Source organism: Ruegeria sp. YTSC106, from assembly GCF_059609765.1.
The window spans coordinates 112,324-223,174 of record NZ_JBXWMI010000003.1; the positions used below are offsets into that span (position 1 = coordinate 112,324).

Annotated in this window: 117 protein-coding genes (2 of these 117 running past the window's edge); 69 read left to right on the forward strand and 48 right to left on the reverse strand. The window is 57.8% G+C overall.

Going from position 1 to position 110,851, the window contains the following annotated elements:
* Positions 1-318, reverse strand: partial view of a hypothetical protein gene (locus AC2FEB_RS04935; RefSeq protein WP_496883887.1) — the 5' portion only. The gene continues 21 nt to the left of window position 1, outside the view; the window shows 318 of its 339 coding nt (coding positions 1-318); it begins with the start codon at positions 316-318; the stop codon falls past the left edge of the window.
* A complete protein-coding gene (locus AC2FEB_RS04940) occupies positions 315-1,343 on the reverse strand; it encodes a tyrosine-type recombinase/integrase (protein ID WP_496883888.1) in 1,029 nt (342 codons plus the stop codon). The genes AC2FEB_RS04935 and AC2FEB_RS04940 overlap by 4 nt, the downstream gene beginning before the upstream one ends.
* Positions 1,344-1,443: 100 nt before the next feature.
* Here AC2FEB_RS04940 and dusA point away from each other — a divergent pair, with 100 nt between their 5' ends.
* From dusA to AC2FEB_RS04960, 4 genes are all read left to right on the forward strand, one after another.
* The gene (gene dusA / locus AC2FEB_RS04945) at positions 1,444-2,442 is read left to right on the forward strand and encodes a tRNA dihydrouridine(20/20a) synthase DusA (RefSeq protein WP_496883889.1); all 999 of its coding nucleotides are present in this window, start codon (positions 1,444-1,446) and stop codon (positions 2,440-2,442) included.
* A gap of 15 nt (positions 2,443-2,457) precedes the next feature.
* Positions 2,458-3,282, forward strand: a complete 825-nt coding sequence (locus AC2FEB_RS04950) for a sulfite exporter TauE/SafE family protein (protein WP_299894303.1) — start codon at positions 2,458-2,460, stop codon at positions 3,280-3,282.
* Positions 3,283-3,507: 225 nt separating this feature from the next.
* Complete coding sequence (locus AC2FEB_RS04955) at positions 3,508-4,062, forward strand: hypothetical protein (RefSeq protein ID WP_496883890.1); 555 nt, start codon at positions 3,508-3,510, stop codon at positions 4,060-4,062.
* A gap of 36 nt (positions 4,063-4,098) precedes the next feature.
* Complete coding sequence (locus AC2FEB_RS04960; RefSeq protein WP_117868547.1) at positions 4,099-4,827, forward strand: SpoIIAA family protein; 729 nt, start codon at positions 4,099-4,101, stop codon at positions 4,825-4,827.
* 640 nt (positions 4,828-5,467) lie between these two features.
* On the opposite strand, the gene AC2FEB_RS04965 is transcribed toward AC2FEB_RS04960, so the two are convergent.
* Genes AC2FEB_RS04965 through ccmI form a run of 3 tightly spaced genes read right to left on the reverse strand, consistent with a single transcriptional unit; the run spans position 5,468 to position 7,400 of the window.
* A complete protein-coding gene (locus AC2FEB_RS04965) occupies positions 5,468-5,701 on the reverse strand; it encodes a DUF1289 domain-containing protein (protein ID WP_117868549.1) in 234 nt (77 codons plus the stop codon).
* A gap of 17 nt (positions 5,702-5,718) precedes the next feature.
* Entirely contained in the window at positions 5,719-6,183 is a 465-nt protein-coding gene (ruvX, locus tag AC2FEB_RS04970; protein ID WP_117868550.1) for a Holliday junction resolvase RuvX, read from the reverse strand.
* The gene (gene ccmI, locus AC2FEB_RS04975; protein WP_496883891.1) at positions 6,180-7,400 is read right to left on the reverse strand and encodes a c-type cytochrome biogenesis protein CcmI; all 1,221 of its coding nucleotides are present in this window, start codon (positions 7,398-7,400) and stop codon (positions 6,180-6,182) included. Before ccmI ends, ruvX begins: the two co-directional genes overlap by 4 nt.
* Before the next feature lie 176 nt (positions 7,401-7,576).
* Between ccmI and AC2FEB_RS04980 the strand changes: the two genes are divergently transcribed.
* From AC2FEB_RS04980 to AC2FEB_RS04995, 4 genes are all read left to right on the forward strand, one after another.
* Complete coding sequence (locus tag AC2FEB_RS04980; RefSeq protein ID WP_496883892.1) at positions 7,577-8,821, forward strand: sarcosine oxidase subunit beta family protein; 1,245 nt, start codon at positions 7,577-7,579, stop codon at positions 8,819-8,821.
* A gap of 75 nt (positions 8,822-8,896) precedes the next feature.
* On the forward strand, positions 8,897-9,226 hold the full coding sequence (locus AC2FEB_RS04985) for a sarcosine oxidase subunit delta (RefSeq protein WP_117868552.1): 330 nt from the start codon (positions 8,897-8,899) through the stop codon (positions 9,224-9,226).
* Positions 9,227-9,293: 67 nt separating this feature from the next.
* On the forward strand, positions 9,294-12,308 hold the full coding sequence (locus AC2FEB_RS04990; RefSeq protein WP_496671497.1) for a sarcosine oxidase subunit alpha family protein: 3,015 nt from the start codon (positions 9,294-9,296) through the stop codon (positions 12,306-12,308).
* Complete coding sequence (locus tag AC2FEB_RS04995) at positions 12,301-12,867, forward strand: sarcosine oxidase subunit gamma (RefSeq protein WP_496671494.1); 567 nt, start codon at positions 12,301-12,303, stop codon at positions 12,865-12,867. Before AC2FEB_RS04990 ends, AC2FEB_RS04995 begins: the two co-directional genes overlap by 8 nt.
* 39 nt (positions 12,868-12,906) lie before the next feature.
* Here AC2FEB_RS04995 and AC2FEB_RS05000 read toward each other — a convergent pair whose 3' ends face one another.
* Both AC2FEB_RS05000 and AC2FEB_RS05005 read right to left on the reverse strand, forming a co-directional pair.
* Positions 12,907-13,338: a hypothetical protein gene (locus tag AC2FEB_RS05000; RefSeq protein ID WP_496671491.1), complete on the reverse strand. Its 432-nt coding sequence runs from the start codon at positions 13,336-13,338 to the stop codon at positions 12,907-12,909.
* A 63-nt stretch (positions 13,339-13,401) separates the two neighbouring features.
* Entirely contained in the window at positions 13,402-14,163 is a 762-nt protein-coding gene (locus tag AC2FEB_RS05005) for an FkbM family methyltransferase (RefSeq protein ID WP_496671488.1), read from the reverse strand.
* A gap of 100 nt (positions 14,164-14,263) precedes the next feature.
* Here AC2FEB_RS05005 and AC2FEB_RS05010 point away from each other — a divergent pair, with 100 nt between their 5' ends.
* The 3 genes from AC2FEB_RS05010 (at position 14,264) to AC2FEB_RS05020 (ending at position 16,427) form a co-directional block, all read left to right on the forward strand.
* Entirely contained in the window at positions 14,264-14,863 is a 600-nt protein-coding gene (locus AC2FEB_RS05010) for a superoxide dismutase (RefSeq protein WP_113789565.1), read from the forward strand.
* 4 nt (positions 14,864-14,867) lie between these two features.
* Positions 14,868-15,746, forward strand: coding sequence for a metallophosphoesterase (locus AC2FEB_RS05015; RefSeq protein WP_496671485.1), 879 nt, complete (start codon positions 14,868-14,870; stop codon positions 15,744-15,746).
* Between the two features lie 219 nt (positions 15,747-15,965).
* A complete protein-coding gene (locus tag AC2FEB_RS05020) occupies positions 15,966-16,427 on the forward strand; it encodes a baeRF12 domain-containing protein (RefSeq protein WP_496671483.1) in 462 nt (153 codons plus the stop codon).
* Positions 16,428-16,470: 43 nt separating this feature from the next.
* Here the strand turns inward: AC2FEB_RS05020 and AC2FEB_RS05025 are convergent, their stop codons facing one another.
* Complete coding sequence (locus AC2FEB_RS05025; RefSeq protein ID WP_117868559.1) at positions 16,471-17,022, reverse strand: LOG family protein; 552 nt, start codon at positions 17,020-17,022, stop codon at positions 16,471-16,473.
* 127 nt (positions 17,023-17,149) lie between these two features.
* On the opposite strand from AC2FEB_RS05025, the gene AC2FEB_RS05030 reads away from it, so the two are divergent.
* The 3 genes from AC2FEB_RS05030 to AC2FEB_RS05040 all read left to right on the forward strand — a co-directional run bounded on the left by AC2FEB_RS05030 (position 17,150) and on the right by AC2FEB_RS05040 (position 20,864).
* On the forward strand, positions 17,150-18,529 hold the full coding sequence (locus tag AC2FEB_RS05030) for a LysM peptidoglycan-binding domain-containing protein (RefSeq protein ID WP_496671479.1): 1,380 nt from the start codon (positions 17,150-17,152) through the stop codon (positions 18,527-18,529).
* A gap of 74 nt (positions 18,530-18,603) precedes the next feature.
* Positions 18,604-20,409, forward strand: a complete 1,806-nt coding sequence (locus AC2FEB_RS05035) for an ABCB family ABC transporter ATP-binding protein/permease (protein ID WP_496671648.1) — start codon at positions 18,604-18,606, stop codon at positions 20,407-20,409.
* A gap of 68 nt (positions 20,410-20,477) precedes the next feature.
* Positions 20,478-20,864, forward strand: a complete 387-nt coding sequence (locus tag AC2FEB_RS05040; protein ID WP_496671477.1) for a DUF2147 domain-containing protein — start codon at positions 20,478-20,480, stop codon at positions 20,862-20,864.
* 44 nt (positions 20,865-20,908) lie between these two features.
* On the opposite strand, the gene AC2FEB_RS05045 is transcribed toward AC2FEB_RS05040, so the two are convergent.
* Positions 20,909-24,697, reverse strand: coding sequence for an efflux RND transporter permease subunit (locus tag AC2FEB_RS05045; RefSeq protein ID WP_496671474.1), 3,789 nt, complete (start codon positions 24,695-24,697; stop codon positions 20,909-20,911).
* A complete protein-coding gene (locus AC2FEB_RS05050; protein ID WP_496671471.1) occupies positions 24,694-25,920 on the reverse strand; it encodes an efflux RND transporter periplasmic adaptor subunit in 1,227 nt (408 codons plus the stop codon). Before AC2FEB_RS05050 ends, AC2FEB_RS05045 begins: the two co-directional genes overlap by 4 nt.
* Positions 25,921-26,146: 226 nt before the next feature.
* Between AC2FEB_RS05050 and AC2FEB_RS05055 the strand changes: the two genes are divergently transcribed.
* The 3 genes from AC2FEB_RS05055 to der are packed head-to-tail and all read left to right on the forward strand — an operon-like array spanning position 26,147 to position 29,700.
* Entirely contained in the window at positions 26,147-26,818 is a 672-nt protein-coding gene (locus AC2FEB_RS05055) for a hypothetical protein (protein WP_299894231.1), read from the forward strand.
* A 46-nt stretch (positions 26,819-26,864) separates the two neighbouring features.
* Entirely contained in the window at positions 26,865-28,187 is a 1,323-nt protein-coding gene (locus tag AC2FEB_RS05060; protein ID WP_117868566.1) for a PQQ-like beta-propeller repeat protein, read from the forward strand.
* 49 nt (positions 28,188-28,236) lie between these two features.
* Positions 28,237-29,700: a ribosome biogenesis GTPase Der gene (gene der, locus AC2FEB_RS05065; RefSeq protein WP_496883893.1), complete on the forward strand. Its 1,464-nt coding sequence runs from the start codon at positions 28,237-28,239 to the stop codon at positions 29,698-29,700.
* A gap of 24 nt (positions 29,701-29,724) precedes the next feature.
* Here der and AC2FEB_RS05070 read toward each other — a convergent pair whose 3' ends face one another.
* The 3 genes from AC2FEB_RS05070 to AC2FEB_RS05080 are packed head-to-tail and all read right to left on the reverse strand — an operon-like array spanning position 29,725 to position 31,008.
* Positions 29,725-30,195: a hypothetical protein gene (locus AC2FEB_RS05070; protein WP_496671465.1), complete on the reverse strand. Its 471-nt coding sequence runs from the start codon at positions 30,193-30,195 to the stop codon at positions 29,725-29,727.
* Entirely contained in the window at positions 30,188-30,619 is a 432-nt protein-coding gene (locus tag AC2FEB_RS05075) for a hypothetical protein (protein ID WP_496671462.1), read from the reverse strand. Before AC2FEB_RS05075 ends, AC2FEB_RS05070 begins: the two co-directional genes overlap by 8 nt.
* The gene (locus AC2FEB_RS05080) at positions 30,616-31,008 is read right to left on the reverse strand and encodes a hypothetical protein (protein WP_496671460.1); all 393 of its coding nucleotides are present in this window, start codon (positions 31,006-31,008) and stop codon (positions 30,616-30,618) included. Before AC2FEB_RS05080 ends, AC2FEB_RS05075 begins: the two co-directional genes overlap by 4 nt.
* Positions 31,009-31,456: 448 nt before the next feature.
* On the opposite strand from AC2FEB_RS05080, the gene AC2FEB_RS05085 reads away from it, so the two are divergent.
* On the forward strand, positions 31,457-32,440 hold the full coding sequence (locus tag AC2FEB_RS05085) for a fatty acid desaturase (protein ID WP_496671457.1): 984 nt from the start codon (positions 31,457-31,459) through the stop codon (positions 32,438-32,440).
* Positions 32,441-32,533: 93 nt separating this feature from the next.
* Entirely contained in the window at positions 32,534-33,154 is a 621-nt protein-coding gene (locus AC2FEB_RS05090) for a helix-hairpin-helix domain-containing protein (RefSeq protein WP_299894152.1), read from the forward strand.
* Between the two features lie 57 nt (positions 33,155-33,211).
* Here the strand turns inward: AC2FEB_RS05090 and serS are convergent, their stop codons facing one another.
* Positions 33,212-34,504: a serine--tRNA ligase gene (gene serS, locus AC2FEB_RS05095; RefSeq protein WP_496883894.1), complete on the reverse strand. Its 1,293-nt coding sequence runs from the start codon at positions 34,502-34,504 to the stop codon at positions 33,212-33,214.
* Positions 34,505-34,576: 72 nt separating this feature from the next.
* Positions 34,577-36,241: a mechanosensitive ion channel family protein gene (locus AC2FEB_RS05100; RefSeq protein WP_496671451.1), complete on the reverse strand. Its 1,665-nt coding sequence runs from the start codon at positions 36,239-36,241 to the stop codon at positions 34,577-34,579.
* 201 nt (positions 36,242-36,442) lie between these two features.
* Here AC2FEB_RS05100 and yajC point away from each other — a divergent pair, with 201 nt between their 5' ends.
* The 10 genes from yajC (at position 36,443) to AC2FEB_RS05150 (ending at position 43,439) form a co-directional block, all read left to right on the forward strand.
* Entirely contained in the window at positions 36,443-36,730 is a 288-nt protein-coding gene (gene yajC, locus AC2FEB_RS05105) for a preprotein translocase subunit YajC (protein ID WP_117868574.1), read from the forward strand.
* A 33-nt stretch (positions 36,731-36,763) separates the two neighbouring features.
* Positions 36,764-38,425 (forward strand): protein translocase subunit SecD, encoded by a 1,662-nt coding sequence (secD, locus tag AC2FEB_RS05110; protein ID WP_496671447.1) that lies wholly within the window; start codon positions 36,764-36,766, stop codon positions 38,423-38,425.
* A 1-nt stretch (position 38,426) separates the two neighbouring features.
* Positions 38,427-39,395 carry a protein translocase subunit SecF gene (gene secF, locus AC2FEB_RS05115; RefSeq protein ID WP_117868576.1) on the forward strand — a complete coding sequence of 323 codons (969 nt, stop codon included), beginning with the start codon at positions 38,427-38,429 and terminating at the stop codon, positions 39,393-39,395.
* The gene (locus AC2FEB_RS05120; RefSeq protein ID WP_299894140.1) at positions 39,388-40,140 is read left to right on the forward strand and encodes a sulfite exporter TauE/SafE family protein; all 753 of its coding nucleotides are present in this window, start codon (positions 39,388-39,390) and stop codon (positions 40,138-40,140) included. Before secF ends, AC2FEB_RS05120 begins: the two co-directional genes overlap by 8 nt.
* 12 nt (positions 40,141-40,152) lie before the next feature.
* Positions 40,153-40,506 (forward strand): Mth938-like domain-containing protein, encoded by a 354-nt coding sequence (locus tag AC2FEB_RS05125; protein WP_496671444.1) that lies wholly within the window; start codon positions 40,153-40,155, stop codon positions 40,504-40,506.
* 143 nt (positions 40,507-40,649) lie between these two features.
* Positions 40,650-41,264, forward strand: a complete 615-nt coding sequence (gene ccmA, locus AC2FEB_RS05130) for a heme ABC exporter ATP-binding protein CcmA (protein ID WP_496671441.1) — start codon at positions 40,650-40,652, stop codon at positions 41,262-41,264.
* Complete coding sequence (ccmB, locus tag AC2FEB_RS05135) at positions 41,261-41,917, forward strand: heme exporter protein CcmB (protein WP_117868580.1); 657 nt, start codon at positions 41,261-41,263, stop codon at positions 41,915-41,917. Before ccmA ends, ccmB begins: the two co-directional genes overlap by 4 nt.
* A gap of 61 nt (positions 41,918-41,978) precedes the next feature.
* Positions 41,979-42,752 carry a heme ABC transporter permease gene (locus AC2FEB_RS05140; RefSeq protein WP_117868581.1) on the forward strand — a complete coding sequence of 258 codons (774 nt, stop codon included), beginning with the start codon at positions 41,979-41,981 and terminating at the stop codon, positions 42,750-42,752.
* A complete protein-coding gene (ccmD, locus tag AC2FEB_RS05145; RefSeq protein ID WP_205511904.1) occupies positions 42,749-42,907 on the forward strand; it encodes a heme exporter protein CcmD in 159 nt (52 codons plus the stop codon). The genes AC2FEB_RS05140 and ccmD overlap by 4 nt, the downstream gene beginning before the upstream one ends.
* Positions 42,900-43,439 carry a DsbE family thiol:disulfide interchange protein gene (locus AC2FEB_RS05150; RefSeq protein WP_117868582.1) on the forward strand — a complete coding sequence of 180 codons (540 nt, stop codon included), beginning with the start codon at positions 42,900-42,902 and terminating at the stop codon, positions 43,437-43,439. Before ccmD ends, AC2FEB_RS05150 begins: the two co-directional genes overlap by 8 nt.
* A gap of 30 nt (positions 43,440-43,469) precedes the next feature.
* Here the strand turns inward: AC2FEB_RS05150 and AC2FEB_RS05155 are convergent, their stop codons facing one another.
* From AC2FEB_RS05155 to acnA, 3 genes are all read right to left on the reverse strand, one after another.
* Positions 43,470-44,171 (reverse strand): SDR family NAD(P)-dependent oxidoreductase, encoded by a 702-nt coding sequence (locus tag AC2FEB_RS05155; RefSeq protein ID WP_496671433.1) that lies wholly within the window; start codon positions 44,169-44,171, stop codon positions 43,470-43,472.
* A gap of 139 nt (positions 44,172-44,310) precedes the next feature.
* Complete coding sequence (locus tag AC2FEB_RS05160) at positions 44,311-45,813, reverse strand: BCCT family transporter (protein WP_496671430.1); 1,503 nt, start codon at positions 45,811-45,813, stop codon at positions 44,311-44,313.
* 118 nt (positions 45,814-45,931) lie between these two features.
* Positions 45,932-48,622 (reverse strand): aconitate hydratase AcnA, encoded by a 2,691-nt coding sequence (gene acnA, locus AC2FEB_RS05165; protein ID WP_496671427.1) that lies wholly within the window; start codon positions 48,620-48,622, stop codon positions 45,932-45,934.
* A gap of 225 nt (positions 48,623-48,847) precedes the next feature.
* Between acnA and AC2FEB_RS05170 the strand changes: the two genes are divergently transcribed.
* On the forward strand, positions 48,848-49,549 hold the full coding sequence (locus tag AC2FEB_RS05170; protein WP_496671424.1) for a DUF1223 domain-containing protein: 702 nt from the start codon (positions 48,848-48,850) through the stop codon (positions 49,547-49,549).
* Here AC2FEB_RS05170 and AC2FEB_RS05175 read toward each other — a convergent pair whose 3' ends face one another.
* The 4 genes from AC2FEB_RS05175 to purB all read right to left on the reverse strand — a co-directional run bounded on the left by AC2FEB_RS05175 (position 49,550) and on the right by purB (position 54,000).
* Positions 49,550-50,473, reverse strand: a complete 924-nt coding sequence (locus tag AC2FEB_RS05175; protein ID WP_496671421.1) for a lysophospholipid acyltransferase family protein — start codon at positions 50,471-50,473, stop codon at positions 49,550-49,552.
* Positions 50,474-50,610: 137 nt separating this feature from the next.
* On the reverse strand, positions 50,611-51,684 hold the full coding sequence (locus tag AC2FEB_RS05180; RefSeq protein WP_496671645.1) for a flagellar motor switch protein FliG: 1,074 nt from the start codon (positions 51,682-51,684) through the stop codon (positions 50,611-50,613).
* A 95-nt stretch (positions 51,685-51,779) separates the two neighbouring features.
* Positions 51,780-52,322, reverse strand: coding sequence for a tetratricopeptide repeat protein (locus AC2FEB_RS05185; RefSeq protein WP_496671418.1), 543 nt, complete (start codon positions 52,320-52,322; stop codon positions 51,780-51,782).
* 373 nt (positions 52,323-52,695) lie between these two features.
* Entirely contained in the window at positions 52,696-54,000 is a 1,305-nt protein-coding gene (gene purB, locus AC2FEB_RS05190; RefSeq protein WP_496671415.1) for an adenylosuccinate lyase, read from the reverse strand.
* 88 nt (positions 54,001-54,088) lie between these two features.
* Here purB and AC2FEB_RS05195 point away from each other — a divergent pair, with 88 nt between their 5' ends.
* The 3 genes from AC2FEB_RS05195 to AC2FEB_RS05205 all read left to right on the forward strand — a co-directional run bounded on the left by AC2FEB_RS05195 (position 54,089) and on the right by AC2FEB_RS05205 (position 55,490).
* Positions 54,089-54,421: a hypothetical protein gene (locus AC2FEB_RS05195; protein WP_117868591.1), complete on the forward strand. Its 333-nt coding sequence runs from the start codon at positions 54,089-54,091 to the stop codon at positions 54,419-54,421.
* Between the two features lie 173 nt (positions 54,422-54,594).
* Positions 54,595-55,155, forward strand: a complete 561-nt coding sequence (locus AC2FEB_RS05200) for a hypothetical protein (protein ID WP_496671413.1) — start codon at positions 54,595-54,597, stop codon at positions 55,153-55,155.
* 11 nt (positions 55,156-55,166) lie between these two features.
* Positions 55,167-55,490: a hypothetical protein gene (locus AC2FEB_RS05205; RefSeq protein WP_496883895.1), complete on the forward strand. Its 324-nt coding sequence runs from the start codon at positions 55,167-55,169 to the stop codon at positions 55,488-55,490.
* Positions 55,491-55,524: 34 nt separating this feature from the next.
* Here AC2FEB_RS05205 and AC2FEB_RS05210 read toward each other — a convergent pair whose 3' ends face one another.
* Positions 55,525-56,739, reverse strand: coding sequence for a bifunctional alpha/beta hydrolase/OsmC family protein (locus AC2FEB_RS05210; protein WP_496671408.1), 1,215 nt, complete (start codon positions 56,737-56,739; stop codon positions 55,525-55,527).
* Positions 56,740-57,015: 276 nt separating this feature from the next.
* Here AC2FEB_RS05210 and AC2FEB_RS05215 point away from each other — a divergent pair, with 276 nt between their 5' ends.
* Positions 57,016-57,210 carry a hypothetical protein gene (locus tag AC2FEB_RS05215; RefSeq protein ID WP_496671405.1) on the forward strand — a complete coding sequence of 65 codons (195 nt, stop codon included), beginning with the start codon at positions 57,016-57,018 and terminating at the stop codon, positions 57,208-57,210.
* Positions 57,211-57,220: 10 nt separating this feature from the next.
* Here AC2FEB_RS05215 and dddP read toward each other — a convergent pair whose 3' ends face one another.
* A complete protein-coding gene (gene dddP, locus AC2FEB_RS05220; protein WP_496671403.1) occupies positions 57,221-58,564 on the reverse strand; it encodes a dimethylsulfonioproprionate lyase DddP in 1,344 nt (447 codons plus the stop codon).
* Between the two features lie 123 nt (positions 58,565-58,687).
* On the opposite strand from dddP, the gene AC2FEB_RS05225 reads away from it, so the two are divergent.
* Positions 58,688-59,431: a heme-dependent oxidative N-demethylase family protein gene (locus AC2FEB_RS05225; protein WP_496671400.1), complete on the forward strand. Its 744-nt coding sequence runs from the start codon at positions 58,688-58,690 to the stop codon at positions 59,429-59,431.
* A gap of 36 nt (positions 59,432-59,467) precedes the next feature.
* Here the strand turns inward: AC2FEB_RS05225 and AC2FEB_RS05230 are convergent, their stop codons facing one another.
* From AC2FEB_RS05230 to AC2FEB_RS05250, 5 genes are all read right to left on the reverse strand, one after another.
* Positions 59,468-60,379, reverse strand: coding sequence for a hypothetical protein (locus AC2FEB_RS05230; protein ID WP_496671397.1), 912 nt, complete (start codon positions 60,377-60,379; stop codon positions 59,468-59,470).
* Positions 60,380-60,576: 197 nt separating this feature from the next.
* Positions 60,577-61,365 carry a lytic murein transglycosylase gene (locus AC2FEB_RS05235; RefSeq protein WP_117868598.1) on the reverse strand — a complete coding sequence of 263 codons (789 nt, stop codon included), beginning with the start codon at positions 61,363-61,365 and terminating at the stop codon, positions 60,577-60,579.
* 66 nt (positions 61,366-61,431) lie between these two features.
* Positions 61,432-62,079: an MSMEG_1061 family FMN-dependent PPOX-type flavoprotein gene (locus tag AC2FEB_RS05240; protein WP_496671394.1), complete on the reverse strand. Its 648-nt coding sequence runs from the start codon at positions 62,077-62,079 to the stop codon at positions 61,432-61,434.
* 126 nt (positions 62,080-62,205) lie between these two features.
* A complete protein-coding gene (gene glnA / locus AC2FEB_RS05245; protein WP_117868600.1) occupies positions 62,206-63,612 on the reverse strand; it encodes a type I glutamate--ammonia ligase in 1,407 nt (468 codons plus the stop codon).
* A 41-nt stretch (positions 63,613-63,653) separates the two neighbouring features.
* Complete coding sequence (locus AC2FEB_RS05250) at positions 63,654-63,992, reverse strand: P-II family nitrogen regulator (RefSeq protein WP_117868601.1); 339 nt, start codon at positions 63,990-63,992, stop codon at positions 63,654-63,656.
* A 171-nt stretch (positions 63,993-64,163) separates the two neighbouring features.
* Between AC2FEB_RS05250 and AC2FEB_RS05255 the strand changes: the two genes are divergently transcribed.
* The 3 genes from AC2FEB_RS05255 (at position 64,164) to tig (ending at position 68,714) form a co-directional block, all read left to right on the forward strand.
* The gene (locus AC2FEB_RS05255; protein ID WP_496671390.1) at positions 64,164-65,765 is read left to right on the forward strand and encodes an NAD(P)H-hydrate dehydratase; all 1,602 of its coding nucleotides are present in this window, start codon (positions 64,164-64,166) and stop codon (positions 65,763-65,765) included.
* A 308-nt stretch (positions 65,766-66,073) separates the two neighbouring features.
* A complete protein-coding gene (locus AC2FEB_RS05260; RefSeq protein ID WP_496671387.1) occupies positions 66,074-67,198 on the forward strand; it encodes a porin in 1,125 nt (374 codons plus the stop codon).
* 184 nt (positions 67,199-67,382) lie between these two features.
* Entirely contained in the window at positions 67,383-68,714 is a 1,332-nt protein-coding gene (gene tig, locus AC2FEB_RS05265) for a trigger factor (RefSeq protein WP_496671385.1), read from the forward strand.
* A gap of 101 nt (positions 68,715-68,815) precedes the next feature.
* Here tig and AC2FEB_RS05270 read toward each other — a convergent pair whose 3' ends face one another.
* From AC2FEB_RS05270 to rpsF, 6 genes are all read right to left on the reverse strand, one after another.
* Complete coding sequence (locus tag AC2FEB_RS05270; protein WP_117868604.1) at positions 68,816-69,670, reverse strand: acyl-homoserine-lactone synthase; 855 nt, start codon at positions 69,668-69,670, stop codon at positions 68,816-68,818.
* A 107-nt stretch (positions 69,671-69,777) separates the two neighbouring features.
* On the reverse strand, positions 69,778-70,479 hold the full coding sequence (locus AC2FEB_RS05275) for an autoinducer binding domain-containing protein (protein WP_117868605.1): 702 nt from the start codon (positions 70,477-70,479) through the stop codon (positions 69,778-69,780).
* A gap of 236 nt (positions 70,480-70,715) precedes the next feature.
* Positions 70,716-71,201, reverse strand: a complete 486-nt coding sequence (locus tag AC2FEB_RS05280) for a transglycosylase SLT domain-containing protein (protein ID WP_496671380.1) — start codon at positions 71,199-71,201, stop codon at positions 70,716-70,718.
* Between the two features lie 155 nt (positions 71,202-71,356).
* Positions 71,357-71,977: a 50S ribosomal protein L9 gene (gene rplI / locus AC2FEB_RS05285; RefSeq protein WP_117868607.1), complete on the reverse strand. Its 621-nt coding sequence runs from the start codon at positions 71,975-71,977 to the stop codon at positions 71,357-71,359.
* Between the two features lie 12 nt (positions 71,978-71,989).
* Entirely contained in the window at positions 71,990-72,217 is a 228-nt protein-coding gene (gene rpsR, locus AC2FEB_RS05290) for a 30S ribosomal protein S18 (protein ID WP_005608650.1), read from the reverse strand.
* Between the two features lie 28 nt (positions 72,218-72,245).
* Complete coding sequence (rpsF, locus tag AC2FEB_RS05295; protein ID WP_117868608.1) at positions 72,246-72,599, reverse strand: 30S ribosomal protein S6; 354 nt, start codon at positions 72,597-72,599, stop codon at positions 72,246-72,248.
* 284 nt (positions 72,600-72,883) lie between these two features.
* Between rpsF and AC2FEB_RS05300 the strand changes: the two genes are divergently transcribed.
* Together AC2FEB_RS05300 and AC2FEB_RS05305 are read left to right on the forward strand one after the other, a co-directional pair.
* A complete protein-coding gene (locus AC2FEB_RS05300; protein WP_117868609.1) occupies positions 72,884-73,402 on the forward strand; it encodes a hypothetical protein in 519 nt (172 codons plus the stop codon).
* 125 nt (positions 73,403-73,527) lie between these two features.
* Positions 73,528-74,100, forward strand: a complete 573-nt coding sequence (locus AC2FEB_RS05305) for a YceI family protein (protein ID WP_496671375.1) — start codon at positions 73,528-73,530, stop codon at positions 74,098-74,100.
* 59 nt (positions 74,101-74,159) lie between these two features.
* Here AC2FEB_RS05305 and AC2FEB_RS05310 read toward each other — a convergent pair whose 3' ends face one another.
* Positions 74,160-75,386 carry a cytochrome b/b6 domain-containing protein gene (locus AC2FEB_RS05310; protein WP_496671372.1) on the reverse strand — a complete coding sequence of 409 codons (1,227 nt, stop codon included), beginning with the start codon at positions 75,384-75,386 and terminating at the stop codon, positions 74,160-74,162.
* Positions 75,387-75,560: 174 nt separating this feature from the next.
* On the opposite strand from AC2FEB_RS05310, the gene fabD reads away from it, so the two are divergent.
* From fabD to mltG, 7 genes are all read left to right on the forward strand, one after another.
* A complete protein-coding gene (gene fabD, locus AC2FEB_RS05315; protein WP_496671370.1) occupies positions 75,561-76,499 on the forward strand; it encodes an ACP S-malonyltransferase in 939 nt (312 codons plus the stop codon).
* A gap of 42 nt (positions 76,500-76,541) precedes the next feature.
* The gene (gene fabG, locus AC2FEB_RS05320; protein ID WP_117868612.1) at positions 76,542-77,279 is read left to right on the forward strand and encodes a 3-oxoacyl-[acyl-carrier-protein] reductase; all 738 of its coding nucleotides are present in this window, start codon (positions 76,542-76,544) and stop codon (positions 77,277-77,279) included.
* Between the two features lie 206 nt (positions 77,280-77,485).
* Positions 77,486-77,719: an acyl carrier protein gene (locus tag AC2FEB_RS05325; protein WP_008756330.1), complete on the forward strand. Its 234-nt coding sequence runs from the start codon at positions 77,486-77,488 to the stop codon at positions 77,717-77,719.
* A gap of 138 nt (positions 77,720-77,857) precedes the next feature.
* Positions 77,858-78,397, forward strand: a complete 540-nt coding sequence (locus AC2FEB_RS05330) for a GNAT family N-acetyltransferase (protein WP_117868613.1) — start codon at positions 77,858-77,860, stop codon at positions 78,395-78,397.
* Positions 78,398-78,520: 123 nt separating this feature from the next.
* A complete protein-coding gene (locus AC2FEB_RS05335) occupies positions 78,521-79,264 on the forward strand; it encodes a 1-(5-phosphoribosyl)-5-[(5-phosphoribosylamino)methylideneamino]imidazole-4-carboxamide isomerase (RefSeq protein WP_496671365.1) in 744 nt (247 codons plus the stop codon).
* A gap of 182 nt (positions 79,265-79,446) precedes the next feature.
* The gene (gene fabF, locus AC2FEB_RS05340; protein WP_117868615.1) at positions 79,447-80,712 is read left to right on the forward strand and encodes a beta-ketoacyl-ACP synthase II; all 1,266 of its coding nucleotides are present in this window, start codon (positions 79,447-79,449) and stop codon (positions 80,710-80,712) included.
* Positions 80,713-81,870: an endolytic transglycosylase MltG gene (mltG, locus tag AC2FEB_RS05345; protein WP_496671359.1), complete on the forward strand. Its 1,158-nt coding sequence runs from the start codon at positions 80,713-80,715 to the stop codon at positions 81,868-81,870.
* Between the two features lie 85 nt (positions 81,871-81,955).
* Here the strand turns inward: mltG and AC2FEB_RS05350 are convergent, their stop codons facing one another.
* Positions 81,956-83,221, reverse strand: a complete 1,266-nt coding sequence (locus AC2FEB_RS05350; protein WP_496671356.1) for a DEAD/DEAH box helicase — start codon at positions 83,219-83,221, stop codon at positions 81,956-81,958.
* A gap of 325 nt (positions 83,222-83,546) precedes the next feature.
* Complete coding sequence (locus AC2FEB_RS05355) at positions 83,547-84,083, reverse strand: winged helix-turn-helix transcriptional regulator (protein ID WP_496671353.1); 537 nt, start codon at positions 84,081-84,083, stop codon at positions 83,547-83,549.
* Between the two features lie 39 nt (positions 84,084-84,122).
* On the opposite strand from AC2FEB_RS05355, the gene AC2FEB_RS05360 reads away from it, so the two are divergent.
* From AC2FEB_RS05360 to AC2FEB_RS05450, 19 genes are all read left to right on the forward strand, one after another.
* Entirely contained in the window at positions 84,123-84,500 is a 378-nt protein-coding gene (locus AC2FEB_RS05360) for a VOC family protein (RefSeq protein WP_117868619.1), read from the forward strand.
* Positions 84,501-85,021: 521 nt separating this feature from the next.
* On the forward strand, positions 85,022-86,323 hold the full coding sequence (locus tag AC2FEB_RS05365; protein WP_496883917.1) for a DNA-packaging protein: 1,302 nt from the start codon (positions 85,022-85,024) through the stop codon (positions 86,321-86,323).
* A 137-nt stretch (positions 86,324-86,460) separates the two neighbouring features.
* Positions 86,461-86,880 carry a DUF3592 domain-containing protein gene (locus tag AC2FEB_RS05370; protein ID WP_496883896.1) on the forward strand — a complete coding sequence of 140 codons (420 nt, stop codon included), beginning with the start codon at positions 86,461-86,463 and terminating at the stop codon, positions 86,878-86,880.
* A 348-nt stretch (positions 86,881-87,228) separates the two neighbouring features.
* Positions 87,229-88,392 (forward strand): phage portal protein, encoded by a 1,164-nt coding sequence (locus tag AC2FEB_RS05375; protein ID WP_496883897.1) that lies wholly within the window; start codon positions 87,229-87,231, stop codon positions 88,390-88,392.
* A complete protein-coding gene (locus AC2FEB_RS05380) occupies positions 88,385-88,603 on the forward strand; it encodes a GTA head formation protein, RCAP_rcc01685 family (RefSeq protein ID WP_074734039.1) in 219 nt (72 codons plus the stop codon). Before AC2FEB_RS05375 ends, AC2FEB_RS05380 begins: the two co-directional genes overlap by 8 nt.
* A gap of 26 nt (positions 88,604-88,629) precedes the next feature.
* The gene (locus AC2FEB_RS05385) at positions 88,630-89,175 is read left to right on the forward strand and encodes an HK97 family phage prohead protease (RefSeq protein ID WP_496883898.1); all 546 of its coding nucleotides are present in this window, start codon (positions 88,630-88,632) and stop codon (positions 89,173-89,175) included.
* Positions 89,176-89,209: 34 nt separating this feature from the next.
* A complete protein-coding gene (locus AC2FEB_RS05390) occupies positions 89,210-90,388 on the forward strand; it encodes a phage major capsid protein (protein ID WP_496883899.1) in 1,179 nt (392 codons plus the stop codon).
* A gap of 170 nt (positions 90,389-90,558) precedes the next feature.
* Entirely contained in the window at positions 90,559-91,158 is a 600-nt protein-coding gene (locus AC2FEB_RS05395; RefSeq protein WP_496671343.1) for a head-tail connector protein, read from the forward strand.
* Positions 91,155-91,493, forward strand: a complete 339-nt coding sequence (locus AC2FEB_RS05400; RefSeq protein ID WP_496671341.1) for a phage head closure protein — start codon at positions 91,155-91,157, stop codon at positions 91,491-91,493. The genes AC2FEB_RS05395 and AC2FEB_RS05400 overlap by 4 nt, the downstream gene beginning before the upstream one ends.
* The gene (locus AC2FEB_RS05405; RefSeq protein WP_496671338.1) at positions 91,490-91,903 is read left to right on the forward strand and encodes a DUF3168 domain-containing protein; all 414 of its coding nucleotides are present in this window, start codon (positions 91,490-91,492) and stop codon (positions 91,901-91,903) included. Before AC2FEB_RS05400 ends, AC2FEB_RS05405 begins: the two co-directional genes overlap by 4 nt.
* 20 nt (positions 91,904-91,923) lie before the next feature.
* Positions 91,924-92,337 carry a phage major tail protein, TP901-1 family gene (locus AC2FEB_RS05410; RefSeq protein WP_496883900.1) on the forward strand — a complete coding sequence of 138 codons (414 nt, stop codon included), beginning with the start codon at positions 91,924-91,926 and terminating at the stop codon, positions 92,335-92,337.
* 4 nt (positions 92,338-92,341) lie between these two features.
* The gene (locus tag AC2FEB_RS05415) at positions 92,342-92,662 is read left to right on the forward strand and encodes a gene transfer agent family protein (protein ID WP_117868627.1); all 321 of its coding nucleotides are present in this window, start codon (positions 92,342-92,344) and stop codon (positions 92,660-92,662) included.
* On the forward strand, positions 92,659-92,868 hold the full coding sequence (locus AC2FEB_RS05420; RefSeq protein ID WP_117868628.1) for a rcc01693 family protein: 210 nt from the start codon (positions 92,659-92,661) through the stop codon (positions 92,866-92,868). Before AC2FEB_RS05415 ends, AC2FEB_RS05420 begins: the two co-directional genes overlap by 4 nt.
* Positions 92,855-93,517 carry an RcGTA-type gene transfer agent tail tape measure protein gene (locus AC2FEB_RS05425; protein WP_496671333.1) on the forward strand — a complete coding sequence of 221 codons (663 nt, stop codon included), beginning with the start codon at positions 92,855-92,857 and terminating at the stop codon, positions 93,515-93,517. The genes AC2FEB_RS05420 and AC2FEB_RS05425 overlap by 14 nt, the downstream gene beginning before the upstream one ends.
* 15 nt (positions 93,518-93,532) lie before the next feature.
* Complete coding sequence (locus AC2FEB_RS05430) at positions 93,533-94,165, forward strand: phage distal tail protein, Rcc01695 family (RefSeq protein WP_496671330.1); 633 nt, start codon at positions 93,533-93,535, stop codon at positions 94,163-94,165.
* Positions 94,165-95,052, forward strand: a complete 888-nt coding sequence (locus AC2FEB_RS05435) for a phage/gene transfer agent baseplate hub protein (protein WP_496671327.1) — start codon at positions 94,165-94,167, stop codon at positions 95,050-95,052. Before AC2FEB_RS05430 ends, AC2FEB_RS05435 begins: the two co-directional genes overlap by 1 nt.
* The gene (locus AC2FEB_RS05440; protein ID WP_117868632.1) at positions 95,049-95,495 is read left to right on the forward strand and encodes an NlpC/P60 family protein; all 447 of its coding nucleotides are present in this window, start codon (positions 95,049-95,051) and stop codon (positions 95,493-95,495) included. Before AC2FEB_RS05435 ends, AC2FEB_RS05440 begins: the two co-directional genes overlap by 4 nt.
* The gene (locus AC2FEB_RS05445) at positions 95,495-99,610 is read left to right on the forward strand and encodes a baseplate multidomain protein megatron (protein ID WP_496883901.1); all 4,116 of its coding nucleotides are present in this window, start codon (positions 95,495-95,497) and stop codon (positions 99,608-99,610) included. Before AC2FEB_RS05440 ends, AC2FEB_RS05445 begins: the two co-directional genes overlap by 1 nt.
* Positions 99,610-99,906, forward strand: coding sequence for a DUF7742 family protein (locus tag AC2FEB_RS05450; protein WP_496671321.1), 297 nt, complete (start codon positions 99,610-99,612; stop codon positions 99,904-99,906). Before AC2FEB_RS05445 ends, AC2FEB_RS05450 begins: the two co-directional genes overlap by 1 nt.
* Here AC2FEB_RS05450 and AC2FEB_RS05455 read toward each other — a convergent pair.
* The gene (locus AC2FEB_RS05455) at positions 99,887-100,225 is read right to left on the reverse strand and encodes a TraR/DksA family transcriptional regulator (RefSeq protein WP_117872685.1); all 339 of its coding nucleotides are present in this window, start codon (positions 100,223-100,225) and stop codon (positions 99,887-99,889) included. The two genes, AC2FEB_RS05450 and AC2FEB_RS05455, sit on opposite strands and share 20 nt — an antisense overlap.
* An 83-nt stretch (positions 100,226-100,308) precedes the next feature.
* Here AC2FEB_RS05455 and cysE point away from each other — a divergent pair, with 83 nt between their 5' ends.
* Positions 100,309-101,118 carry a serine O-acetyltransferase gene (cysE, locus tag AC2FEB_RS05460; protein WP_117868634.1) on the forward strand — a complete coding sequence of 270 codons (810 nt, stop codon included), beginning with the start codon at positions 100,309-100,311 and terminating at the stop codon, positions 101,116-101,118.
* 401 nt (positions 101,119-101,519) lie between these two features.
* On the opposite strand, the gene AC2FEB_RS05465 is transcribed toward cysE, so the two are convergent.
* The 6 genes from AC2FEB_RS05465 to AC2FEB_RS05490 all read right to left on the reverse strand — a co-directional run bounded on the left by AC2FEB_RS05465 (position 101,520) and on the right by AC2FEB_RS05490 (position 107,429).
* A complete protein-coding gene (locus AC2FEB_RS05465; protein WP_496671316.1) occupies positions 101,520-102,821 on the reverse strand; it encodes a pyruvate dehydrogenase complex dihydrolipoamide acetyltransferase in 1,302 nt (433 codons plus the stop codon).
* A gap of 14 nt (positions 102,822-102,835) precedes the next feature.
* Positions 102,836-104,209 carry a pyruvate dehydrogenase complex E1 component subunit beta gene (locus AC2FEB_RS05470; protein WP_496883902.1) on the reverse strand — a complete coding sequence of 458 codons (1,374 nt, stop codon included), beginning with the start codon at positions 104,207-104,209 and terminating at the stop codon, positions 102,836-102,838.
* 15 nt (positions 104,210-104,224) lie between these two features.
* Positions 104,225-105,214 (reverse strand): pyruvate dehydrogenase (acetyl-transferring) E1 component subunit alpha, encoded by a 990-nt coding sequence (pdhA, locus tag AC2FEB_RS05475; protein ID WP_117868638.1) that lies wholly within the window; start codon positions 105,212-105,214, stop codon positions 104,225-104,227.
* Positions 105,215-105,383: 169 nt separating this feature from the next.
* Entirely contained in the window at positions 105,384-105,683 is a 300-nt protein-coding gene (locus AC2FEB_RS05480; protein WP_162896755.1) for an FtsB family cell division protein, read from the reverse strand.
* A gap of 139 nt (positions 105,684-105,822) precedes the next feature.
* Complete coding sequence (locus AC2FEB_RS05485; protein ID WP_496671312.1) at positions 105,823-106,167, reverse strand: lysozyme inhibitor LprI family protein; 345 nt, start codon at positions 106,165-106,167, stop codon at positions 105,823-105,825.
* A 71-nt stretch (positions 106,168-106,238) separates the two neighbouring features.
* Positions 106,239-107,429, reverse strand: a complete 1,191-nt coding sequence (locus AC2FEB_RS05490) for a phosphoglycerate kinase (protein WP_496671309.1) — start codon at positions 107,427-107,429, stop codon at positions 106,239-106,241.
* Positions 107,430-107,562: 133 nt separating this feature from the next.
* Here AC2FEB_RS05490 and AC2FEB_RS05495 point away from each other — a divergent pair, with 133 nt between their 5' ends.
* Both AC2FEB_RS05495 and AC2FEB_RS05500 read left to right on the forward strand, forming a co-directional pair.
* The gene (locus AC2FEB_RS05495) at positions 107,563-108,069 is read left to right on the forward strand and encodes a peptidylprolyl isomerase (RefSeq protein WP_496671306.1); all 507 of its coding nucleotides are present in this window, start codon (positions 107,563-107,565) and stop codon (positions 108,067-108,069) included.
* A complete protein-coding gene (locus tag AC2FEB_RS05500) occupies positions 108,062-108,610 on the forward strand; it encodes a peptidylprolyl isomerase (RefSeq protein ID WP_109311395.1) in 549 nt (182 codons plus the stop codon). The genes AC2FEB_RS05495 and AC2FEB_RS05500 overlap by 8 nt, the downstream gene beginning before the upstream one ends.
* 63 nt (positions 108,611-108,673) lie before the next feature.
* Here the strand turns inward: AC2FEB_RS05500 and aqpZ are convergent, their stop codons facing one another.
* From aqpZ to AC2FEB_RS05515, 3 genes are all read right to left on the reverse strand, one after another.
* Entirely contained in the window at positions 108,674-109,363 is a 690-nt protein-coding gene (gene aqpZ, locus AC2FEB_RS05505) for an aquaporin Z (RefSeq protein WP_117868642.1), read from the reverse strand.
* Between the two features lie 113 nt (positions 109,364-109,476).
* The gene (locus tag AC2FEB_RS05510) at positions 109,477-110,286 is read right to left on the reverse strand and encodes a M90 family metallopeptidase (protein WP_299893969.1); all 810 of its coding nucleotides are present in this window, start codon (positions 110,284-110,286) and stop codon (positions 109,477-109,479) included.
* Positions 110,287-110,408: 122 nt separating this feature from the next.
* A protein-coding gene (locus tag AC2FEB_RS05515; protein ID WP_117868644.1) for a bactofilin family protein crosses the window boundary here: on the reverse strand, positions 110,409-110,851 show its 3' portion. 58 nt of this gene lie beyond the right edge of the window; only the last 443 of its 501 coding nucleotides appear in the window; its start codon lies beyond the right edge, outside the window; its stop codon occupies positions 110,409-110,411.

Genomic DNA, 110,851 nt, shown 5'->3' on the forward strand with positions numbered 1-110,851 from the left:
GCAGGTTGCTCCAGACATCAGGAGGGGGGTTGATACCTCGTACAGTGACACCAGAATGACGCGCTGAGGTTCCAGAATAAAAACCCAAGTAAAGCCATCCAAGTCTTCTGGTTCGACAAGGCAGGTAACTAGATTTTTTGGGCGGTCAGATGGAAAATTTCGATTTTCGCAGTTACCATTGTATGTTGTTCCACCGGGCATCGTGACCAAGGCTTTGTTGCCTCTAGCGAAAAGACTAAAAGAGTTTCCCTCGCACGTAATATCTGCCGAAGCGGTTCCCGCTATTAAAGTTGCAATGGCAATCGCAGTGAATCTCATCGTTGTAATCCTTCCAATGCCGAATGAACATCAGCCGCGCCAAGCTGGACGTAGCGTTTCAGATGCCGCCAATCACGATGGCCCGATACGACCGCCACCAGTTCAATGGGCAGGCCCAGCCGAAACAGTTCGGTGATCGCCAAATGTCGCAGATCGTGAAAGTGCAGGTCATCGATACCACAGGACCGCACGGCCCGTCGCCACGCGGTCCCAGCCGACTTGCCGTCATAGGGGAACAGACGGCCTTCAGCGCGTCCGTCCGCAGCCGCACGGGCGATTTGGTAAGCCTCACCCACCAGCGGCACAATCTGGTCATTGCGGGCTTTGCGTCGCGGGTCTTTCCGTTCGCGGATCAGGACGGACTTTTCGTTCCAATTTATGTCCTCAATTCGGATGCGGGTAATCTCGCCCAGGCGCATCGCGCTGCTGGCCGCAAACCGAATTAGGGTCGGCATCGGGATTTGCATTCGGGGGTTGGCTTCGAACCACGCCATGATGGCATCCAGTTCGGCTTGCGTTGGGATGCGTTCACGCTCTCGGCTGCGTGTGTCCACACGGGCCGCTGTCAGGGCGGTGCGGGCGTCTTTGGCCAGATCGGGGTCAACGTCCAGCTTGCGCACGTGTCGCGCCCATTTCAGCACACTGGACAGGGCCGAAAGATCACCCGCGATGGTCACACCCGTGATGCCTTCGGCCAACCGCTGGTCCACATATCCTTGCACGGTGATGGCGGATAGATTTCGCAAGCTGGTACTGCCGATCCGACTTGCGATCCGTTCCAGATTAAAGCGGTTCGTGCGGCCCGTGTTGACCTGTTCTAGATACGCCATGACCACCATGGCCAGCGTCATGTCGGCGGGTGCTTTTATCGTCCCGTCGGCCCGCCCGCCTTCGATGGCGCGTTCGATGTCCACGGCCCAGCCGACTGCATCCGACTTGCGCGTGAAGGTCCGTCCCTTGCTGATGCCTTTCTTGCGGACCTGTGCCCGCCATTTACCGCTGGGTAGCTTAGTGATAGTAGCCATATCTGGTGCAAATCCTGTGCAAATTCTCTGCACGGTTCATACAGGAAATAAGCAATCGTGTGCAATATGTGTGCAAATATGGGCCAAATCGGGTGATTGAGTGACAGCTAAAGACTTGAATTATAACGCTAAATTATCCGTAGCACCCATGATGGATTGGACAGATCGCCACTGTCGTTATTTTCATCGGCTGCTCAGCGCGGAAACGTTGCTGTATACCGAGATGGTGACGGCACCGGCGCTCGTGCGTGGCGGGGCGGTGCATCTGTTGGACCATTCTCCTGAAGAACACCCGGTTGCTTTGCAACTCGGCGGCTCTGACCCGGAAGAATTGGCGCAGGCCGCGCGTTTGGGGGCTGAGGCCGGGTATGATGAGATCAATCTGAACTGCGGCTGTCCGTCGGATCGGGTGCAATCCGGCACTTTCGGCGCTGTCTTGATGAAAAACCCAGGCCGCGTTGCCGACTGTGTGGCTGCCATGCGCGAAGCGGTGAACGTGGATGTCACTGTTAAATGCCGCATCGGCGTGGATGACCAGGAGCCGGAAGAGGTATTGCCTGCGTTTCTTGAACAAATCCGTGCGGCAGGTTGCCAAAGGGTAACAATCCATGCCCGCAAGGCGTGGTTGCAAGGGCTGAGCCCCAAGGAAAACCGGGATATCCCGCCCTTGGACTATGACCTTGTGCATCGGATGAAGGATGAGTTTTCGGATCTTCACATATCGATCAATGGCGGCATCAACACGCTGGACGAGGCAGCCGCACATCTGGAAGCCGGTCTGGATGGGGTGATGATCGGCCGAGCCGCGTACCATCAGCCGGGCGATGTCCTGTCGGATGCTGACCTACGCATCTTTGGTACCGGAACAACGCGTGATCCGTTCGCGATCGTTCAACACATGGTGCCTTATGTGGAACGGCATCTTGCGGGCGGCGGGCGTTTGCACCAGATCACGCGTCATATGTTGGGCCTTTTCGCAGGTCGTCCCGGAGCCCGCGCATGGCGGCGCGCCTTGTCGGAAGGGGCTGTGCGGGATGGGGCCGGACCCGAAGTGATGCTGCGGGCGCTGGATCATGTGGTGCCCATGGCAGAAGTTTAAGCGGCAGGGGGAACGATGCCCGAGACGATGTTGCTGGCCCAGATGCTGGGCCTTTTGCTTGTGATCGGAGCGCTGGCCGGCGTACTTGCCGGATTGCTGGGGGTTGGCGGTGGAATTGTTTTGGTGCCCGCCTTTTTCTATGCGTTTCAAACTCTGGGATATGGCGGTCCGCAGTTGATGCAACTGTGTCTGGCCACATCGCTGGCAACGATAATCGTGACATCGGTCCGATCCGTTCTTGCGCACAATAAGAAGGGTGCGGTGGATTGGGATATCCTGCGCGGTTGGGGGCCGGGTATCGTCGTCGGGGCGATCATCGGGGTTCTGGTTGCTTCGGCTCTGCGCACCGAGGCCTTGCAGGCGCTGTTCGGCATACTGGGAATGGTGATCGGAGCTTACCTTGGGCTGGGACGTTCGGACTGGCGGCTAGGGGATGTCATGCCCGGCGGAATAACGCGGGCCATTCTGTCTCCCGCGGTCGGGTTTCTTTCCGTTCTGATGGGGATAGGCGGTGGTAGTTTTGGTGTGCCGCTGATGAGTCTTTACAACACGCCGATCCACCGTGCCGTGGCAACCGCGGCCGGATTTGGTGTGATCATTGCCGTGCCCTCGGTCATCGGGTTTTTGTTCCTGGATATTGCACCGGAACATCGGCCACCGCTGACCATTGGGGCGGTCAATCTTGTGGCTTTCGGTATTGTCGTGGCAATGACGATGATCACCGCGCCTTGGGGGGTGAAGCTGGCCCATGCGATGGACCCGAAACCTTTGAAGCGCGTATTCGCTGTGTTCCTTACACTGGTGGCGCTCAATATGCTTCGCAAGGCAATAGGTTTGTGACCGACTTCCGCGTCAAGGGCTGGGTGAAATTTCCATATGATCGGGTGCTTGCAGCTTGGGTGGGTCATGCGCTGCCCGCCGCACGGGCCTCGATAACGGATCCGTCCCATGCTGACTGGCTTGACTGCGAAGGGACGTGGTTCATTGGTGTCGACGCGTTGCCCAATGACGCGCAGGGCAGGGTAGGCCGATCGGGGCCTCTGGCCGGAACCGCCATGTCATTCATTGGAAGAGCGTTTTGGGGAATTGCCGCTTCACAAGGGGCAAGTCTCGGTCATGTATCCGGGATATCCACGTCCGCGTCGGGGGGAAAACGAGGCCGCCGCGCGGTATCGCAAAAACCGGGACGCGGCCCATGTGGACGGCCTGCGCCCGATGGGGCCGGATCGTCGCCGCCGCGTGGATGAGCCGCATGCCTGGATTTTGGGTATACCGCTGACCAAGGCCAGCCGGAATGCGTCGCCCATGGTGTTGTGGGAAGGCAGCCATCATATCCTGGGTGCGGCGTTCAGGCGCGCTCTTGCGGGGAAGCCACAAGAGCGCCTGCATGAAGTCGATATTACGGATATCTACCAATCCGCCCGTCGCGAGGTGTTCGAAACCTGTCCGCGAATCGAATTGCCAGCCAAACCGGGCGAGGCTTACGTGCTGCACCGCCACTGTCTGCACGGGGTTGCCTCTTGGGCAGACACGGCAAACGCAGGGCCGGATGGACGGATGATCGCCTATTTCCGCCCGGAATGTGCCGGGGGTGTAGCCGAATGGATCGAATCCCCTTAACCTCCTGTCATTGTTTGGCTTTGGAGGTTTTGACCGATGATTACGGTCCATACGAATTCTGATGGTGCTTTGATAGAAGTCGAGTTGTCGGGGCAAGTCACCAGCGCCGACTACGCGGATGTCTTGGTTCCTGCGATTGAAGCAGCGCTGACCGAACACGACTCGGTTCGGCTTTTGGCCATCGTGCAGCCGGAGTTCAAGGGGTATGATTTGGGTGCGGCATGGTCTGACACCAAGCTGGGGCTCAGTCACTGGCGGGGGTTCGACCGGATTGCGGTTGTTGCCGATCAGGGCTGGGTGCAAACCAGCATCCGACTGGCGGCCCCGATCCTGCCGTGTCCCGTTCAGGTATTCGAATTGGCCGAGCTTGAGGCCGCGCGCCGCTGGATGCGCGAGTCGCTGGGATCCATTCACGTGACGGATCTGGAGGGCCCATGCGTGCAGATCAGCCTTTTGGGAAAGCTGGACCCGGAGGAATACAAGCAGGCAGAGCGCGACCTGAACGCTTTGTTGCATGATCGATCCGGGTTTCGCTTGTTGATTGACCTAAGGGAATTTGATGGCTGGCAGGGGTTGTCGGCTCTTGCAGCGCATTTTCGTCTGGCCAGCCGACATATCGGGCAACTGGACCGCGCAGCCATCGTTGGGGACAAAAGCTGGCAGCACATGGCGCAACGCGTAGCCAGTCATGTGTTGGGCACACGGACTCAGTTCTTTCCGTCCGAGGATATCGAAAATGCCAAAACCTGGTTGGCCGCCGGATAAGGAACTTCGATATACCCTCACGTGTTTTGACTGATTCAACTGCCAGCAGGCGGCCCCTGTGTTGTGTCCGCAGGTCAGGGCAAAGCGCCGTTGAGCGCGAGGAGACCAAATCTGATTGGCTTTTTCCGCCGTTCCACGCTTTCCACAGGTCTTGACACCGTTCCGGACAAAAGTTGTGACGTAAGGGAACTGGTGGGTTTTTTCGTGGAATATCTGACGTTAACGTCAAACCAGACCAAAAACCGTGTGTTTTACCCCTAATACTGACCGGAAGTGCCCTTACCTACGCCGTGTCGCTGCGGGCCTCCACTCACGTTGAACAGATGCGTTCATGAGCTGGCCCCTCTTGGAGCTCGACCTCGGCCCGCGGCGGCACAGTTATTGGAAGCGGGAAGTTTGCGATGACATTTAAGTTGTTGATGGAAAGATTTACTGCACGAAAGACGCCTTCATTCGAGGTGGTCAAGACCTGCAAGAAACATGTCCAACGTGCACGAGAAGAATCCGAGACTGCAAAAACGAGTAGATCCGAAATTGTAGCTCTGTTCGAGACAGAGCTGCGCGGGCAAGACACGAACAGGCCGGCCCACGACAAATCCAATGACCACAGGGATACGTCCCCAAAGCAGACTGGCTGACTTCAGGAGCCGTTTATGCGCGCTGCACGCCCGCCACGGCGTTTGCTGAGGCGCGGCTTTCTGGTTGGCAGGTTTTCCATGATTTCGGCGCGTTCGCTGCTGTCCATCTTGGACCAGCGGGTGATTTCATCAATCGTGCGATAACAGCCGGTACAGATACGTTCCGTGGGGTGAACGACACAGATCTGGACACAAGGGCTTTCGACCTCATTCCTTTTCCAAACCATATTCGTCATCACTGGTCTCCGACCCGTTACAAAAAGCGCAGCCTGTCCAGCGCCCCTTGCAAGATATAGCCGGCTGCAACGTGATCAATAACCTGTCCGCGACGTTTTCGTGTCGTATCCGCCTCAAGCAGTGCTTTTTCTGCCGCAACTGTGCTGAGCCGTTCGTCCCAAAATCCGATGGGCAAATCGGTCAGGCGGGACAAATTGCGGGCAAATGCCCGCGTTGACTGGCATCTTGGCCCTTCGCTGCCATCCATGTTCTTGGGCAACCCCAGCAAGATGCCTCCGATCTCGCGATCGGTCACAATTTCGATCAGGCGGGCGGAATCGAGCGTGAATTTCTTGCGCCGTACCGTTTCCAGCGGGCTGGCAACGCCGCGCATCCGGTCGGACACCGCGACGCCGATTGTCTTTTCCCCAAGGTCCAGCCCCATCAGGGCACTCATAGGTTGCAGCGCTGCTGCAAATTCTTCGATAGCGTCATGGATCATTGAGCGATCCCGGCTTGAAGGGCCGCCGCATCGATGATCTGCAACGCCTCTGAGTTGCCGGCAAACACTTCCATGGCCTCATCCCGTATATCGATGGCACGCTGGCCCTGGCCTAGAACGCCCAAGGCGGCGATCAGACGGGCCCATTCCTCGGGGGACCCGCCTTCTGTCGCCAGACGATCAGACAACTGGTCCACCATACCCTGAATCATCTGCTGCCGTTCTTCGGGGCTCAGCTCTGCGGCGGCGGCCATGTCTTCCTGACTGGGGCCGGGTGCCGTGCTCAGATCCGGCGCATTGAATACACCGGCCCGAAATGCCAGTTCGTCGATCTGAGCCCGTATCGCTCCGGCCCATGGTGCACCTGCAGGGGCATCCTGCAACGTTTCAACCCACATACGATAGGCGAGGTCCGGCCGCCCGATCTGGGCCAGCATTTGCCCCCAATAATAGCGTGCCGGGCCGTGACGAGGGTCACGGTTCAGCGCTTCGATCAGGGCCTGTTCCGCTTCGGGTGAGACGTAACCACCCGCCGCCAGAATCATCATTTCAGCCAAATCCGCGTAAGTGTCGGCCGTGGCAGTGTCACCGGACAGTTCGATCACCCTTTGCTGCGCGGTGTACCCATCCTTGAAGTTGCCTGCATTCGTCTCGTGCTGCGCCAGCAGCATCTGACCCTGCAAATCGTCTGGCCGGTTCGCTACCGTTTCACGCAACTGCTTCAGCAGGTTCGCATAGCTTTCGTCCAGCTGCGCAGGTTGGGGCGGGGTCGCCAGCTCTTCCGCGGCGCTTTGGGATGGCCGGTTGGCGCGCACTTCTTTGGCCAATTCAAGCCGTGCGTTCAGAGGCATATCGGGTAATCCGACGGCCCCGGTGCGATGATACATCGCCAATGCGCCACCGATCAGAAGCAGCGAGATTGCCAAGATCGACAACGCTGAAACGGTACGAGAAGGTCCGGCGCCGGCGCCCTCTTTTTTCATCTGGTCGTCTGCGGCCAGAATACGGCGGGAAATTTCCGTGCGGACCCGTTCAGCGTCGGCCTCGCCAATGACCCCGCGCGCCAGATCCCGGTCCACACCGGCCAACTGTTCGCGATAAACCCGCAGATCGTAAGCCGCAGCGGGTTCATCCCCACGGCGTTTGCGCAGCAGAGTAAAGCTGAGAAAAGCTGCGATCAGCAGCGCGACAAGAAAAATCAGAACCCAGAACGTCATGGTCCCTCCGAGGATGCTGCCCTGACTTAGACCTGTGAGGCGTCCGACAAAAGGGACAAATGGCCGCGAATGAGCGACATGTCGCAATAGTGCTATATTGCGGCGTTGCACGGCAGGGCTAAAATGCACTCACACGGCATATCTGCGCCCAATCACCGAACCGGATGGATTCGCACATGAAACACTATTCAGCCTTTGCTGTGGCGCGGGAAGCTCTGCGCTATCACACCGGATGGGAGCGCGCCTGGCGCTCACCCGAACCCAAGAAGCGTTATGACGTCATCATCGTTGGTGCTGGCGGTCATGGTCTGGCGACCGCGTATTACCTTGGTAAGAACTACGGTATTCAGAATGTCGCGGTTATCGAAAAAGGCTGGCTGGGCGGTGGCAACACCGGCCGCAACACGACGATCATCCGCTCGAACTACCTGCAGGACCCGTCTGCCGCAATCTACGAGAAAGCGCGCAGCCTCTACGAGGACCTGAGCCAGGAGCTGAACTACAACATCATGTTCAGCCCGCGCGGTGTCATCATGTTGGCGCAGACCCAGCACGAGATCCGCGGCTATCAGCGAACGGCCCATGCCAACGCCCTGCAAGGCGTAAAGACTGAATGGATCGGTCCCGAACGCGTCAAGCAACTGGTGCCTATCATCAACCTGGAGGGCCCCCGGTATCCTGTTCTGGGCGGCCTTTGGCAGGAACGCGGGGGCACTGCGCGCCATGATGCGGTGGCGTGGGGCTATGCGCGTGCCTGTTCGGCGATGGGTATGGATATCATCCAGCAATGCGAAGTCACCGGTATACGCTCGGATAAAGGTCGCGTCGTCGGGGTCGACACCACCAAGGGTGCCATCGATTGTGACAAGCTGGGCATCGTCGTCGCGGGCCATTCGGGTCAGTTGGCCGAGATGGCGGGCTTCCGTCTGCCGCTGGAAGCCGTTGCGTTGCAGGCGCTGGTATCGGAGCCCATCAAACCCTGCATGGATGTGGTTGTGATGGCCAACACCGTGCACGGCTACATGTCTCAGTCCGACAAGGGCGAGATGGTGATCGGCGGGGGAACCGACGGGTTCAACAACTTCACGCAGCGCGGGTCTTTCCATCATATTGAGGAAACGGTGCGGGCGCTTGTCGAAACCTTCCCAATGATTTCGCGCCTGAAGATGCTGCGTCAGTGGGGCGGGATCGTGGACATGACCGGTGACCGCTCGCCCATCCTGTCGAAAACGTCTTTGCAGGGCTGCTATATCAATGGCGGCTGGGGCACCGGTGGCTTCAAGGCGATTCCGGGCTCGGGCTGGGGGATGGCGCAGTTGATGGCCACGGGACATTCACCGCTGACCGAAGCCTTCTCGCTGGACCGCTTCAAAGAGGGCCGCTTCATTGACGAAAGCGTCGCCGCCGGGGTGGCACACTAAGGGGGGTCCCCAAGGTGCCAGAAAACAGAATTCAGGTCGGCCCCCGCGCCGACCGACCGCCAAAAGGATGACAACATGCTAATCCTGAATTGCCCCTATTGCGGCGTAGACGCCGAAGAAACCGAACTGGCCGCTGGTGGTGAGGCGCATCTGAAGCGTTTCGGCCCGGGCTCGTCCGAAGACGAGTTCCACGACTACCTGTTCATGCGTGAAAACCCGAAGGGTGTTCACTTTGAACGCTGGCGGCACGCCAATGGCTGCGGCAAGTGGTTCCACGCCGCTCGCTGCACGCAGACACTCGAAGTGTTCGGCACCTATTCCGCGCAGGTCACCGAGCCGCCGCAAGACATCAAGGATGCCATCACCGCTAAACGGCCCGGCTGGACGTGGAGAGAGTTCTCCTGATGCTTCATCTTTTCAAAAATACTCCCGCCGGAGGCTTTGACGCCTCCACATGCGAAAGGTCAGCGACATGAGCACCCGTCTCGCAAAACAAGGCCGGCTGATTGACCGGTCGAAGAAAGTTACATTTACCTTTAACGGCACTTCTATGCAGGGCTACGAAGGCGATACGCTCGCCTCAGCGCTGCTGGCCAACGATCAGATGATGATGGGCCGGTCGTTCAAGTACCACCGCCCCCGCGGAGTTGTCGCCAGCGGCGCGGAAGAGCCGAACGCCCTTGTCGGTCTGGGACAGGGCAACCGGTTCGAGCCGAACCAGCGCGCCACGACGACCGAGTTGTTCAACGGCTTGACCGCAATTTCACAGAACCATTGGCCAAGCCTTGAACATGATATCGGCGCGGTTAACACGGCGTTTGCCAGGTTCCTGCCGGCCGGATTCTACTACAAGACCTTCATCCACCCCAAGCCCTTCTGGAAACACGTCTACGAACCTTTCATCCGGCAGTCGGCGGGATTGGGCAAGGCGCCCGACAAGGACAACCGGGATGCCGACACTTATGAGCACTTCTACGCCTTTACAGATATTTTGGTGATTGGTGGTGGTGTGGCTGGTTTGCAGGCGGCCAAGGCGGCGGCACAATCCGGTGCGAAGGTTCTGCTGATCGAGCAGACCGCGCATTGGGGCGGTCGCGCTCCGGTTGACGGAGGCACCGTCAATGGTGAGCCTGTGGATAAGTTCGTGGAACAATTGGTTTCCGAACTCGAAACAATGGACAACGTTATTATGCGCACACGTTGCATGGGAGCGGGTGTTTACGATCATGGTTATGTGTTGGGATACGAACGTCTGACGGACCACACGCCGGGTGTGCAGGGCCCGCGCCACCGCTTGTGGCGTATTCGTGCCAAGCAAATTGTGACGGCAACAGGTGCAATTGAAAGACCAATGTCCTTTGCTGGCAACGATGTTCCGGGTGTGATGCTGGCTTCGGCCATGCGCGATTATGTCGTGAACTGGGGGGTGACTCCGGGGGATCGTGTCATCGTCGCCACCAACAATGATGACGCTTACCGCACCGCGATTATCTTGAAACAGGCAGGTGTGGATGTTTTGCGTATTGTTGACGCACGGGCAACGGCTGGACCTTTGGCGGAAGAAGCCCGCCAGTTGGGTATCCGCGTCGATCCGGGCAAGGCCATTGCCAAAGTCAAAGGCGGCAAGCGCGTCAAAAAGGTTGCCATCTGCAATCAGGAAGGTGTCGGCGGCGCGCGTGAAGAGGTTGAGGCGGATGCGGTCGCCATGTCTGGTGGCTGGTCTCCGGTCGTGCACATGTGGTCCCATTGCGGAGGCAAGCTGATCTGGGACGACGCGAACGCGCATTTCCGGCCAGATCCTGAGCGTCCACCGCTGGGGGCCGACGGTAAGGGGTTCGTTGTTGCTGCTGGCGCGTCCAACGGTCCTCTGGCGTTGCAAGATGTACTGACAGACGCCCATGTCGCCGGTAAGGCCGCTGCCAAGGCGGCTGGCTTCAAACCCAAGAACACCAAGGCGCCCGCAGGTGAGACAACCGTCGAAGCGCCGATGGAAGCAGTTTGGCTCATGCCGGCAAATGCAGAAGTTCAATTGCGCATGAAGTCCTGGCTGGACTTCCAGAACGACGTCAAAGTTTCAGACGTCCAACTGGCTGCGCGCGAAGGGTATGAAAGCGTCGAACACACCAAGCGCTACACCACGCTGGGTATGGCAACTGATCAGGGTAAATTGAGCAACATCAACGGATTGGCAATCCTTGCTGATGCGCTGGAATCCGAAATCCCCAAGGTTGGCACAACGACCTTCCGCCCGCCCTATACGCCTATCTCGATGGGTGCGATCGGCGGTGAGGCACGGGGTGAGGTCTTTCAGCCAATCCGTCAGACACCGATGCACAACTGGCACGACAGGAACGGCGCCGACTGGGAGCCGGTTGGCCATTGGCGCCGTGCCTATGCCTATGTCCGCCCCGGTGAGTCTGTGCACGACGCGGTCAATCGCGAGGTCAAGAACACCCGCGAAAACCTCGGCCTGCTGGATGCCTCGACGTTGGGCAAACTGATCGTCAAAGGCCCGGATGCCGGCAAGTTCCTGGACATGATGTACACCAACATGATGTCCACGCTGAAAGTCGGCAAGTGTCGCTATGGTCTTATGTGTTCGGAAAACGGCTTTCTGATTGACGACGGCGTTGTCGCCCGAATCGACGAGGACTCATGGCTGTGCCACACGACTACCGGCGGAGCCGAGCGCATCCATGGTCATATGGAAGAATGGCTTCAGACGGAATGGTGGGACTGGAAAGTCTATGTTGCCAACGTGACCGAGCAATACGCGCAGGTCGCCGTGGTTGGCCCCAACGCCCGCAAGGTGCTGGAGAAGCTGGGCGGCATGGATGTCAGCAAAGAGGCGCTGCCCTTCATGGAATGGCGCGATGGCAAGATCGGAGACTTCGTTTGCCGGGCCTACCGCATTTCGTTCTCGGGCGAGTTGTCGTACGAAATCGCCGTGCCCGCAAGTCATGGTCAGGCGTTCTGGGATGCCCTGATGGAGGCAGGTAAAGAATTCGGCGTCATGCCGTACGGAACCGAATGCCTGCACATCCTGCGGGCCGAGAAGGGCTTTATCATGATCGGCGACGAGACCGACGGCACCGTGATCCCGCAGGATCTGGGGCTGCACTGGGCGCTTTCGAAAAAGAAAGAGGACTATCTGGGCAAACGCGCCCATTCCCGCAGCCACATGGCGGATCCCGAGCGTTGGAAACTGGTCGGTCTCGAGACTGTGGATGGATCGGTTCTGCCGGATGGTGCTTACGCGGTGGGCGAGGGCGTCAATGCCAACGGTCAGCGCAATATGATCGGCCGCGTGACGTCGACATATTACTCGGCCAACCTCGACAAGGGTATCGCCATGGGGCTGATCAAACACGGTCCCGACCGCATGGGCGAGATCGTCGAGTTCCCGGGCACCGACGGCAAATCCTACAAAGCCAAGATCGTGGACCCGATCTTCTATGACAAGGACGGGGAGAAGCAGAATGTCTGAACCCATCAGCGCATTGAACCACGCAAGCTATTCCGGCATCGCCAAGATCGAGGAATGCGGTCTTCAGGGTATGATCACGCTGCGCGGCGACTTGTCCGACAAGGTGCTGGCCAAGGCTGTCAAGGATGCAACCGGCCAGAAAGTGCCCGGTCAGCGCGAGGCGCTGGTCAAGGGCGATACCGGCGTGGCTTGGATGTCGACGGACGAGTTGCTGGTGCTGGTGCCATACGCAGAGGTCGACGCCAAACTGGCCGACATGGTTAGTGCCCTGAGTGGCACCCACGCTTTGGCGGTCAACGTCTCGGATGCCCGCGCCGTCTTCTGTATCTCTGGTGCCAGCGCCCGCGAAGTTCTGGGTAAGGTTGCACCTGTCGATCTGTCGGCGGATGCTTTCCAGCCTGGCCAAATCCGCCGCTCACGTCTGGCGCAAGTGGCAGGTGCTTTCTGGATGGACGATGAACAGACCTTCCGGGTGGTCTGCTTCCGCTCGGCTGCGGATTACGTCTTCAAACTGCTCAAGGTTGCGGCGCAACCTGGCAGTGAGGTCGGGATCTACTGAAAGAAAAGAAGAATGCCCCGGTTCTACCGGGGCATTTTCTCATTTTACGGTGGAGCAGGTCCCGACCCCAAAGGGCTTGTTCGCAAAATTTCCCTGAACAAATGCCATGCGAATGGCGACTGTGTTGTCGGATGGTTTCAGGTTCGCTTGATATCGAACGCGGGCATTGCCACCGGCGACCATTTTTTGATCGAGGTTCCAGATAACACGATACCCCTTGGCACCGCGGTCTTTGAATTTTGCTTTGGCCCAATCTTGGTACGACGTTGCGGCCATCGCCGAAGCTGTGGCGGGGTCAATCCGGAAAGCATACTCTGGCGCAATCCAGCCATGGGCGTCTTGCTTGGTCATCTTGCAATGATAGGTAACTGTTTCTGCCGTAGCGGTTTGTGCAAGCACTGCGGCGGTGACAATCAGGAAAAGTCTTTTCATTTTATCCGGTTGGCTGTGATTTTTGATGTACACACTCAAAGTGATACATCTCAGAGATGCAAGCAGGACTTCGCGTAAGCGAAGAAAAAGTCGCCTGACGTTCTACCCATGCATGAGAATGGTGTGAAAACGGTTCAGGCCGTCTTTGGTCAGCAAGTCCGAAACCTTGAGAGGGTGCGCTTTGTCGTCCGACAGCCCCGTGTAAAACCCCAGTTCATCCATCAAAGCGCTGACACGTTCGTGCCTCTCGTTTTCCGGCAGCAATGGTGCGTGAAGCGACAGAAGCAGGGCAGGCCGCCGTTCCCTCAGCCACGCGGACAGAGTGGGTGCAACAATAAATTCCGCCCCTTCGATGTCCATTTTGACCAGCGAAACCCGTGACAGGTCGTTTGTCTTTTCGAATTGATCCCAGGCGATCGTCAGCGCATCCGATCCATGTGCGCCGTCGTGCAGAAGTGAGCTGGTGGAATCTCCGGGCTCACCGCGCACAGAGGCCATGCGTGCCACCCCAAACCGATCTGACAGGGCGACTCCGAATGCCGAGACGTTCTGAACGTCATTCAGTTCAAGGTTCCATGCCAGGTGCCGGAACGCGGTCGGGTCAGGCTCAAAACACCAGACATGCCGTGCCCTGCGTGCACCGTACAACACCGTCGGGCCAATCCACGCTCCGATATCCAGATAGTCGCTTTGCGGGGACAGGAACCGGTCAAGCACTGCAAATGTTTTAGGTTCCCAAGCGCCCGCAGTGGCTTTGCGCCAGAATTTCGAATGATACGGGTCCAGACGAAAGGGCTCGCCGTTCAGATTGCCCGCATAATATCCGCGGGCGCGATAGAACATCTTGCGCACCTGTGTCAGCATCGCCTGCCTCCGGGTTTTCTTGTCTCGCCCCTTGACCTGCGGCGGTAGCCAAAGCATTTAACCTTGGGAACCGCAACTTACATTTAAACAGGGGGCCGACATGGCTTTTGAACTTCCTGATCTTCCTTATGCACATGACGCGCTGGCAGCCAAGGGTATGTCCGCGGAAACGTTGGAATATCACCACGACCTGCACCACAAGGCCTATGTCGACAACGGCAACAAGCTGATCGCCGGCACCGAATGGGACGGCAAGTCGCTGGAAGAGATCATCGTTGGCACCTACGACGCGAACGCTGTTGCACAGAACGGCATCTTCAACAACATCAGCCAGCTGTGGAACCACAACCAGTTCTGGGAAATGATGGGGCCCGGCGGCAACGCAATGCCCGGTGAGCTGGAAAAAGCTCTGACAGAAAGCTTTGGTTCGGTTGACGAATTCAAATCGCAGTTCAGCGCCGCTGGTGCTGGTCAGTTCGGTTCGGGATGGGCGTGGCTGGTCAAGAATGCAGATGGCTCGCTGGCAGTAACCAAAACCGAGAACGGTGTTAACCCGCTTTGTTTTGGTCAGACCGCGCTGCTGGGTTGCGATGTTTGGGAGCACAGCTATTACATCGATTTCCGCAACAAGCGCCCGGCTTACCTGTCGAACTTCCTCGACAATCTGGTGAACTGGGAAAACGTCGCATCACGGATGTAATGAATTGAACCGACGCCGGTTCATAAAGGGCCTGCTGGCGGTGACGCTGGCAGGCCTTGTTACGGCCGCCTACGGGTTCGTCATTGAACCCGCAGTGCGGTTGCGCGTGCGCAAATGGCGCATTCAGCGGGACGACTGGACGGCGCCGCCGCTCAGAATCGCCGTACTGTCCGATTTGCATGTCGGCGAACCCTATGTCGGCCTGAACCGCGTAAAGCAGGTGGTCCGCCGAACCAATGCGCTGGCTCCGGACGTGATCCTTCTGCTGGGTGATTTCTTTGCAAGCCACAAAGCTGTCTCGGACGCGGTGAAGATGCAGGACCTGGCACCCGTGCTTGCCGGGCTTGAGGCGAAGAATGGTGTCTTTGCCGTGCTGGGCAATCACGACTGGTGGGATGACAGGACGGCACAGCTGCGCGGATCCGGGCCCAATCGCTACGCCGAAATCCTGGAACAGAATGGCATTTCGGTGTTGTCCAATACTGCCATTAAGCTCGAAACTCCGGGCATCTGGCTGGCCGGGCTTGAGGATCAGCTTGCGATCTGGCGCAAAGGCAAACCACAGGGATTGGACGATCTGCCAGGTACTTTGGAGCAGATCACCGATGACGCTCCGGTTGTGATGATGGCGCATGAGCCCGATGTTTTCCCCACTGTGCCCGAGCGGGTGGCCTTGACCCTTTCGGGGCACACACATGGTGGCCAGGTGCGCCTGTTCGGCTGGTCGCCCGTTGTGCCGTCGAAATTCGGCAACCGGTATGCCTATGGCCATATACGCGAAGATGGGCGTGATCTGGTCGTGTCGGGCGGTATCGGATGTTCACTCCTGCCGGTTCGTCTGGGCGTGACGCCCGAAATCACCGTTGTCGAGATGTCCGCCTAAAGGGTTGATGACCGGACGGTGAAAACCCGCCGATACGCGCCCTTTTTTCATGACGGTATCTTGTTTGCTGCTCTCCAAAGCACATCTTTGTAAGGCGGAGGGAGAGAACCGCATATCACTTCAATCAATGATCGGGCTGCGCACTGTGCGTGCGCCAACGAACCCGCATGTCCGGCAGGTCGAGGGATACCCAGAACACAACCTAATCAGGAGATCGCAATGGTCGCACTTACACAGGGAACTTGGGTTATTGTTGCAGATGGAGAGAAAGCGCTGGTGATGGAGAATATCACCGATGCCGACGATCCCAACCTTGTCGTCGTTGCTGTCGAAGAACAAGACGGTCCGACCGGGAAACCGGCCGACCGCGCAGGTCGTCGCAACGACGGCGGACCAAATCAGAAATCGGCAGTTGAAGAACCCACGTGGAAGGCACACGCAAAATCTCTGTTTGTGCAGGATCTGGCGAATCTGTTGAATCGCAAGGGGCTGAAAGGGGCCTATGACCGGCTGGTTCTGGTGGCCAGCCCTCAGGTTCTGGGTCTGTTGCGGCGTCGGTTGCACAGCGAAGTGCTTGGAAAGGTCGTGGCAGAGGTCAACAAGACCATTACCAATCATCCTTTGCACAAAGTCGAGCAAGTGGTGCGCCACAGTCTGCAACCCAAGGCCAGACTGGCCTGATCAATACGGCGGGCGGTTCAACCGCCCGCACGGTTTTCCATCGTCAGGTCAGTTTGTCCCGCAAGGCGACCATGGCTGTATCGGCGTCTTCAACCCAGGTGATGAAATTCGCCAGAGACGCGTCGGCAAAGCCTTGCCCGATCACCTGGTCCAACAATGTGTGCAACGCGTCCCAATACCCATTCACATTGACCACGACGATGGGTTTGTCATGCAGTCCAAGCTGGCGCCAGGTTAGCGCCTCGAACAGCTCGTCCAGCGACCCCGGACCGCCGGGCAGAACAACGACGGCATCAGCGTTCATGATCATGACCTTCTTGCGCTCGTGCATTGTCTCGGTGATCACGAAATGGGTCAGATCCGTTTTTCCGACCTCACGTTTGGCCAGGTGCACTGGAATGACGCCGAAGGTTTCACCTCCGGCATTCTGTGCGGCACGGGCCACTTCACCCATCAAACCGACATCTCCGGCTCCGTAGACCAGCCGCCAGCCTTCCTGCGCCAGTAGGCTGCCAAACTGTCGGGCAGTTTCAGAATAAGCCTTCTTGGCTCCATTGCGTGACCCGCAATACACACAGATTGATTTCTGAGACATTAAAGGGGGGCTCCGGGGTTGTGTCAGGGGTTTTGACCCGTGATAGCGGGATTGATAGGTTGGCTCAACTGTCCGCCGGAAAGCTTTTCAACGCAAAGCTTTTGCCAGGCGGAGTGAAAGGAAAATAATGGACGCCAAATCGGGAAACGGAAGCTCGGGCAATTTCATCTGGGGGGTGATTGCGGGTCTTGTTGCGATATTGGGCGCGGGTGGATTGTATCTGTCCGGCGTCTTCACCAAAGCGCCCGAGCCGAGCGCCCCGCAGGAAACCGCATCCGCCGTAGCCCCGGAACCTGAAGAGCAGGAGGCGCAGGTTTCGGAACCGGAAGCGGCTGAACAGGCGGCTCCCGCTGACAAAGAGCCCACGACCGAGCCTGCCGAGGACACAAGTGAAGCTGCCGAAGCCGTCTCTGACGCGGATACTGCCGCTGCAACGTCGGAAGATACCGTGCCCGAGCCAGCGGCCCCTCCGGTGCTGGATCAGATATTTGTTGAAGCGGATGGCACGGCGCTGTTGTCCGGCGATGCAGAGCCCGGAAGCCGGATCGAGGTGCTGCTGAACGGAGAACCCCTGCACACATTTACCGTAGACAGCAGCGGTCAGTTTGCCGAATTTGTTTCGATCCCTTTCAGCGACGCGGCTCAGGGGCTGGTTCTGCAAAGCTCGGATGGGTCGCGGACGACGCAATCCGACGACTACCTGATTGCGGCCTTGCCACAACCGGTCGAAGAGGCACCCGTTACTGAAGAAGCTCCTGCATCGGATCAGGGCGCGCCTGCAGATGCCGCGGAAACCATTAACGCGGTTGTCGATGTTGAAGCTGAGACTGAGTCTGACACCAAGGTTCAAACAGCAGAACCTGAACCGGCTGATCCCGAAACCAAGGTGCCGGAAGCCGAGGAAACGCAAACCGCCGACTTGCCGGCAAAGGCACCCGAACCGGATCAGCAGATTGCGGTGCTGCGGTCGAGCGAAGAAGGTGTTGAACTGGTACAGCCTCCTGTGGTGCGGGATACGCCCCCCGATCAGATCGCACTGGATACAATCGGATATTCTGATACCGGAAATGTCCAGTTGACTGGACGTGTGCAGGACGGCGCAGCCGTTCGACTTTATCTGAACAATCGTCTGATCGCCGATCTCGACCCGCAAGAGGATGGATCCTGGCGCAGCGATCTGGAGGGAATTGATCCGGGTGTCTACACCCTGCGCGTGGATGCGGTGAATACGGAAGGGACGGTGCTCAGCCGGGTTGAAACTCCGTTCAAGCGGGAACCGGCCGAGGTGCTGGATGCCGCAATAGCAGCCAACCAGACCAATGCGCAGGGGGGGGCACCGGTAATCCGTTCCGTCACGGTTCAACAGGGTGACACGCTGTGGGCCATCTCGCGCGACCGGTTTGGCGACGGCGTCCTGTATGTGCGGCTGTTCGAGGCCAATCGCGATCTGATCCGTGATCCGGATCTGATTTATCCGGGGCAGATCTTCACTATACCTGAACAATAATCGCCTCTGGCCCAAAAGGGCCGGGGGCAAATCTCTGACCGCAGATAAGGTACGTGATGAGACGAACACCTGCTATGACCTCGGACGATATGGTGCGGAGTGACGAGCGAAGCTCGGGCTGGCGCACGATCCGCAAAGTGACCCCCTATCTTTGGCCGCAGGATGAGCCATGGGTAAAGCGCCGCGTGGTGATTGCCATGGTCATGCTGGTGCTGGCCAAGCTGATCGCGGTCTACACGCCGATCCTCTACAAGGGTGCGGTTGATGCGTTGGCAGGTGAGGGTGTGCCACCGGTGGCGCTGGGCGCAGTCGGACTGACGGTCGCTTACGGCGTGGCCCGGATGTTGACTGTGGGATTCCAACAGCTGCGAGACGCAGCCTTTGCCCCTGTGGGGCAAAGGGCCTTGCGGGCGCTGGCGCTCGAGACCTTTCAGCATATTCACAACCTCTCGATGCGTTACCACGTGTCCCGCCGTACCGGAGGTCTGAGCCGCATCATCGAACGGGGCGTCAAGGGGGTCGAGTTCCTGTTGCGCTTTCTGCTGTTCTCGATCGGGCCACTGATCCTGGAGCTGCTGCTGGTTGCGATCATCCTGATGTGGCTGTTCGATGTCTGGTATCTGGTGGTCGTCGCCGTCACCATTGGTCTGTATATCTGGTTCACCTTTGCCGTGACAGAATGGCGGGTGAAGCTTCGGCGCGAGATGAACGATCAGGACACCGAAGCCAATCAGCGTGCTATCGACAGCTTGCTGAATTTCGAAACCGTCAAGTATTTCAACGCCGAAGCCCGCGAAGCTAAACGGTATGATGTGTCAATGAAAGCTTATGCCGAGGCGGCACTGAAAACGGCTTACTCACTGGCGTTTCTGAACTTTGGCCAGTCTTTCCTGATCACCTGTGGTCTGATCGGAGTGATGGTTCTAGCTGCCGTCGGTGTTCAGAGCGGAAACCTGACCGTAGGCGATTTTGTCATGGTCAACGCCTACATGATCCAGATCACCGTACCCCTGAATTTTCTGGGGACGGTCTATCGGGAAATCCGGCAATCGTTGGTCGATATGGGGCAGATGTTTGATCTGCTCGAACAGCCTGCCGAAGTTACCGACAAGCCCTGTGCGCCCAATCTGAAGGTAAATGGCGGCGAAGTCACGCTGGACGATGTGCATTTCGGCTACGATCCGGAGAGGGAGATCCTCAAGGGTGTTTCATTGACCGTCCCGGCGGGTCAGACCGTAGCCATCGTGGGGGCAACGGGGTCGGGCAAGTCCACCATCGGGCGGCTGTTGTTTCGGTTCTACGATGTGACCAAAGGGGCGTTGAAGATCGACGGGCAGGATGTGCGGGATGTGACACAGACCAGCTTGCACGCGGCCATCGGAGTCGTGCCGCAGGACACGGTATTGTTCAACGACAGCATCCGGTACAACATTGCCTATGGCCGCGATGGAGCCACCCCGGAAGAGGTCGAGGACGCAGCCCGAGCCGCACAGATCCACGACTTCATCACCTCGCTGCCCGGCGGCTATGACACTATGGTGGGTGAGCGGGGGCTCAAACTCTCCGGCGGTGAAAAACAACGTGTGGGCATCGCGCGGACCTTGCTCAAGAACCCGCCGATCCTGTTGCTGGACGAGGCGACCTCGGCCCTGGACACCGATACCGAGCAGGACATCAAGGATGCACTGGCGCGCGCAGGAGAGGGGCGTACGGTTATCACCATCGCCCATCGCCTCAGCACCATTGCCGAAGCTGATCGGATCGTGGTTCTGGAAGCCGGCGAGATCATCGAACAGGGCACGCATGACGAGTTGCTGGCGCAGTCCGGGCGGTATGCGCAACTGTGGAACCGGCAGCAATCAGATGGGGAAGCAGCCTGAGGACCCAAACATTGTGAGAACGTGGTAGGATGCAACGAACTAGGAGGGCGCCTGCCATGATGAACCGAATGAAATCACGACTGTCGGCTATTGCGATTACGACCTGTCTGCCAGTCGTTTTGGCCGCCGATCCCATCGTGGGTGTCTGGAAGACTGAGCCTGACCGCAAAAACCTGATCTCGCACATCAAAATCACGGCATGTGGGGATAAGTTCTGTGGTCAGATTCTTTCGGCCTATGACGCGTCTGGCAAGGAAGTCCAGACGCCGAATATTGGCAAAAAACTGTTCTGGGATGTGACCGGTGAAAGCGGTGGAAAATACGGCGGGGGCGAGTTCTGGGTCCCGTTGATCGACGTGGATGCCGTGCCACAAATGACGTTGCAAGGGGACAAGTTGTCGGTCAAAGGATGCGAACACGAGATTTGCGCGCATCAGACATGGTCTCGATTGTGATGACGACCAATGAAAAAGGACCGGTTATACCGGTCCTTCTCGTCTTATTCAGCGGCTTTCAGCGGCGGGCCAGAAGGGTGATCAGACTGATCTGATCGTCTGCCCTGTTCTGGTCTTGCGGAATGCGACTCGTCCTCCCAGACAATTTCGGTGGCTTGTATCTGACGGGCAGAACGTCCGATCGCCATATCCTGCGCGATCTGGCTGGAGCGACCGGCAGTCACACGGGCCAGAACGCGGCTGAGCCAGATAGCATAGGTTGTCACCCAGACCCGCAGTGCCAGAAGAGATGGGGTTACGATTAGCGTCAGGACAGTTGCGATGCCCAGACCAAACACCACTGCCGTTGCCAGCTGTTTCCACCACAGGGCGGTGGGGCTGTCGATCGAATAGCCGCCATTGATGAAGTCCAGCGACAAGCCGAACATCATCGGCGTCAGACCGGCCATCGTTGTCAATGTGGTCAGCAAAACCGGACGGATACGCGATTCCGCGGTGCGGATGATCGCCTCGATCCGGGGCATATAGCTGCTGTATTCCTGATAAGTATCGATCAGAACGATATTGTTGTTCACCACGATACCAGCCAACGCCACGATGCCGGTTCCGGTCATGATGATCGAGAAGGGCTGTTCCATCACGATCATGCCGATCAAAACCCCGGTGGTCGACAGAATGACCGCCAGCAGAACCAGAACCGAGTTGTAGAACGAGTTGAACTGCGCCAGCAGGATCACGAACATCAGCCCCAGGGCACCCATGAACGCGTTCACAAGGAAAGCACCGGATTCTTCCTGCTCTTCCTGATCACCGGTCCATTCCCAGCTGATCGCGCTGGCGAACGGGCCGGTGTCCAGCCATTCCGTAAGAACCGCAATACGTTCGTTCGGGTTTATCAGCGAGAACTGAGCGTCACCGTCTTCAATTGCGCTGCGCAGCTGATCGACGCTTTCTGCGCCGGTCAGTTGCACCAATTCGTACGACTTTCCGCCCGCAGCGTTCAACACAGTGCCAGTAGCTGTGTAGCCTTCCGCCACTTCACGCATGACGGCCAGCCTTACGGGGTGCCCATCGGGGCCTTCGATCACGACCTTGCTCAGCCCCGGTTCGACATCCGCTTTGACGTCATAGTATCGCTGCTGGTCGACGCGGTTGATCTCGGCCAGTTTGGCCACGGGCTTACGCGTCACGAAGTTGGACAAAGGCACCAAACCGTCCGGCGTGCGGACCTTGAGTGCATCCAGCGTCGACAGAACGCGGTCTTCTTCCGGCAAACGAACGCGAATTTCGATTTCTTCATCATTGCTGTCCGGGCGCATTTCGCCCAGAAGGATGCCGCGCGTGACCAACTGAACCATGGCACCAACAGTAGCCACATCAGCACCGAACCGACCGGCCTTGGCGACGTCCACGTCGATCTGCCAGTCGATACCGGGCAGGGGCAGGGTGTCTTCGGTCTTGATCAGGCCCGGCGTGGTGTCGAAGACCTCGCGGGCGGTGATCGCTGCCGCGGTCAGGTCTTCCCATCCGTCACCCTTGATGCGCAGATGCACAGGCTTGGCCGAAGCAGGGCCCTGCTCCAAGGGCAAAATCTCAACGATGATGCCGGGTATCGTCGCAAGTTGGGCATTCAGCTCATCAATTACGAAATCGCCATCATATTCGGGGGCAACGAAGTGCCGCTCGAACAAGCCCCATAGGGCGGATTCCGAGATGTTGGGTCGATCCTCCCACGGGATGATTTCGAACTGAACCCGGCCCACTGTGTCGGCCGGAGCCTGAGCGCCACCGTTATTCTGGTTCAGGCCGCCTTCGCCCGCAAAGGCAAAGACATTTATGACCGCGGGATGAGATCCGATGATCTCTTCGGCCTGAAGAACCATCGCGTCTTTTTCCGCCAAGGACAGGTTCCCGCGAGCACGAACATATGCGGTGGCCTGTTCAGGTTCGCTTTCCACGAAGAATTCAACACCTCGGGATTCCTGGGGGAACCAGACGAATGTCACGAAATACACCGCAGAGAAAACAACCAACAGAGAGACAATAGGCATGATCGGGTTGCCGACCAGAAACCGGATCACATGGCCAAACGCAGTGTGTTCGTCCGCAGTGTGAACATGGTCATCTTCGGCGCGTTCAATTTTCGCCGCGCTCAGGGTTACGGACCCGGCAAACGCCCCGAACAGGAACAACAGTGCGCCGGCGATCGAGCCACCGGGCAGCAGGTAGTTTGGGTTAAGGACCTGCATCGCGCCGAGAAAGATCATGTACAGCGACGGCGGCACCATCAACACCCGTACCCACCATGGCGTGCGGGCCCGCAACCAGACTGAGGACCGGTCGAAGATGCGGCTTAGCCGACCGGAAACACCGCCCATGACAGGCAGATAGATCAGCGCCACAATCAGTGAAGCCGACAGAACGAAGATCAGCGTCACCGGCAGCATTCCCATGAACTCGCCAGGAATACCGGGCCAAAACAACATGGGCAGGAACGCACACAGCGTCGTCGCGGTCGAGGACACGATGGGCCAGAACATGCGCTGGGCGGCCTCGACATAGGCATGCATCGGGCCGACGCCTTCCTTGATGCGTTTGTCGGCGTATTCCACAACCACGATGGCGCCATCCACCAGCATCCCCACAGCGAGGATGAGGCCGAACATCACGATGTTGGAAATGCTTACGCCCATGACGGCGAGAAACGCAAAACACAGCAGGAACGAGGTCGGGATCGCAAATCCGACCAGCAGGGCGGCCCGCGTGCCCAGCGAGGCAAGAACCACGATCATCACCAGCGCGATTGCAGTCAGAACCGAGCCTTCAAGCTGGCTGACCATCGAGCCGACGATGCGGCTCTGGTCGTTCGATGTACCCAGGTCAACCGCCGCCTGAAGCTCGGGCGGCCATTTGGTCTTTGCGTTAGCTATAGTCTCTTTCACCTGCGCGACGGTGTCGATCAGGTTATATCCCTTGCGTTTGACCACCTGCAGCGCAACGGTCGATTCACCGTTGAAACGGGCCGTGCCTTCACGGTCTTCAAAGGTGTAATTGATCTGCGCCAACTCACCCAATGTAACGACCCGGTCACCATTGACCTTGATCGGCAGGCCATAAACATCCTGTGCGGTTTTGAAAGACGACGGAATCTTGACCGAGAATGTGCCCTGTGCGGTTTCAACCTCACCGGCCGCGATCAACTGGTTGTTGTTCCGCACCACGTTGATCAGTTCGTCCGCTGTCACGTTGTACGCCTCAAGCCGCAGCGGGTCGATCACAACCTCGAGCATCTCGTCGCGATTGCCTGCGATGCCGGCTTCGAGAACGGAGTCCAGAGCCTCAAGATCGTCCTGCAGATCCTTGGCGACACGGGCCATCGTGCGTTCGGGAACGGAACCGGTCAGGTTCACGATGACGATCGGGAATTCGGAAAAGTTGATCTCAGTCAGGGAATATTGTTCTGCGCCTTCGGGGAAGTCCGCCTGAGCTGTGTTCATCGCGTCACGCACGTCCGCCATGATCGCGGTTTTATCCCAACCGAAGTCAAATTCCAGCGCGACCCCTGCATAGTTTTCGGCAGCGGTCGAGGTCATTTCCTTGAGCCCGTCGAGATCCGCCAGTTCGGTCTCCATCGGCTTGATCAGCAGGTTTTCAGAATCCTCCGCGGAAATTCCGGGAAACTGCACTGATACAAACAGGGCAGGGATTTCGATATCCGGCTCGCCTTCTTTTGGAAGCGAGACATAGGCAAATCCGCCTATAACGAGCGAGATGGCGATAAATGCCAATACCATTCGGGCCCGATCAGCAGCCCATGCGACAACGCCTGTCATTGGGATGCTTCCCGATAGGTCGGCGCAACGGTTACACCGCGTGTCACGAATTCCTGACCGACAACAATAATATCCGTCGTTTCGGGAAGGCCGTCGATCCACACGCCCTCTGCCGTGTCACGCAGAATGCGCACGGGCATGAAATCGACGACATTGCCGGCACCGACCGTACGGACGCCCAATTGACCTTCGTTGCTCAGGGTCAGTGCGGATTGAGGCAGCAGGTGCGCCTTGGTGCCCTCTGCCGCGATGCGAATGGTCGCGGTCTGACCGTCGCGAATGGTCAGATCCGGGTTCGGAACCGTGATTTCAACTTCGAAGGTGCGTGTTGTCTCATCCGCCGAGCGGCTAAGAAAGGTGACGCGGCCGCCAAGCTGCCGACCGGTGACCAGTGTTGCCGACGCCTCGGACCCCACCTGAACACGGTTGACCTCGGTTTCTGGAACATACCCGACCAGTTTGATCGGATCGAGCTGAATAACAGTCGCGCACAGGGACCCGGGCTGCATCAGGCTGCCCAATTCGGCGGTGTCGCTTTCCAGCAGACCCTTGAATGGGGCTTTGATGGTCAGGCGGCCAACCTCTCGCTGCGCGGCTTCGACAGCCGCTGCGGCGGCTTCGATTCCGGCCCGTGTGGCCTCCAGTCCGGCTTCTGCCGATTTAACACCTGCCTTGGCCGTGCTCATCGCAGCCTCGCTGGAAATCCGGCGGGTTTCCGAAGCAAACCCGGTTTCCGCAAGCTTGCGCGAAGCGGTCAGGTTGATTTCGGCCTCGGCCACAAGGGCGTGCGCCTCTAGCAAACGGGCTTCAGCCTCGGGGATGCGGCTTTCAGCTTCCAGTTTGCCAGCCAGGGCTTCGGCCAGTTGTGCCGGGCGCGTGCCGGGGTCGAGTTCACATAGGACATCCCCTGCCTCTACAAACGTGCCTTTGCGCTTGGGCTCCGAGATGACCGTGGACGTGGTTTCAGACAGAACTTCTACCTGCCGGTTCGCCTTCGTTTGTCCACGCAGCAGGACCGCGCTGTCAATTTCGCGCGCCTGCGAACGCAGGGCGACTACGCCAACGGCAGTAAAATCGGTATCGTCGGTTTCAATGGCTTCTGTCTGCGCCGCTTCTTCTGTGTCTCCTCGTCCGGCGAAGGCGAACAAAGAGTCACGCTCAAAAACAAGATAATAAAGCGCAACAATAACCAGAAGGGCGTTGATGAAAGAAATCAAACGCATACAGTATTTCTCCTAGAATTCGGTGCCAACAATAGCGGGCCTGTCTCGCTATGAAATGGGGCGTCGGCCGTGTAATTTCTACACTAAACTGAATAGTTCGGTTTAGTTTTTTTCGCAAGAGTGAAGCCAAGCCGTGAAAATGTGCAAAATCGGGCCCTTGGCTTGGCGTTGGTGCCGGGGTATGACATGGCGCACTTATGCAAGACACACAGCCCAGGGGGCAGGAATGAGCGACACCGACAGTTTCATTGATGAGGTCACGGAAGAAGTGCGCCGCGACCGGATGTATCTGCTGCTGCGCCGCTGGGGCTGGGTTGGTGTGGCGGCCGTCGTGCTGATTGTTGGCGGAGCGGCGTTCAACGAGTACCGAAAGTCCCGCGACATGGCGCAGGCGCAGGATCTGGGTGACTCGATTCTGGCCGCATTGTCGGAAAACGATTCAGATGCTCGGGCGGCCGGGTTGCGGGATATCGAGGCAAAGTCGCCGGGCGGGGATGCAGTATTGAAGATGCTGCTGTCTGCGTCGCAGGTAGAGGCCGGATCGCGCGACGAGGCGGTCAACAGCCTGAACGCGGTTGCCATGCAGGGGGACCTGCCCGAGATTTATCGCGCGATCGCAAGCTTCAAGGCGCTGTTATTGCAAAGCGACACCCTGCCTGCTGCCGACCGTCGGCAACAGTTTGAGGCGCTGGCTGCGCCCGGTGCGCCCTTGCGTCTGCTGGCCGAAGAGCAACTGGCCCTGATTGACGTGTCCGAGGGCAATGTCGATGCAGCACTGGACCGCTTGCAAGCGCTGCGTCAGGACGCCGAGGTTGGTATCGATCTGCAACAGCGTGCGGCCCAGCTGATAGTCGCTTTGGGCGGCGAACCCGAGCCACTTGTGGCGCAACGGGGCTGACCAGGCGGGACAGAAAAGACTTAATGACAGGCGAGTTCGGAACACCATGGTAACAAGACATTTTTTCCGCGCGGGATTGCCGGTTGCGGCACTGGCTTTGACCGCATTGACCGCCTGTGAACCTCCCGAAGCGATTTTGCCCGGAGAACGTGAAGACATCCGTCCGGCATCTGATCTGGAAACGGTGGAAAAGAGCGGCTCTCAGCCCATTAACCTGCCGTCTCAAAAGGCGAACGCCAGCTGGCCGCAAAGCCCGGGGACGGCTGCTTACCGAACCACGAATGCGGCCCTGCGTGCCACGCCGCAGCGGATCTGGTCCGCTTCCATCGGGCAGGGCGACTCGCGCAAGCAACGGATCACCGCCGAACCAGTGGTTGCGGGAGGGTTGATCTATACGCTGGATGCGGGGGCGACCGTGTCAGCGGTTACACCGCAGGGCCAGTTGGCCTGGGATACCGACCTGATTCCGCCAAGCGACGGCGATGCAGACGCCACAGGGGGGGGCATGGCCTATTCGGACGGTGTTCTCTATGTATCGTCCGGGTTTGGGCGACTGACCGCACTGGACGCAAAAACGGGGGCAGTGCGCTGGCAGAAGCGACTGGATGCAACCGGGAGCGGCGCTCCGATGGTCAATAACGGGCTGTTGTACCTGGTAGCGGGTGACGAAACCGGTTGGACCATCAATGCCAAGGATGGCAAAATTGCCTGGCAAATCGAAGGCACGCCCAGCGTCGGTAACGTTCTGGGCGCACCGGCACCGGTGATCGCTTCGGACCTGGCAGTGTTTGCATTTGGGTCCGGTGATGTTGCAGCCACCTTCCGCCGTGGCGGAATCCGTCGCTGGAATGCTTCGGTCGCAGGAGGACGGCGGGGACGGGCAGCCGCGCAAATCGTCGACGTGACCGGCAGTCCGATGGTTGTCGGAGACACAATTTTTATCGGCAACCATTCTGGCCGGACCGTAGCCTTTGACGCTGCCACGGGTGAACGCCGCTGGACCGCTGATGAGGGCGCGGTTGACACTGTCTGGCCCGCAGGCAACAGCATTTTCCTAATCAGTGATCGCAGTCAGCTGGTGCGCTTGAACGCGGCGGATGGCTCGGTCGTGTGGGCGCAGGATCTGCCAAGCTTTGTCAAGGACAAGCGAGGCCGACGCGGACCGATCTTTGCACATTACGGTCCGATCCTGGCCGGAGGCCGTATTGTGATTGCGTCCAATGACGGGTATCTGCGCTTCTTCAATCCGGTTAACGGAGCACTGGTTCACCAGGTCGAAGTCCCCGGAGGCGCAACAACGGCGCCGGTTGTCGCCGGGCAAACGCTGTATGTCGTTTCCTCCAAGGGTGATCTACACGCTTTCCGTTGACGGTAAGATGCGCTAAAGGGCGCATCTTGAGTCTTGAAAGTTGAGTATCATGTCGCTGACCCTCGCCATCGTGGGGCGCCCGAATGTGGGCAAATCCACCCTGTTCAACCGCCTTGTGGGCAAACGTCTGGCCCTGGTCGACGACCAGCCCGGCGTGACGCGTGATCTGCGCGAAGGCGAAGGGCGTCTGGGTGATCTGCGCTTTACCGTGATTGATACGGCGGGTCTCGAGGATGCGACTGATGACAGTCTTCAGGGTCGGATGCGCCGCTTGACGGAACGTGCTGTGGACATGGCTGACGTCTGCCTGTTCATGATCGACGCGCGCGTGGGTGTGACACCTACGGATGAGATGTTCGCGGAAATCCTGCGCAAACGGTCCAAGCACGTGATCCTTGCGGCCAACAAGGCCGAAGGCAATGCCGCGGATGCGGGTGTTCTGGAAGCTTACAATCTGGGTCTGGGTGAACCTGTCCGCTTGTCAGGCGAACACGGTGAGGGGATGACAGATCTGTATGCACAGCTGATGCCTCTGGCTGATGCAGCAGAAGAAAAAGAGGTCGAGGAAGCCCCGCAAACGGACATTGAGCTGGACGAAGACGGTAAGGGCGATACGCCGCTGATCACCTTTGCCAAGCCCTTGCAGGTTGCGGTGGTGGGGCGCCCGAACGCGGGCAAATCCACCTTGATCAACAAGATCATTGGCGAAGACCGTCTGTTGACGGGACCAGAGGCTGGGATCACGCGAGACGCAATCAGTTTGCGAATCGACTGGGCCGACCCGGACGGCGAAAGCACTCCGATGCGGATCTTTGACACCGCAGGGATGCGCAAGAAAGCAAAAGTACAGGAAAAGCTTGAAAAGCTTTCAGTGTCAGACGGTCTGCGCGCGGTAAAATTTGCCGAGGTCGTCGTTGTGTTGCTGGATGCCGCGATCCCATTTGAACAACAAGACCTGCGTATTGCCGATCTGGCCGAACGCGAAGGCCGGGCTGTTGTTGTCGCCGTGAACAAGTGGGATATCGAAGACAACAAGCAGGAAAAGCTGCGCGAGTTGAAAGAGTCGTTCGATCGTCTGCTGCCACAGCTGCGCGGTGCGCCGCTGATCACGGTATCTGCCAAGACGGGTCGGGGACTGGAGCGTTTACGCGCCGCGATTCTGCGCGCCCATGACGTCTGGAATCGCCGGGTGCCGACCGCTGCACTGAACCGCTGGCTGACGGCCATGCTGGAGCAACATCCGCCGCCAGCCCCACAGGGCCGACGGATCAAACTGCGCTATATGACTCAGGTCAAGACCCGACCGCCAGGGTTTGTGGTGATGTGTTCGCATCCCGACAAGATGCCTGAAAGCTATACCCGCTATCTGGTCAATGGTCTGCGTCAGGATTTCGACATGCCGGGCACTCCGATCCGCCTGACGCTGCGCGGGCAGGGGGACAAAAACCCATATAAAGGGCGGCGCAAGAAAAACGCGGGTGCGCTGGCCAAGCATCTCAAGGGGCGCGGGTAAGCTGCGCCACTTGGCTTTTGCTCTCTATGGTTGGTTCGAAACATCTTGGTTCACGAAAGCCCGGCTTGCTTCAACAGCTTCTGCAAGACCGTCCGGTGTGCCGCTGGGTTGGTCAATCGTGGAAGCCAAAGCTGTTGCCGCCGCCCCGGTCGTGAATACCGATGAGATTCGCGTGCTTCCACCAAATAGTCCTTTGCTCGCATCAGCATTATTATAGGTAAGGTCAAAGTTTGAAATCAGGTTCACAGCCTCATCTGTGGGTCGGCCGCTGGTGTTTCGGGCTTTTGGAGGTACCAGCGTCGTGACACGGCGCTGCACGCCCGCATTGACCTCAACAGGAAGTGCTTTGGCAGGATCTGAGCGCAAAGCAATATTCACGCCACTACGCTCGCCATAAACCACTGCGCGGTCTTGAACTTCTGTGCAACCCGCAAGGACTAAACCGCCGAAGCCAAGGCCGAAGAAGACAGTTTTCAGTTTGGATATCTTATTCATTACCATTGTCTCCGTTTGGAGGTTTGCCGTTTTTCTTCTTTTCGCCGCAGGACAAAACCTTTGCAGCACTTTCTTGTTTTCCTTGAGTGCCTAGCGCTCTCGCCAATTTCTCAGCGGCTTCACCAGTTGAAATGACGTCAGAATAGCTAGTCAGAAATATGCTGCTGGTTGTCATGCTGGTGCAGCCGAAGACCGACATGGCTTCGCGCTTGGTTCGCGGGTTGCCGTCGGCGTCCGTCCCACCGGGTTCGATCACTGGTACAAGTGCGGCGAAATCGCGGTCGAAGCCGATCACAACCTGGCCTTGCTGCCGATTGGCGCTGACTGCGGCATTGACGCCAACGACCGTATCATGTGCGACGTAAAGCTGGTCGCCGCAGGCGCACAGGCCGCATAACCCTAATAATGGTAATAGTCCTTTCACGTTCGCGTCTCCTTCTCACATGATGTTTCATCAAGTTGGTCAACTCTGGTCGAGGACAGGTCATCAAAATCCAGATGCAGACTTCGTGCGATCTCGGCGTCTTTCGGGATATCCAGCAAAACAGCGGCCTGATGGCGACCAAGGGTCAGACCGCTCCATCTTCGGCCAAAGGAAATCTCCAGCCCTGTCGTGTCTGTCACCGATGCCGCAAGAGTTTGGTTGTTGATCAGCGCCTGACGGCCTGTCAGCTTTGTCGGTTCATCTTCGCAGATTCCGGCAAACACCAGAATCTCGTGATAGATGCCGAAACTGAAGATTGCGGTGCCTTGCACTGTGGCGACATGTAGTCCGCGACCGCGCAACTCGTGTACAACTGCATTGTCAGTCATGATAGCCGCTGAGGATGAGGTGCCGAAAGCCTTATACGAGCACCCCGCAAGCGAGACGCAAATCAATGGCGCAAATCGCAATATAATTCTCGAAATAGTCAATCAATGGACCTTAAAAAACTGGTTCATATTCTGATTGGAAGTTTCCCTAGCGTCAACTCTGTGGGTTATGCGAATGATGCTGAAGCACTTCGAGACACGGTAAGACTGTGTTTCACAGGCGCGTCCTTCTCATGAGTGATCGCGTATTTTCTGTGTCGGTGATCCTCATGCAAGCGCGTAACTGCGCCAATTTTCAGCATTTTAGCTCTGGGGGCGTGACAGCCCGTGTTCTGCGCGTTAGCATTCAGGTGTGTGCATCTGTCTGCACATGCATGGATTGTACGCGGTCAAGCCGCACCTAGATTTTGAACAGACAATAACAGGGCCATCGTGGGGAGCCGACTGGATGGATCTGAGGGAATACACAAGACACTACGCAGTTCAGGACAACAGATTGGCTGCACTGAGCTATTTTGGCACGTTTGTGGCGTATTTCGCATCGCTGGCTTTGGCGATCGTATTCGTGGATCGCTGGTACATCATGATCCCGGCCGGGGTTGTCTTCGCTTTTTCGGCAGTACGCCTTTATGTGCTGCAACATGATTGCGGGCACCACTCCCTGTTTGAAACGCGAATGCAAAACGAATGGGCGGGGCATGGTCTGTCCCCCTTCACCTTTGCGCCGTTCGAGGTGATGAAGCAGAACCACAATCTGCACCATGCGGGCATCGGCAACCTTGAGCATCGCGAGACCGGCGAAATTCACACCATGACGTTGCGAGAATGGAATAACGCGGACTGGAAAACACGTTTGTTTTACAGGCTGTATCGCAACCCTTTCATTCTGGTTCCGGTCGGTGCCTTGTTCACATACTTCATTCGCTACCGCTGGCCCAAGAATACTGTGCGCTTCGGTGTCAAAGGTGTTTTGCTGCACAATGCTTCGATCATTGTGTTTTTGGGCCTGTTATATCTGATCGCGGGCATGACCGGTATTTGGGTCTGGTTGGTGTTTTCGTTTCTGGGCGGAATGCTGGGTGTGTTCCTTGTGTATCTGCAACACAACTTTGAAGACACCTATTGGGATCGCCGTCCTGACCTGAACCCGCAGACTGCGGCGCTACATGGGTCTTCCGCGCTGGATTTCGGTTGGTGGTTCGATACCGCCGTAGCCTGCATCACGCTACATGACATCCACCACTTCAATGCACGTATCCCCTCGTATCGGTTGCGGGCCTGCCACTATAACCTGCCGCCTGAATTCACCCCTCGTCGGATCAAATTCCCCGAGGCAGTAGCGGCTTTGAACCTCAAGCTTTGGGATGAGGATGGGAAACGCCTCGTGCCATTCCCGAAAAATGACCATACCGCTGGGCTGGCGCATAGCTGAGCCATCGGATCTGAGAAGGCAAGCGCTGAACTTGCGGATATGCATATCCAGTGTATATGCGATGAGGCAGGGCGATGGAGAAAGGACCCTTGGATGACTGTAGTGACCGACGTTAAAGGTGTGGGAGAGGCGCTGAAAAAAGCCCTTGCTGCCAATGGCTTTAAGACCGCAGAAGCGATAGCGAAGGCGTCACCCGCAGATCTGGTCAAGGTTCCTCGGGTCGGTGAGAGCCGAGCCGCCGTATTGATCGAAGCCGCAAAAGCGGCAATAGCCGCAACGCCCCCTGCGGGGAAGACTGGGGCGCGCAAGGCACCGGCACGAAAGCCGGCGGCCCAGAAGCCAACAGCTGCAAAACCAGCCGCCCGGAAGCCGGCGACACGAAAAGCCGCCCCGCGCAAGACAGTGGCTGCTGTAGCGGCCGAAAAACGGGCTGAAGAAGCTGCACGCAAGGCGGCAGAAGAACAAGCGGCGGCTGAAAAAGCCGCAGCCGCAGCCAAGAAAAAGGCCAAGGCCAAGGCGAAAGCTGAAAAAGCCTCAAAGAAACGCAAAGAAATGGAAGCAGTGTTTTCCAAGGCCAAGGATAAGGTGAAGGCAAAGTCCAAGAAGGACAAAAAATCGAAGAAGGACGGCAAGAAAAAAGACGCCAAGAAGGGCGAGAAAAAAAGTGACAAGAAGAAAAATCGCAAGAAGGGAAAGAAAAAGGCGAAGAAATAAATTCCTTCGCCCCCTCGTGCATAGTGGACCGGCGCCTGGTGGTGCCGGTTGCGTTTTTCAGGCCAGTGTGCCGTCCAGTTGCAGGGTCAGTTTGCCGCCCAGATAGGGGCTTAGGACTTCGGGCAGGGTCACGGTACCGTCCGCGTTCTGGCCGTTTTCCAGAACAGCGATCAGGCAACGCCCAACGGCCAAACCCGAACCGTTCAGCGTATGGACGTATTCCGGCTTGCCGCCACCTTCGGGACGGAACCTTGCGTTCATGCGGCGGGCCTGGAAGTCACCACAGGTCGAGACCGAGCTGATCTCGCGATAGGTGTCCTGGCCGGGCAGCCATGCCTCGATATCAAAGGTGCGGCGCGCGCCAAAGCCCATGTCACCGGTACACAAGATGACGGTGCGGTAGGGGATGCCCAGCTTTTCCAGAATGCCCTCGGCGCAGCGCAGCATGCGCTTTTGTTCTTCGTCCGATTTATCCGGATGCGTGATCGAAACCATCTCGACCTTTTCGAACTGGTGCTGCCGCAGTATCCCGCGGGTGTCTTTGCCCGCGGATCCGGCCTCGGACCGGAAGCACAGGGAATGCGCGGTGTATCGGCGGGGCAGATAACTTTCCTCGATCAAAGTGTCGTTGACGATATTGGTCAGCGACACTTCGGAGGTCGGGATCAGCCACCAGCCTTCGCGGGTCTGATAGCTGTCTTCGCCAAATTTCGGCAATTGGCCGGTGCCCTGCATCATCTCGGACAGAACCAGAACCGGGCCGTTCACTTCGGTTAGCCCGTTTTCGGTGATATGGGTATCCAGCATGAACTGCGCCAAAGCGCGATGAATCCGGGCGACACCACCGGACAGCAGCACAAATCGCGAGCCGGATAGTTTGGCTGCGGTTTCGAAATCCATGCCTTTTTGAACGGCTTCGATTTCGAAGTGTTCTTTGGGTGCGAAATCCAGTTCGCGCGGCGTACCCCAGCGGCTGACCTCGACATTGTCGTTTTCATCCGTGCCATCCGGCACGTCTTTGGCGGGCAGGTTTGCAATTCGGATCAACTGATCTGTCAGCAGGGCGTCCAGATCCTTGGCTTCGGTCTGCATACGTGCGATCTCGGCTTTTTTCTCGGCGACAAGCGCGCGCAGACGCTGGAACTCGGCCTCGTCTCCGCGACCTTTGGCAGCGCCGACTTCCTTGGACGCTTTGTTCTGTTCGGCTTGCGCCGTTTCGGCGGCCAGAATCTTGGCGCGGCGACTTTCGTCCAGCCTTAGCAAATCTGACGACACCGGCGCGTCCCCACGGCGCGCTAAAGCGGCGTCGAAAGCGGCAGGGTTTTCGCGAATGGCGCGGATGTCGTGCATGTCTCAGATCCTTGAATGCGTGAATCACTGAAACCGCTTATGCACCATCTGTCGGGCGGGGTGTAGCACCGGTTACGACTTATCAGCCTCTTCGTGGATTTCATGCGCCAGATGTCCGTCCCATTCTTCTGCCGGGATTTTTGGTTCCGGTGGATCTGCCATGTAAGACGGCGTCATGATCTGCACTTTGTTCTCGTTGAATACGGCGACAATGTTTCGATGCAGGTCCGAGCGAATTTTCGGAATGCTGCTGCCGCGGGTGGTATAGCCGTTGATCTGATAGTTGATGGCGTAGTCGGCCAGCGCTGTCCACAGCACGAAAGGTTCAGGCTTGGCCTTGATCCCCTTAGTGCGGTTGGCCGCCTCGATCAGCATTGCTTCGACCTTTTCGGGCGGCTCCTCGTATCCGATGCCAACCGTTGTGTGCAGCAGCAAACCACTGCCATCTGTTTTCTTCGAGAAATTCACGACGTCCGAATTCATCAATTGGGCGTTCGGGATCGAAATCAACTCGTTCTTGATGGATTTCAGATGCGTTTCCATGAGTTTAATCTGAACCACGTCGCCGATATGCTTACCGATCTGAATGCGGTCGCCTATTGAAGTGGAACGGCGATAGATCACAAACAGCCCCGCCAACATGTTGGATACGACCGAGTTTGCACCCAGCGACAGCATGGCGCCGACCAGAATTGTCAGACCCTGGAAGGCGGCTGAGTCTGAGCCTGGGATGTAGGGAACGGCAAAGACCAGCGCGATCAGAATGACGACAACCCGCGCGATGTTGAACGTCGGATTGACCCAGTGCTTTTCAAAATCGTCCATTTCGAACGAACCGGCTTCGACCGCGTCGAAAAATACGCGCATGCCCTTGATGATGTACAACGTGATCCATGCGATCAGGCTCAGCATAATCAGGTTCGGGATATAGCTGAGTATACCCTTGAATATCAGCAATACGGGCTCTGTCAGATATGTCAGCAGCAGTTGCGCGAAATACCGTGTTTCAGCAAAGGCCAGAAGGACGAAGGACAGGTAGTAGTAGAAGCCAAGAAAGAAGATAACCAACAGGACAAAGTTAAGCCCGTATCGGATCAGGGCGGCTATCGCTTCGGCCTGAACGCTTTTGGCTGTCGCTGTTTCAACATCCTGCAGATAACGCTTTACCAGCTTCAGAGTGCGCCGCCTGATCCGACGGTGCAGCCATAGGATAACAAGCACGAAGACGACAAAGCCAATGGTCCATCCCGCAGCTTCAATTGCACCGGATACCCGCGCCTGCTCTGTACGGTTGGAACGGTAGGCAAGGATGGCCTCTTCGATGGCCTGACCGTGGAGAAAACCGAGGACGTCCAGCTCCATCTGGTCCAGTTCGGCATCTGCAACGGTCACGATGGATACGATCTCACCGTCGGCGCGAATGCGTATGCCCAGATCGGTCTCTTCGAAGGTGATGTCGACTGTGGGGCTTTCCGAGGCTTCGGCCACCTCAACAATCTTGTTCTGAACGCTTTCGGCCCGTTCCGGCGCGGGCAGGGCGCTGGAGCCGCGCAAGAAGAACAACATGTCGCCGTCGACGATGACGGGTGCTTTGAAACCTTCGGTTTCTTCCGCATTGGGCTCGGTGATTTCAGCAGGTGTTTCCTGGGCCTTTAGCGGCACTGCCAGGCACAAGAACAAAGTCAGCAGGGAAAGCAAAAGCGTCAACGATTGGAAAGGCTTGTAACGAGTTTTCATTGTCCCCCCTGACGCCTGACTATAGCAAAATTGAGATATCTGCATAGGACATATCTGCAACGTTCAAACGGTTCTTTAGGCACCTTTGTCAGGTTGCGGCCGGTCACATGACCACCTTTGCTTGCAAACACGCATTTCAAAGCATAGGTTCCGGCCAAATTTGCGGAACGGTGCCGCAAGATCTGAACAAAGGAATATCCCATGGAAGGTGGCGCAATCGCCCAGTTTCTCCCGCTGATCCTGATCTTTGCGATCATGTATTTCCTGCTGATCCGTCCGCAGCAGAAGAAAATGAAAGAACATCAGGCCATGGTCGACGCCGTGCGTCGCGGGGATCAAGTTGTCACCCAGGGCGGGCTGATCGGCAAAGTGTCGAAGGTCAAGGAAGGCGACAACGAGATCGAAGTCGAGATCGCCGAAGGTGTTAAGGTGCGTGTGGTCAAGTCGACCATTGCTCAGGTTCTGAACAAAACCGAACCCGCGAAGTAAACTCGACTTACAATTCCTTGAAAAGGCAGGGTAATGCTGCAAATTGATACCTGGAAGCGGGTTCTGATCTTGCTAGTCTGCGTGACTGGCCTGCTCATGGCCCTGCCAAACGCGTTTTACTCGCGGGTAGAACAATCGAACGACGCCAAGGCCGCAATTGAACTGGGCGTGGATACGCCTGAGATGCAGGCCGAAGCCGGGCAATGGCCGAACTGGTTGCCCTCATCACTGGTCAATCTGGGTCTCGACCTGCGGGGCGGTGCACATCTGTTGGCCGAAGTTCAAGTGCAGGACGTCTACGAGACCCGGATGGAGGCGATGTGGCCGGAAATCCGTGACGCCTTGCGCGATGAGCGTTCAACCGTTGGAACAATCCGACGTCAGGACTCGGGCCCCGATGAGATTCGCGTGCGCATCAGCCAACCCGAGGGCATGTCGCGGGCATTGGAGGTCGTGCGCGGTCTTGCCCGTCAGGTGCAGACGCTGACCGGCGTCGGGGCCACGGATATCGAAGCACATGCCGATGGTGACACCCTTGTGGTTAAATTGTCCGAAGCAGAAAAGCTGGCCTCAGACGATCGCACAGTGCGTCAGTCGTTGGAAATCATCCGCCGCCGGATCGACGAAGTGGGCACCCGAGAGCCCACCATTCAGCGTCAGGGTGCTGATCGTATCCTGATTCAGGTGCCCGGCATCGGCAGCGCGGGCGAGTTGAAAGAGATCATCGGCACCACGGCGCAACTGACCTTTAACCCGGTTGCCGGACGCGGCACCGACCCGGATGCCGTTGCAAGCATCGGTGAGGAAATCGTGCCGTCGATTGACGAAAGCGGCGTTTACTACACCATTGAGTCCGCGCCGGTTGTTACCGGCGAGGAACTGGTCGATGCGCAGCCTGCGTTCGACCAAAACGGTCGCCCTGCGGTCAGCTTCCGGTTCAACACGTCTGGTGCGCGCAAATTCGGGGATTACACCCGCGACAATATCGGAGCCCCCTTTGCCATCGTTCTGGACGATGAGGTGATATCGGCCCCCGTGATCCAAAGCCATATTCCGGGCGGTTCGGGCATCATCACCGGCAACTTTACAGTTGAGGAAAGCACCAATTTGGCCGTCCTGCTACGAGCGGGCGCACTGCCTGCAGGTTTGGAATTCCTCGAAGAACGTACCATCGGACCCGAGTTGGGGCAGGACAGTATCGACGCGGGCAAAGTCGCCACCATCGTGGCCTTTGTCGCGGTGCTGGTATTCATGGCGCTCAGCTATGGTCTGTTCGGGATCTTCGCCAACATCGCGCTGATCATCAACGTGGGCCTGTTGTTCGGTCTGCTGTCCATGATCGGAGCAACCCTGACCCTGCCGGGTATCGCGGGGATCGTGTTGACAGTCGGTATGGCGGTGGACGCCAACGTGCTGATCTTCGAACGTATTCGCGAGGAACTGAAATCCGCCAAAGGTCCGGCCCGTGCCATTGAACTAGGCTATGAAAAGGCGTTGTCGGCCATTCTGGACGCGAACGTGACGACGTTCATCACTGCTGTGATCCTGTTTGCAATGGGCAGTGGCCCGGTGCGCGGCTTCGCAATTACTCTGGGCCTTGGCATTCTGACCTCGGTCTTCACCGCGATCTTCGTGACGCGCCTGATGGTCGTCATGTGGTTCGAACGCCGTCGTCCGAAAATGATCGAGGTTTGAAATGAGACTGAAACTCGTACCCCAGAACACCTCGTTCGATTTCTTCAACCGCTGGAAGGTCTGGCTGGGCATCTCGGCCTTGATGATGATCGTGGCGTTCACGTCCTTCATGCTTCAGGGGCTGAACTTCGGCATCGATTTCCGGGGTGGCACCACAATTCGGACGCAAAGTGCGGTTGAGATCGACGTGGGCACCTATCGTGACGCCATCGCTCCTCTGGAACTGGGCGATGTGACCATTACCGAGATTTTCGATCCGACTTTTGCGGATGACGAAAACGTTGCGATGATCCGCATTCAGGCGCAAGAAGATGCCGAGGCTGTCGAAGCTGCGACCATCACCGCCGTGGAAGAAGCGCTACAGCTGGTTGTTCCCGACATTCAGTTCGTGTCAGTGGAATCCGTCGGCCCCAAAGTCTCCGGTGAGCTGATCCAAACTGCCGTTATCGCGGTGGTGTTGGCGATCGGCGCGGTGCTTGTCTATATCTGGCTCCGGTTCGAATGGCAGTTCGCACTGGGCGCTGTGGCGGCACTGGTTCATGATGTGATCCTGACCATCGGTATATTCTCGGAACTGCAAATCCGCTTTGATCTGGCTATTATCGCGGCCCTTCTGACCATCGTCGGTTATTCGCTGAACGATACCGTGGTCGTCTTCGACCGGGTGCGAGAGAACCTGCGGAAATACAAAAAGAAAGACCTCAAAGAGGTGCTGAACATTTCGATCAACGAGACCCTCAGCCGGACCGTCATGACCTCGGTCACCACGTTGCTGGCGTTGATCTCACTTTATGTTCTGGGCGGCGATGTGATCCGCGGCTTCGTTTTCGCGATGATCTGGGGCGTGATAGTGGGCACCTATTCATCGGTCTTCGTGGCCTCGACCATCCTACTGTGGCTGGGGGTCAAGCGCGACTGGTCCAAGCCGTCGAACACGGCGGGCAACCAGTTTGCAAATATCGATGCCTGAGGCGTTGCAACAGGCCCTGTCCCTGCCGGGGCTGGGTTGGTTGGTACTTACCATCGGAGCCGCGGGACTTGTCCGCGGCTTCACTGGTTTTGGCACCGCGATGATCTTTGTGCCGGTGGCCACTCAATTTCTGCCGATTGCTGATGTCGTCTTTCTGATGGCGGCGACCGGGATCGTATCGACCTTTGCGTTGGCGCCGCAGGCGTGGCGCGAATGCGACAAGACCGAAATCAGCACGATGGGCATTGCGGCGGCTGTGACCGTACCACTGGGCCTATGGATCATGGCGCAGGTCGATACCGTCGTGTTGCGTTGGATCGCCTGCGGCATCACTGGTGTGACCCTGTTGGCGATCGTCACCGGCTGGCGCTGGCAGGGGCAACTGAGGGCAGGCGGACGACTGGCTATTGGCGGAAGCGCGGGCGTGGTCGGCGGCATGACGGGTCTGACCGGACCGGTTGTCATTGTATTCTACCTTGCGAGTTCTTCGGATGTACGCAAGATCCGCGCCAACACGATCATTTTTCTGGCGTTGCTGGATGTGGCCATCGTCTTCAGTATCCTGATCGGAGGTGCTGCGGATCTGTCGATCCTGTGGATTGTCCTGCTGCTGGGCTTGCCCTATCTGACCACAACACTGATCGGCAAGGCTCTGTTCGATCCGAAACTCGAACGGATCTATCGCGCTGCGGCTTACTCAGTCATTCTGATAGCAGTGGTGTCCGGTTTGCCGATCCTGGATTGAAGGAGGGAAGAAATGCGCCTGAACCAGGTTACCTTTACAGATGCCAAACCAGTTGATGGTTACGGCCCGGGGTTCTTCCGCATTGGCGGTGATGTGTTTGAAGGCGCAGTTCTGACGGGCCCTGCAGGACCTGCAAACTGGGGTGGGTATGCAGACGCGAAACCACTTCTGGAATTGGCTGACGAGATTGACGTCCTGTTGATTGGTACAGGCAAAGACATGGCCCACATTCCCCAATCTTTGCGCACCCGGCTGGAGAGTGCCGGAGTCGGCGTCGAAGTCATGAATTCTCCGGCTGCGTGCCGCACCTACAATGTCTTGCTCTCTGAAGGTCGCCGAATAGCGCTTGCTCTGATCCCGGTCTGACGGGATCCTTCATCGGGCTGAAAATATCCCGGGGTGTATGAGGGGCTGGCCCCTCACTCGATCCTCTCTCAACAGGGCTCTCACAACCGAACTGCGGCAAATCCCACCTTTTGCCTCTGATGACATTCCGATAAGCGGGTGTCATGAGTCTGATTATAACTGACCTGTCGATCACCCGTGGTGGCATTCCCGTCCTGGAGCATCTCAGCTTTCAGCTGCCTCCGGGCAAAGCCCTGATTCTGCGCGGCCCGAACGGGATCGGCAAAACGACCCTTCTGCGCACATTGGCCGGGTTGCAGCCGCCGCTGGACGGTGAGATCCATGGGGCAGATGACCAGATCGCATATGCGTCCCATTCAGACGGGCTGAAACCGACGCTGACAGTGACTGAAAACCTGACGTTCTGGGCTGCTGTCTTTGGCACTAACGGTATTCAAACCGCGTTGGATGCTTTCCAGCTGAATGAGTTGGCGGACCGTCACGCAGGAAACCTGTCGGCAGGTCAGAAACGGCGGCTGGGACTGGCACGAATGCTGGTCACCGGGCGGCCGATCTGGATGCTGGACGAGCCGACCGTATCGCTGGACAAAAACGCAGTGCAAATGTTCGCCGATGCGGTCCGCGCACATCTGGAGCAGGGCGGGTCGGCATTGATCGCCACCCATATCGACCTTGGTCTGGATGGCGAGGTTCTGGACGTCGGCCCGAACAAGGCCAAACCCAAACCCATTGACGATTTCGACGGAGGCTTCCTGTGATCGCCCTTTTGCTGCGCGACCTGAAACTGGCCTTCCGTGCGGGCGGTGGGTTTGGGTTGGGTCTGGCCTTTTTCCTGATCGTGACCGTAATGGTGCCGTTTGCAGTGGGGCCACAATCCTCGCTGCTGTCCACCATTTCGCCCGGTGTGCTCTGGCTGGGGGCGTTGCTGGCGTGTCTGTTGTCTCTTGACCGTCTTCTGGCGCTGGACTGGGAGGACGGATCGCTGGACCTGCTGGCCACGGCACCGCTGCCACTGGAATCTGTTGTGACCATCAAGGCGCTGGCCCACTGGCTGACCACAGGCCTGCCTTTGGTTCTGGCCGCGCCCTTTCTGGGTGTCTTGCTTAACCTGCCTGTGCCGGGCTTCTTCTGGCTTGTCACCTCGCTGCTGATCGGAACCCCGGCCATGAGCGTGATCGGCACATTCGGCGCAGCCCTGACCGTCGGCCTCAAGCGCGGCGGTTTGCTGTTGTCACTGTTGGTCTTGCCGCTCTACGTCCCCACCCTGATTTTCGGGGCCGAGGTCGCCCGGCGTGGGGCTACAGGGATGGACGTGCAGACGCCGTTGTTGATGTTGGCAGGGATCACGGCTGCGACGATCGCATTGTTGCCTTTTGCCAGCGCTGCTGTGTTACGTATCAATCTGCGGTGAACCGTCCTAGCTTTGACTGATGTCAATTGAGAAAACCTCCAACTCGGACTAGATAGGGCCCATGACAATCGCAGCCAAAGCCAACGCCCTCTGGGAATACGCCAACCCGCGCAAGTTTCTTGCGACCAGTGAACGTGTCCTGCCGTTCTTCTGGATCGTCTCGATCATCTGCATCGTCGTTGGGCTGGTCTGGGGGTTCTTCTTCACGCCGGACGACTACAAGCAAGGGTCGACGGTCAAGATCATCTATCTGCACGTACCGGCGGCGCTGATGGCGATCAATTGCTGGCTGATGATGCTGGCAACTTCTCTGGTCTGGCTGGTGCGGCGTCACCATGTCAGCGCGCTGGCGGCACGGGCGGCTGCACCGATCGGGATCGTGATGACCCTGATTGCGTTATTGACCGGGGCGATCTGGGGGCAGCCCATGTGGGGCACCTGGTGGGCCTGGGATCCGCGCCTGACCGCGTTTCTGATCCTGTTCCTGTTCTATCTTGGCTATGTCGCTTTGTGGGAAGCCATAGAGGATCCGGACACTGCGGCCGACCTGACCTCGGTTCTGTGTCTCGTAGGATCCGTGTTTGCGCTGCTCAGCCGATATGCAGTCAACTTCTGGAACCAGGGCCTGCATCAGGGCGCATCGGTCATGCGCGCGGCTGCCGTGACGGGTGCCGATACCGAAGAGAAGGTGAGTAACATCTACTTCTATCCGTTGTTGTTGTGCATCATCGGATTTGTTCTGCTGTTCATTGCGCTGGTATTGTACCGCACCGGGACTGAAATCCGCGCGCGTCGTATCAAAGCGTTGCTGGCGCGGGAAAGGGTGGGCGGATGATCCCCGATCTTGGAAAATATGCTGACGCCGTACTGTCGTCTTATGCCGTGTCCGTCGTGCTGCTTGTGGCATTGATCGTGTTCAGTGTGAAGCGAGGGCGCAAGATGCGCACTGAAATGGAAAAAATCGAACAAAGGATTTCGCGCAATGGCTAAGATATCGCCCCTGATGATCGCGCCGCCTTTGATTTTTGGCGCTTTCGCCGTGTTGGCCGGGATCGGTATGTTCCGTGAAGACCCCAACGCGTTACCCTCTGCCCGCGAAGGCCAACCGGCTCCGCCTGTGGTTCTGAGCGAGTTCCCGGAAAAGAAGCTGTTCGACGATGCCACGCTGCGGGATGGAGAAGTCAAACTGGTCAACTACTGGGCCAGCTGGTGCGCGCCATGCCGTGCCGAGCATCCCAATCTGGAAGCCCTGGCTGCCGAAGGTATCCCGGTCTATGGCATCAACTACAAAGACCAGCTGGGCAACGCCGAAGCGTTTTTGACCGAGCTGGGTGACCCATACGCCGCGATTGGCCGTGACGAGCAGGGCCGCATGGCCTTGGATTGGGGGCTCTATGGCGTGCCCGAAACCTATGTAATCGATGGTGACGGCACCATCATCTTGCGCTTTGCAGGCCCGATTACGCAGCGTGTGATTGAAAACACTCTGCGACCGGCGTTGGAAAAAGCCGCGGGTGGTTAAGGCAGATCCTAAAGCCAAGCGAAAGCGGGTCTACAGGCGATACCCTCCGGTCACGCCCAGAACCTCTCCGGTTACGAATCCCGCCGCGTCCGAGGCCAGAAACCGAACGACGCTGGCGATGTCTTCGGGTCTTCCGATCCGGCCCAGAGCCGTTTCCTTGACGAAAAGCGATGTCAGATCGTCTGGACGGGGGGCTTCGGGGATGTTGATGGCGCCCGGCGCAACCGCGTTGACACGGATGCCCTCCGGGCCAAGCTCTTTCGCCATTGCGCGTGTCCAGAGGTTCAAAGCGGCCTTGCTTGCCCCATAGGTCACGGCGTCGCGCGGTGGCAGTGTCGCGTTCATCGACGAAATGCTGACGATTGATGCGCCGCGGTTCAAATGCGGCAATGCCGCAGCCAGCAACGCGGCGGGGGCCAGCAGATTGAGGTCAAGAATGGCGTGATGGTCTTCAACCCTGAACTCTTGTTTCGGAGTGGAACGAACAAGACCCGCGTTGTTCACAATCACGTCCAGTCGCCCGAAGTCATCGATGACCTTTTCGATGATCTGGGCCGGTTGATTGTCTTTTGTAAGGTCCGACTGAATTGCCAGAACCCCGCCTTTCAGCATTTCAGAATCGGGCTGGCTGGCCAACCAGGTGAAGGCAACATGGTGATCACGGCTCAGGTCTTCGACTATTGCCTTCCCGATCCCACGGGCGCCACCGGTTATCAGTGCAACTTTTTTCATGAACTCAGTTGACCGGCAAAGCACCCAAGATTCAACGTTGATTTTTGCGCTGTCGGAATGCTGTCACTTGCGCAGCAAAATCCAGAGCATTGCCGCGATGAACGCGAAGGTTACAAGATTCATCAGCGTGTCCGTGAGATCACCGATCAGCATTGCGTTGCCCCTCCTCTCTGAGCCCACGGAACAAGCAAACCATCAGCAGGACTGAAATGAAGACAAAGGGCAATGCGCCAAGCGAAATGAGGGTTTTCACCGAGTCCACTGATCCCGAAAGGATCATCGCGACACTCAGCAGCCCAAGCAATCCCCCCCAGATCAGCCGGACGCGCGGCGGGGGATTCTCGTCCCCGCCCGTCGAGAAGGTGCCCAGAACAAATGCCGCACTTACGACGCTGGTTACAATGAACAGAAAGGCGGCCAGTACCGTGGCAAGCGTCGTAATCACAGACAGTGGAAGCCGGTCGAGCAGGACGAAGGTTACACGTTCAATGTTTGTCTGCGTATAGGACAAGAGTTCGCCAGCGCCATTGAGCGCCTCGAACAGGCCAATGCCACCAAATGCACCGAACCAGAGGATTGAAAACAGGGTGGGGGCGAACAATACTCCGATCACGAATTCCCGTATCGTGCGACCGCGAGAGATGCGGGCGACAAAGACGCCCACAAATGGGCCCCAGGCGATCCACCAGACCATGTAGGTAAGTGTCCAATCACTGAACCATCTGGTGACGTCATCGCCGAAGAACGTAAAAGTCTGAAAGCCCCTGGGAATGACGTTGGTGACATAGTCCCCGAACCCCTGAACGATGGTATTCAGAAGGTATTCAGTGGGGCCAAGGACCACCGTGTAGGCAACAAGGCCGATTGCGATCAGCATGGCGGCATTGGACAAGCGCGCCATACCTTGACCCAGGTCGATCAGGAGTGCCGGGATATAGGCCGCGACCATTGCCAGAAACACGGCGCCAATCAGAAGGGCGCCGACGGTTTCACGACCGCCCAGAACGGCGATGCCGTCTGCCACCTGAAATACGCCCATGGCCATGGAACCGCCGACACCAATGGCAATGGCGATGATCGCCATGAAATCCGAAAGCCATCCGACACGTTCAGCCCAGCGTTCGCCGGGAAACAGGCTTTTGATCGGCGCGCTGACCATCATCTCGGTGCCGCGCCGAAAACTGAAAAAGGCGATGGAAAGCGCGGTTGATCCGTATATGGCCCAAGCGTGTAAGCCCCAGTGAAAGTTCGTCGCCAGCATGGCTTGTTGCGCCGCGATGAAATCCGGTGCCATACCGTTGATAAAGTTGAAATGGGTCAACGGTTCCGCCACAGCCCAAAACAGCAGGCCGACGCCCATGCCCGCAGAAAACAACATCGAAATCCATGTAGCCGTGGAAAACTCTGGTTCCTCGTCATCCCGGCCAAGGCGAATATTGCCATAGGGTGAAAAGGCCAGAAACAGGCATCCGATCAACATGCCCGAAGCGGCGAGCATCACGAACCAGCCGCGGCTGTGGAAGGTCTGTTGGACGATGCCACTGGCCCAGGTCACCAGACTTTGAATGTCCACGACGCCCCATATTCCGATCACTGCAATTACGCTGAGCGAACACACCAGCAGGGCGTTGGGTTTCTTCATAGCGATTGGTTTCCGTTGATGACCTTGCCTAACAATTTCAGGTTTTCGAATAAATGACCAGAATACAAAAAACCCCCGGCAGATGGCCGGGGGTTTGAATTGCATGCTTTGCTATCGGTTATGATGCCTTCGCAAGATTGCGCAGGACGTAATGCAATACGCCACCGTTTTCGATGTATTCAATCTCAGGCGCGGTATCGATACGGCATTTCAGGGTGATGGTCTTTTCGGTTCCATCGCTATAAACGATGGTGCAGGGGACTTCCTGTAGCGGCTCGATTGTATCCAGCCCGTGTATCGAAACGATTTCATCCCCCTTCAGCCCAAGGGTTTTGCGGTTGTCGCCTCCTGTGAACTCGAACGGAATGACACCCATACCAACAAGGTTCGAACGGTGGATACGCTCAAAGCTCTCGGCGATTACGGCCTTCACGCCCAGCAGCGCCGTGCCCTTGGCCGCCCAGTCGCGGCTTGAGCCCGCCCCATATTGCTCGCCACCGAATACCACCAACGGGGTGCCATTCGCCTGATAGGCCATCGAGGCGTCGTAGATTGACGTCTGTTCGCCGTCCGGACCCTTGGTGTAACCGCCTTCGACGCCGTCCAGCATCTCGTTCTTGATGCGAATGTTGGCGAATGTGCCGCGCATCATCACCTCGTGGTTGCCGCGGCGTGAACCATATGAATTGAATTCACGCGGCTGAACCTGACGTTCGATCAGGTACTGGCCTGCGGGCGAAGTCGTCGCGAATGACCCAGCAGGTGAGATGTGGTCGGTTGTGACCATGTCGCCCAGAACGGCCAGAACCTTGGCGCCTTCGATGTTGGAAATCGTGCCTGGTTCGGGGCCCATGCCCTGGAAATAGGGCGGGTTCTGGATATAGGTCGATGTCGGCGGCCAGTCATAGGTTTCTGCATCAGTGGTTTCAACCGATTGCCATTTTTCGTCCCCTTTGAAAACGTCGGCGTATTTCGACTGGAACGCTTCGCGTGTGACGGTCCGTTCGACCAATTCCGCGACCTCGTGTTGGGTAGGCCAGAGGTCTTTCATATAGACGTCATTGCCGTCCTTGTCCTGACCGATCGGCTCGGATGTCAGGTCAATATCCATGGTGCCCGCCAGCGCGTACACGACGACCAGAGGCGGCGAAGCCAGATAGTTGGCCCGCACATCGGGCGAGATCCGACCTTCGAAGTTGCGGTTGCCCGACAAGACCGAGGTGGCGACAAGATCGCCCTCCGCAATTGCCTCTGAGATTTCTTTCTGGATTGGCCCCGAGTTGCCAATACACGTGGTGCAGCCATATCCGACGAGGTTGAAGCCGATCTTGTCCAGATCCTCCTGCAGGCCTGCGGCCTCCAGGTAAGCGGACACAACCTGCGAACCTGGTGCCAGCGAGGTTTTGACCCAAGGTTTGCGATCCAGACCCAGCGCGGCTGCCTTGCGCGCCACAAGGCCCGCTCCGATCATCACATAAGGGTTCGAGGTGTTGGTGCAGGAAGTGATCGAGGCGATCACGACCTTACCCGATTCTATGCCATAGTTTTCGCCTTTGACCTCAATCTGTTTGCCCATCGGGCGCTTGAAGGTCTCGGCCATTTCCCTGGTGAAAGCAGCTTTGGCGTCGGTCAGCGCGACATAATCCTGCGGGCGTTTGGGCCCCGAGATCGCCGGAACAATAGTGCCCATATCCAGGGATAGGGTGTCGGTGTAGATCGGCGCGTAGTTCTCGTCACGCCAGAAACCGTTTTCCTTGGCGTAGGCTTCAACCAGAGCGACACGATCTTCGTCGCGCCCTGTGTTGCGCATGTAGCGCAGCGTTTCGCCGTCGATTGGGAAAAAGCCACATGTTGCACCGTATTCCGGTGCCATATTGGCGATGGTCGCGCGGTCGGCCAGCGGTAGACGATCCAGACCTTCGCCGAAGAATTCAACAAACTTGCCGACAACGCCTTTTTCGCGCAACATTTCCACGACTTTCAGAACCAGGTCGGTGCCGGTGGTGCCTTCGACCAGATCGCCGGTCAGTTCAAAGCCCACGACTTCGGGGATCAGCATCGAGATTGGCTGACCCAGCATTGCGGCCTCGGCCTCGATCCCGCCAACACCCCAGCCCAGAACGGCCATGCCGTTGACCATGGTGGTATGGCTGTCAGTGCCAACCAGAGTGTCAGGATAGGCGACTTCGTCGCCGTTCTGGTCAGTATCGGTCCAAACGGTCTGTGCCAGATATTCAAGGTTCACCTGGTGGCAGATACCGGTGCCGGGGGGAACAACACGGAAGTTGTTGAACGCGCCCTGACCCCATTTCAGGAACTGGTACCGTTCCATGTTGCGTTCGTATTCGCGGTCCACATTCATCTGGAACGCACGCGGGTTGCCGAATTCGTCGATCATGACCGAGTGGTCGATGACCAGATCGACCGGGTTCAGCGGGTTGATCTTTTGCGCGTCGCCGCCCAGCGCCTTGATGCCGTCCCGCATCGCGGCCAGATCCACAACGGCTGGAACGCCGGTGAAATCCTGCATCAGTACACGGGCCGGACGATAGGCGATCTCGCGCGGGTTCTTCCCGCCTTTGGCACCCCATTCGGCAAAGGCTTTGATGTCATCGACCGAGACCGAGAACCCGTCATCCTCGAACCGCAACATGTTTTCCAGCACTACCTTGAGTGCGGCAGGCAGTTTGGAGAAATCGCCCAGGCCCGCCTCTTGCGCGGCGGGGATGGAATAATAGGAAATGGATTTACCATTCACGCTCAGACTGCGGCGCGTATTGGCGGTATCCTGTCCGACTTTGATGGGCATCTGTGGCCTCCCTCTCAAATGACTTGGATTTTAGGATTTGCTGAGTGTTATCTGCATCACCAAGGCCCCGTGTTCAAGGTCGAACAGGCGTTGAGGGGTAAATTTGTATACTATTGTACACTTTTTCCCTTGGGGGCGTGTGTCAATGTCTCAAGAAACCTTGATTGGCCGTTGAGCGTCAAAGCAGCTATCCCTGAGACCCAACCGCTCAACCCGAGAGTTCTCATGTTCAGATCCATTGCATTGACCACCGTGTTTTCCTGTTTTGTGACGGCACAGGTCGCGGCCGAGGAAGACCCGGTGGTGGTCGAACTGTTCACGTCTCAGGGGTGTTCATCCTGCCCGCCGGCGGATCGGATCATGCATGATCTGGCCAAGCGGGACGACGTCATAGGGCTGGCTCTGCATGTCGACTACTGGGACTATATTGGCTGGAAGGACGAATATGCAGACCCTGATCATACGCTCCGCCAGCGGGCTTATGCCCGCGAGGGAGGGCGATCGATGATCTACACCCCGCAGATGGTGATCAACGGGCAGCACGATATTGTCGGGGCGCAAGCCCGGGAACTTGATCAATTGATCGAAGCGCATCTGAAAGCAGCACCCGAAGCGTCGGTGACTGCCATTCGCTCAGCCGATGTGGCGACAGTGGATGTCACTCCAGTTGAGTTGCCGAAAGAAGAAACCTACGACGTGCATGTCGTTCAATACTCACCTATGCGGCACGCATCGATCCGTCGTGGAGAACTGGCCGGGCACGAGTTGGACTATGCCAATGTCGTTGAGGCCTGGCAGATTGCAGGGCAATGGGATGGAACTGCACCGCAAACATTCGCGGTTCAGCTTGGTTCAGATTTGCCGGCTGTCATTCTGGTGCAAAGGGCAGGTCATGGGCCGATTGTTGCCGCGACCCGAGTCAAATGATCAGGGCATCTCTTCAGGCTTGATTCCCAATCCATTCCAGTGCTTCCAGCGTCGGTGAATCCAGAACCATTGCCCCATATGCTGCCGTACCATCTTTTCCAGATCGTCGTTGGTGAATTGGGTCATCGTTTTCGGGTCCGTATGTGGCACCGGTTCATGCAGAACGATCTCAAAATCGATGCCGTTGGGCTGCCGTACCGCGTAACACGGAATCAGCTCGGCTTTGTATTTTATCGCCAATTCGGCGTTCAGCACGGATGTCACGGCGGGTTTGCCAAAAAACGTCAGCTCTTCACCGCCCATTGCGTGAAGATCGGATACGATGGCAATGATCCCGCCCTTTTTCAGCGAGCGCACCATTTCGACCATTCCGCGCCGTCCCTGTTCGAACATCGGGGCGCCTGTCTTGTAGAAGGCTTCGACATAAGCGTCGTTGAAATACGGGTTGGCCATCCTCCGATACAGGCAGCCGATGGGCTGACCGCTGTAGGTTTGCAGGGCGATACGCGCGGCAAGGTAGTGACCGAAATGGGCCGTAATCATCATGACCGGACGACCCTCGGCAATAGCTGCGTCAAACGCTGCGATACCTGGCCCTGAAATCTTGGCCTTGCTCTGACGTTCGATAAAGTCTTCCGGAGAAAAATGCTCCATGATCGCACGACCGGCATTGTCCGGCACATCGCGGCAAATCTGCCTGACTTCGGCTTCAGGCAAGTCTGGGCACGTCAGCTTCAGATTTCGACGGACACGTTTGCGAAACCCGACAACAGGTGCCAGAAACCGCACGATGGCGCCCATTGTTGCAATACGCCGTTCGTAGGAAATCATGCGCATAACGCCGATGACCCCCTGTAGAAACAGATTGGCGACATAGTATTTCCCAAGCTCAAACCGGCTGAGCTCCGACTTTTCAACGGGCATGGAGGTGTCTCACCGCGTGTTGCGAATTGCTGAGACAGACATACAGCCCGATGCCTGCAAGCTCAAGCGCCCAGACGGGCAGAATGCCTGAACCTGCATCAGGTGATCGGACAGCGCAAAACTCCTAGTTTCACATATCAGGCCGTATCTTCCTCATCATCTTTTTCGATCAGAGTAATTGAACCGGCGTCGACCAGAGTGCGAATGGCGGCAACGACCTGTGTCATGGTGTCTTCGGCCTCTGTTTGCTTGACACGACCACGTTCGGCCATTTCCTCGCGCAGATTGTCGGCCATGCGGGACGAAATGTTTGACAGAATGAATTCAACAGAAGCCTTGTCATCATCAGCGGCGGCACCCGCCAGCGCCGTGACAAGAACCGGCTGTTCCACTTCGCGCAGGATGGCGGGAACATCGCGGGCAGCAATGCGGCTTGAGATATGGGCAAAGGTGAAGATCGACTGGCGCACCAAATCCGCGAAATCGGCGTCGTCCTCGTCAAGTGCGTTCAACAAGTCGTCTCGTGTAGCGGCCGGCGACTGATTCAGGATCGCGCCGACCCTCGCGCCGGGACCATTGTCGAAAGCCTGAGCAGGCTGCTGATCCAGTTGCGCGGCCAGCGACCAGCCAATGCGCTCAACCGCTTCGGGGGTGACATTTGTTGTTTTCGAGATGGCATAGGTAATTCGTCGCGCAACCGGGCCCGGCATGCGGCCCAGCATCTGTGCCGCCTGTGCGGTATCCATTTTTGAAAGCATGACAGCCGCCACTTCGGTGCTTTCCGCCTGAGCCATGGCTGCCAGATCCTCAATGGGTACGTCACGCAAGCGTTGCCATGGATCGCCGATCTGGCGCACCCCGGCGAGCTTGCGCAGGCGCGCGGCAGTCGATGGTGCGATCTTTCCGTTCACCGCGTCCAATGCACCTGCAAGCCCATGTGGAAATGCCAGCCCGATGTTGTCCAGAGCATCGCTGAATTCCTGGGCCACTGCGCCCAGAGTTGCGCGATCCACAAGGCCCATTTGCCCAAGCTGATGGGTCAACGTCTCTTGCAGGTCGTCGGGCAATTCCTCAAGTGGAATATCGGCGCCTTCGTTCAACAGAAGGCGCACGACAACGGCCGCTTTTTGCCGGCCGGTCAGTGTTCGCGGAACAATTTTCGGCGCGCCGTCATCCCCCGCAGCAAGAGGGGCTGACCCCCCATTTGCCATTTGTATCAATGCGTTTGTGTCCTGCATCTGCCCGTAGTGCCAAAAATTCCGAACAACGGGCAGATTAGGAGAGTCGGGTTAAATAACCCTGAAGCTCAGTAGTTGTAGGTCAACCCTGTCCGGATGGCGTCGCGCAGGGACGCCTCGGCCCACGTTCCTTCGCCGCCACGGGCTTTGATCTCACGCCATTGCTCGATTGCCAGATCGGTTTTGCCTTCGGCTACAAAGCCTTGCGCCATGTAGCTGCGCGCCAGAAGATTGTCGGGATTGGCATTGATGGCATTCTGATAAAAGACGTTCGCCAGCTCCAACTCGCCCATCTTGCGGTAGGTAAAGCCCCAATAGGTCAGCACGCGGTCATTGTCCTGATCCATGATCCGCAGGATATCCTGAGCGTGCCCATACTGCCCGTCATAGGCCAATTCGCGGACGGCATCGTATAGCTGATCATCCGATAGATTGGTTTTGTTGGGTTTGACGCACCGACCTCTGGATTCGTCGTAGACCCGACCGAACAAACACTTCTTGGTCGTATTCGTCGGTTTCGGCGGGCTGCTGCTGTCGCCGCCTGCGGCATGGACCACAGGGGCAAAGGCGAAGGCTTGCAAAGCAAGGGCTGAAGCTAACAAAAGGCGCATAATCCTACTCCGTTCTCGGGGCTGCTCTCAAAATCATAGTGCGATCTACAAAAAAGCTAACAGTTGAACGGTTGCTTTTATTCACAAGTCGGACAGAAATTCGTCAGCTGTTGACCGATTTCGTGCAGCTTTGCGTTTCAGTGTCCCAGGTTGTGCCCGGTGCGCAGGATTGCGTCTGTTTGGAATGCGCGCTGCAAGCAAGGCCGGCAGATGCCACGCAAATAAGTGCAAGTGAGCAAAGAACGGTACGGATCATGGTGCCTCTCCCCAAAAGATCGTCCACAGAATAGCCGATTTCGGGCGGTCTGGCAAAAACAAGGCCCGGCCTGCGCATTACAGACCGGGCCGTGCGAAGGGGGCGTCGACACGTACCTTATTCGCCGAATACCCGGGCGAAGATCGTATCCACGTGCTTGGTGTGATAGCCGAGGTCGAATTTCTCTTCGATTTCTTCGGGGCTGAGCGCGGCAGTCACATCGGCGTCCGCCAGCAGTTCCTCTTTGAAATCGGTGCGGTGTTCCCAAACCTTTAGCGCGTTGCGCTGGACCATGGCATAGGCATCCTCACGGCTGACCCCTGCTTGGGTCAAGGCCAGCAGAACCCGCTGGCTCATGACAAGGCCGGGGAATTTGTTCATGTTTTCCAGCATGTTTTCGGGGAAGATCAGCATCTTGTCGATCACACCAGTCAGGCGGGCCAGCGCAAAATCCAGAGTGATCGTGGCATCCGGCCCGATCATGCGTTCGACCGACGAGTGCGAGATATCGCGTTCGTGCCACAGGGCCACATTCTCCATTGCCGGGATCACAGCTGCGCGCACCATGCGCGCCAGCCCGGTCAGGTTCTCGGTTAGCACGGGGTTTTTCTTGTGCGGCATGGCCGAGGAGCCTTTTTGCCCCATCGAGAAGAATTCTGCGCCCTCTAATACCTCTGTCCGCTGCATGTGGCGGATTTCGATAGCGATGTTTTCGATACTGCTGGCGATGACGCCAAGCGTCGCAAAGAACGCCGCGTGCCGGTCGCGCGGAATCACCTGGGTGCTGATCGGTTCGGGCACAAGACCCAGTTTGTCACAGACATGTTCCTCGACTGCGGGATCGATATTGGCGAAGGTGCCGACGGCGCCGCTGATCGCGCCAGTTGCGATTTCCGAACGGGCATCGCGCATGCGGGACAGGTTGCGGTCCATCTCGGCATAGAACCGGGCAAAGGTCAGGCCCATTGTTGTGGGCTCTGCGTGGATACCGTGGCTGCGACCGATGCGTACCGTGTCCTTGTGTTCAATCGCGCGGCGCTTGAGCGCTGCCAGAAGCCCTTCAAGATCGGCGATCAGGAGGTCGGCCGCGCGCGTCAGCTGGACGTTGAAGCACGTGTCCAGCACGTCCGAGCTGGTCATGCCCTGGTGCACAAACCGGGCCTCTTCACTGCCAACATGTTCAGCGAGATGGGTCAGGAAGGCGATGACGTCATGTTTGGTGACGGCTTCGATCTCGTCGATGCGGGCGACGTCGAATTCCACATCCTTGGCCTTCCAAACGGCTTCTGCATTCTCACGCGGGATCACGCCCAGATCGGCCATGGCATCGCAGGCGTGGGCCTCGATTTCGAACCAGATGCGAAACTTGGTTTCGGGCGACCAGATGGCAACCATGTCAGGGCGGGAATAACGGGGAATCATTGGCGGCAGCACCTTTTTGTGATTGGGATGAGGCGTTGGCGCGGGGTTTAGCCGCCTGTGCGCAAGGGAACAAGATGTGAGAGCAGGTATGAGACGGTTTGCCCTGTTTTTCGCCCTTTGGCCGGGTGTTTTGGTCGCCGGAGACTTCCAGAAACTGTCCGGAGAGGAAATCCTGACGACCTTGGCGGGCAAGAAGCTGGAATACGGCGCGGGTGTTTGGCAGGTTTTTGAAGCCAGCATGACCACGCAGTATTTCTCGGGCGGGCCCAGTGTCGGGCGCTGGGCGGTGAGAGGGGATCAATACTGCTCGACATGGCCACCTGCCGATTTGTGGGCTTGCTACGACGTCTGGCGAAATGGGGAAGCGATCCGTTTCGTTGATGATGCGGGCGGCCAGACCGTCGGGGTCTATGCGAAATAGATATCATGCGTTTGTCTGCAAGTTGGGGTGCGATGCTTGCAAAAGTCAGACAACATGTGTGGGGAACGGCAATACCAGAACGTGGTTTTCTTGGGTCTTTGCAACGCAGTGCTGGACAAGTCGCTCTTTCAGGGGCCAAGCTGAAGGCGAAGAAATTATCAGGTTATTGAGATATGCGTTTTTTATCATCTCCAATTCTTGCCGCTTGCGCCGCTGTCTGGCTGGGTGGGGCAGGATCAGTATTGGCCGACACTCCGGTGACATATACCGATGATGGTCGCGCGCTGTTTCGGTTCGACGTGCCCGATTTCTGGGTGCTGCGCACAGGCGGCCCGCGAGAGATCGAAGACACCGGGTTGGATGATCCGCGTGCGGTGGCACGGGTTATGGGGCTGCGTCCAGTAACGGACGATATGGTCTGGATGGGCTTTGTTTCGCCTGCCGGAGTTGCAACCATCCAGGATGGTGTCCGGTACTTGCAGGATATCGACAAGTTTCTGGTTAAAGACCCGACCATCACCAGCACCAGCGACACCCGCATCGGCGGGTTGCCCGCCCGGGTCTATCGCGGGACCGGGCGCAGGGATGGCAAGGGAGTGAGCTTTACGGCCACCATCATTGACTTGCCGCGCAACCGCGTCGCCATAGCCGTTGCTATTTTGCGAGACGGGGCAAACCCGGATTATGCAGACGATCTGAATGCCGTATTCGCGTCGTTCCAGTCGCTTCAGTGAGGGGGGGTAAGATGAGCTTTAGACTGATCAAACGGATTTCCCTCGCATTGGGGCTGGGGGCTGCGACTTTGTCGCTGTCGGCCTGTGACGGTGTAACAGTTGGCGTCGGATACGGGTATGACCCGTTCTATGACTCGATGCTGTGGAACGATTACTACCGCCGTGACATCAATGTGGATATCAATCCACCGGACCGGCCAAATCGTCCAGACCGACCAACGCGCCCGGATCGTCCGAAACCACCGGTTGCCAAACCGCCTGCGCGGCCAAGGCCCCCAACGGCACGGCCACCTGCCGCGCGTCCGCCGATACATCGGCCATCGCCACGCCGCTGATGGCATGAGGGCCGCCAATCTGGCGGCCTTCCATTCAAGGAAGAAGTTCGGTTGTTATATGTGCCGAGCCTTCGAGTGTCCGGTGAACCGGACATTTGTCTGCGATCTCTAACAAGCGCTGTTTTTGTTCCTGATCAAGCGGGCCACTCAGGCGGATCTTGCGGCGGAACTGATCCACTTTGCCCTCATTTGCCAAACCGGCATCCTGAGCATGAACTTTGTCATGGCAAACATCGACGCTGACACTGGTCAGTGGCCAGTGTTTGCGTCGCGCATACATTCTTATCGTCATGGACGTACAGGCGCCGAGACCGGATGAGACAAAGCCATAGGGCGACATGCCCTTATCCGTGCCGCCATAAGACACCGGTTCATCTGCAACTGCATGATGGTGCGGACCTGCCTGAATATCCTGCATGAAGCCATTCGGATCCGCCTCTGTCACGCGAACGACACCTTCCGGCGCCCCAGGAGGTGGCGCAGGTGGGCAAAGTTTCAGATAGCGCGAGACCCAAGCCGAGATGACATCCGCGGCATATTCAGCGTCAGAGGCCCGTGTGATCAGGTGATCGGCATCGTCGAGGGTGACGAAGCTTTTTGGGTGCTTTGCCGCCAGAAAGATGGTGCTTGCGTTGTCGATGCTGACCGTTTCGTCCCGAGGGGCGTGCAGGATCAGCAGAGCGGCCTTGAGATCAGCGATCGAGGCAGACAGGGCCGATCCCGCAATGTCGTCCACAAACGCTTTACCAATTCGAAACGGGCGTCCGCCCAAGGTAACCTCGGCGCTGCCGTCCTGTTCGATCTGGGGCAGGGCATCCTCAAAATGATGGGACACATGAGAGGGATCGGCCGGTGCGCCCAAGGTGACTATGGCCTTAACCGTCGGAATTCCGGCACGCGCCCGCAAAACCGCTGCGCCGCCAAGCGAGTGACCGATCAACAGGGCAGGGGCCATGTTTCGTCCGGCCAGATATTGCGCGGCCGAGATCAGATCCTCGACATTCGAAGTGAAGGTGGTGTTGGCGAACTCTCCTTCGGAGTGACCCAGGCCGGTAAAGTCGAACCGAAGCACTGCAATTCCCATGGCCGCCAGACGGGCCGAAATGCGCCGGGCCGCAGGTATGTCCTTGGAGCAGGTGAAGCAATGGGCAAACAGGGCCGTCGCAAGGACCGGACCATCCGGCAAATCCAGCCGCGCGGCCAATTGGCTGCCGTCATGTCCGGCAAAAGTGATGCGTTCCGTGGGCATGTCGGCTCCTTGAGCGGTTCCGGGAAACATCCCCAATACTGTGTTCAAGGCCGCCGGGTCACAACCCTTATGTCAAACGCGTCACGTGAAGGTGAGAACGAAGCGAGCGCTTTGCGATCTGACAGATGCCTGAGGTGAGTGGCAGAAGCGGTCGTAACTCTGGGGTAGGTTGGATGGACATCAAAAATTGTGATGTTTTATTCAACAAACATTGGTTTCACTTATGGCATTGCCAGGCCCATCTACTCACCACAGCAATTGATAAAGGAGACACAGATGACACATGCAGACGCCGCCGCACACCTTCCCAAGATACTTCCAGTTACAGTTCTGGCGATTGTTCTGGCTGGCCTTTTGGGCTTCGCCGTCGGGCAGTCCCGGCCCGTTGTCTTCAGCGGGCCTCAGGATCAGTTAAGTCCAACTGTCGAAGACTGGCACGGCAACGTTCGCCGGTCGCATTGGTCAGAATGAGGCTTTGGCCTCAATCGAATCCCATCAATCGGGCATCGAAGGGGTATTTCGTCAGGTTTTCATATCCGTCTTCGGTTATGAGAACCTGGTCCTCCAATTTGATACTGAAATCGCCGCCGACTTCGCCCACGCAGGCCTCGACACACAAGACCATTCCAGGTTCCAGCGGATAATCGTAAGCCCCCTCAACCGCCTTGTCCGGATAAGCAACCAGCGGCCATTCATCGCAAAGGCCGACGCCGTGCATCAGGCAGCCATATTTCTGCGCCTGAAACTTTTCGTCCAGCCTGTGGGAATTTGCAGTCAGTTCAGGGATCATCACGCCGGGTTTGAGCATTTCCATATTGGTCATGATGTGCTCATGCGCGTGTTGCATGGCGTAGATCATGTCTTCGCGCGGCTTCTGATCGCCAATCCACCAACTGCGGGAAATGTCGACGCAAATCCCATAAGATCCAATAAGGTCGGTGTCGAACGAGATGATCTCGTTCTGCTGGGTGATGCGCGGGCCGCATTCCTGAAACCAAGGGTTGGTCCGCTGACCCGAAGCCAGCAGGCGGGTTTCGATCCACTCTCCACCACGCTTGATGTTTTCGGCGTGAAGAACAGCCCAGATATCATCTTCTGAGGTCTTGCCATCGCCAACATTGGCACGGGCAAAATTTTCCATTTCAGCAACGGCAGTTTCGCAGGCATGGCTGGCGCAGCGCATGGCGAGGATTTCGTCGGGCCCTTTGACGGCGCGGGTCTTTTCGGTCAGCTCTTCGCCTTCCATTATGTCGAACCCCTGCGCCTCAAGCGCGCGCAATCCGTGCAGCATGATTTTGTCGACAGCTAGACGCTTGTTGCCGCCGCTGTGTTCTTCGACCAGCACGCGTACCTCGTTCGAGAATACATCCGCGGCCACGTCAACCTTGTCGCCCCGGTCAAAGTAAAACAGGTCAGCGCCAGAGCGCTGCTCGCGTACAAGTGGGTTGAAGGTGCTGAGGAAGGGTGAGTTCTTGTAATCCCAGATCACCATATAGCCATCTGCACACAGCAGGACCGCCCGAAACGGATTGTGGGTGTTCCACAGCTGCATGTTCGTGCTGTCGGTGGCATAGCGGATATTCAGCGGGTCAAAAATCAGCAAGCCACCAAAGCCGCGGTCCACGATGGCCTGCGTCAGCCGCTTCCAGCGGTGTTCCCGCATCCGTGCCAGATTGGGAAGCTCCAGCCCCGCAGCAGCCCATTCGTCAAACGTAAGTTGCGTCGGCCCAATCTCGATCCTGTCATTTTCGTTTGGCGTACCATCGCCCAACGTCGCGCCTTGGCTGGGGTCAATCTTGCGCGTGTCTCGGTAGTGCTGGTTCATGGCTGGCCTCGTTGCTTGATCCAACTACAATTCATCTGCCGGAAACAATCGTCTGAGAAAAATGCGACGGCGAGGTTGTCGTTTTCGACCGACAAGAAAAGCTGCGCGTGCTAAGCCACTGGTATGAAGCGTATTCTACAAAACAAAATCCCATATGATGTCGGCAACCCACGCGCTTTGCCGGGTATTCAACCTGCAACCATGGAAAGCTGGCTGCATCAGGATGAGGCCTTTGCCGACCAGATGCAGCGCCGCGAGGAAGTGTTGGCTGAGCGGCGTGACGACGTTCTCGCGCTCGATCCTCAGGCCAAGCCTGCTGCCGTGGAATTACTGGATCTGGTGCTGATGCAGATCTATCCCACGGCCGGTGCAGAGGTCGTACGACCGGACGGTGTATCAGTCGCGATCGACCGGGATCGTCCGCTTGATACGCTGTGCAGGCTGGTACAGGAGGATTTTTGCATCCTGCAGAAACGGGCAGATGAACATGTACTGACGGGTGCCATACTGTGTTTTCCCGCCAGTTGGCGTTTGTCTGAGAAATTCATGCGACCGCTGATTGATATCCACGTGCCCGTGGAAAGCTATGATGCCAATCTCGCGAAGCGGGTGCAGAGGCTGTTTGACGGTATTCAACCCGGCCGCCCGCTTTGGCGCTTCAATGCCCTGTGGTACGAAGACCCGGAGCTTTTCCAGCCTCGCAGTGCCAGTGAGCCGCGCGAAATACGGGACCCGCGTCAGGCGTCTTATCTGCGAAGCGAGCGGCAGACGTTATTGCGTTTGCCGAAAACCAACGCGATCGTGTTTTCCATCCACACATACGTTCTGGCCGCAAACGCGATCCCGGAAACGGAAAACCCCGCCTGATGGCGGGGCCTCCTAGGAGGGTCTTCGGTAATTCTTTTACATGCCCAAGGCGCCAGCTACATCTGCTAACGCGTTACTAGCATTCAGCGCGAAAATGGCGAAAGTGAACACAAGCACCTGCGTGTTGAGGCGGAAATCCTCGCCCCGGATCAGGTTGACTGCGGCCATCGATACGGCAATCGGTGCCGAAACGCTGGCCAATACTCCGGTCATGCACCAGCTGCTGAGACGGAGGATGTCGCTTGGCCTGTCATCTTCCTCGGTGATGGCAGCGCCGGGTTCATTCTGGCCTGGCAGGTCGGCTTCGTCGCTTCGAAAAGCGATGCTGAGCAATTGTTCATCCGTCAGTTGAATCGGACGCGCGGCAGGAGCAAGAGGGGCGTTGATCGCGTCATCCTGTTCCGTCTGTTTCACCCCGGCGAACTGTCCGGTCAGTGACTGAAAGATTTGCTTGCGGTCCCGCGTTGCCCTGCTTGGTGTCAGCGTGTCAAAGGCGCTCATGAAATGCTCAACGGTAAGAACCGTGTGCGGTGATAACCATTCGACCCGCCGGGTCGAACAGATATCGACCATACGATACAGTGTAACCACCAGCATCAGTTCGGATATCTCGGCGTCATCCAAAAGTGGCGAGACTGGCGTGATCGTTAGTACCAATCTGTTTTGCGGATGCGACACGCGGGGCCTTGCCATGGTTTTCAACCCCGCGGCGCGATCCATGCGCTCGTAACGGTCTTGCTGTTCGGAGGCGCCGGTATCCAGAGTCATACGTACAAGATACTGGCTCGAGACGATGCTGGCCTCGGTTGCGCTGAGCAGGGTCTTGCGTTCGACCAGATGACCGTAGTCTTCCAGCGTCGTGGCAACGATAGATCCAAAGCGCTCTATCGCGCCGGTTGCGTCGCCGTCAAATTGCAGGCCACCATGGTAGCTGTGCTTCCGAGCCACTGCCCCGTCCTTTATTACGTTCTGTTAGCTAGAGGCTAGCACCTCTTCTTGGAGAGAATTGGGCGAAAAATGCAAAAAAGTGAAATTTCCCGGCGATTGGTTACGCTTTGGAAACCAAGCAACTAAAGGCTTTTGTTTGTCACTGTGGCGGAAATGTGGCGAAATCGGGCGCAGCACGTGTTGCCGGTGCGGCGGGGCTATTTGTCGATTCGGGCGCCCATGATTGCGATGGATTGCTGATAGACAGAGGCTGCATTCCACTGCTGCAAGACGCGATAATTTGGTTCTCCGGGTTGATAGCCGCGCCCTGGCTTCCACCCTTTCTTTCGAAGAAAATTAGCGGTTGAGGCCAGTGCATCCGTCATGTTGTAGAAATCCACGCGCCGGTCCCCGGTGGCATCGACACCATAGGTCAGGGCGTTGCCTGGCAGGAATTGTGTGTGGCCCAGCTCGCCATGTTTTGCCCCTTTTGTCGCCATCGTAATGCTGCCCATGTCGACCAGTTTCAGTGCCCCAATTGCGTGGGGAATGAAGAACTCGGATCTGCGACAATCATAGGCCAGTGTTGTGATTGCGGAAACAACCTGACTGTCGCCCATGAAATTGCCAAAGCCGGTTTCCATGCCGTGAATGGCGATCAGAACGCCGGCAGGTACACCGTATTGCCGCTCAAAGGCTGCATAGTAGTTCGGATTGGCGGCTTTGCGTTTGCGGCCCTGTGCGACAATTGTATCGGCCCCTCGAACTCGCATGAATTTGTCCAGCGAGTATTTAAAGCTCTTCTGATTGCGATCCGCAGCAATCGTCCGCGAAGCATACTGTGTCTGAGACAGCGCTTGCAGCCCCTTCTTTTTTACCCCCGCCTTGCGTGCCTGTTTGGCAAAATCTGCCTTCCAAGCCTCGAACCCTGCGCTGGTGTTCCCGCAGGGTGCGGCCAGAACCGGGGAGGTCAGGGAAAGGGCAAGAATGGTGGCTAGGCGAAACATGGGCGTAATCCGATGAAACTGAAATCTGCGGTTAGCCTAGCGTGGGCTGCGTCTCGGGCAAAGCGGTTAGTAAAGGTCCAACTCGCCCTTTTCCCTTAACGTTTCGAACCATTTCTCAGGGGTGGCCTTGATGTGGGCGTGTTTCACCATCATTGCATTCATGTTTGGCAGGTTGGTCGAGTCCGGCCAGTCTTCGGGCTGCCACAGGTGCGAGCGGATCACACATTTCGGACAGTGTGCGAATGCAGTCTCGACATGAATGAGCAGGGCAAGTTTGGGTGGGTGTTCGTCAACGGCCATACTATCCAGCAACTGGGGGGCGGTACAAATGCGGGCTGTGCCGCGAATGCGGAGCGTCTCCATCTTGCCTGGAACAAAGAAGATTACACTGACGCGCGGGTCCTTCAGAACATTGTGGAACGTATCCACGCGTTTGTTGCCTGGTCGATCGGGGATCGCGATCAGCGTATCGGACAGCACCTGAACAAAGCCGGGCGGGTCGCCACGGGGGGAAACATCAAGGTGCCCGTCCGGGTTGGCCGATGCGATCAGGCAAAACGGTGAGATCGCGATGAAATCGCGGCACATCTGATCGAGTGAGGACAACTCCTTGGCAACGATCTGTGGCAGCGGATGGCCAGAGATCCGTCTCAGTTCCTGTTCGGATGTCACAAGGTTTGAGAATTTCGAGAAAGGTGAAGTATCGCGAGGCATGCTGTTGTCTCCGATCGGGAGTTTTCTCACCAGTTTGTTGGAACAAAGGCGGTGCGTCAAATCTTGTGGGCGGAAATGACAAGGGCGCCCAAACGGGCGCCCTGACAATTCGTTCCAGTACTCAGCTTAGCAGCTGTAGTACATACCGTACTCCACCGGGTGCGGCGTGTGCTCGTAGGTTTCCACCTCTTCCATCTTCAGTGCGATGTAGCCGTCGATCTGGTCTTTGGTGAACACATCGCCCTGAAGCAGGAAGTCGTGATCGGATGCCAGAGCTTCCAGAGCCTCGCGCAAGCTGCCGCAGACGGTCGGGATGTCAGCCAGTTCCTCGGCGGGCAAGTCGTACAGGTTCTTGTCCATCGCCTCGCCGGGATTGATCTTGTTCTTGATGCCGTCCAGGCCGGCCATAAGCAGGGCGGCAAACGCCAGATAGGGGTTGGCTGCCGGATCGGGGAAGCGCGCTTCGACACGTTTGGCCTTGGGGCTTTCGGTCCATGGAATACGCACACAACCTGAACGGTTGCGTGCCGAATAGGCGCGCAGAACAGGGGCTTCAAACCCGGGGATCAAGCGCTTGTAGCTGTTGGTCGACGGGTTGGTGAAGGCGTTCAGGGTCTTGGCGTGTTTCAGGATACCGCCGATGAAGTACAGCGCCTCGTCCGACAGGTCGGCGTATTTGTCGCCAGCGAACAGCGGCTTGCCGTCTTTCCAGATCGACATGTTCACGTGCATGCCGGTGCCGTTGTCACCTGCGATCGGCTTCGGCATGAACGTGGCCGATTTGCCGTAGGCGTGCGCGACGTTGTGGATGACGTACTTGTACTTCTGCAACTCGTCGGCCTGCTTGGTCAGGCTGTCGAAGATCAGGCCTAGCTCGTGCTGGCACGAGGCCACTTCGTGGTGGTGCTTGTCGACCTTCATGCCCAGGCGCTTCATGGTCGACAGCATTTCCGAACGCAGGTCCTGAGCTTCGTCGATGGGGTTGACCGGGAAGTAGCCGCCCTTGACGCCCGGACGGTGGCCCATGTTTCCCATCTCGTATTCGGTGTCGGTGTTCCACGACGCATCTGTTGCATCAACTTCGAAGGATACTTTGTTGATGCTGTTTGAAAAACGAACGTCATCAAACAGGAAGAATTCAGCTTCGGGGCCCATGTAGGCAACGTCACCGATACCGCTGGACTTCAGGTAGGCTTCGGCTTTCTGCGCGGTTCCGCGCGGGTCGCGGCCATAGGCTTCACCGGTGTCGGGTTCAACGATCGAGCAGTGCAGACACAGTGTCTTTTCAGCATAGAACGGGTCGATATAAGCCGATGTCGTGTCGGCGATCAGTTTCATGTCCGAGTTTTCGATCGACTTCCAGCCTGCAATGGACGAGCCGTCAAACATGAAGCCTTCTTCCAGGAAGTCTTCATCGACCAGATCGACGTCCACCGTCACGTGCTGCAGCTTGCCGCGCACGTCAGTGAAACGGATGTCGACATAGGCGACGTCTTCTTCGCGGATTGTATTGAGAACTGCGTCTACGCTCATTCCCTTGGTCCTTCTGATAGATGTGTCAGTAATCTTGTGGGTTATAGTGCGTCCGAGCCGGTTTCACCGGTCCGGATACGAATGGCTTGGTCGACGGGGGACACGAAAATCTTGCCGTCTCCGATCTTGTCGGTTTTGGCGGCCGACACGATGGCCTCGACGGCGGCGTCGACCTGGTCGTCGTCCAATACGACCTCGACCTTAACCTTGGGCAGAAAATCGACGACATACTCGGCGCCGCGATACAGCTCGGTATGGCCTTTCTGGCGACCGAAACCCTTGACCTCGATGACGCTGAGGCCCTGGACGCCCACATCCTGCAATGCCTCTTTCACTTCGTCCAGTTTGAACGGCTTGATGATCGCTTCGATCTTTTTCATCCCGGTTCACCTTGAATGGTTGTCTCAGGGGCAGTGATCACGTCTAAGATCGGGCGGCAATGTGATTGCGATATCGTGCGGGTCGGAACGCTTGGAAAAACGGCTTGGCGCTAATTTTTGAGCGATATGCACAAAAAGTAATCAAAATAGAATCGAGCGAGGGGTGAAAGGATGGAATTGCTGACAGCGGCACAGATGCGGACCATCGAGCAAGCCGCCATCACATCCGGTGAGGTGACCGGTCTGGAGCTGATGGAGCGGGCCGGGCAGGGTGTTGTTGACGCGATTTTCGAGGAATGGCCGGTGTTGGACAGGCGAGGGGCCAGCCCCTCGCGCTCCCCGGGGTATTTGGGGCCAGATGAAGAGGATCCGCTGCGCGCAGTGGTGCTGTGCGGACCAGGCAACAACGGAGGTGACGGGTTTGTTGTGGCGCGGCTTTTGCAGGAGCTGGGGTGGGAGGTTGAGGTGTTTCTTTACGGGAACCCGGAAAAGCTGCCACCGGATGCGCGGGTGAATTATGAGAGATGGGAAACAAAGAACGAAGTTTGCGTATTCGCCGTCGACCCCGCCCCGTTAGAGGATGATTTTCTTCGGTTTCCGAATGAAATTGACCTGGTGGTCGACGGGGTTTTTGGCACGGGTCTCACCCGACCATTTGCGGGTGTGTTTTCAATGTTGACCAACGCACCGGCTAGAACCCTGCTGCGAGATCGAGGCGTAAAGGTCGTCGCAATTGACGCGCCAAGCGGCTTGTGCGCCGACAGTGGTCGCATTCTTGGCGATGCGATAGTTGCAGACATGGCGGTGACGTTTCATAGCAGAAAGCTGGGGCATGTGCTGGGTGATGGTCCGGTAACCTGCGGAACGGTACGAACCAAGTCGATTGGCCTCGAAACATGGGAGGACAGTCAGATCGTTCACATGGCCCATCCCGACAGGATGAAGCTTTTGAAAGCTTCGGTCGACCACAAATATTCGCATGGCCACGCTTTGATCCTGTCCGGAGGCTCGGGCAAAACAGGTGCTGCGCGATTGGCGGCGCGGGGGGCTTTGCGGATTGGGGCGGGTCTGGTGACGCTGGGCGTGCCGCCGTCAGCGCAGACGGAAGCGGCCAGCCAGATCACGGCCCTCATGTTGCAGCGGGTGGACGGGACCGATGATTTGTCCGAAATACTGGAGGATACGCGCCTGAATGCGCTTTGCCTGGGGCCTGCGCTTGGATTGGCGAGGGCGCAGGCACTTGTGCCTATGGCCTTGGCCGCACGGCGGGCAACCGTGTTGGACGCGGATGCTCTGTCAGCCTTTGCCGAGGATCCCGACACCCTGTTCGCGCATTTGCACGGCAAATGTGTACTCACGCCGCATGGCGGGGAATTCGCCCGGTTGTTTCCGGATGTTGCCGGGGAGATGAACGCGCACCCGACCAAGGGACCGGCGTATTCCAAGGTGGACGCAACGCGTGCTGCTGCAAAACGAGCTGGGTGCGTGATTCTGTTCAAGGGTCCGGACACGGTGATCGCTGCGCCAGACGGACGATGCGTGGTCAACGCGGCCGTATACGAAAGAGCGGCCCCCTGGCTGGCGACCGCTGGGGCCGGCGATGTGCTTGCAGGATTCATCGCAGGTCTGCTGGCGCGAGGTTTTTCGCCGATACAGGCGGCGGAAACTGCGGCGTGGTTACATGTGGAATGCGCGCGCCAGTTCGGGCCGGGTTTGATCGCGGAAGATTTGCCGGAACAGGTGCCGGACGTTTTGAAAAAGTTGAATATCTGAGTGGGTTGGGCGTGGAACGGCTCAATTCACGGCGAGTCGGCGGAAATTCGCCGTCAAGGTCCGCGTCAATGCAGACCGAATGTTTGCCAGACGCATAGCCGGAGGCCACAATTCATTTGCACAATTTGCTGTAAACTTGTGGTAAGATTCGTAACTGTATGATTTATAATGTTAAATGGTCGCGTATTCGATGAGATCTGTTGCGAATTTGCAATGTTTGCGAGGGAGTGAATGCGGACCACTGGAACGCTCGCAGTTTGTAAACAATTGGACAGTACCTGAACCCCGAACCTTTCATGGTGAGTGAAATGAACCTTAACATTAAACCGATATCAGTAGCCGCTGTTCTGACTGCGACGACCGCCATCCCGGCTGCGGCGGAAATGAAGTACGAAAATAATAGCGGCGGATATGTACTGCTGTATGGACAGCTGCACCCCGCCTTGATCTCGGTGGATGACGGACAGGATACCGAGACCCGAGTTCTCGACAACGATCTGTCGAACAGCCGTGTCGGCCTGCGTCTTGTGCAGCCATATGGAAGTAACGAGTTCCAATTTTGGTTGGAAACAGGCCTTGGCCTGCCGGGTTCGGCGTCGGCCGATCAATTCGGAACCAACGCAGATGGTTGGAATCGTGAAGACATTCGCCACGTGGATTTTTCGCTGAAAGGTGGCTACGGCAAGTTTTCGGCAGGTCAGGGCAGCATGGTCGCTGATGGAGCCGCAGAGGTTGATCTGTCATATGTCGGAACCGCGCTGTATTCGTTTACCAACGATGAAAATGCAGGGTTCTTCTATCGCGACACGACCGGTTTTCTGAGCGGTATTACGGTTGGCGACAGCTCAAGCAACTTTGACGGCGCGCGCCGTGGACGGGTGCGGTATGATACCCCAGCCATCAACGGGTTTTCGGCCGGTTTTGCTTATGGTCAGAACATTTTGTCCAGCAGCGATGATGACGATTATTACGACGTCGGCCTGTTCTATGAAAACACCTTTGCTGGCGGTGTGGAATTCGCGGCAGCCGTTGCCTATTCGGTGCGCGAACGCGATGACAATTCGGGCGACCGCAAAGACACCATTGGTTCGGCGTCTGTTCTGCTGCCCAGCGGTTTGGGCTTTACGGTTGCAGGCGGTACGCGCGACGATGACCAGGCCGGTGCTACGGATCCGAACTATTGGTATGGTAAGATCTCGTACGAAGGCAACTGGGTGTCCTGGGGCAAGACCGGCGTCGGCATCGACTATTATGATGGCTCGGATTTCGAGAGCAACGGCTCGGATACCAAAGCCTGGGGTATCGCGGTCGTGCAGAAGGTCGAGGCGTTCAATACGGATGTTTACCTGAAATACCGCAACCACGATTTCGATGACGGCACATCCTTTGACAACAACGAAGCATGGGTTCTGGGCGCACGCTGGAAGTTCTGATCGTCTGACTGATCCAAACGCGAACGCCCTGGTTTCCGGGGCGTTCTTTTTTGCGGTTTTGGTGATCAAATACCACTGGATTCAGCCTTTGCCCCTTGCGCGTGGGCGGCTGGGCAAATAGAAGGCGTCAAATTTGCCCGGCGCGCCCTTTTTGCGCGCCCCGAATCCTATGGGGACTACCATAATGCAGGTTACCGAGACGCTGAACGAAGGTCTGAAACGTGGCTACAACATCGTTGTGTCCGCAGCCGAGCTGGACGAGAAGGTCAACGAAAAGCTGACTGAAGCGCAGCCGGAAATCGAAATGAAAGGTTTCCGCAAAGGTAAAGTGCCAATGGCGCTGCTGAAAAAGCAGTTTGGCCAACGCCTTTTGGGCGAGGCGATGCAGGAAACCATCGATGGCGCCATGAACAAGCATTTCGAAGACAGCGGTGACCGCCCCGCGCTGCAGCCCGAGGTCAAGATGACCAATGAGGACTGGAAAGAAGGCGATGACGTTGAAGTCGCCATGTCCTATGAGGCGCTGCCAGCGATCCCGGAAGTCGACCTTAAATCAGCGAAGCTGGAAAAACTGATCGTCAAAGCTGATGATGCGGCCGTCGAAGAAGCGCTGAACAACCTGGCCGAAACCGCTCAGGACTTCAAAGCGCGCCGCAAGGGGTCGAAGGCCAAGGACGGAGACCAGATCGTGTTCGATTTCGTCGGTAAGGTTGATGGCGAGGAATTCGAAGGTGGTTCGGCAGAAGATTACCCGTTGGTTCTGGGCTCGAACAGCTTCATCCCTGGCTTCGAAGAACAGCTGGTTGGCGTGAAAGCCGAGGAAGTAAAAGACGTCAACGTCACGTTCCCTGAGGAATACGGTGCCGAGCATCTGGCCGGCAAAGACGCTGTTTTCACCTGCACCATCAAGGAAGTTAAAGAACCGGTTGCAGCGGAAGTGAACGACGAACTGGCTAAGAAATTTGGCGCCGAAGACCTGGAAGCCCTGAAAGGCCAGATCGCAGAACGTCTGGAAGCCGAATATGCCGGCGCGTCGCGCGCTGTGATGAAGCGTGCTCTGCTGGACGCATTGGATGAGAAAGTCTCGTTCGATCTGCCGCCGTCGCTGGTTGAAGCCGAAGCAAAGCAGATTGCGCATCAGCTGTGGCACGAAGAAAATCCTGAAGTCGAAGGCCACGACCACGATCCGATCGAGCCCACGGACGAGCACAACAAGCTGGCCGAGCGCCGCGTGCGTCTGGGCCTGTTGTTGGCTGAACTGGGCCAGAAGGCCGAGGTTGAAGTTACCGACGCCGAGATGACACAGGCGATCATGAATCAGGCGCGCCAGTACCCGGGTCAGGAACGTCAGTTCTTTGAGTTCGTGCAGCAGAACGCGCAGATGCAACAGCAACTGCGAGCGCCGATCTTTGAAGACAAGGTTGTCGATTACGTGTTGGAACTGGCTCAGGTCACTGACAAGGAAGTCAGCAAGGACGACCTGCAGAAAGCTGTCGAGGCACTGGAAGAGGAATAATCCTCTTCCTTCCCTTCATCAGCAGAAGGGACAAAAAAACGGAGCCGCCTGAAATCAGACGGCTCCGCATGGGTGGCTTTTGTATCTATGAGGTGAGGGGGTCAGGCCTCATGAGCAAAAGCACGGGGGGTTTCTAAAAGAGCGGTTCTTTGCTCTGGCGTGAAAGTATCCGTGAGCGCTTCGATCAGCTTAAGGACGTCCTGCCGTTCAGCTTCCGTTTTTGCAGCGCTCATCTGTTCCACAAAGTATTTCTCGAGGTCGGTAAGTGGTTTGTGATCCTGGTTCGCCGGGTTTTGTTCTGCGGCTTTCTTCGCGGCAAACAGATCCAACGCCTCTTCTTCGTCCATAAAGACATCGTTGTGAATGCCCGCAAACTCACGCAGGCCGGCGATGCGTTCTTCCGTGCAGTCCAGCAGAGCGGCCAAGGCATGAACTTTGCCCATTGGCACTGTTTTGCCGACATAGTCGTATGGAGCGCAGTTCGAACGCTTCAGCACCCGATCCATGACCGGATCGATCACGGTGATGATGTCCTGAATACCTGCATTCTTTGCATATTCCAAAGATCCGATCATCAACTCGCAAGTTGCGTATGAGACCGAGTTCTTTTCTTTGCCACGAGTGAGGCGTTGCGTGTCTACGCAGAAGCGGGTCGATTCCCACATGGTTGCGCTGCGAAGTGGTGCTTCGCCACAAAGAATCGACGAAAAGACATCCGACAACATGTGAGGTCCGGTGGTCTGGAGGGCACGCACGGCTGCGACGACATTCCCCTCGTCGTCGAGTCCGATTACATATGCCGGGTCCAGGTGATCGAACTCGTCGATTTCTTTTCCGTCTTGAATGTTAACGTCCCATCCTAGACGTCCCCCAAAAACACGTGCTCTCAACTCGAACATTTCGTCAAGAACTTCGCTGAACAAATGTCTGTTCAGGCCATCTACCACGATGATCATTTCTTCCCCCTTCGAGTGGTTGTTCGGTAACCTTGAAGTTACCGGACTCGGGGAGTTTTTCTATTGGGGGTTTCCCGTATTTTGGCGAAATTTGGCGTTTTTTTTGTTTAACTTGGGGTAATAAGCCCAATTGCAATCGCCCGGCCAACGGCCTGAGGGGTGGTCAGCGCACTAAGCTTTTCTCGGCTGGAACGCAAGTGCACTTCTACGGTTCGGTGCGAAATAGACAAAATATCGCCGATGTCCTGTTGCGATTTCCCTGCCGCGACCCACTGCAAAATCTCTGTTTCACGTCTGGAGAGCGTTGGATGATACAGCGCGCTGGTCAATTCGTCCGACGAAACGACGTTGTCATGGATGTGCACCGCCATGGACTGCAAGTCACTGATGACATGCGTGTATAGCTTGCGCCATTCCTCTTTGCTGCAGTTGCGCGTTGCGCTCAACAGGCCGATATCCCCGTAGGGACCGCGCACGGGTATTGTAACGCCTTGGTTGGGCAGTCCAAAATCATGGGCATCCCGGAATACACGTTGGAAGTCAGGGCTTCGCTCCAAGCGGCTCCAATCCACTGGCGCAATGCTGCGGCGGGCCATATGGATGGTCGGGTCGATCATGATCAGACCCTGGTTTGTGTAGTGCTCATTCCAGGCATCGTCATACGTCACAAAGCCGGCCACCGTGCCAGCAGCAGGGTTCATGCCAGCATAAGCGGCATGATCCATGTCATGCTTCTCACAGATTTGCCTTAGAAATTCGGTGTAACGAACCTCGGAATCCGGCAGTGTGCTCAGATCGACAATTTCCATGTGGTGCCTACTAGCTGCGGCCCATCTTACAGCTCGATGGTGTCGTCGAGCATGCATATAACACAGAGTGGAACCCGTTTACCTCACCGAGTCAGAACACCACACTTTCCTAAACATGACAAGGCGAGGTACTAATTGTCTGCTCATTTCAAAATATTGAGACATTCAATAGAACATTTTTGTCACTATTCGGTAAAAAGTGCTAAAATCACGCGGCTTTCTGACGCCAATCACCGTCAGTTGGCGGATTTCAGTCCAGTTTCCACCAACAATCCGCGCGCTTTGGCCTCGGGGTAAAACCCTTTGGCATAGAGAAATATGGCCCGATCCTGATTGCCATCAGACAGAAGCCAGGCGCCGCGAAGGTATTTCCCGGCAAACTCGAGGTTGGTGTCCGCGTCCAACAGGCCTTTGGCGTTTCCGGTGTATCCCATAGAGCGCGCGGTAGCCGGAAGGATCTGTAGCAGGCCGTAATAGGGGCGGTTGACGGCCCAGGGGCGATGTGTGCTTTCGCGAATAGCCAGCTTGTGAACAAGCTCTCGCGGAAGCTGGTAGTGGTCTGCCCATTTGTTGATCGACGCGCGAAGTTCCGGCGTTTCGTTTGGATAAAGCGGAGGGTTGAATAGCGGTGTTTCTGCCTTGGATACTACTCCTGCACTGCAAGCAGCTATCGGTGCTGTCAATAAGAGTGCCAAGAAATTGCGACGGGTGAACGAGGGCATTTTGTTTCTCCGGACTTCGAGTGGCAATGATATGGCCTGAGTATTTTGCTGCAAGATTGTGGATGGAGTTGGGCTGAAATTTGCTGGTTTGGCTCGGAAACACAAAAAAGGCCGCGCTGAAGCACGGCCTTAATAGTATTCGAAGCGTCGCCGGATCAGGCTTTGGCTTCGTCTTCCTCAGCAGGGGCTGCTTCCGAAGCCAGCTCTTCGTCCTCGGACGCGGCCGAGCCGATGTCGTCAAACAGTTCAGCAATCTCGAATTCAGCGGCTGCTTCTTCTTCTGCGGCCAGTTCCTGGATCGATTTGCCCGAGGCTTGCAGTTCGGCTTCTTCTTCCGAACGCGCCACGTTCATTTTGATTTCGACTTCGACTTCGGGGTGCAGCTTGACTGCAACAGAGTGCAGGCCCAGCTCCTTGATCGGATTGATCAGGATAACCTGCTTTTTGTCGACGGTGAATCCGGCTTCGGTTGCAGCGTCTGCGGCGTCACGCGGGGTGACCGAGCCGTACAGAGCACCTGCATCTGATGCAGAGCGAATCACTACGAATTGCTGTCCGTCCAGCTTTTCAGCCAGTGCTTCGGCTTCTTTCTTGGTTTCCAGGTTGCGTGCTTCCAACTGCGCTTTCTGGGCTTCGAACGACGCGATGTTGGCGTCCGATGCGCTCAGGGCTTTGCCCTGGGGCAGCAGGAAGTTTCGGGCGTAGCCGGACTTTACGTCAACGACGTCGCCCATCTGACCCAGTTTCGCAACGCGTTCGAGAAGGATAACTTGCATGTCAATCTCTCCTTACTTCACGGCGTACGGCAGCAGGGCGAGGAAGCGGGCGCGCTTGATAGCACGGGCCAGCTCACGCTGCTTTTTCGCCGAAACGGCGGTGATGCGGGATGGAACGATCTTGCCACGCTCAGAGATGTAGCGCTGCAGCAGACGGGTGTCTTTGTAATCGATCTTCGGCGCGTTCTCACCCGAGAACGGGCAGACCTTGCGGCGGCGGAAAAATGGTTTTGCGGCCATGGTTTAGTGTCCTTTTCTCAGGCGTTGATCAACGACGCTCGCGGCGGTCGCCACGCTCGTCACGCTTCTGCATCTGAACCGATGGGCCATCGGTGTGGCCATCGACCTTGATGGTCAGAACGCGCATGACATCGTCATGCAGACGCATCAGGCGTTCCATTTCCTGAACCGCACCCGAGGGGGAATCGGTTTTCAGAAAGGCATAGTGGCCCTTGCGATTCTTGTTGATCTTGTAGGCCATCGTCTTGACGCCCCAATACTCGCTGTCGACAAGCTTGCCGCCGTTGTCAGCCAGAACGGTGCCGAAATGTTCGACGAGGCTTTCCGCCTGCGCGTTGGACAGATCCTGACGCGCGATCATTACATGCTCATACAGTGGCATGTGCACTCCTGTTTATATCAAGGCGCATTTCATAGGCGGGGCCATCCGGTCCTTCGCGACCCTGCCACGAGAGGCTGCGCGATTCATTTGATTGCGAAGGATGGCCCCGTATACACGTTTGAACTACAGGAGCAAGCCCCGCCACATGTGCCTTTGAGACGCCGCCCATTTTCCTTTGGGCCGCCCAATTGCTGACGCTTTTCGGCTCAAAGTTGTTTTGCATACCGGACGTTACCCGGAACGAAACTGAAATTCGACAGTAACCTGATAAAGGGTGAAGTGTTATGACCGCGACAAATACAAACACATACCGGGAAGAAGCGGCAAGCTCGCGCTTTGAGCATTCGGTGCCGGTAATGATCGCCTTTGCGCCAAACTGGAAGGCCCGTTTGATCCTGGCGCGGTTGGTAGGAGCGTTCCTGATCTTTTCGGCGTTTTCGATGTGGCTCATGCCGGGTTCGATCGTTGGCGCAGATGTCTGGCCGATCAAGATGGTGGCCTCGATGCTGTTTCTGATCGTCGGTGTCAGTTTGCTGACGATTGAAGTCCTTGATCAGCGCCCGGATGCCTATTTTGATCCGATACGTCGTGAAGTCCGTGTTCTGCAAAAGAACGAGGACGGGCGCCCGCAGACGGTGTTGCGCCGCAGCTATGAGTCGCTGGGTGGCGCACGTTTTGAAGAAAACGAAGTTCACCTGTTTGATGTGGACGGAAGCCTTTTGATGAAGCTTCCCCTTGAATCGGCGGATGTCAGCCGAGCGCTGAAGGGACAGCTGAGCAAGAGCGTAACAATTTTCGGCTGAATTTTATTCTGTTCAAAAAGGAACAGATGCTGTGACTCGAAAAAGGTTGTGTGCCGCCAATAGGCGGCACATTTTGTTTGTAAGCAACCCAGACGGTTTGCATTCACAAAAACGCGGAGATTGTTATGAAATCCACCCTTCTTGCTGCTGCACTGGCCGTGTCGGCGACCACGGCATTCGCCAGCGCCGAGAAATACGTGTTGGACTCGAGCCACAGTCAGGTTGTCTTCAGCTATGACCACTTGGGCTTTTCAACCACAACCGGCATGTTCTCGGGTTTTGAGGGCGAAATCATGTTTGATCAGGAAGATCCCGCCGCCTCCAGCGTAAGCGTATCCATGCCGGTACTGGAAATGTTCACTGGCTGGAAACCGCGTGAAGATCACTTCATGACCGAGGATTTCTTTGGTGCGGCCGAGGGCGATCTGATCACCTTTACCTCGACGGGTATCGAAGTGACGGGTGAAAACACTGCCAAGATCACCGGCGACCTCACCATGAACGGCGTGACCAAGTCCGTTGTTCTGGATGCCAAATTGAACAAGGTTGATACCCATCCAATGGCAAACAAGCCATGGGCCGGTTTCAACGCCACCACAACTCTGGTCCGTAGTGAGTTTGATTTGGGCCAGTTCGCACCGTTTGTCAGCGACGAAGTGCAGGTGCAGATCTCGGTCGAAGCGCAAAAAGCCGAATAATCGCAAGACAACGAACAATAAAACCGCCGGTGATAGGATCACCGGCGGTTTTTTTTGCATTACTGTCCGCGAGACGCAGCGAGTTCTACGGTCACTGTTACGGTGAAGCCGAGCGAGTCTTCTGTGGGCTGTGATGTGCCTACGTCAAAATCCAACCGGTTCAGGTCAACCGAGCCAGCCATGGTCGCGGTGCCGTCCTGAAGGTCCAGCGAAAAGGGGAGTGTGATATCGATCGTCTTGTCACGGATTGTCAGCGGTCCGCGTGCTTCGTATCCGCTTTCGGTTCTGAAAAGGTCAGCTGTGAACTGGGCCGTCGGAAACTGGGCGTTGTCGAAGAAATCCGCCCCCATGGCCTGTTCAGTTACGGTTCCGAGGCTGAGAGATCCTATTGCAATCGTGACTTCGGCGGACCCGGCCGGGCCGGGGTCAGTGGGTTCGTCAAAAGCAATTGCGGCCGTCCAGTCGGAGAACGAGCCGGTGACAGGGCTGCCCAATTGCGAGATCGTAATGGACAGGGTGCCGTTCTGAACCTGCCAGTCTGATTGCACCTCGGCCAGTTGGACATCGGCGTCATCATCGTCGGCCTCACGTGCAAACTCGCCAGAGACCCAGCCGCCGGTGAGGGCAAGCGCCCAAACGGCCACCGCGGCGACGGCGGGGACAAGGGAATGGTGCTGCCGTGGAGGCTCCGGTGCGTCAGACCCACCCGGCAACATCCTGCGTAACGTGCTGTCTTTGTCTATGACGTGATGCTTCAACGCTCCGGCAACATGCAGGACCAGCGCGCCGACGAGCGTCCACATGAACAGCCAATGCAGAACGCCTGTCACCTCGGCCACAATGGTTGATTTCGGTACAAAAGGCAGATTTTGGCCGAAGGGCCAGAGGATTGGAGCAAACCCTTCGGTTGCGGCGTGGTGCACCCAACCGGTGAGTGGCACAAGCACCAGTGACCCATAGAGAAGCCAGTGGACAGTTTCGGCGGCGAAAGCCTCGGGCTTGTTGTCGGCATTCAACAGGCCGGGCTTGGTTTGCGTGAAGGCCCACACTATCCGAGCCAAAGCAACGAAGAACACGGTGACGCCAACGGTTTTGTGCAATGAGAATATGCGCGCCGCGCGTGCGATTTCGGCCTCGCTTGGGGCTATGGGGGCATGCAATACGGCGTAGGCTAGGTTGTCCGCGATCCAGCCGAGCGGCAGGGCCGTGAAGATCAGCAACGCGGTGAGCCAGTGAAACGTCTTTGCGACACTTCCGTAGCTTGAGAAGGAATTGGTCGAGGCCATGGGTGCAACGCTCCGGGATTCTGTGCTGCGCCCAAGTTAAGGTTATCGGAGGTCGGCACAAGTAAGCGCTTGTGCACAGCCAAGGTGCCAGAATGCAGAACACAGGCAGTGCTTGTGCCAGACGATCAGTCAGTTTACACCCCGCCGCAACCTGACATTATCCATGAGGTTGCAATGACACTCGCGTTCGTTTTTCCGGGGCAGGGCGCCCAGACCATCGGTATGGGCAAAGCACTGGCCGATGCCTATCCTGCGGCACAGGCCGTCTTCGATGAGGTGGACGAGGCACTGGGAGAAAAGCTGAGCAGCGCAATCTGGGAAGGCGACATCGCCGATTTGACGCTGACTCAGAATGCTCAGCCGGCTCTTATGGCAACATCCATGGCGGCGATGCGAGCGCTGGAAACCGAAGGTGTTTCCGTCAACAAGGCGGCTTTTGTGGCGGGCCATTCTTTGGGCGAATACTCGGCTCTTGCAGCTGCAGGGGCTTTGTCGATCGCGGACACCGCGCGCCTGTTGCGCACCCGTGGTCAGGCGATGCAAAGTGCCGTACCCGTAGGCGAGGGTGCAATGGCGGCCATTCTTGGATTGGGTCTGGAGGCGGTACGCGCCGTTGCAGAAGAAGCCGCGCAGGGAGAGGTCTGTCAGGCTGCCAATGACAACGATCCAACTCAGGTCGTTGTGTCCGGTTCCAAGGCTGCTGTCGAGCGTGCCGCCGAGATTGCCAAAGAGAAAGGCGCAAAACGTGCCGTTATGTTGCCTGTAAGTGCTCCATTTCACTGCGCGCTGATGCAGCCTGCGGCAGATGTCATGGCGGAAGCGCTTGCTGCCGTCGAAGTAAAGGTGCCCTCGGTGCCTTTGGTGGCCAATGTACGCGCCGAAGCAGTCAGTGATCCGGATCTGATCCGCCAGTTGTTGGTTGAACAGGTGACGGGTTCGGTTCGCTGGCGTGAAAGCGTGCAGTTCATGGCGGCGCAAGGCGTGACTGAGACATGGGAAATCGGTGCTGGCAAAGCGCTGTCCGGCATGATCCGCAAGATCGATCGTGCCATTTCAGGCAAGGCTGTCGGCACCCCGGAAGATGTTCAAAAGGCCATTCAGGCCGAATCGTAAGCTCAAAACGCGTCGTGGCCGACGCACCAAGAGGAAAACCGAATGTTTGATTTGAAAGGTAAGAATGCGCTGATCACTGGTGCTTCGGGCGGCATCGGAGGCGATATTGCACGCGCGTTGCATGGTGCTGGCGCAGCGGTTGGATTGTCCGGTACACGGGTCGAACCTCTGCAGGCTCTGGCAGACGAACTGGGCGAACGCGCGCATGTGTTGCCTTGCAATCTGAGCGATCCGGAAGCCGTTGAGGCGTTGCCAAAGCAAGCGATCGAAGCAATGGGATCGGTGGACATCCTCGTGAACAACGCCGGTATCACGCGGGATAACCTGTTCATGCGCATGTCCGATGAGGAATGGCAGAGCGTGATAGACGTGAACATGACCTCGACGATGAAACTGTGCAAAGGTGTGATCCGGGGCATGATGAAGTCACGCTGGGGTCGGATCGTGAATGTCTCGTCCGTGGTGGCCGTAATCGGTAATCCGGGTCAGGCGAACTATGCGGCGTCAAAAGCCGGAATGATTGGTTTTTCCAAGGCCTTGGCGCACGAAGTTGCAACCCGCGGAATTACGGTTAACGCCGTGGCGCCGGGTTTTATCACGACGGCAATGACCGAGAAGCTGACCGAGGAACAGAAAAAGGGTCTGCTGTTGAAGGTTCCGGCGGGTCGCATGGGTGATCCCGAAGAAATTGCGGCGGCGGTTCTGTATCTTGCCAGTCCAGAAGCCGGCTATGTTACTGGAAGCACCTTGCATGTGAACGGCGGTATGGCCATGTTGTGATCGCCACAGGGGCGGCGCGAAAGCGTTTGCCTCTAGCGTCGACTATGCTATAGGCGGCGCATCTATGCGGGGCCGGTTGTTCAGGTCGGCCTTCGACTTCCCGGTTCGCCGGGACCCAAACCGCCCGAAACGGGCAAATCAAAGCCAACCCGTGCGGGCAAGGGCAGAATCGGGCAGACCGCCCTGTAAAGGAATGAGGAATAGACATGAGCGACGTCGCAGATCGCGTTAAGAAGATCGTTGTTGAGCACCTGGGTGTTGAAGAAGATAAAGTCGCGGAAAACGCGTCCTTCATCGATGATCTGGGCGCAGACAGCCTGGACACCGTTGAACTGGTCATGGCCTTCGAAGAAGAGTTCGGCATCGAAATCCCCGATGATGCAGCCGAAACCATCCAGACCTTCGGCGACGCGGTCAAGTTCATCAGCGAAGCGTCCTAAGCGTTTCCTTCTGATTAAAAGCGGCGCTTCCGGGCAACGGAGGCGCCGTTTTTTTGTGCCCGCTCAAAATTCATGCTTGCGCGTTTATATTCGGATACGCACTGTTTCCATTGAGGCAAAATTCAAAGTGGACAGGGCATGATAAGATCCACTCCCATGATAAATACCGCGCGTTTGACACTGTGTGCCATGCGCCCGGAGGACTTTGACCGGTTCGCCGAGATCTGGCGGGACCCGTGCGTTGTCCAGCACATCGGCGGCTCACCCCGTTCACGTGGCGAGGCGTGGGATTCATTTTTGCGCAACGCCGGACATTGGCAGATGGCCGGGTTTGGTCAATGGGGTGTGCTTCAGCAGTCGAATCGAAAGCTGATTGGACAGGCCGGTTTCTTTTACGGAAACCGTCGGATGGGAGAGGATTTCGACGGCTTTCCCGAGGCAGGCTGGGTTCTGGCCCCTGAGGTACAGGGGCAGGGCTTGGGATATGAGGCGGCGAAGGCTGCTCATGACTGGTTTGACCGGGTGATTCCCGGGCCTTTGGTCGCGATGGTGAACGCGTCGAATTCCTCGTCGCAGAAGCTTGCCAAAAAGCTGGGCTATGTATTGATGCGTGAAGGGGTGTATAATGAAACCCCGGTGCACTTGTTAAGGCGCAACGGCCCACCTGCGTTCGCGTAAATCCGCCACTTCTACAGTATGCCGCAAAATGGCCAAACTGTGCCGATCCCGGTAATATTGGGAGGGCGTTCCAGGTGTATGCTGCCGAGGATTTTCAGAGCGATTGAGCGGAGGACCGAGCTCATGAGGATATACCCCACTATGGAACTGCAGAACGGCCGGTGTGTCACGTTGGACAAAGGTCGTTTGGACAACGCCATGATTTGGCATGTAAACCCGGTTGAGACAGCGCGAAGCTGGGCCGAGGCGGGTGCCGAATGGATGCACCTGACCGATTTCGACGCGATTGAGGGCAAAGATACCAACGTCGAATTGATTGAAGAGATTATCCGTGCGGCCGAAATTCCGGTTCAGTTGGCGGGTGGTATGCGGACTCGTGAACAGGTGGAGCGCTGGATCGACAAAGGGGTCGGTCGTGTCGTGATCGGCACGCTGGCAGCGCGCGAGCCGAATCTGGTCAAGGAACTGGCCAAGCTTTACCCGGATCAAATCGTGCTGTCGGTTGATGTCTGGCAAGGTTTTGTGATGACGGATGGGTGGCGCAGCCAAAGCGCATTCACGCCCGAAGCGTTTATCGACGCGTTCGAAGATGCGCCGTTTGCCGCCATCGTGGTGACGGATATCGACAGCGACATGGATGACGTCGAAGCTCAGCTTGGTTTGATCTCGGGGCTTGCCGGACATTCGCGCACTCCGGTGATCGCAAGCGGGGTTGTGCGCACTGCAGACGATATCTCGCGGCTGGCGTATATTTCCAATATCTCGGGTGCGATCGTAGGGCGTGCATTGTTTCACAAGACACTTGACCTGACGGATGCTCTGGAAATGGCAAAATCGGCACATGAGCCGGTGGCACAGTTCCAATAAACCGCTCCGCCCTTTCAGCAGGACGCGTGAAAGGGCGGGCACCTCTTCCAATCGTTGAAAACAGTATAGTTTCGGGTGATAGGCGGCGGGAAGCCTCCTTGAAGTCGCCGTTGCTCTTGCCCCCGCACCCCGGGCCGGGGTAAGAGCGGTTCTCATAACAGGAAGCAGGCAAGAGGCACTTCATGCGCAGAGTCGTTGTTACCGGTCTTGGATTGGTCACTCCTTTGGCCAGCGGGGTCGAGGAAACCTGGTCGCGGCTGTTGGACGGAGAGTCCGGCGCTGGTCCTATCACGCATTTTGATGCGGAAGGCAGTGGCGTCACCACGACCTACGCCTGTGAGGTGCCGCGCGGGGATGGTACCAACGGAACGTTCAATCCCGATGACTGGATGCCGCCGAAAGAGCAGCGCAAAATTGAAGACTTCATCCTGTATTCCATCGCGGCCGCAGAAATGGCCTGCAAAGATGCGAACTGGTTGCCCGAAGATGAAGAGGACCGCCTGCGAACAGGTGTTCTGATCGGTTCAGGCATCGGTGGTTTGGGCTCGATCGCCAACACCGCCAATCTGATCCGTGACAAGGGCCCGCGCCGGGTGTCGCCGTTCTTTATTCCAGGTGCTCTGATCAACCTGGCGTCAGGTCAGGTGTCGATCCGTCATGGCTTCAAGGGACCCAACCATTCGGTCGTGACGGCGTGTTCCACCGGGGCCCATGCTATCGGCGACGCCAGCCGTATCATCCGTGCAGGTGACGCAGACGTTATGGTCGCAGGTGGCGGCGAAGGCTGCATCTGCGAGATCGGCATCGCCGGGTTCAACGCTTGCAAGGCGTTGTCGACCAAATATGCCGATAACCCCAAGGCGGCCAGCCGCCCTTATGACGTGGACCGTGACGGGTTCGTCATGGGCGAAGGTGCAGGCATCGTCATTCTGGAAGACTATGAGCACGCCAAGGCCCGCGGTGCGAAGATTTACGCTGAGGTGCTGGGCTATGGTATGTCGGGTGACGCTTATCACATCACCGCGCCTTCAGAAGATGGCGACGGGGCTGAACGCTCGATGCGGGCGGCGCTGCGCAGTGCGGGGCTGGAGCCAAAAGATCTGGACTATATCAACGCGCATGGCACCTCGACCATGGCAGATACGATCGAGCTGGGCGCGGTTGAGCGTTTGCTGGGGGATCATGCCGGGAATGCGACCATGAGCTCGACCAAGTCGGCAACCGGTCACTTGCTGGGTGCTGCGGGCGCGATCGAGGCGATCTTCTCGATTTTGGCGATCCGTGATCAGGTAGCCCCGCCGACAATCAATCTGGACAATCCAGCAGTGGAGACCCCGATCGATTTGGCTCCGAACGCAAAACGTGAGCGTGAGATCAATGTGGCCTTGTCGAACTCGTTCGGGTTTGGCGGCACCAATGCCAGCGTGATCTTCGGAAAGGCCAGCTAAATGTGGCGGGCCATTGCTTCGAACGCGCTGACCATTCTGGTGGTCGGCCTGTTCATGATGGGCGGGCTGATCCTTTGGGGGCAGAGCCAGTACAAGGCCGAGGGCCCGCTTGAAACCGCAATCTGCCTTCAGGTCAGAAGCGGATCGAACATGACTCGTGTCAGTCAGCAGCTGGAAGAGCAGGGCGCCATCAGCAGTGCCACGATCTTTCGGATGGCCGCTGACTACACGGATCGGGCGCAGCAGTTGAAAGCCGGTAGCTTTCTGGTACGGGAAGGTGCGTCGATGGAGCAGATCATCGACGAGATCACCAGCAGCGGTGCCAGCACCTGTGGGTCTGAGATTGAGTATCGTATCGGTGTGATTCGTGCTCAGACCCGTGTTCGCGAGTTGAACCCTGCGACCCTGGATTTCGTCGAAATCGCGTCGTTTGATCCGTCGGGAGAAGAGGTGCCTGAGGCCTATACCGAGAAACGCAATGAGGCGGACACGCGTTACCGCGTATCACTGGCCGAAGGTGTGACCTCGTGGCAGGTGGTCGAGGCGTTGAAGGCATTCGACGCTTTGACAGGTGAGGTGAGCGAAATACCTGCTGAGGGTATGCTGGCGCCTGACAGTTACGATGTTGTGGCTGGTCAGGACCGTAACGACATTCTGCAGGCGATGCAGGACAAGCAACAATTGCGGATCAACGCCGTTTGGGAAAGCCGCCAGGACGGGTTGCCGCTGGCAAGCCCCGAAGAAATGCTGATCCTTGCGTCGATCATCGAAAAGGAAACCGGAGTTCCGCAAGAGCGCGGGCAAGTGGCCAGCGTTTTTGTGAACCGGCTGAAACAGGGGATGCGGCTGCAGACGGACCCGACCGTCATCTATGGCGTTACCAAAGGGCAAGGCACGTTGGGCCGCGGGCTGCGTCGCAGCGAGCTGAACAGGCCAACGCCATGGAACACCTACCAGATCGACGGCTTGCCGCCGACGCCGATTGCCAATCCGGGCTTGGCCAGCCTTGAAGCTGCTGTTGCGCCGGATGACACGGACTTCGTGTTCTTCGTTGCCGATGGTACGGGCGGCCATGCGTTTGCCGAGACTTTGCAGGAACACAATCGCAATGTCGCCAAATGGCGCGAGATTGAAGCAGAGCGGAACTCGGGAAATTAACCGGAACGAAATCTGGTTTCGTTCTTAGTGTTACGCCAACGCCGGCTTGTGACCCGGCGTTGGCCTTTTATTGTGCAGGCCGACCTTACGCCGCAGGGCGTTTGCCGCGTGGGCGACGCCGTTTGTTTGCTGCGGGTTTTCCTTCCCCGTTGGCGGGTTTGGGTTTGAACCCCCGGCGGCGGTTGCTCGGGCGGCGCGCCGGTTTTTCAGGTTGCACAGCTTCGGGCATCGAGCCACTGGCAACTGGGATCTCGATCTTCATCAGCTTTTGGATCTGACGCAGCAGATCAACTTCTTCCGGGGAGCAGAAGGCGATGGCTTCGCCCTCGCGCCCAGCTCGGGCGGTGCGCCCGATACGATGGACGTAGTTGTCAGGCACCTCGGGCAGGTCAAAGTTGATCACGTAGGCGACGCCCGGGATGTCGATGCCTCGGGCCGCAACGTCGGTGGCCACCAGAATGTTGATTTCACCCGCGCGGAACGCCTTGATCGCGCGATCGCGCTGACCCTGGCTTTTGTTGCCGTGGATGGATGCGGCGTTATAGCCGTCAGCTACAAGGCCCTTCATCAGCCGTTCTGCACCATGTTTGGTGCGGGTAAAGACCAGTGTCAGGGCATCCACATCTTTCGACAGGATTTCACGCAGCTTGATTGGTTTTCCGGGTTTGGAAACGAAGTGCAACGACTGCGTAATCTTGTCCGCCGCTTTGCCCGGAGGCGAGACCTGCACCCGCTGCGGGTTGGTCAGGTAGGCGCGGCTGAGTTCTTCCATCTGCTTCGGCATGGTGGCCGAAAACAGCATGGTTTGGCGTGGAGTGCCCAGTGCTGGCGCGATTTTGCGCAGCGCATGGATAAAGCCAAGGTCAAGCATCTGGTCAGCTTCGTCCAGCACCAGATGGCGTACCGCTCCGAGATTTACTGCACCACGTTCCATCAAGTCTATCAGCCGACCCGGTGTGGCGACCAGAATATCAGTGCCACGAGAGAGAAACATTATCTGTTTATTGATCGACTGGCCGCCTACAACGGTGGCCACGCGCAGCTTGGTGCCCTTCGTCAGGGTACGGAGGCTGTCCGCGATCTGGTTCACGAGTTCGCGGGTGGGCGCCAGGATCAGCGCCTTGGAGGTTTTCGGATCCGGCTTACCAGACTGGGCCAGAAGGTGATCGATCAGAGGCAGGCCAAAAGCAAGCGTCTTGCCGGTGCCGGTTTGAGCCAGTCCCAGAATGTCGTGACCATTCAGAGCAAGCGGAATCGCCTGGTTCTGGATCGGTGTGGGTTGAGTGAAATTGGCGCGTTTAAGTGCCTCGTTCAGTGCCGGGGCAAGGCCCAGCATATCAAAGTCGAACAAATAACTATCCTTTACAGCCCGGAGCGTTGGCCCGCGGACAGGTCATGAAGGGTCGCTCGTGGGCGACCGGCAGGGGTTGTGCGAGACCTCGGAACGAGCAGGTGCATCCTGCGCCATCCGGCCGTCGCGTCAAGAACCCTGCGTGATGGGGAACTGGAATGATAAACTGGCGCTGTGGGGCGGACCAGGTCCGCTCGGGCTCACGCAACAGCGCTGTGATGGTAGGCACATGAGGGTTCGGTGGTGGAATGTCAAGCGCGGTTAAAAATTCGGGTGATCTTCCGGGTTGAAAAAGGCACTGTTCAAGGCAGCAGGCAGTAGGTGATCACAGTGGCAAGCCAACAGCCCTGCTGATCTCTTTTCCAGCATTCACGGCCTGATAGGTTGGAAATGGCATCCTCTCGGCAGTGTCAATGTTGCGCCGGATCCAGTTTCGTTCTTCCAGCTGGTGAAGGGATGAGGACAGCGCCCGATCTGTAATGATCGTGAGGCCCGATTTGATTGCCGAGAAACGATGAGGGGTGCCTGCCAGCGCCAGAACTGGCACAGTCCATGTTTTTCGCAGAAGTCTGGTTTCATCCTCAGTTCGGGCGGTAGTAATTATCTCGCTGGCGACTGACGCGGCTTTGATTCCGGTTGGCGTCAGTCGAAATTCTGAACGTAGAGGATGCCCGTGACCGGGATTTCTTTCGATCATTCCTAGTTCAATAAGATGAGCAAGGCTGGTTGCAAAGGCCGTTCGGCTTGCGTTGGTTGCGGCCAAAAGCGTGGCTTGTCGGCCCGGAACTTTGGCGTGCAGCAGGGCAAGAATGTTCAGTGACCAAGCCCGAGATGTCAGCTTGACAAGTGTATTGATGTCCATAAATTATAGTAGCTATATTTTTGTAAAAAAGGAAGCCTTATGCCTCTCGTTTCATTGAAAAACACTATAACACTTGCGATGTCCGTGCAGGATCGACATGCCAGCGCAGATTGGTATGCCGTCAATCTCGGGTTTGAGCTTATCCACCACATTGATGAAGCGGGATGGAGCGAAATGCGGACGAATGTCGACGGAGTCACTTTGGGGCTGGGCGAACAGGCCGAAGCCTCTCCGGGGAATTGCGTGCCTGTCTTCGAAGTCGCGGATATCGTGGATGCGCGCAGAAAGTTGGAGGCGGCTGGAGTGGAATTTGACGGTGAAACGGAAACGATTGAGGGGATGGTCAGCACGGCCACGTTCTATGATCCGGACAGGAATGCGCTGATGTTGGCGCAGGATTTGACAGGCCAGGGCTGAGAGCATCTGGTAAAGGAATACTCAACACAGCGGTCGCCCTGCGTTGCGCTAGTGTTGCGTAACTTATTGACATTACGTACGTAATTCCGTACTAGTTATGTCATGCTAGAAGAGGCGGGCGACGGCCCCGGGGCGACCCGGTGGCCGTTTGTCGCTTCTCTCGTGCGGAGAAAACTCACGCATGAGGTCACAGGCAAACATGACTTTGATTACCCCGGAAGAGCGGATTTCCCAGACGGCTGACTTGTTGCAGTCGCTTGAGAGGTCCATTCGAGATCTGCGGCAAGCAGCGGAAGAACTGCGCAAACAGATCGGAGCCGGGGAGGATGCAGATCTTGCTGGTTCAGCCAAGCAACTCGGGCAGTTAGAGGGGCTGATCCGAAGTTGTCAGAAAGTGGAGACAAGCTTTGTCGAACAACATCACAGACAAGCCGGAATTGCCCAAGGAGGGTACGCGCTCGATCTTGACCGAGCTCGGTTTGAAGTCGGGTGCAGGTTGGCTCGCCTCCGCGCCTGTTGCGGTGCAGAACAGATTTCTAAGTGAGATCGGGGAGGGGGGGCTGTGCGCCCTCCCTTTCCTGTTCGAGTTCTGGGCACTGCCGCATCAGTTGCCGCCCGAAGGCGACTGGCGGTCCTGGGTTATCATGGGGGGGCGCGGTGCTGGTAAGACGCGGGCCGGGTCCGAATGGGTGCGACAGGTGGTTGAGGGGGCTTTGCCGCTGGATCGCGGCGAGGCGTGTCGAGTGGCCTTGGTCGGTGAGACATTCGATCAGGCGCGCGATGTGATGATCTTTGGCGACAGCGGGATATTGCAATGCTCGCCGCCGGATCGTAGGCCTGCGTGGAAGGCATCCGAACGCAAGCTGATCTGGCCCAACGGGGCCGAGGCGCAGGCGTTTTCGGCGCATGACCCCGAAGGGTTGCGGGGCCCGCAGTTCGATGCGGCCTGGGTGGATGAACTGGCCAAGTGGAAGAAGGCGGGCGAGACCTGGGACATGTTGCAATTTGCTTTGCGTTTGGGGGAACGGCCTCGGGTCTGTGTGACCACGACACCGCGCAACGTGAAGGTTTTGAAGGAATTGCTGGCGTCACCGTCGACCGCGCAGACTCATGCGCCGACCGAGGCGAACCGGGCCAATCTGGCGGGCTCATTTCTGGAGGAGGTACGCGCGCGGTACGCTGGCACGCGGCTGGGGCGTCAGGAGCTGGACGGGGTGCTGCTATCGGATGCCGAAGGGGCGCTGTGGACGGGGTCGATGCTGGAGGCGGCGCGCTGTGCACAGGTGCCCGCGTTGGATCGCATCGTCGTGGCGCTGGACCCGGCGGTGACCTCCGGTTCAGATGCGGATGCTTGCGGTATCGTGGTCGTGGGCGCTCAGGTGCAGGGGCCGCCCGAGGAGTGTCGGGCGTTCGTGCTGGCCGACCGGACGGTGCAGGGCGTTGGCCCGGCGGGCTGGGCGCAGGCGGCGATTGACGCGATGGATGAGTTCGGGGCCGAACGGCTGGTGGCCGAGGTCAATCAGGGCGGGCAGCTGGTGGAAGAGGTCGTGCGGCAGGTGGACCCTCTGGTGCCTTATCGGGCGGTACGGGCGTCGCGCGGCAAGGTCGCGCGGGCGGAACCTGTGGCGGCGTTATACGAGCAGGGGCGAGTAGCCCATGTGGCGGGGCTGGACGCGCTGGAGGAGCAGATGTGCCAGCTGACCGCGCGTGGGTTTGAGGGGCAGGGCTCGCCTGACCGGGTCGACGCGCTGGTCTGGGCGCTGCATGAGTTGGTGGTGGGGCCTGCGGGGGCGTATCGGCGGCCTAGGGTGCGGAGTTTGTGAAATAGGGTTTCGCAAAGTACAATGCGGTTGCGGTGATGAGTGCGAGGCTCAAGCAAACTTGAACTCTACGCCCGGTTGAGTTCAAATAGGAGATATGAGTTCAAGCGCTACACCATTCGACTGTTGGGACCAAATAATTGCTCAAGACACCCTATCTTCTGGTAACTGCTGCACTTGCTGCGGCGGTTGCCGCCCATTTGTATTTTGAGCCAAACCCGGAGCTTGTCATAGGATTGATATTTGCCGCTGCTGGGCTTGGCGTGCTTTCTACGCACGTAAGAGCCCGTCGCAACTGGACGAAGACAACGGGCAAAGTGGTGAAACTAGACTACAACAAGGAACGTATTGAGTTCGAATTCTTTGTCTCAGGTCATCGATATTCCGGCATTAGTGGTTCGGATCCCAATTGGCATCAGGTTGGGCAAGACATCACCGTATTCTACGATGAAAAAAAACCGAATAACCACAAACACCACAGTTGGTCTAACGAACTGATCTTTGGTTGGGGGTTGCTTGTGTTTGGGATATTTGCAGCGATTATGAAGTCGGGGTTTTAGCCTTTCGGACACATCTGATGAATTTCATCCTAAAAGTGCTGAGATTGCCATCTGGAGATGAGCTTCCCGCTTTGAAGCGAGGTTTGCCTGTCCGGTTAGTCTTCATTGCAATTTTGGTGGTTGCATCGATCTCTGGACAAAGATCAGTCCTTTACTACGTACTTGCTTTGCCTTGGATATACATCATTCTCATGTTGAGTGTGATCGAGGACAGGTTTGCGAACCGAAGCGGTCCAAGTGATTGACCCGTTGCCCACCCCCCGTACGCCCCATTCCCGAGGCTTAAACTTCTTTCCGTCATAACTCCTTTCAACAAGCCGGGCAGAGCGGCGGCAGAAAGGAGCACAGATGGTATTCGATTTCTTGCGTCGTGGATCGGCTGAGGCAGCGCCTGAGGCGAAGGCGAGCGCGGCGGGGCCTGTGGTGGCGTGGCAGACGGGCGGGCGCGTGGCGTGGAGCCCTCGGGACGCGGTGTCGTTGACGCGGACGGGATTTTCAGGGAACCCGGTGGGGTTTCGCTCGGTCAAGCTGATTGCTGAGGCGGCGGCGGCTCTGCCCTTGGTGTTGCAGGATCAGGCGCAGCGGTTTGATACCCATCCGATCCTGTCGCTAATGCGTCGTCCGAATGCGGCGCAGGGGCGGGCAGAGTTGATGGAGGCCTTGTTCGGGCAGTTGTTGCTGTCGGGCAATGCGTATGTCGAAGCGGTTCGGGCCGAGGAAGGGCTGCCGGTTGAGCTGCATGTGCTGCGGTCCGATCGGATGAGCGTGGTGCCTGGGGCGGATGGCTGGCCAAAGGCGTATGATTACGCGGTTGGTGGCAAGAAGCACCGGTTTGCGGCGGAAAACATCTGTCATATCAAGTCGTTCCACCCGCAGGATGACCATTATGGGTTTTCGCCGATGCAGGCGGCGGCAATGGCGATTGATGTGCATAACAGCGCGTCGCGGTGGTCAAAATCGTTGTTGGATAATGCAGCGCGGCCTTCGGGGGCGCTGGTGTGGAAGGGCGGAGATGGCCATGGGGTGATGGCCGAGGATCAGTTCCGCCGCCTGTCCGATGAGATCGAGCAGAATTATCGCGGGGCGCGGAATGCGGGCCGTCCGATGGTTCTGGAGGGGGGGCTGGATTGGAAGCCGATGGGCTTTTCGCCGTCCGATATGGAGTTTCAAAAGACCAAGGAAGCCGCCGCCCGCGAGATCGCGCTGGCCTTTGGGGTCCCGCCGATGCTGCTGGGGATACAAGGCGACGCGACCTATTCGAACTATCAGGAGGCTAACCGGGCGTTCTATCGCCTGACCGTTCTGCCTCTGGTGACGCGGGTGGCGGCGGCGGTGTCGGACTGGCTGGCGGGGTTCTCGGGTGAGGATTTGGTGCTGAAGCCGGATCTGGATCAGGTGCCCGCGTTATCGGCGGAACGCGATGCGCAATGGGCGCGGGTCAACGGTGCCGATTTCCTGAGCGATGCCGAGAAGCGGGCGTTGCTGGGTCTGCCGGAGCGTGCGGATGGGTGACGGGTATCCTCCGTTCGAGTGCGCGCCGGGCCTGCGTCTGGCCGCGCATGAGCGGGTGGCCGAGATCCAGCACGCGCATCTGTGCAGACGACTGGATCAGATTGAGGAAATGATGGAGCGGCTGGAGAAGCGGCTGTGGCTGACGGTCTATGGCGTGGTCGCTGTGATCCTGGCGCAGGCCTTTCAGTCCCTTTTGGTGGTAACGCCATGAGTTCAGTTGGTTACATGGAGAAGTTCATGGATTTGGAACATAAGTTTGCGCGGTTCGGCGACGGTTTGTCAGTATCTGATGACGCGGTAATTGAGGGCTATGCCAGCCTGTTCGGGCAGGTCGATCAGGGCAGCGATGTGGTGCAGCGCGGGGCGTATCGCGGCTCGCTTGACGGGCTGGCCAAGGCCGGTCAGCGGGTCAAGATGCTGTGGCAGCACGACCCGGCGCAGCCCATTGGTGTCTGGGACGAGGTGCGTGAGGATGACCGGGGCCTCTGGGTCAAGGGGCGTCTGCTGGAGAGCACGCAGAAAGGCCGTGAAGCGGCGGAGCTGATCCGGGCGGGTGCAATGGATGGTCTGTCGATTGGCTATCGCACCAAGCGGGCGGTGAAGAATGACAAGGGCCAGCGGGTCCTGACCGAACTGGAGCTGTGGGAGGTGTCCTTGGTGACGTTCCCGATGCTGCCCAGTGCGCGGGTGGCGGCAAAGGGGAGTGACCCCGAGACCGAGAACACCTGGCGCAGTATTGCCGAGGTGTTTGACGACGCCCGGCAGGAGCTGGCGCGAAGCTAACGCGCCTCAAACCCCACCCAAAAAGGATGTGCTGATGAGCAAGACCGAGACCCCGGCCTTGACCGGAGAGGGTGCGCCCCTGGTTCAGGAGGTGAAGCATGCGATGGCTGGCTTCGTGAATGAATTCAAGGGCCTGAAGGCTGAAGTTAAAACCAAACTGCAACAGGCAGAAGAGCGACTGACCATGCTGAATCGTAAATCAACCATCGCGGCACGCCCGCATCTTGCGGCATCCTTCGAGGACGGCGCCCCACATCAGAAGGCATTCGACGCCTATGTGCGTTCGGGTGAGGATGACGGGCTGCGCGGCCTCGAGATGGAAGCCAAATCGCTGTCCTCAGCGGTCAACAGCGATGGTGGCTATCTGGTTGATCCGCAGACCGCCGAGACGATCAAGTCCGTTTTGAACTCGACGGCATCTATCCGGTCGATTGCATCGGTTGTGAATGTCGAGGCAAATTCGTTCGACGCGCTGATTGATCACACCGATGTAGGTGCGGGCTGGGCGGATGAAAACTCGGCCACGGCGGAAACTGGATCCCCGTCGATCGATCGCATCTCGATCCAGCTGCACGAGCTGAGCGCTCTGCCCAAGGCGTCGCAGCGTCTGCTGGATGACAGCGCCTTCGATGTCGAAGGTTGGCTGGCCGGGCGAATTGCCGACAAATTTGCACGCGCTGAGGCGGCGGCTTTCATCAACGGCGATGGTGTCGACAAGCCCAAAGGGTTGATGATCCACCGAGCCGTACCGAATGATGCGTGGTCCTGGGGCAGCCTGGGCTATGTTGCGACTGGTATTGATGCAGGTATTGACGCGGATGCGATTGTCGATGTGGTTTATGCGCTGGGCGCGCAATACCGGGTCAATGGCACCTTCGTGATGAATTCGAAGACCGCAGGTCTGATCCGCAAGTTGAAAGACAGCGATGGCCGCTTCCTGTGGTCCGATGGTCTGGCCGCAGGTGAACCGGCGCGTCTGATGGGGTATCCGGTACTGATCGCCGAGGACATGCCGGATGTGGCATCCGACAGTTTCTCAATTGCATTTGGTGACTTCCAGGCTGGTTACACCATTGCCGAGCGTCCTGATCTGCGCGTGCTGCGCGATCCGTTCAGCGCCAAGCCGCATGTGCTGTTCTATGCGACCAAACGCGTCGGCGGCGATGTCAGCGATTTCGCTGCGATCAAGCTGGTGAAATTCGGCACCGCCTAACGCGGGCTGAATCCGGGGGGCGCTGGCCCCTCGGACGGCGGGCGCGGGCCGGGGTGAGATCCTCTGCGTTGTCTAGCTGCTCCCCTCCGTCCGAGCAACGTGGGGCGGCGCGTGCCCGTCATTTTCCAAGGATGGGGCCCCGGAGGGGTCCGAGATTGCGGAGTGAGTGGATGATGTTGATCGAAGAGGCCGCCATCGCGGATGCGGCGCTGCCGGTGGATCAGTTCAAGGCGCATCTGAGATTGGGCACGGGTTTCGCCGAGGATGATGTGCAGAACGAAGTGTTGAAGGGGTTCCTGCAAGCCGCCATTGCGGCGATCGAGGCACGCACCGGCACGGTTCTGATCGCGCGGGACTTCTCGTGGAGTTTGTACAGGTGGCGCGACCCATCAGGAGAGGTGTTGCCCGTGGCCCCGGTGGTTTCAGTGCTGGCTTTGACGCTGACCGACAAGAGCGGCGCTGAAACGGTTGCAGACGCCGCAACTTATCGGCTGGAGCATGATAGCCAACGGCCTCGGGTGCGTCCTATGGGATCCAGCCTGCCTGCCATCAAAACGGGTGGTTCTGCTAAGATTTCTTTTGTCGCGGGGATGGCTCAGGATTGGGGCGGGTTGCCTGCTGATCTGGGGCAGGCGGTATTACTGCTGGCGGCGCATTACTATGAATACCGAGATGAAACCTCATTGGGCGCGGGTTGTATGCCCTTTGGTGTCACCAGCCTGATCCAGCGCTATCGCATGGTGCGTTTCGGGGCGGGGATTTCGCAATGAATACGCCGCATCTGAACCGTAAACTGGTGCTGGAGGCACCAATGCGAAGTGCTGATGGGTCGGGGGGTTATACCGAAACATGGGCTGCGATGGGGACACTGTGGGCCGAAGTGACGGCGCGCAGTGGAGCAGAACGGCAGATCGCTGGAATATCCGTGTCGCGTGTCGGGTATCGCATCGTGGTGCGTGGGGCGCGCATGGGGTCTTCGATGCGTCCCGCGCCTGATCAGCGGTTTCGCGAGGGCAATCGGCGTTTTGTAATCCGGGCCGTGGCCGAACTTGACGCCCGCGGCAAGTACCTGACCTGTTTCGCAGATGAAGAGGTGGCGGCATGAGCTATGGCGTTTCTGCCGCTTTACAGGCGGCCGTGTATCAGCAGCTTTCAGCGGACGCAGCAGTCAGCAGTCAATCGGGTGGCGCGATCTATGATGCAGTACCCACAGGAACCGTGCCGCAGACCTATGTGATGCTGGGCCCGGAAGAGGTGCGAGACGCCTCGGACCGATCAGGCACGGGCGCAATACACCGTTTCACCGTTTCAGTGGTGTCCGAGTCGGCAGGATTTGGCGCTGCTAAGACACTGGCCGGCGCGGTGTGTGACGCGCTGGAAAACGCGCCACTTAACCTGGATCGCGGTCGGCTGGTGGGACTGTGGTTCGAGCGCGCTTCGGCACGGCGTACCGGGACCGGCGGCACCATCCGCCAGATCGACCTGAAATTCCGCGCTCGCGTGGAAGATGACTAAGCAATCAACGGAGAGAGCACATGGCTGCCCAGAACGGAAAAGACCTTTTGGTCAAAGTGGATATGAACGGCACCGGCCTGTTCCAGACGATCGCGGGGCTACGGGCCACGCGAATCAGTTTCAATGCTGAAAGTGTGGATGTCACCAGCCTGGAAAGTCAGGGTGGATGGCGCGAGCTATTGTCTGGGGCGGGGGTCAAATCAGCTTCGATCTCAGGTTCCGGTGTATTCAGGGACGCCGGCACTGATGAGCGTGCGCGGCAGTTGTTCTTTGATGGTGAAACTCGGGCCTTTCAGGTCATCATCCCTGATTTTGGGGTTGTTGAAGGTCGGTTTCAGGTCACCAGCATCGAGTACGCAGGTTCGCACAACGGTGAGGCGACCTATGAGATGAGCATGGCCAGTGCCGGTGCTCTGACCTTTACGGCGCTTTGATCCGATGGCCAATCCGTGGACAGGCGAGGTGGCGCTGACCATCGATGGCGAGCAGCGGGTGCTCAAGCTGACGCTTGGTGCTTTGGCGGAGCTGGAGCAGGAGCTGAATGCAGGATCGCTGGTTGAGCTGGTGCAACGGTTTGAGGGCGGAGCGTATTCCAGTGCGGATGTTTTGGCCCTCATCGTTGCCGGCCTGCGGGGCGGTGGCTGGAACGTTGCCCGGGCCGACCTGATGCATGCCGAGATCGAAGGCGGCCCCATGGCTGCAGCCAGAACCGGAGCCGAATTGTTGGCGCGTGCCTTCATGGTGCCGGAGGGCACATGAGCGGGTTCGACTGGCCTGCCCTGATGAGGGCCGGATTTTTGGGGCTGCGACTGACGCCGGATCAATTCTGGCGTCTGACCCCGGCAGAGCTGCGGCTGATGCTGGGGCAGGGGTCCGGCGTGTCCGCAATGAACCGGGCGGGGTTGGATGCTTTGCTGGCGGCTTATCCGGACAAGACACAAGGAGAGCGTGATGACAGATCGTGACGGGTTTGATGACCTGCAAGAACGTGGAGAAGCGCTGGGCGATTCCCTCGGCGATGCTGCGACTATGGCGGCGGCGTTTGACAGCCAGATGAAGCGCATCAGTGCCGCATTTGAAGAGACCGGCAAGGATGTCGCCACGCTGGAGCGTGGCATGTCTAGCGGATTGCGCAAGGCCTTCGATGGTGTCGTTCTGGATGGGATGAGTCTTTCCGGCGCGCTGGATGTCCTGAAGAACTCCTTGATCCAAACGGCTTATGCGGCTGCGGTCAAGCCGGTGACGGATCACTTTGGCGGAATGCTAGCCAACACGGTTGGCGGGTTGGTGAAGGGAATTCTGCCTTTTGCAGATGGCGGCAGCTTCAGCGAGGGCCGGGTGATGCCCTTCGCCAATGGTGGTGTGGTCAGCGGCCCGACAACGTTTCCCATGCGCGGCGGCACCGGGCTGATGGGAGAAGCCGGGCCTGAGGCGATCATGCCGCTGGCGCGTAGGGCCGATGGCAAGCTGGGCGTGCGGACGCAGGGTGCTGGGCGTGCTGTGAATGTGGTGATGAACATTTCAACACCGGACGTTCAAGGGTTCCGCCGGTCTCAGGGGCAGATAGCGGCCCAGATGAGCCGCGCGCTGGGGCGTGGCAATCGCAATAGATAAATCAAGGAGCAGCTGATGAATTTCCACGAGGTGAGATTTCCCGCCAGTCTAAGCTTTGGCTCGGTCGGCGGCCCGGAACGGCGGACGGACATTGTGACGTTGGCCAATGGCTTTGAAGAGCGCAACACGCCCTGGGCCCATTCGCGCCGCCGATATGATGCGGGGTTGGGGATGCGTTCGCTGGACGATATCGAGACGCTGATTTCGTTCTTCGAAGCACGACAGGGTCAGATGTTCGGCTTTCGCTGGAAAGACTGGTCGGATTTCAAATCCGGCAAGGCCACGGTGGACACTAGTTTCGGAGATCAGGTGATCGCCAAAGGCGACGGTACACGCACCGAGTTTCAGTTGATCAAGACCTACCATTCGGGCGGGGTCAGCTATGCGCGCCCTATCGTAAAGCCGGTATTGGGTACAGTGCGTCTGGGTCTGGATCAGGATGAGGTCCGCGAGGGCGTGGATTTTGATGTTGAACTGACGACGGGCAAGGTCACGTTTGCGGACCCGCCGCCGGAAGAGGTCGATATCACCGCGGGTTTTGAGTTTGATGTGCCGGTGCGCTTTGACACCGACAAAATCCAGACCAGTGTCGCCAGTTTTCAGGCCGGTGATGTACCGAACGTTCCTGTGGTCGAGGTGCGCATCTGATGGCTCAAGATATACAGGGCCTGCACACGCATTTGCAGAGCGGGATGACAACGGTCTGCCGTTGTTGGGCGATCAAACGCAAGGACGGTCAGGAATACGGTTTTACCGACCACGACATGGAGCTGAGTTTTGACGGGTTGACCTTCAAGGCCAGTACCGGCCTGACGGCCGCTGCCATCGAGCAGGCCACGGGCCTGTCCATCGACAACACGGAAGCAATGGGCGCTCTGTCTGACGCGGCCATTCGCGACGAGGATATCGAGGCAGGACGTTTTGACGGAGCCGAGGTGCGCGCCTGGTTGGTCAACTGGGCCGATCTGGATCAGCGCGTCCTTCAGTTCCGTGGTTCAATTGGTGAGTTGCGCCGCTCTGGCGGCGCTTTCCATGCGGAATTGCGTGGCCTGACCGACTTGCTGAACCGCCCTTTGGGGCGTGTTTACCAGAAGCCCTGCACGGCTGTGTTGGGGGATCGGGCCTGCCGGTTCAACACCGACACACCGGGCTATTGGTTCGAGGGTGTGATCTCGGGTTTCGATGGCGGCACCCTTCTGCATGTTGCAGGGCGTCAGACCATTAAAGAAGGCTGGTTCGAACGGGGTCGCGTTGATGTTGTTTCCGGTTCTGCCAAGGGGTTGTGGTCGTCGATCAAGAACGACAGGCAGACAGCAACAGGGCGAGAGATCACACTTTGGTCCGGATTCGGGGCAAGCCTGGCGATTGGCGACAGTGTTAAACTGCGGGCAGGATGCGACAAGCGCATGAAAACCTGCCAGTTCAAGTTCGACAACTTTCTGAATTTTCAAGGGTTCCCAGATCTTCCGGGCGAAGACTGGGTCATGGCTGTTCCCAAGAAAAGCAAAGCCAATAGCGGAGGCAGCATACGGTGACGACGTGTAGAGAGGATATTGTGGCCGAGGCGCGCAATTGGCTTGGAACGCCCTATGTGCATCAGGCCTCGTTCAAGGGTGCCGGTGCGGATTGTCTGGGCCTGTTGCGGGGCGTTTGGCGCGCTGTGATCGGGCAGGAACCTGAATCTGTTCCGGCATACAGCATGGACTGGTCCGAGCCGCAGGGTGAGGAACGTATGTGGGTGGCTGCCAGGCGGCATCTGGTCGAAAAACCAATAGGCAAGATGGCTTCGGGGGACGTTCTGTTGTTTCGGATGCGCGACACAAGCGTCGCCAAGCATTTGGGCATCGTTTGTACCACGCAACCCGAGCCCCGCTTTATTCACGCGTATTCCGGCCATGGCGTGGTGGAAAACGCACTGAGCAGGCCTTGGTACCGCCGTATCGTTTCCTGTTTCGAATTCCCGATGGAGATGTATTGATGGCCACTATTCTTCTTTCCGCAGCTGGGGCTGCGCTGGGCGGTTCGATTGGGGGCACGGTCGCGGGCCTTTCAACCGCAGTTATCGGTCGGGCCGTCGGTGCGACGGTCGGGCGGGTCCTTGATCAGAAGTTCTTTAACCAGTCCGTTATGGGCAGTGGCAGTGAAGTCGTCGAAACCGGCCGCATGGATCGATTTCGGTTGACGGAAACCGGCGAAGGCGCGCCGGTGACCACCGTGTTTGGCCGTATGCGTGTGGGTGGTCAGGTCATTTGGGCTTCGGACTTTTTGGAGACCCAGACGACGACCACAGAGGGTGGTGGCGGGGGTGGCAAAGGAAAACCCAAGACCCCTGAGGTGACTACCGTCACGTACAGTTACTCGATTTCGCTGGCAATTGCGGTTGGCGCCGGTGAGATTGCCGATGTCGCGCGCATTTGGGCGGATGGAGAAGAACAAGATCGATCCGGCCTCAACATGCGGGTTTATCATGGCACGCGGGATCAGTTGCCGGATCCGCTGATCGAGGCAATTGAAGGTGCTGGAACAGTTCCGGCATATCGCGGAACGGCCTATGTCTTGATCGAGGACTTCCCGCTCGGCGCTTTCGGCAACCGGGTGCCGCAGTTTTCATTTGAAATTGTTCGCCCCACGCAGCGAGACATGCCCGATCATGACAGCGCGGTATCTCAGATCGTGCGCGGGGTCGCCATGATACCGGGGACCGGAGAATACGCTCTGGCCAGCTCTCAGGTGAATTATTCACAATCTAGTAAAAGCTGGCCAGCCAACGCACATTCCGCGTCTGGTGCCTCGGATCTTGTATCCTCGACCCGTGCTCTGGAAAGCGAGTTGCCCAATTGTGATGCCGCATCACTGGTGGTGTCGTGGTTCGGCGACGATCTGAGATGCGGGCAATGCAAAATTCGGCCCAAGATCGAACAGCGTGAGATAGACAGCAACGATATGCCCTGGATCGTGTCTGATCAGGCCCGAAGCGACGCGGGGCTTGTGGCTCGGCAGAACGGCCGACCGGTCTATGGGGGGACTCCGGCCGATGCGGCAGTGGTCCAGGCGATCCGCCATCTGAACCAATCCGGTAAACGGGTGATGTTTTATCCTTTCATCCTGATGGAGCAATTGCCGGGGAACGGGCTGCCTGATCCCTGGTCGGATGCTTCAAGTCAGCCTCACCTGCCATGGCGTGGGCGGATTACCCTGGATGTGGCGCCGGGGCACCCGGGTTCTTCGGACCAGACGGCATGGGCCGATGCACAGGTCGCTGCGTTCTTTGGATCAGCACGTGCACAGGATTTTGCGATCAACCAGGATTCGAACGGATCGGGCGGTACCGGCGGCAGCACGGGTGGTCTGGTCAGGCCCAGACCGGGTGGCCGACCTGATGACAGAGGCGATACCGGTTTAACCTGGGTAACCGGGGGCGGTAACCTTGGCGGGTTGCTGGGGGACAGCGGCGTCACGGCCAAAGAAATCATCAAATACACCGGCCCTCAGGAATGGAGCCTGCGGCGTTTCATTCTGCACTATGCCATGTTGTGCAAGGCTGCCGGCGGTGTTTCGTCATTCTGCATATCGTCCGAGATGCGGGGACTGACCCAGATCAGGGGGGCTTCGGGCTTTCCGGCCGTTGCGCAGCTTCGCGTCTTGGCGGCCGAGATCCGTCAGATTCTGGGGCCGGACACGAAAATCGGCTATGCAGCGGACTGGAGTGAGTATTTTGGATACCAGCCAGAAGGCACCGGCGACAGGTATTTTCACCTCGACCCTCTTTGGGCGGACGACAACATCGATTTCATCGGCATCGACAACTACATGCCGTTGTCCGATTGGCGTGATGGTGAACACCATCTGGACGCCGAGGCTGGCGCGCCTTCGATCTACGACCTGAGTTATCTTCGCAGCAATATTGAAGGCGGTGAAGGATATGACTGGTATTACGCCTCTCCGGAAGAGGCGGAAGCGCAGATCAGAACTCCGATCGAAGATCAGGGGCATGACGAGCCGTGGATCTGGCGATACAAGGACCTGCGCAACTGGTGGTTGAATTCGCATCACGAACGGATCGGAGGCGTGCGTCAACCCAACCCGACCGATTGGGTGCCCGGCTCGAAACCGATCTGGTTCACCGAGTTGGGGTGTGCGGCAATCGACAAGGGCACGAACCAGCCGAACAAATTCTTGGACCCAAAGTCATCGGAATCGCTGTTGCCTGCGTATTCAATCGGGCTGCGCGATGACTTCATCCAGGTTCAGTATCTGGCCGCGATGCTTGGCTATTGGAGCGATCCGAAGGTCAATCCGATCTCGGACATCTACAGCGCGCCGATGTTGGATATGGCAAACGCGTATGTCTTGGCATGGGATACCCGTCCATTTCCTACCTTTCCTAACCTGAGAAGCCAGTGGGACGATGGCGAGAACTATCCCAGAGGGCACTGGCTGAACGGTCGGTCCGGGTCTCGTACTTTGGCATCCATGGTGACCGAAATCTGCCACGGTGCAGGTGTCACGGATGTCGATGTCACTGGTCTGTACGGTGTGGTCCGCGGGTATGTCATCGAAGATGTAACAAACGCCCGTTCTGCCTTGCAGCCGCTGATGCTGCACTATGGGTTTGATGCGATCGAAAGGGATGGGGTGTTGAAGTTCCAGATGCGCGACGGGTGCGGCGCAGTTGCCTTGAACCCCGGTCATCTGGCGATCAGCAGCGATCTTGAAAGCTCGCTCGAATACCGGCGCGAGGCCGAGGCCGAGATGACCGGGCGCGTTCGCTTGCGTTTTGTTCAGTCGGACGCGGATCATGATGTCGTCGCGGAAGAGGCGGTTTTGCCCGATGATCGCACCCATTCCGTATCGGTGAATGAGATGCCCCTGTCCATGACCCGCACCGAAGGGCGGCAAACCGCCGAACGCTGGTTGAGCGAAGCCAGAGTTTCCCGCGATACGGTTCGGTTTGCGCTTCCGCCGTCTCAAATGCACCTGGGGGCAGGAGATCTGGTTCGTTTGACAGACGCTGAAACCGGGCCGGTGTACCGGATTGACCGGTTGGAATCCGCTGACCTGCAACTGGTTGAAGCGGTCCGGATCGAGCAGGGCGTGTACAAGGCATCCGAATTGAATGACGACCCGGCAACGGTCAGACCGTATGCCGCGCCGGTCCTCGTGCTGCCGGTCTTTCTGGACCTGCCCTTGATCACCGGGGCCGAGGCCCCTCACGCGCCATATCTGGCGGTTACCGGAGATCCATGGCCTGGGGCTGCAACGGTCTATTCCTCGTCCAGTGACGATAGCTATCGCCTGAGCGATGTCATTGCCCAACGGGCAGTGGTCGGCGTAACCGAAACACCGCTGAGGCGCGCCAGTGTCGGTGTCTGGGATGAGGGCCCTGCCTTGAAGGTCAAACTGTTTGCTGGTCAATTGGAATCCCGTCCTCGCAGCTCGGTAATGAATGGTATCAATCTCGCTGCAATCGGTGACGGAACACCCGGTAACTGGGAAGTTTTTCAGTTCTCTGACGCGGCGCTCGAGGCCTCGGACGTATACGCATTGTCCGGGCGGCTCAGGGGGCAACTGGGAACAGACGCTTTGATGCCTGATGTCTGGCCGGATGGATCAGTATTCGTTCTGCTGAATGACAGGGTGCAACAGATCAGCCTGCTGCGAAACGAAAGGCGTCTTGCCAAGCATTATCGCATAGGGCCTGCAACCCGCGGCTATGATGACGCGTCCTATCAACACCTGATTGCCTCGTTTGATGGCAACGGATTGCGCCCGTACGCGCCAGTGCACATGCGGCTTCGGTCTGGTGCCGCCGTTGATGAGCTTACCTGGATTCGACGTGCCCGAACAGATGCGGACGACTGGTCGGGGCTGGAGATCCCCTTGGGAGAAGAAAGCGAATCCTATCTGGTCCGTGTCATTGCGGGTGGAACCCTTCTGCGTGAAGAACTGACATCCGAACCAAGGTGGACCTATTCGACAGCCATGAAAGCGGCGGATGGTCTGACAGGGGGCTATGAGGTCGACGTGGCCCAGGTATCTGCTGTAGTCGGACCGGGTGCTTGGTCGCGTCTTGTGGTTGGCCAAGCAGCCTGATGCGGCCGGTTCTTCATGGGGATGTCAGTGCTGCGGCGCGCGCCTTGCTGGTTGTGCCGCAGCCGGACCGGGAGGCTTTGTGTACCCGGATGATCCACGAGGCGGAATTGGCCGACAGGCATTTGGAGCGCACGGGCAAGCTCCACCCGATTTACGGCAATGGTTCACTTATGGCCGTTGCGCGAAACAGGGTCCTGGCAGATGAACCTGGGTTTGATGATCTGCAATATTGTCAGTGTTTTGAGGTGGTTCTGCACCAGCTTGCCAGATTTCAGGCTATCCGGACGCGCAGCTGACGCATTTGCTGGCCGCCAGATCCAGATTCAGCCGCCCATCCGGAATACGTTCGCCGCAGTCTTCGCAATATCCGAACTCGCCGTCGTCAAGCCGCGCCAACGCGGCCAGAAGCCGGCGTGTTTCTACATCGCGATTGGCCTGCTGTGCCTTGGCCATGGCCTGGTTTTGCAGTGCATCCATGCGACTCAGCCGTCCAACGGCCTGTTGATCCAGCTGGACAATGGCCTGAGCCTGCTGTCCCGAGGCTGACACCTTTTGCAATTCCGCCAATCGTTCGCGAATTCGTGTTTCGAAATGGGTGCGCTCTGACTCATTCATTTTCGTTACATGACCGATCATGGGTTTGCGTTTGGTCTTTTTGCCACTAAATGGCATTCTAGGCGCAGCAAAGGATCAAAACCATGTTCGAAAAGCGCAGCCATGTGACACCGGTTGATCCGGTCTGGAACCGTATCACATCCGAGGCCCATGCGGCCGTCGAGAAAGAACCCCTCATGGGGGGACTCGTGCACGCCTGTATCCTACATCACCGCAGCCTTGAACGCGCGCTTTCATATCGGGTGGCGGCCAAGCTGTGCTCGAACGAAATGTCGATGATGGTCCTGCGTGAAGTTGTGGATGAGGCATATGCCGACGATCCGGGTTTGCTCGAAGCCGCCCGCGCGGACCTAATGGCCGTTTACGAACGTGATCCGGCCTGCCACCGGTTGCTGCAGCCGATCCTGTACTTTAAAGGTTACCAGGCCATGCAGGCGTATCGCGTGGCGCATTGGCTGTGGCGCAACGGTCGTCACGATCTCGCGTATTTCTTCCAGATGCGTTCGTCCGAGATTTTTGGCATCGACATTCATCCGGCCGCAAAGATAGGCAAAGGAATCATGATCGACCATGCCCATTCCATCGTGATCGGTGAGACGGCAGTGGTGGGCGACAATGTATCGATGCTGCATTCCGTGACGCTGGGTGGAACCGGCAAGGAAGAAGAACAGCGCCATCCTACAATCGGAAATGGCGTGCTGATCGGGGCAGGGGCCAAGGTCCTGGGCAATATCGAAGTTGGCCATTGCAGCCGCATCGCCGCCGGGTCAGTGGTTCTGCAAGAAGTGCCGCCTTGCAAGACGGTCGCCGGTATCCCCGCCAAGATCGTGGGGGAAGCCGGGTGCGACCAGCCGTCGATCTCGATGGATCATATGTTGGGCAAGGACCAGTAAAAATTCAGCGGGAGCGGTTGGCGCGTTTGTCCAACCGCTTGCGCCGCTGTTCTTCCCGCTTTTGTTTGCGAAGCTCTTGCTGTCTGTCCTGTGCGGCTTTCTGTTAGGCAATCGCGGCCGGATCGTTCGGCTTGAACTTAGAATGCTCACATGGATAGCTGTTGGGTATTGCCATGGCAAATTCAGGTGCCGTGGCTGCCGGAAACGCCAAGACAATCAGGCTGAAAATGAGATTTCTTGAGAGTATCGCGCACCTGCCTTCCGTCGGCTTCTAAAGGAAGGAAGTGGGACGTCTTGATACACAGGGCAAACGGTGCCCCGATCACGCAAGTTCAATTCAGTGCCAAGAGATGAGACTGCACTCGCCCCGGGTATCAGGGGCGAGTGCATGTTTCAGGTCCTCAGGCCAGCATGACCATCGGGTTTTCAAGGTTGTCGACAATTGCCTTGAGCAGTTCTGCCCCCAACGCGCCGTCGATAACGCGGTGATCGACGGACATGGTAACGGACATCACAGTTGCCACTGTCAGCTCACCATCATCCCCAACAACCGGTTTCTTGACGCCTGTACCCACAGCCAGAATACCGGCGTGAGGCGGGTTCACGATGGCGTCGAAATTGTCGATGCCGAACATACCCAGGTTCGAGATTGCAAACGTGCCCCCCTGATATTCATGCGGTGCCAGCTTGCGCTCACGGGCACGGGCGGCGAGGTCCTTCATCTCGGTAGAAAGGGCTGACAGAGATTTCATGTCGGCGTCCTGAAGAACCGGGGTGAACAGGCCGCCCTCGATTGCGACCGCAACGGCCACGTCCGATGGCTTCAGTTGCAGCACCCGATCGCCCGCCCAGACTGCGTTGCAGGCTGGAACTTGCTGCAACGCGTTGGCGACGGCCTTGATGATGAAGTCGTTGACGCTCAACTTGATGCCACGGCCTTCCAGCTGCTTGTTCAGCTGGCCACGGAACTTCAGCAGTGCATCCAGCTTGATGTCGCGACGCAGATAGAAGTGCGGGATAGTTTGCTTGGCTTCGCCCAGACGTGCGGCAATGGTCTTGCGCATACCGTCGAGCTGAATTTCTTCATACTCGCGACCCTCATACATCCGCGCTACCATATCCGCGGAGGGTCCAGCGGGAGCAGCTGCAGCAGCCGCTGGCGCTGCGGCCGCAGGAGTTGGTGCCGGTGCGGTTGCAGTTGCCCCTTCGACATCCGCTTTGACGATGCGACCATGCGGGCCAGAGCCTGCGATCTGCGCCAGATCAAGGCCTTTCTGCGCGGCAATCCGGCGGGCCAGAGGGGACGCAAAGATACGACCGCCATCTGCCTTGACCGGGGCGGCCGGGGCAGGGGCAGGCGCCTCGGATACCGCTGGCGCGGCAGCCTCGTTGCCCGCAGCGGCTGCGGGGGCAGCCGCCGGAACAACGGCGGGCGAGGTCGAGATATCATCAGCGCTTTCGCCGTCTTCCAAAAGAACCGCAATGGCGGTGTTGACCTTGACCCCTTCGGTGCCCTCGGGGATCAGGATCCTGCCAATGGTGCCTTCATCGACGGCTTCGAACTCCATCGTGGCCTTGTCGGTTTCGATCTCGGCCAGCAGATCGCCGGAGGAGACGGTGTCGCCTTCCTTGACCAGCCATTTTGCAAGCGTGCCTTCCTCCATGGTCGGTGAAAGGGCGGGCATCAGAATTTCGGTGGGCATCTGTCTGTCGCTCCTTACCGGTAGGTCACTTGTTTGACGGCTTCGATCACCTCGTCCGTAGTGATCAGGGCCAGTTTTTCGAGGTTCGCGGCGTAGGGCATCGGAACGTCCTTGCCGGTGCAGTTGATGACCGGCGCGTCGAGATAGTCGAACGTTTCCTGCATCACAACGGATGAGATGTAGCTGCCGACCGAGCCTTGCGGCCAACCTTCTTCAACTGTCACAAGGCGATTGGTTTTCATCACCGAGTTGATTATCGCTCCGGTATCCATCGGGCGGATCGTGCGCAGGTCGATGACCTCGGCGCTGATGCCCTCTTCGGCCAGCCTGTCGGCGGCTTCCAGCGCGTATTGCATGCCGATGCCAAAGCTGACGATAGTCACGTCCGAGCCTTCGCGCCAGATACGCGCCTTGCCCAGCGGGATGGTCAGGTCGTCTACCTGTGGCATGTCGAAGGAGCGACCGTAGAGGATTTCATTTTCCAGGAAGATCACCGGGTTTGGGTCGCGGATGGCTGATTTCAGCAATCCTTTGGCGTCTGCCGCCGAATAGGGCATGACGACTTTCAGGCCGGGGATCTGCATGTACCAAGCGGCATAGTCCTGGCTGTGCTGGGCCGCGACGCGTGCGGCGGCACCATTGGGGCCGCGGAACACGATCGGACAGCCCATCTGACCACCGGACATATAAAGCGTCTTGGCGGCCGAGTTGATGATCTGGTCGATCGCCTGCATGGCGAAGTTGAACGTCATGAACTCGACGATCGGTTTCAGACCGCCAAAGGCCGACCCTACGGCGATACCGGCGAAACCATGCTCGGTGATCGGCGTATCGATCACGCGCTTGGGCCCGAACTCGTCCAGAAGACCCTGGGAAATCTTGTAGGCGCCCTGATACTCCGCGACTTCTTCGCCCATGAGATAGACGTCTTCGTCGTTGCGCATTTCTTCGGCCATCGCGTCACGCAGCGCTTCGCGAACGGTTTCGGATTTCATCTCGGCATCTGCCGGCCAGTCGGGCGAAAGATCCACCACCGGAGCGGCCGGGGCTGCGGCGACAGGAGCGGGCCCCTCGATCGCCGCTGGGGCGGCTTCGGCCACCGCAGCGGCTGCGGGCGCAGCCGTGGGCAGGGCCGAGGCATCTTCGCCTTCTTCGACCAGAACCGCAATCGGGGTGTTCACTTTGACCCCTTCGGTGCCTTCGGCGATCAGGATCTTGCCGACGATGCCCTCGTCGACAGCTTCAAATTCCATTGTCGCCTTGTCGGTCTCGATTTCGGCCAGGATGTCACCGCTTGATACGGTGTCGCCTTCCTTGACCAGCCATTTGGCCAGCGTGCCCTCTTCCATGGTGGGCGAAAGGGCGGGCATGAGAATTTCGGTTGCCATGTCTTATTCGTCCTCTCAGGCGTAAATATCGGTCCAGAGCTCTTCAACGGCGGGCTCGGGGCTTTCTTTCGAGAATTCGGCAGCTTGATTCACGATCTCTTTGATTTCTTTGTCGATCGCCTTCAGGTCATCCTCGGTCGCGTGTTTGCCAGTCAGCAGCAGCTCGCGCACATGTTCGATCGGATCGCTTTGTTCGCGGACTTTCTGAACCTCTTCGCGGGTGCGGTACTTGGCCGGGTCAGACATCGAGTGGCCGCGATAGCGGTAGGTCTTAATCTCAAGGATGTAAGGGCCCTTGCCGGCGCGACAGTGGGCAACAGCCTTTTCGCCAGCAGCTTTGACGGCCAGCACATCCATACCGTTGACGATCTCGCCGGGAATGCCGAACGCTTCGCCGCGCACATAGATATCAGGTGACGAGGTCGAACGCGCCTGCGCTGTGCCCATGGCGTATTGGTTGTTCTCGATCACGAAAACCACGGGAAGATCCCACAGGGCGGCCATATTGAAGGTCTCATAGACCTGACCCTGGTTTGCGGCACCGTCGCCGAAATAGGTAAAGGTCACGCCGCCGGTTTCCTTGTACTTGTCAGCGAAGGCCAGACCGGCACCCAGCGGAACCTGCGCGCCAACGATGCCATGGCCACCATAGAAATGCTTCTCTTTCGAGAACATGTGCATCGAACCACCCTTGCCCTTGGACAGGCCGCCTTCGCGCCCGGTCAGTTCGGCCATCACGCCGCCCGGGTCCATGCCACAGGCCAGCATATGGCCGTGGTCACGATAAGAGGTGATCCGCTTGTCGCCGTCCTGAGCTGCCGCTTCGAGCCCAACAACAACCGCCTCTTGTCCGATGTAAAGGTGGCAGAACCCGCCGATCAGACCCATGCCGTAAAGCTGGCCCGCCTTTTCCTCGAATCGACGGATCAGAAGCATCTCGCGGTAGTATGTCTTGAGTTCTTCCGCAGAAACATTTGGTTTCTTTGTGGTTTTTCGCGCAGCCATAGTGGCGATCTCCCCCTTTCGGCAAGATAGTTTAGCGTTAAACTATCTCATAAAGCATTTGGGGCTTTCTGGCGAGGGGAAATGTGACGCAGCGTCTGCGCGGGCGCGGCTGAGCTGAAATGCAAAGCGGTGCAACGATGTACCGAAGAATTACGGCGACCAAAAAGGATCAGCGGATTACGATTTCATCTGCGCGGATCATACCAAGAACCGAACGCGCCTGCTGATCGAGCAGGTCGAGATCCAGATAGGTATCAGACAGGCGCCGGGTCAGATTTTCCAATTCGGCGATTTGGGCATTAAGCTTTTCCAGGTCGTGTGACAGGGCGTCCCGTTCCCCAGCAATTTCGACCCGCCGAAACAGGCCATAGTCACCTTGCACGGCGGCAAAGGTGAAATACACACCAAGCATGAAAGCCACCGAGAAGAAGACGATTGAGCCCAGACCGGGCCGATGGGAACGGGACACTCTGTTTACCGCCGTATGAAAACTTGCCTCAAAAATGTGCCCTTTGCGGACATCTGAACACACTATGTCACAGGTGATTCGGGTTGTGAATCCCCTGATTCGATTTTTCATCAGTAATTTATGCCTGCTCTGGTGCAGGTCAGCGCCACGCTTGCAGCGCCTGGTTTCGTGCCTCGGTCTGCTCTTTCATGCAGGACCAGTAGAACATCGGGGCAGCACTGCCGCCTCCCGACAGTTCTTTGTCGCAGGTTGCGTCTCGGGCTTTCAGCCAGGCGCGTTGTTCGGTCAGAAGAGCATCACCTTCGCCGCGTGCAGCGGCTGCGGGTTTGATCTGTGCCCACAGCCGGTTGAGTTCGCGATCAGCGATTTCCCATTGTTCTTTGGCGCAGAAATTGGCGTCAAGTTGGGTCTGACCGCCGCAACTGGATTGAGCTGCGGCAGAGCAGGGCAGGATGGTAAGGACAAGAAGGTAAATTGGCTTCACGGTGAAATCCCCCGTTCAAAAAGGGATAATACCATGAACCCTATCAGGCGATCAAAAGCGGTAAGTGACGCCTATTGATCCAGCGCCGCGACACCGGGCAGCGTCTTGCCTTCCATCCATTCCAGGAATGCACCACCTGCGGTCGAGATGTAGGTGAAGTCCTTGGCTGCACCCGAAGCATTCAGGGCCGCAACCGTGTCTCCACCCCCGGCGACCGAGATGAGCTGGCCCGAACGGCTAAGCACGGCCGCCTTCATGGCGGCGGCATTGGTGGCGGCGTCAAACGGTTCCAGTTCGAACGCACCCAGCGGACCGTTCCAGATCAGGGTTTTGCTTTTGTCAAAAATCCCTGTGATCGCGGCGACACTTTCGGGGCCCGCATCCAGGATCATGCCGTCCTCGGGGCATTGATCTGCGGGCAGGACCTGATGAGGGGCGTTGGCCTCAAACTTTTCGGCCACCACAACATCGCGTGGCAGAACGATCTGACAGCCAGAGCTTTCGGCTTTGGCGAGGATTTCGGCGGCGGTGTCTTTCATCGCTGTCTCGGCCAGTGATTTACCAACACTGATGCCCTGTGCGACGAGGAATGTATTGGCCATGCCGCCACCGATCACCAGATAATCGACCTTGTCGATCAGGTTGCCCAGCAATTCCAGCTTGGTCGAGACCTTGGCTCCGCCAACAACCGCTGTTACCGGGCGTTTGGGCGCGCCCAACGCGTTTTCCAGAGCTTGCAACTCGGCCTGCATCAAACGACCGGCGCAGGCGGGCAGAAGGCGCGCGATGGCCTCGGTCGAGCTGTGGGCCCGGTGCGCCGCTGAAAACGCGTCGTTGCAGTACACGTCACCCAGCTTGGCCATGCCTGCGGCCAGATCGGTGTCGTTCTTGGTCTCTGCCGCGTGAAAACGCGTGTTCTCTAGCAACAGTACCTGACCGGGCTGCAACGCCTCTGCTGCCAGTTCGGCCTCGGTTCCAACACAGTCGGCGGCAAACAGGACTTTGGCGCCAAAAGCGCTTTCGAGGGTGGGGACCAGTTGCTTGAGCGACAGGTTTTCGCGTCGCTCCCCACCGGGGCGACCGAAATGGGCCAGAAGGATCGGTTTGCCGCCTGCGGCCAGAATGTCGCGCACAGTGGGCACGATCCTCTGAATACGAGTGGCGTCGGTAACTACGCCATCCACGACCGGCACATTGATATCCACACGCACCAGAACGCGTTTGCCGTTCAGGTCCGTATCGTCCAGCGTTTTCCAGCCCATCGCGCAATCCTCGTCATTTGCAAATGATTTAGGCGGTTCTTTTCCTGCATTTTGCCCTCAGGTCAATGCGTCACTTGGCATTCGTACGCGTGCATCATAGGTATTTGCGCAAGATAAACGACAGGAGGGCCTCATGGCCGAGATCAAGGATCCCGAAAACACAATCATCATCGAGCTGAAAGACGGCAATGTCGTCATCGAGCTGCTGCCGGATGTGGCGCCTTTGCACAGCGCGCGGATGAAAGAACTGGCCCGCGACGGACAGTACGACAACGTAGCCTTCCACCGTGTGATCGACGGTTTCATGGCGCAAACCGGCGACGTGCAACATGGCGACATGGAAGACGGGTTCAACCTGCGCATGGCGGGCACCGGCGGGTCGTCTCTGCCGAACGTTCCGGCCGAGTTCTCGAAGCTGCCTCATGATCGTGGCACTTTGGGTGCGGCCCGCTCGCAGAACCCGGATTCGGCGAACTCGCAGTTCTTCATCAACTTCGGCGACAACCACTTCCTGAACGGCCAGTACACTGTTTATGGCCGTGTTATCGACGGAATGGAGCATGTGGACGCCATCGTACGAGGCGAGCCACCAGCGAGCCCTGATCGGATGATCAGTGTCAAGGTGGCGGCTGATGTATAAGCTGGCTGCCGCTTTTGCCTTGTTGGCCAGCCCTGCGCTGGCCACGGGTCTTGAGGTCGAGATCGAAGGTGAGGGGGCCAATGGCACTGTCACCATCGACCTGTTCGATGATATTGCTCCGAAACATGTTGAGCAGATCGCTGCTCTGGCCAATGAAGGCAAGTACGATGGCGTGGTGTTTCACCGCGTGATTGACGGCTTCATGGCGCAGACCGGCGACGTGGAACATGGCCGTTTGGGTGGCGACATGCGCCGCGCCGGCACAGGCGGTTCCGACCGTGCAGACCTTCCGGCCGAGTTTTCAGATTTTGAATTCGACCGGGGCGTGGTTGGCATGGCGCGGGCGCAAGACCCCAACAGCGCCAACTCACAGTTCTTTATCATGTTCGAACCGGGCCCGTTCCTGAACGGCCAGTACACGGTTGTTGGTCAGGTGACCGACGGCATGGACGTGGTTGACGCGATCAAACGCGGCGAGGGCCAGAACGGTGCCATTATCGGCCAACCGGACGTGATGAAAAAAGTCACCGTTACCGAGTGAACGTGAAAAGCCCGGCGCTCCTCAAAACGCCGGGCTTTTTTTATATGGTTGATTGCAAGAGAATCAATCGTCCGGTGACATTGCTTTCCAGATAAGCGCTCCGATCGCGCCGCCGATCAGCGGGGCCACCCAAAACAGCCACAGCTGCGACAGGGCAGGGCCGTCGGCAAACAGGGCGACACCTGTGGACCGGGCCGGGTTGACCGAAGTGTTGGTGACCGGAATTGATACAAGGTGGATCAGGGTCAATCCCAGACCAATCGCAATGGGGGCGAAACCCGCCGGTGCCTTGTCCGAGGTCGCGCCCAGAATGATCAGGATGAAGAAAGCGGTCATCACGATTTCGATCACCAGAGCGGACATCAAAGAATACCCGCCGGGTGAGGCCTCACCATATCCGTTGGACGCAAATCCTCCGACGCCAGAGAACTCGGGCGCACCGCTGACAATCAGATACAGAACCACTGCGGCAGCGATGGCTCCGATGACCTGAGCGATCCAATATGGCAGCAGATCCTTGGCCGGAAACCGCCCGCCAATCATCAAGCCCAGGCTGACCGCCGGATTGAAGTGTCCGCCCGAGATATGGCCAACCGTGTAGGCCATTGTCAGAACCGTCAGGCCGAAGGCGAAGGACACGCCAAGCCACCCTATTCCGACATCCGCGACGCCCGCTGCCAATACGGCACTGCCGCAACCTCCGAGAACCAGCCAGAAGGTGCCGAAGAACTCGGCCAGTAGTTTTGATGACATGAAATTTCCTCCACAATGCAATGCGCTTAAGTGTAATTCATAAATTAACTTTTGTTAAATTGTGTCGAACGGGGAATTTCCCGGATACCCTCTCACCTTGGGTCGGAAAGCCATTAGGTCCATTGAGCAGGATCCAGGCGGAACAGCTTTGACAGTTGTTTGTAAACGCCCGGGTCCGAGTTGCGCAGCGCCTTGGGGCGCTCAAAGAACACTTCAACCGAAACGGCAAAAAACTCCTCGTGCCCTTCCGCGCCATAGGGGTCGATTACAGTTGGCTGCCCGGATTCAACGGCGCGCACATGCGCATCATAGGCTGTTAGGAATGCGGACTCCCATTCTGAAAAACTCTGGTTGTTGCTGAGAACAGGCACCCCGTTGGCCGACCCGGTCAGATCGTCGATCTGGTGGGCAAATTCGTGAAAGACAACATTTTGCCCGTCATGATCATTCATGGCACCGCGCTGGCTGTGGGCCCAGGACAGGATCACCGGGCCGCGGTTCCAGCTTTCCCCGGTGCGCACGATTTCCTTCTCGGTGACGACATAACCGCTGTGCCGGCTCTGCCTGGATTTGAAAGCGCTGGGATAGATCAAGATGGTGGTCAGGTTGTCATACCAGAGGTCGGTATTCACAACCAGCAGACAGGCTTGCGCGGCGATGGACACTTGCATGTCTTCGGTAACGTCCAGACCGTCGCACCCGGTGAATTCAACCTGATCAAGGAACAAGTTAATCTTGCCTTCCAGCTTTGCGCGCAGGCCCTGCGGCAGCCTTCGCAAGATCGGGACCTGAGCGTCAACAAGGTGCCGTTGACTGTCCGTCAACGGCGCGGCCAACAGGGCGTGACGTGCCTGTCGTTTGGACCAAAAGTAAAAGGTCAGACCTGCCGCGATCACTGCAACAAGTGTCAGGAAAATCAACATGACCCGACCCTAACGTGATCCCGACGGGATCAAAACAAGTTTCCCGGACAAGGGCTGCGGCCCTAAAAAAGAGACGCCGCTGGTCTCCCTGCGGCGTCTCCGGTCTGACCTGAGAGGTCGAATTATTGTTTGACGTCCGCCGCCGGGTTCGATCCGGCTTTGGCGCTGCGACCCGGGTTCAGCGGATCGTCCTGGCGCTGTACCGACCCTTCGAAATGCGCACCGCTTTCGATGGCGATGGTCTTGTGGATGATGTCGCCTTCAACGCGTGCGGTAGACGTCAGGCGCACCTTGAGGCCACGCACGCGACCAACGATGCGGCCGTTGATCACAACGTCGTCTGCGGTGACTTCACCCTTGATCGTCGCCGATTCACCAATGGTCAGCAGGTGGGCGCGGATGTCGCCTTCAACCGTGCCTTCTACCTGAATGTCACCAGAGGTCTTGATGTTGCCGGTAATGTGCAGATCCGAAGACAGAACCGATGCTGGCGGCTTGGGCTTGGGCGCTGTCGCAGGTTTCGACTCGGTCGGTGCAGGGGCCGCTGGGGTCGCCGGAGCGGCGG

What these genes read in the sequence shown, in the direction of transcription:
- AC2FEB_RS04940 (WP_496883888.1), bottom strand. Translation starts at nt 1,343, where the DNA reads ATGGCTACTATCACTAAGCTACCCAGCGGTAAATGGCGGGCACAGGTC.
- AC2FEB_RS04950 (WP_299894303.1), top strand. Translation starts at nt 2,458, where the DNA reads ATGCCCGAGACGATGTTGCTGGCCCAGATGCTGGGCCTTTTGCTTGTG.
- AC2FEB_RS04960 (WP_117868547.1), top strand. Translation starts at nt 4,099, where the DNA reads ATGATTACGGTCCATACGAATTCTGATGGTGCTTTGATAGAAGTCGAG.
- AC2FEB_RS04965 (WP_117868549.1), bottom strand. Translation starts at nt 5,701, where the DNA reads ATGACGAATATGGTTTGGAAAAGGAATGAGGTCGAAAGCCCTTGTGTC.
- ruvX (WP_117868550.1), bottom strand. Translation starts at nt 6,183, where the DNA reads ATGATCCATGACGCTATCGAAGAATTTGCAGCAGCGCTGCAACCTATG.
- ccmI (WP_496883891.1), bottom strand. Translation starts at nt 7,400, where the DNA reads ATGACGTTCTGGGTTCTGATTTTTCTTGTCGCGCTGCTGATCGCAGCT.
- AC2FEB_RS04980 (WP_496883892.1), top strand. Translation starts at nt 7,577, where the DNA reads ATGAAACACTATTCAGCCTTTGCTGTGGCGCGGGAAGCTCTGCGCTAT.
- AC2FEB_RS04985 (WP_117868552.1), top strand. Translation starts at nt 8,897, where the DNA reads ATGCTAATCCTGAATTGCCCCTATTGCGGCGTAGACGCCGAAGAAACC.
- AC2FEB_RS04990 (WP_496671497.1), top strand. Translation starts at nt 9,294, where the DNA reads ATGAGCACCCGTCTCGCAAAACAAGGCCGGCTGATTGACCGGTCGAAG.
- AC2FEB_RS04995 (WP_496671494.1), top strand. Translation starts at nt 12,301, where the DNA reads ATGTCTGAACCCATCAGCGCATTGAACCACGCAAGCTATTCCGGCATC.
- AC2FEB_RS05005 (WP_496671488.1), bottom strand. Translation starts at nt 14,163, where the DNA reads ATGCTGACACAGGTGCGCAAGATGTTCTATCGCGCCCGCGGATATTAT.
- AC2FEB_RS05010 (WP_113789565.1), top strand. Translation starts at nt 14,264, where the DNA reads ATGGCTTTTGAACTTCCTGATCTTCCTTATGCACATGACGCGCTGGCA.
- AC2FEB_RS05020 (WP_496671483.1), top strand. Translation starts at nt 15,966, where the DNA reads ATGGTCGCACTTACACAGGGAACTTGGGTTATTGTTGCAGATGGAGAG.
- AC2FEB_RS05025 (WP_117868559.1), bottom strand. Translation starts at nt 17,022, where the DNA reads ATGTCTCAGAAATCAATCTGTGTGTATTGCGGGTCACGCAATGGAGCC.
- AC2FEB_RS05030 (WP_496671479.1), top strand. Translation starts at nt 17,150, where the DNA reads ATGGACGCCAAATCGGGAAACGGAAGCTCGGGCAATTTCATCTGGGGG.
- AC2FEB_RS05035 (WP_496671648.1), top strand. Translation starts at nt 18,604, where the DNA reads ATGACCTCGGACGATATGGTGCGGAGTGACGAGCGAAGCTCGGGCTGG.
- AC2FEB_RS05040 (WP_496671477.1), top strand. Translation starts at nt 20,478, where the DNA reads ATGAAATCACGACTGTCGGCTATTGCGATTACGACCTGTCTGCCAGTC.
- AC2FEB_RS05045 (WP_496671474.1), bottom strand. Translation starts at nt 24,697, where the DNA reads ATGACAGGCGTTGTCGCATGGGCTGCTGATCGGGCCCGAATGGTATTG.
- AC2FEB_RS05050 (WP_496671471.1), bottom strand. Translation starts at nt 25,920, where the DNA reads ATGCGTTTGATTTCTTTCATCAACGCCCTTCTGGTTATTGTTGCGCTT.
- AC2FEB_RS05055 (WP_299894231.1), top strand. Translation starts at nt 26,147, where the DNA reads ATGAGCGACACCGACAGTTTCATTGATGAGGTCACGGAAGAAGTGCGC.
- AC2FEB_RS05060 (WP_117868566.1), top strand. Translation starts at nt 26,865, where the DNA reads ATGGTAACAAGACATTTTTTCCGCGCGGGATTGCCGGTTGCGGCACTG.
- der (WP_496883893.1), top strand. Translation starts at nt 28,237, where the DNA reads ATGTCGCTGACCCTCGCCATCGTGGGGCGCCCGAATGTGGGCAAATCC.
- AC2FEB_RS05070 (WP_496671465.1), bottom strand. Translation starts at nt 30,195, where the DNA reads ATGAATAAGATATCCAAACTGAAAACTGTCTTCTTCGGCCTTGGCTTC.
- AC2FEB_RS05080 (WP_496671460.1), bottom strand. Translation starts at nt 31,008, where the DNA reads ATGACTGACAATGCAGTTGTACACGAGTTGCGCGGTCGCGGACTACAT.
- AC2FEB_RS05085 (WP_496671457.1), top strand. Translation starts at nt 31,457, where the DNA reads ATGGATCTGAGGGAATACACAAGACACTACGCAGTTCAGGACAACAGA.
- AC2FEB_RS05090 (WP_299894152.1), top strand. Translation starts at nt 32,534, where the DNA reads ATGACTGTAGTGACCGACGTTAAAGGTGTGGGAGAGGCGCTGAAAAAA.
- serS (WP_496883894.1), bottom strand. Translation starts at nt 34,504, where the DNA reads ATGCACGACATCCGCGCCATTCGCGAAAACCCTGCCGCTTTCGACGCC.
- AC2FEB_RS05100 (WP_496671451.1), bottom strand. Translation starts at nt 36,241, where the DNA reads ATGAAAACTCGTTACAAGCCTTTCCAATCGTTGACGCTTTTGCTTTCC.
- yajC (WP_117868574.1), top strand. Translation starts at nt 36,443, where the DNA reads ATGGAAGGTGGCGCAATCGCCCAGTTTCTCCCGCTGATCCTGATCTTT.
- secD (WP_496671447.1), top strand. Translation starts at nt 36,764, where the DNA reads ATGCTGCAAATTGATACCTGGAAGCGGGTTCTGATCTTGCTAGTCTGC.
- secF (WP_117868576.1), top strand. Translation starts at nt 38,427, where the DNA reads ATGAGACTGAAACTCGTACCCCAGAACACCTCGTTCGATTTCTTCAAC.
- AC2FEB_RS05120 (WP_299894140.1), top strand. Translation starts at nt 39,388, where the DNA reads ATGCCTGAGGCGTTGCAACAGGCCCTGTCCCTGCCGGGGCTGGGTTGG.
- AC2FEB_RS05125 (WP_496671444.1), top strand. Translation starts at nt 40,153, where the DNA reads ATGCGCCTGAACCAGGTTACCTTTACAGATGCCAAACCAGTTGATGGT.
- ccmA (WP_496671441.1), top strand. Translation starts at nt 40,650, where the DNA reads ATGAGTCTGATTATAACTGACCTGTCGATCACCCGTGGTGGCATTCCC.
- AC2FEB_RS05140 (WP_117868581.1), top strand. Translation starts at nt 41,979, where the DNA reads ATGACAATCGCAGCCAAAGCCAACGCCCTCTGGGAATACGCCAACCCG.
- ccmD (WP_205511904.1), top strand. Translation starts at nt 42,749, where the DNA reads ATGATCCCCGATCTTGGAAAATATGCTGACGCCGTACTGTCGTCTTAT.
- AC2FEB_RS05150 (WP_117868582.1), top strand. Translation starts at nt 42,900, where the DNA reads ATGGCTAAGATATCGCCCCTGATGATCGCGCCGCCTTTGATTTTTGGC.
- AC2FEB_RS05155 (WP_496671433.1), bottom strand. Translation starts at nt 44,171, where the DNA reads ATGAAAAAAGTTGCACTGATAACCGGTGGCGCCCGTGGGATCGGGAAG.
- AC2FEB_RS05160 (WP_496671430.1), bottom strand. Translation starts at nt 45,813, where the DNA reads ATGAAGAAACCCAACGCCCTGCTGGTGTGTTCGCTCAGCGTAATTGCA.
- acnA (WP_496671427.1), bottom strand. Translation starts at nt 48,622, where the DNA reads ATGCCCATCAAAGTCGGACAGGATACCGCCAATACGCGCCGCAGTCTG.
- AC2FEB_RS05170 (WP_496671424.1), top strand. Translation starts at nt 48,848, where the DNA reads ATGTTCAGATCCATTGCATTGACCACCGTGTTTTCCTGTTTTGTGACG.
- AC2FEB_RS05175 (WP_496671421.1), bottom strand. Translation starts at nt 50,473, where the DNA reads ATGCCCGTTGAAAAGTCGGAGCTCAGCCGGTTTGAGCTTGGGAAATAC.
- AC2FEB_RS05180 (WP_496671645.1), bottom strand. Translation starts at nt 51,684, where the DNA reads ATGGCAAATGGGGGGTCAGCCCCTCTTGCTGCGGGGGATGACGGCGCG.
- AC2FEB_RS05185 (WP_496671418.1), bottom strand. Translation starts at nt 52,322, where the DNA reads ATGCGCCTTTTGTTAGCTTCAGCCCTTGCTTTGCAAGCCTTCGCCTTT.
- purB (WP_496671415.1), bottom strand. Translation starts at nt 54,000, where the DNA reads ATGATTCCCCGTTATTCCCGCCCTGACATGGTTGCCATCTGGTCGCCC.
- AC2FEB_RS05195 (WP_117868591.1), top strand. Translation starts at nt 54,089, where the DNA reads ATGAGACGGTTTGCCCTGTTTTTCGCCCTTTGGCCGGGTGTTTTGGTC.
- AC2FEB_RS05200 (WP_496671413.1), top strand. Translation starts at nt 54,595, where the DNA reads ATGCGTTTTTTATCATCTCCAATTCTTGCCGCTTGCGCCGCTGTCTGG.
- AC2FEB_RS05205 (WP_496883895.1), top strand. Translation starts at nt 55,167, where the DNA reads ATGAGCTTTAGACTGATCAAACGGATTTCCCTCGCATTGGGGCTGGGG.
- AC2FEB_RS05210 (WP_496671408.1), bottom strand. Translation starts at nt 56,739, where the DNA reads ATGCCCACGGAACGCATCACTTTTGCCGGACATGACGGCAGCCAATTG.
- AC2FEB_RS05215 (WP_496671405.1), top strand. Translation starts at nt 57,016, where the DNA reads ATGACACATGCAGACGCCGCCGCACACCTTCCCAAGATACTTCCAGTT.
- dddP (WP_496671403.1), bottom strand. Translation starts at nt 58,564, where the DNA reads ATGAACCAGCACTACCGAGACACGCGCAAGATTGACCCCAGCCAAGGC.
- AC2FEB_RS05225 (WP_496671400.1), top strand. Translation starts at nt 58,688, where the DNA reads ATGAAGCGTATTCTACAAAACAAAATCCCATATGATGTCGGCAACCCA.
- AC2FEB_RS05235 (WP_117868598.1), bottom strand. Translation starts at nt 61,365, where the DNA reads ATGTTTCGCCTAGCCACCATTCTTGCCCTTTCCCTGACCTCCCCGGTT.
- AC2FEB_RS05240 (WP_496671394.1), bottom strand. Translation starts at nt 62,079, where the DNA reads ATGCCTCGCGATACTTCACCTTTCTCGAAATTCTCAAACCTTGTGACA.
- glnA (WP_117868600.1), bottom strand. Translation starts at nt 63,612, where the DNA reads ATGAGCGTAGACGCAGTTCTCAATACAATCCGCGAAGAAGACGTCGCC.
- AC2FEB_RS05250 (WP_117868601.1), bottom strand. Translation starts at nt 63,992, where the DNA reads ATGAAAAAGATCGAAGCGATCATCAAGCCGTTCAAACTGGACGAAGTG.
- AC2FEB_RS05255 (WP_496671390.1), top strand. Translation starts at nt 64,164, where the DNA reads ATGGAATTGCTGACAGCGGCACAGATGCGGACCATCGAGCAAGCCGCC.
- AC2FEB_RS05260 (WP_496671387.1), top strand. Translation starts at nt 66,074, where the DNA reads ATGAACCTTAACATTAAACCGATATCAGTAGCCGCTGTTCTGACTGCG.
- tig (WP_496671385.1), top strand. Translation starts at nt 67,383, where the DNA reads ATGCAGGTTACCGAGACGCTGAACGAAGGTCTGAAACGTGGCTACAAC.
- AC2FEB_RS05270 (WP_117868604.1), bottom strand. Translation starts at nt 69,670, where the DNA reads ATGATCATCGTGGTAGATGGCCTGAACAGACATTTGTTCAGCGAAGTT.
- AC2FEB_RS05275 (WP_117868605.1), bottom strand. Translation starts at nt 70,479, where the DNA reads ATGGAAATTGTCGATCTGAGCACACTGCCGGATTCCGAGGTTCGTTAC.
- AC2FEB_RS05280 (WP_496671380.1), bottom strand. Translation starts at nt 71,201, where the DNA reads ATGCCCTCGTTCACCCGTCGCAATTTCTTGGCACTCTTATTGACAGCA.
- rplI (WP_117868607.1), bottom strand. Translation starts at nt 71,977, where the DNA reads ATGCAAGTTATCCTTCTCGAACGCGTTGCGAAACTGGGTCAGATGGGC.
- rpsR (WP_005608650.1), bottom strand. Translation starts at nt 72,217, where the DNA reads ATGGCCGCAAAACCATTTTTCCGCCGCCGCAAGGTCTGCCCGTTCTCG.
- rpsF (WP_117868608.1), bottom strand. Translation starts at nt 72,599, where the DNA reads ATGCCACTGTATGAGCATGTAATGATCGCGCGTCAGGATCTGTCCAAC.
- AC2FEB_RS05300 (WP_117868609.1), top strand. Translation starts at nt 72,884, where the DNA reads ATGACCGCGACAAATACAAACACATACCGGGAAGAAGCGGCAAGCTCG.
- AC2FEB_RS05305 (WP_496671375.1), top strand. Translation starts at nt 73,528, where the DNA reads ATGAAATCCACCCTTCTTGCTGCTGCACTGGCCGTGTCGGCGACCACG.
- AC2FEB_RS05310 (WP_496671372.1), bottom strand. Translation starts at nt 75,386, where the DNA reads ATGGCCTCGACCAATTCCTTCTCAAGCTACGGAAGTGTCGCAAAGACG.
- fabD (WP_496671370.1), top strand. Translation starts at nt 75,561, where the DNA reads ATGACACTCGCGTTCGTTTTTCCGGGGCAGGGCGCCCAGACCATCGGT.
- fabG (WP_117868612.1), top strand. Translation starts at nt 76,542, where the DNA reads ATGTTTGATTTGAAAGGTAAGAATGCGCTGATCACTGGTGCTTCGGGC.
- AC2FEB_RS05325 (WP_008756330.1), top strand. Translation starts at nt 77,486, where the DNA reads ATGAGCGACGTCGCAGATCGCGTTAAGAAGATCGTTGTTGAGCACCTG.
- AC2FEB_RS05330 (WP_117868613.1), top strand. Translation starts at nt 77,858, where the DNA reads ATGATAAGATCCACTCCCATGATAAATACCGCGCGTTTGACACTGTGT.
- AC2FEB_RS05335 (WP_496671365.1), top strand. Translation starts at nt 78,521, where the DNA reads ATGAGGATATACCCCACTATGGAACTGCAGAACGGCCGGTGTGTCACG.
- fabF (WP_117868615.1), top strand. Translation starts at nt 79,447, where the DNA reads ATGCGCAGAGTCGTTGTTACCGGTCTTGGATTGGTCACTCCTTTGGCC.
- mltG (WP_496671359.1), top strand. Translation starts at nt 80,713, where the DNA reads ATGTGGCGGGCCATTGCTTCGAACGCGCTGACCATTCTGGTGGTCGGC.
- AC2FEB_RS05355 (WP_496671353.1), bottom strand. Translation starts at nt 84,083, where the DNA reads ATGGACATCAATACACTTGTCAAGCTGACATCTCGGGCTTGGTCACTG.
- AC2FEB_RS05360 (WP_117868619.1), top strand. Translation starts at nt 84,123, where the DNA reads ATGCCTCTCGTTTCATTGAAAAACACTATAACACTTGCGATGTCCGTG.
- AC2FEB_RS05375 (WP_496883897.1), top strand. Translation starts at nt 87,229, where the DNA reads ATGGTATTCGATTTCTTGCGTCGTGGATCGGCTGAGGCAGCGCCTGAG.
- AC2FEB_RS05380 (WP_074734039.1), top strand. Translation starts at nt 88,385, where the DNA reads ATGGGTGACGGGTATCCTCCGTTCGAGTGCGCGCCGGGCCTGCGTCTG.
- AC2FEB_RS05385 (WP_496883898.1), top strand. Translation starts at nt 88,630, where the DNA reads ATGGATTTGGAACATAAGTTTGCGCGGTTCGGCGACGGTTTGTCAGTA.
- AC2FEB_RS05390 (WP_496883899.1), top strand. Translation starts at nt 89,210, where the DNA reads ATGAGCAAGACCGAGACCCCGGCCTTGACCGGAGAGGGTGCGCCCCTG.
- AC2FEB_RS05395 (WP_496671343.1), top strand. Translation starts at nt 90,559, where the DNA reads ATGATGTTGATCGAAGAGGCCGCCATCGCGGATGCGGCGCTGCCGGTG.
- AC2FEB_RS05400 (WP_496671341.1), top strand. Translation starts at nt 91,155, where the DNA reads ATGAATACGCCGCATCTGAACCGTAAACTGGTGCTGGAGGCACCAATG.
- AC2FEB_RS05405 (WP_496671338.1), top strand. Translation starts at nt 91,490, where the DNA reads ATGAGCTATGGCGTTTCTGCCGCTTTACAGGCGGCCGTGTATCAGCAG.
- AC2FEB_RS05410 (WP_496883900.1), top strand. Translation starts at nt 91,924, where the DNA reads ATGGCTGCCCAGAACGGAAAAGACCTTTTGGTCAAAGTGGATATGAAC.
- AC2FEB_RS05415 (WP_117868627.1), top strand. Translation starts at nt 92,342, where the DNA reads ATGGCCAATCCGTGGACAGGCGAGGTGGCGCTGACCATCGATGGCGAG.
- AC2FEB_RS05420 (WP_117868628.1), top strand. Translation starts at nt 92,659, where the DNA reads ATGAGCGGGTTCGACTGGCCTGCCCTGATGAGGGCCGGATTTTTGGGG.
- AC2FEB_RS05425 (WP_496671333.1), top strand. Translation starts at nt 92,855, where the DNA reads ATGACAGATCGTGACGGGTTTGATGACCTGCAAGAACGTGGAGAAGCG.
- AC2FEB_RS05430 (WP_496671330.1), top strand. Translation starts at nt 93,533, where the DNA reads ATGAATTTCCACGAGGTGAGATTTCCCGCCAGTCTAAGCTTTGGCTCG.
- AC2FEB_RS05435 (WP_496671327.1), top strand. Translation starts at nt 94,165, where the DNA reads ATGGCTCAAGATATACAGGGCCTGCACACGCATTTGCAGAGCGGGATG.
- AC2FEB_RS05445 (WP_496883901.1), top strand. Translation starts at nt 95,495, where the DNA reads ATGGCCACTATTCTTCTTTCCGCAGCTGGGGCTGCGCTGGGCGGTTCG.
- AC2FEB_RS05450 (WP_496671321.1), top strand. Translation starts at nt 99,610, where the DNA reads ATGCGGCCGGTTCTTCATGGGGATGTCAGTGCTGCGGCGCGCGCCTTG.
- AC2FEB_RS05455 (WP_117872685.1), bottom strand. Translation starts at nt 100,225, where the DNA reads ATGAATGAGTCAGAGCGCACCCATTTCGAAACACGAATTCGCGAACGA.
- cysE (WP_117868634.1), top strand. Translation starts at nt 100,309, where the DNA reads ATGTTCGAAAAGCGCAGCCATGTGACACCGGTTGATCCGGTCTGGAAC.
- AC2FEB_RS05465 (WP_496671316.1), bottom strand. Translation starts at nt 102,821, where the DNA reads ATGCCCACCGAAATTCTGATGCCCGCCCTTTCACCGACCATGGAGGAA.
- AC2FEB_RS05470 (WP_496883902.1), bottom strand. Translation starts at nt 104,209, where the DNA reads ATGGCAACCGAAATTCTCATGCCCGCCCTTTCGCCCACCATGGAAGAG.
- pdhA (WP_117868638.1), bottom strand. Translation starts at nt 105,214, where the DNA reads ATGGCTGCGCGAAAAACCACAAAGAAACCAAATGTTTCTGCGGAAGAA.
- AC2FEB_RS05490 (WP_496671309.1), bottom strand. Translation starts at nt 107,429, where the DNA reads ATGGGCTGGAAAACGCTGGACGATACGGACCTGAACGGCAAACGCGTT.
- AC2FEB_RS05495 (WP_496671306.1), top strand. Translation starts at nt 107,563, where the DNA reads ATGGCCGAGATCAAGGATCCCGAAAACACAATCATCATCGAGCTGAAA.
- AC2FEB_RS05500 (WP_109311395.1), top strand. Translation starts at nt 108,062, where the DNA reads ATGTATAAGCTGGCTGCCGCTTTTGCCTTGTTGGCCAGCCCTGCGCTG.
- aqpZ (WP_117868642.1), bottom strand. Translation starts at nt 109,363, where the DNA reads ATGTCATCAAAACTACTGGCCGAGTTCTTCGGCACCTTCTGGCTGGTT.
- AC2FEB_RS05510 (WP_299893969.1), bottom strand. Translation starts at nt 110,286, where the DNA reads ATGTTGATTTTCCTGACACTTGTTGCAGTGATCGCGGCAGGTCTGACC.